The sequence below is a fragment of the Streptomyces sp. NPDC003035 genome, from assembly GCF_042888285.1.
Lineage (GTDB): Bacteria > Actinomycetota > Actinomycetes > Streptomycetales > Streptomycetaceae > Streptomyces.
The window spans coordinates 504,494-615,804 of the sequence record NZ_JBIAPJ010000004.1 but is presented as its reverse complement, the minus strand read 5'-3'; the positions used below and the strand labels follow the sequence as shown (position 1 = coordinate 615,804).

The window sequence follows — 111,311 nt, the reverse complement described above, 5'->3', positions numbered from 1 at the left end:
CCATCTGGTCCTGTTCAAGCTCAACGACGGCATCGCGAAGGACGACCCGCGCGCCATCGCCGCCGCCAAGGCGTTGGAGGGCCTCGACAAGGAGATCCCGGAGCTGCGGTTCTGGGAGTGCGACTGGAACATCACCGACCGGCCGATCGCGTACGACTTCGCCATCAACTCGGCCGTGGACGACACCGATGCGCTCCAGCGCTACCTGGACCACCCGGCCCACCAGGCGGGCGTCGCCCTGTGGCGTGAGATCGCCACGTGGGTGATCGCGGACTACGCGTTCTAGGCCCGTCCCGAACCACTTCCCCAGGCCCCTCGCCGTCGCGGCGGGGGGCCTTCTGGGTGTGCGCGCCGTCAACACGTGGTGATGCGGTGCTTGCACACAGTGGACATGTCTTGTGATGCTATGACCGCTTTTGATGGTTGAGTTTGACCGTAGTTGACCAGCCATAGTCGACCGCAAGACGAACCAAAGGGGTGGCGTGAACGTGCCGGCCAGTACAGCGCCTCAAGTCCCGCCCCAGAACGAGACCGGCGGCCCGGACACCCCGCGCCCCCAGGCAGCCGCCGGACCGCAGACCACCCGACCCCAGGCAGCCGCCGGACCACAGTCCACCCGACCGCAGTCCACCCGGCCGCAGTCCACCCGACCGCAGAGCACCCGGGGCGCCGACACCCGCGCACTCACGCAGGTGCTCTTCGGGCAGCTCAAGGAGCTCGAGCCCGGCACCCCGGAGCACGACCGGGTGCGCGGGGCGCTCATCGAGGCGAACCTGCCGCTCGTGCGGTACGCGGCGGCCCGCTTCCGCTCCCGTAACGAGCCGATGGAGGACGTCGTCCAGGTCGGCACCATCGGCCTGATCAACGCCATCGACCGCTTCGACCCGGACCGCGGCGTCCAGTTCCCGACCTTCGCGATGCCCACCGTCGTCGGCGAGATCAAGCGCTACTTCCGCGACAACGTGCGGACCGTCCACGTGCCGCGCCGGCTCCACGAGCTCTGGGTCCAGGTCAACGGCGCCACCGAGGACCTCACGACCGCCCACGGCCGCTCCCCCACCACCGCCGAGATCGCCGAGCGGCTGAAGATCGGCGAGGACGAGGTACTGGCCTGCATCGAGGCGGGACGGTCGTACCACGCCACCTCACTGGAGGCGGCCCAGGAGGGCGACGGCCTGCCCGGGCTGCTCGACCGGCTCGGCTACGAGGACCCGGCACTCGCCGGCGTCGAACACCGGGATCTCGTACGGCATCTGCTCGTACAGCTGCCCGAGCGCGAGCAGCGGATCCTGATGCTCCGCTACTACAGCAACCTGACGCAGTCACAGATCAGTCAGGAACTCGGCGTCTCGCAGATGCATGTGTCAAGGCTCCTCGCCCGGAGCTTCGCCCGTCTGAGATCCGCAAACAGGATCGAGGCGTAGCTGAAACGGGTAGACCGGTTCGGAGCAGTTCTGACGGGCCTTCCGATGGCCCAAATGCCGTACACCCCTTGTTTCCTGCGGATATTCACCCACGCCATGTCGACAAGTCACTACAGCGTGTTGCCGACATGTGACATTCTGCTGGAACCGCGTTTGCCGCAGCCCCGCCTCCGGTATTCAGGTGGAGGCTGCGTTCCTCCGATGGTCGTGGCCGCCGCGACCGTCCGCGACCTCAAGGGGGTGGCATGTCCGCAGAACAGGGCAGCTCGAAGGTGCTTACGCTCACGCCCGCGCAGACGCCGGTACCGATGCCGGTCCAGCCGACGGCGGAGAGTGCCGCGCCCCCCACGCCGCTTGTCGTCCCGCCTCTTGTCGTCACGCCGGAAGCCCTCGACACCCGCACGCTCTCCCGCTCCCTCTTCCTCCGGCTGCGCGCCCTGGACGACGCGGGCGCCGCCGCGGACAGCCCGGAGCGGACCTACGTCCGCGACACCCTCATCGAGCTCAACCTGCCGCTCGTGCGGTATGCGGCGGCCCGCTTCCGCTCCCGCAACGAGCCGATGGAGGACATCGTCCAGGTCGGCACCATCGGCCTGATCAAGGCGATCGACCGCTTCGACTGCGAACGCGGCGTGGAATTCCCGACGTTCGCCATGCCGACGGTCGTCGGAGAGATCAAGCGCTTCTTCCGCGACACCTCGTGGTCCGTACGCGTCCCGCGCCGGCTCCAGGAGCTGCGCCTCGCGCTGACCAAGGCGAGCGACGAGCTCGCGCAGAAGCTGGACCGCTCGCCGACCGTGCCCGAACTCGCCGCCGTGCTCGGGGTGTCGGAGGAGGACGTCGTCGACGGCCTCGCGGTCGGCAACGCGTACACCGCCTCCTCGCTCGACTCCCCCTCCCCGGAGGACGACGGCGGCGAGGGCTCGCTCGCGGACCGGCTCGGGTACGAGGACACGGCCCTGGAGGGCGTCGAGTACCGCGAGTCCCTGAAGCCGCTGCTCGCCAAACTCCCGCCCAGGGAGCGGCAGATCATCATGCTGCGGTTCTTCGCCAACATGACGCAGTCGCAGATCGGCGAGGAGGTCGGCATCTCGCAGATGCACGTGTCGCGACTGCTGACGAGGACGCTGGCGCAGCTGCGCCAGGGCCTGATCGCCGACTGAGGACCGACTGAGGACCGACCGCCCGGCCGAAGTTTCGGCATTCCCGTTCCGAACTGACACGGCGTCAGCAAGACTGGCGCCATGCGGCGACAGAGGTCACTTCTGACAGTGGTCGCGCTCTGCCTCGGCGGAGCGCTGACCGCGTGCGGCGGAGGAGAGGGCGAGGGGTACGCGGCGGTCGGCGCCGGCTCCTCCCCGAAGGGCGCGGTGCAGCCGTCGGGATCGGTGACGCTGATCCCGCTGGACGGCCCGTCGCCATCGGCGAGCGGTACAAGCTCCAGCACCTCGTCACCCTCACCACGACCGGCGCGACCACCGGGGACGACCCCGGGACCGTCGGCCGGAGACGCGGATACGGGTGGGAGTACGGGTACGGGCGGGAGTACGGGTACGGGCGGGAGTACGGGTGCCGGTACGGCCCCTGGGACCTCGCGCCCCGGGACGACGCCCGGCGCTCCCGGCACGCCCCCGCCCCCACCCCGTACGGCAACCGCTCCACCCCCCGGCACGACCCCACCGGCGCCACCGCCCACCCCGGCGCCCCAGACCCCGACCACGCCCGCCACGCTCACCCTCTCGGCCCCCGTACTGACGGACACCGACAAGCGGTGGTGCGAGCAGGTGACCATGACCTTCCGCAACACCGGGGGCAAAGCGGCCACTTCGGGCACCGTCACCTTCGCCACGCACATCATCGGGGCGCTCGGCGTCGACTGGGCGACGATCGAGTCGACCCAGCCCCTGCCCGCCCCCATCCCGGCCGGAACGGCGAAGACCCGGACGTACACGGTCTGCGTCGACTCCTGGCGCGTACCGCTCGGCATGCGCGTCGACACCCAGAAGGTCACCGCGACCTGGCGCTGAGGCGCGCGAAAAACCGGTGGAGCGGCGCCGCTGGGCTGCCCTACCGTGCTGCCTGACCACGTCGCCCAGGCAAGGACGTCCCGTTGTACACCGTGTGAGACCTCCCGAGAGCTGATCTGTCGCGCGTCGCGCCTATGCGCCGCGCCCCTTTTTGCTGCGGACTTCTCACTGAGACCGGTGTACTTCTGTGCTCGAAAACTGGGTGGTCATGCCCACCTGCCTTCCGCTTGTCCTCCGCCGCTGCCACGCGTGCGCGTCCCCGCACTTCCGGGCGAACGGCAAATTCCGCGTCAACGCCAACCACAAGCTCCTCGACGCCTGGCTCCTCGTGCTCTGCACCGCCTGCGGAGACACGGCGAAGCTCACGATCCTGGAGCGGACGAACGTGCGCTCCGTACGACCTGACCTGCTGGACCGGATGCACGACAACGACCCCGGCCTGGCAGCCGAGCTGCTCCAGGATCCGGTCGTGCAGCGCCGTAATCGCATCGCCCTCGACTGGGACGACGCCTGGCGCCTCGACACCGGCGGATCGGATCATCTCGACCGCGAGGTGATCGACATCTCGGTCCGCTTCGCGGCGCGGATCCCTGTCCGGCCGGTGCGGCTGATCGCCGAAGGCTGCGGTCTTTCGCGGGCCGAGGTGGAGAGGCTGATCGCGGAGGGGAGTCTCGTCTCGGCGGTCCGGCTGAGCGGCAAGCTCTCCGGCGACTTCACCTTCACGCTCAAGCGCTGAGCCGTCCCTCTCCCCGGTCGCCCAGGGCCTGTCCGGCACGGTCCGCCGGACAGGCCCTGGGCGCCTCCGCGCTGAGTACGAGAACTCATGTGCCGCCGGGCGCCGACTGACACGATCCGAGGTATGACGAGTGCCAGACGTGCGCAGACGGCTCTCCATCTCCTCCTCGTCTGGGCGACGATGACGGCCGTGGTGCCGACCCTCGGCTTCGGGCTGCTGGCGGCGACCTGGGGCGGTGGTGGCGGCGCGGCACTGCTCCTCATCGCGCTGGGTGCGGTGCCGGCGGTGGGTCTGCTGGCCGCGGCGGGCACACCGGCGCGGACCGTGGTGCCGCTGTGCCGCGCCCTGCCGCAGCGGCTCGGCTGGGCGGCCTTGGTCTTCGCCCTGGGTACGTTCGGCGTCGGGGCGGGCCTGGTCGCCTACGACCAGGGCGTCGGCCTGGGGAGCGCCGCCACCCGGTTGGCGCTGACGGGGGTGCCGTACGCCGTGGCCGCGGCGTTCTTCGTACCGAACCGGTGGGTGCGGCTGGGCGCGGTGGCCACGCTGGCGGCCGCCGTGGCCTACGGGGGCTTCCTCGGCCCGGCGGAGGCGCGGGAACGCCGGCAGGAGGCGGAGATCTTCCGGTATCGCCACCACACGGAGCTGCTGTACGTGGGCGCCGATCCACCCGGCATGCGGCTGGCCCGTGCCACGTCCGGCCCCGCCTACTTCACCGTCGAATACCGCGGCGTCCGAGAGGACACGTTCGCGTACGTCGCCCTCACCCTGCGGCCGGTCCTCACCCCGACCCTCCGCTGCCCCGAGATCCTGGCGAACGGCGTGGCCTGCACGGTGGACGCGCACGGCGAGCTGCGCACGGTCCAGGACGTCCCCCGCGCCGTCACCCTCACCCGCCGTGTCGGGAACGCGGAGGCCGAGGTCACCAGCCAGACCCTCGACGAAGCCGGGCTACGCCGGCTGCTGAACACCCTGCGCCCGCTGTCCGACGCGGAGCTGGAGAGACTGATGCGGGAGAAGAAGATCGACCACGGAACCTAGGCGCGCCCGGAGTGCGTGCTCCCCAGGTGCCGCCGCAGCAGTACGTTCGCGTCCGTCTCCGCACTCCAGTCGAACCGCAGCCGGGCGGCGGTCCGCTGCTCGGCCAACTCGGCACACTCCGCACAGCCGGGTACGGGGACGGGCGGCCGACTCACCTCGTACGCCACGCCCGCGCGCTCGTTGGCGGCCCGCACGCCCGCGCTCAACCGCTCGGCCGACGTCGCCGGACGGACCTTCTCCGGATCCGCCTGCCACTCCCGCCCACCCCCCACGGGCCGGAGCATGGCGTACGGCCCCGCCGTGCCCCGGTACTCGCCGACCTTGCGGGCGGCGGGGTCGTAGACGAACCCTCCGCACTCCATGTGCCCTGCCATTCCTCAGCTCCTCACCCGATCGGGCGACTACTCTCTGTGGCTCCAGCGTTGCTCAATGGGAAGACCGGCCACAACGCTGATCGCGTGCCACTGGCCCACTGTCACGGAGGGGGACGGAGTGAGCAGACGGAATGCGCCCGGGGGTACGGCCGCGACAACGGCGGGCGTATTCGGCGAACTGCTGCGCCACTATCGCGAGTTGGCGGCCCTCACCCAAGACGGCCTGGCGCGCCAGATCCCGTGCGACCGATCGCACGTGGCACGGGTGGAGTCGGGGACGCGGGTGCCGCAGGAGACGTTCGCGAAGGCGTGTGACGAATTGTTGGGGACGGGCGGGGTGTTGGTCCGGCTGTGGGCGAAGATCGACTGGTACCCGCAGGTGGAGCATCCGGACTGGTTCGAGCGCCGAGCGAAGATGGACGCCCAGGCGCTGGCAGTGCGCGCGTACCAAACGCAAGTGATGCCCGGCCTGTTGCAGACGCCGGAATACGCGAACGCCCTGTTCGCCCGTCGCCTGCGGACCGCCGATGAGGTGGACGAGCGTGTCCGGGCCAGGCTGAGCCGCCAGCAGCGCTTTCTCGCCCCGGACGGCCCGCTGTACATCGCTGTTCTGGACGAGAGTTGTCTACGCAACGTCGTAGGGGGCCCGAGGGTGATGCGCGACCAGTGCGCGCATCTTCTCGCCGTCGGCCAACTGGGCAACATCCGCGTCCAGATCGCTCCGGCCGACCGGCCCGGCATCGACCGCCCCGACGCGTCGATGTCTCTGATCCAGCTGCCCGACGGGCAGGAATGGGTCTACTCGGAATCGCTCGACCGCGGCCATCTCAGCGACGATCCGTCCCTCTATGCGCGGCACGCCCAGACCTATGATGTGCTCAGGGCGGACTCGCTGTCGGCCCGCGAATCTGCCGCTCTGATCAGCGACATGATGGAAGGGTACGGGCAGCATGCAGAGGCACGATCTGACCACCGCGACCTGGGTGAAGAGCAGCTACAGCGGCGCCAACGGCGGCGATTGCGTCGAGGTGGCCCCCGAATTCCCCGGCCTCGTCCCCGTACGTGACAGCAAGGCCCCGGACGGGCCCGCGCTCGTCTTCGAGCGTGCGGTGTGGGACTCGTTCGTGAGCGCGCTGTGATGCGGAAGGACACGAGGGTCCTGTTCATCGGGCTGCATCCCCGCTCGCTCGACTACAGCACGGTTCCCGACGGCGTGGACGAGGCGTCGCTCACCGAACGGATCGCAGCCGGGGAGGCCGCGCTGCGCGAGGCGGGGTTCGATGGCGTGACGTGTCTGGTCGACGCCTCCCCGGACAGCGCTGAGGCCGCAGTGCGGGAGCAGTTGGAGGGCGGGGACTTCGGCCTGGCGATGATCGGGGGCGGCGTACGCATGGCGCCCGAGCACACCCTGCTGTTCGAGCGGCTCGTGAACGTCCTCACCGAGGCCGTACCGGGCATCCGGCTCTGCTTCAACACCTCGCCGGAGACCACCATCGACGCGGTACAGCGCTGGATCGACGCGTAGTCGGGCACTTGGGGCTCAGGCGAGGACCAGGGCGGCGACGACCGGGGCCGCGTACATCAGCGGCCAGGCGACGTGCGGGTACGAGCGGGCCCGGATCACGGTGATGACGGCTCCCGCGAAGTAGAGGACCGTGCCGATCCCGGCCGCCAGGCCGATCGCCGGGACCCACAGGCCGACCACGAGGCCCGCCGCGCCGGCTGCCTTGGCGGCCCCGAGCCAGGTCCACCAGGTGCGGGGGACGCCGTACTCGGTCAGCGGCTCGACGACCCACGGGGCCTTGATGAAGATCGAGAGGGCCGAGAAGCCGACCATGAATGCGGCGACGGCAGTGACGACGATGTAGGTGGTGGACATCGGAAGCTCCTCGGTCGAGTGGCGGCGAGCGTGTCTCGCTCGCACACCCCACTGACGGAGCGCGCCGCACACGTGTGACAGGTACGGCGCATTTTTCTTCGGGGACTTTCCGCCGCTCGGGGCCCACGGGCCGAACGCCCCCGCAAACCTCTGGCTCGGCCGCCCTCGCTCCGAGTGTGGCGGGTTCCACCGGCCCCTCAAGGGCGCTCCTTCGTCGCGTCGCTACGCGATGGCCTGGCGGCCACCCTTGACCGCCCGCCTCCACCCGCCTTTTCACACTCGGAGGGCGGCCGGGGGGCGTGGCCACGCGGAAGCGCGGTTCGCGGCCGGGCTGGGATCAGCGCGTGCGGCCGCGTGGGTGGGTTGCGCGGCAGTGCAGTGGGGCGGCCCGGCACCGGCTCAGCGTGTTGCGGCCGGTGGGCGGTCGGGCCTCATGCCCCGCTGGTCACCGTCCGGTGGGTGGCGGAATCCCCCTGACCCGCCGGGGGTGAAAGCCGGCCACCCCGAACCGTAAGTCCTCCCTCATCGCGCCAACCCAACCGCCATATCGCCCATTGACGGCGATACCGGACCCGCCGAAGCGTCTACGGAGGGGTTAGCGTCACGCGTAGTACGCGGCGTAGAGGGCAGACCGCTGCTCCGGGGAGAAGTCGACGAAGTCCTCTGCCTCTTCGCAGAAACGCAGACGCCGCAGCGCCGACTCCGCTTCCTCCGAACCGTACGAGGCAAGGTACGTCTTGGTGCGCTGGAGTCCGGCGCCGCACAGGAGTTGGATGTCGATCGAGCAATCGGCGTCGAAACTGGCCGTCTTGGCGCGCCAGATGAGCAGCACGTCATCGAGGGCGCCCGCGAGGAACAGCTGGACGCAGCAGAGCTTCATCAGGGGCGTGTAGCCGTCGCCCTGCGCTCCGCGTTCGAGGCGGGTCTGCTCGGCCAGGAGCTCGCGCACCTCGGCGAGTCCGCGCGCGTCAGGGTGCAGGCCGTGGCGCTGCAGCCACACTTCGTCCTCGTCCACGGTTCACTTTCCCGAAACGACCCACCGGCAGTGACCAGCGGGGCATGAAGCCCGGCCACCCACCGGCCACAACACGCTGAGCGCCGCCGAGCCGCCCCATTCCACTGCCGCGCGATCCCAACCACGCGCCCGCAGGCGCCGAGCAAAGCCCAGTCGCCCCCGGGCCGGGACGCGTGGCCACGCCCCCCGGCCGCCCTCCGAGTGGGAAAAGGCGTCCGGAGCCGGGCGGTCAAGGGTGGGCGCCAGCTCATCGCGCAGCGACGCGACGAGGAACGAGGAGCGCCCTTGAGGGCCCGGTGGAGGACGCCACACTCGGAGCGAGGGCGGCCGAACCAGAAGCCCACAAGGGCCTCCACGCCGACCGCCCCGGAAACCCGAAGCCAACCAAGGCCCAGGCATCCAAGCCCAGGCGCCCGGACCTCAGGCCAGCGCCAGCCAGGCCACCGCCGCCACGACCACGATCGCCGCGACCACGCCGACGATGAGGCCCACCCGGGGGCCGGAGGACTGGGGCGCCGCCGCCTGGCGGCCGCCCCCCTGCGGGGCGCCCTCGTCGACGAAGGCGCGGAACATCTGGGTGCTGCCGGCGGGGTCGTAGTTGCCCTCGGAGCCGGGGCCCTGACCGTACGGAGCTTGGGGGTTGTGTGCCATGAGCCAGGACCCTAGCGAACCCCGGCTTCCGTCCCCAAGCCCCGACGGCTTCCAGCACCGCTCGGGCACTGCTCCGGCACCGCTCCGGCACCGATCCCCCTCACGGCCTCCCCGAGCCCCCGCCCCCCTTTGCCGATTCTTTAGCGCCGTTTGACCGATTTAGCTTGCCTGGAGCAACCATCCATCTCTATGGTTGCCCTAAGCAACAAGATGCATGGGGGTCGTGAGGCCGTGAGTCATGGGGTCACAGTGGACAACCGGTACGAGAACCTCGCCCGCCAGGTGAGCGCCATCGGCGCGGTCAAGCGCGGCATGGCCCGCTCCCTGCCCGCCGACTGCCCCAGCGGAACCGCCATCGTCCTCGCCCTGCTCAAGCACGACGGGGACATGCGGATGAGCCGGATCTCGGAGCGGATGGCCGTCGACATGTCGGTCAGCAGTCGGCACGTCTCCCACGCCGTCGACCGCGGCTGGGTCGAGCGACTGCCGGACCCGGCCGACCGGCGTTCGCGCATCCTGCACCTCACCGCCGAGGGCAGGGAGAAGCTCGCCGAACTCGACCGCCGGCTGACCGCCATGCTCACGCACAACCTCGCGGACTGGTCCGACGAAGACGTCGACCTGCTCACCACCCTGCTGGCCCGCCTCCGCGACTCCTTCGGGGACTGCCGGGCCCACCACGCGTAGAGCGCATAGAGCACGCAGAGCACATAGAGCACGCAGAAGAACGTAGAAGCACGTAGAAGCGAAGGAAGTTCATGGCCACGACAACCCCTGCTCCGTCGAAGGAGGCGGGCGGCCACGCCTCCGGCGGGGCGCCCATGACGCACCGGCAGATCATGGAGGCGCTCTCCGGGCTGCTGCTCGGCATGTTCGTCGCCATCCTGTCCTCGACGATCGTCTCCAACGCCCTCCCCCAGATCATCACCGACCTGGGCGGCGGCCAGTCCGCCTACACCTGGGTCGTCACGGCCGCGCTGCTCTCGATGACCGCGACCACCCCCCTGTGGGGCAAGCTCGCGGACCTCTTCTCCAAGAAGCTGCTCGTCCAGATAGCCCTGCTCATCTACGTCGCCGGCTCGGTCGTCGCCGGCCTCTCCCAGAACACCGGCATGCTCATCGCCTGCCGCGTCGTCCAGGGCATCGGCGTCGGCGGGCTGACCGCCCTCTCCCAGATCATCCTGGCCGCCATGATCGCCCCGCGTGAGCGCGGCCGGTACAGCGGCTACCTCGGCGCCACCTTCGCCGTCGCCACGGTCGGCGGCCCGCTGCTCGGCGGTGTCATCACCGACACCGACTGGCTCGGCTGGCGCTGGTGCTTCTACGTCGGCGTGCCCTTCGCGCTCATCGCGCTCCTCGTCCTGCAGAAGACCCTGAAGCTGCCCGTCGTGAAGCGCAAGGTCAAGGTCGACTGGACCGGTGCCTTCGTCATCAGCGCCGCGGTCTCCCTGCTCCTGATCTGGGTGACGTTCGCGGGCGACAAGTACGACTGGATGTCCTGGCAGACGGCCGCCATGGTCGGCGGCTCGATCGTCCTCGGCGCGCTCTTCGTGCTCGTCGAGTCGAAGGCCGACGAGCCGATCATCCCGCTGCGCCTCTTCCGTAACCGCACCATCACCCTCGCCTCGCTCGCCTCGCTCTTCGTGGGCGTCGCGATGTTCGCCGGCACGGTCTTCTTCAGCCAGTACTTCCAGCTGGCCCGCGACGAGTCGCCGACCATGTCCGGTGTCCTCACCATCCCGATGATCGCCGGCCTGTTCGTCTCCTCCACCGTCTCCGGCATGGTCATCACCAAGACCGGCAAGTGGAAAGCCTGGCTGGTCAGCGGCGGTGCCCTGACGACCGGCGGGCTCGGTCTGCTCGGCACGATCCGCTACGACACGGAGTACTGGCACATCGCGCTCTTCATGGGCGTGATGGGTCTCGGCCTCGGCATGATGATGCAGAACCTGGTGCTGTGCACGCAGAACCAGGTGGCCCCGGCCGACCTCGGCTCCGCCTCCTCCGTCGTCACCTTCTTCCGCTCCCTGGGCGGCGCGATCGGCGTCTCGGCGCTCGGCGCGGTGATGGCCGACCGGGTCACGCACTACGTCCAGGACGGCATGGCCGCCCTCGGCCCGAAGGCCGCGGGGATGGGTGGCGGTGGCGGTACGACGGGTTCCATCCCGGACATGGACAAGCTGCCGGCCCCGATCCGTACCGTCATGGAGGACGCGTACGGGCACGGTGTCGCGGACATCTTCCTCTACTCGGCGCCGTTCGCCCTGCTGGCCTTCCTGGTGACGCTGTTCATCAAGGAGGTCGCGCTGAAGAGCAGTTCGGGCGACGCGACCCCGGTGGCGTCGGAAGAGCCTGCCAACGAGGCGGCCGTCGCGGTCTCCACCGGCCTGACCGGCCTGACCGGCCTGACCATCGGCGGAACGGTCCGTACGGCCGAGGGCACGGACGTCGCCGGCGCGACGCTCACGCTGATCTCGCTCGGCGGGCAGCAGCTCGGCCGCTCGGTCGTCGGCAGCGAGGGCCGGTACGCCTTCGACGCCCCGGGCGCCGGATCGTACGTCCTCATCGCCTCCGCCGACGGCTACCAGCCGCAGGCGTCCACGGTCGTCGTGAACGACGGTCCGCTCTCGCACGACGTGCTCCTGACCGGCACCAGCGGGCTCACCGGCTCGGTGACCGCGGCGGACGGCGGAGCGCCCGTGGACGGGGCGATGGTCGTGATCACGGACGTACGCGGCGAGGTGCTGGCCACCGGGAAGTCCGGCGCGGACGGCGGCTTCGCCTTCGGCGAGCTGGTCCCGGGCGCGGTCACGGTCGCGGTCACCGCCACCGGTCACCGGCCGCAGGCGCTGCCGGTCGAGATCGGCGGCCAGGGCGTGACCCGGCTCGACGTGGCCCTCGAGGCGGGGGCGGTCGTCCACGGGACGGTCCGCGCGGGCCTCGACCACCGGCCGCTGGCGGACGCGCGCGTGACGCTCGTCGACGCCGCCGGGAACGTGAAGGCCTCGGCGACGACGGACGCGGACGGCGCGTACGCCTTCGCGGACCTGGACACCGGCGAGTACACGCTCATCGCGACCGGCTACCCACCGGTGGCGGGACGGCTGACCGTGACCGGCGCCGGCGTCGACGGCCACGACATCGAACTCGCCCACCCGGGCGAGTGACCAGCCCCCGGCCGCGCGTCGAGCGGAGGCGCGGCCGGGTCCGGGGCGGCGGGCAGGGGACGGCCTGCCGCCCCGCTGTTTTTCGAACGAGAGAGTGGTAGTGGCGATGGGACTGCACGCACAGGTACGGACGCGGGACGGGTGGCCGGTCCAGCACGCGGTGGTGACCGTGACCGACGGCTCGGGCGGGCAGGTCCTGCGGGCGGCGGCGGACGCGGACGGGATCGTACGGTCGGAGACGGCGCTGGCCCCGGGGGCGTACACCGTGGTGGTGACCGCCCTCGGCTACGCGCCTGACGCGCGCACGGCGCTGGTCGGCGGGGCCGGCCGGGCCGAGGTCGGGACGGTCGTGCTGGCCCGCGCGGGCGGTACCGAACTGCCGCCGCCGGGCGCGTGGGTCCTGGACGCGGCGCACTCGTCGGTGGGCGCGGTGGCGCAGCACCTGGGGATCTCCAGCGTGCACGGCCGGTTCACCGAGTTCACCGGCCGGATCGAGATCGCGCCGGACGTCCTGGCGTCCCGGGTGGAGGCGGTCATCTCGGCCGGGTCCGTCGACACGGGCAACGGCCTGCGGGACAAGCACCTGAGGTCCGAGGACTTCCTGGACGTGGACCGCTTCCCCGAGATCACGTACCGCAGCGCGGGGCTGCGGGCGGCGGGCCCGGACCGGTGGACCGTGGAGGGCGAGCTGTCCCTGCGGGGCGTCACGCGGGAGGTGGCGCTCGATCTCACCTATCTGGGCACGGGCCCGGATCCGTGGGGCGGGGTCCGGGCGGCCTTCCGGGCGGAGGCCGAACTGCGGCGCGAGGACTTCGCGATGACCTACAACCAGGTCGTGTCGGCGGGCATCGCGGCGATCGGCACGACGCTGCGGGTGACGCTGGACATCCAGGCGGTACGGGAGAGCTGAGCGGCCGTCAGGCCGCGTCCCAGGCCGTTCGGGCCGACCGGGCCGTCAGGCCGCGTCCCTCAGGCCGTTCGGGCCGACCGGGCCGTCAGGCCGACCGGGCCGCCATGACCTCGATGCCGGCGATCAGGATGTCGAGGGCGTAGTCGAAGTCCCGCTCCCAGATGTCGCTGACGCTGCCGTGCGTGGCGCGCTCGTCCAGGATCTCCTTCATGTCCTCGATCTGGACGGCGAATTCCGGGTCGTCGCGGAAGGCCGAGACCGACTCCGTGTAGAAGTCGTCCTGCGACATGCCGGCCTCCGCCGCGCGCCGCCCGAACTGCGCCTCCAGCGTCCCGTAGCCGTACACGAACTGGAAGACCGCCGACATCGCGCCCGGCTGGCCGTGCAGCGGCAGACCGGTGTCCCGTACGGCCTCCTGGATCTTGGTGCCGACGGCGATCGCGTTCGGTCCGATGTTGAGGTAGGAGCCGGCGCACGGCGAGACCCACGCGTGGCGCGCGAGCATCCGGCGATAGGCGAGGGCGAGCGCGCGGATCCGGCCCTGCCAGCCCTCGGCGGCGTCGACGGCGGCGAGGTCGATCTCCGCGTAGACGGCGTCGAGCGCGAACTCGATGATGTCGTCCTTCGTGTCCACGTACCAGTAGAGGGACATCGCCGTGACGCCCAGCTCGGCCGCGATCTTTCGCATCGACAGTTTGCCGAGGCCCTCCTCGTCCAGCATCCGGATCGAGGTCGCCACGATCCGGTCGCGGTCGAGCCCGGCCGGGCCGCCCCCCGCGCGGGCGGCCCGCTTCTCCAGCCAGACGCTGGAACGCGCCGGGTTCCTGGCCCGGTCGGCTGCCTTCACCATCGCGTTCCTCCTCGGTCAGCGGTCGTGCCCATGCTATGCAGCGGCGGTCTTCTTCTCGGACCGCTCGGCGCGGGCGAGCAGGGCGGCGGCCAGCAGGCCGCCCGCGAAGACCGCGAGCGCACCGACCAGCTGGCTGGTCTGGAGCCCGGACGCGAAGGCGTCGGAGATCTCCGCCCGTTCGGCCTCGCTCCCGGCCGCCGCGAGCGCCGCGGGCAGCGAGGTCGCGGTGACGGTGACGAGCGCGGCGAACCGGGCGTTGAGGACGGCGCCGAGGACGGCCACGCCCAGGCCGTTGCCGAACTCGGCGAGGGTGCCGTTGACGCCGGCGCCCACGCCCGCCTTCTCCGGCGGGATCGCGCTCATGATCGCGTTGGCCATGGCGGGGTTGGAGACGGCGAGGCCGATGCCCATGAGGACCAGGCCGAGGAGCATGCCCCAGTAGCTGCCGTCGGTGCCGCCGCCGATCAGGGCGATCGAGGCGAGGCCGCCCGCGACCAGGGTCATGCCGACGGCCACGGTGGGCGGGGTGCCGAGCTTCATGACGATCCGCGGGCCGACGCCGGTGAGGTTGAGCGCGACGACGGTCAGCGCGAGCGGGGCCATCCGGAGACCGGCTTCGAGCGGCTCGTAACCGAGGACGAACTGCAGGTGCTGGGTGAGCAGGAAGAGCGAGCCGCCCATGCCGAACATGACGAGGATCGCGCCGGCGACGGCGCCCACGAACTTCTGGTCGCGGAAGAAGTGCATGTCGAGCATCGGGTACGGAATGCGCAGCTCCCACAGGGCGAAGGCCCCGAGCACGACGACGCCGATCGCGGCCGGGACCAGCACCTCGGCGGAGGTCCAGCCGTGCTCGGGGCCGGTGATGATCGCGTACACGGCGGCGGTCATACCGATGGTGGAGAGCAGCGCGCCGAGCAGGTCGGGACGCTCGCCCTGCGGGTTCTTGGACTCGGGCACCAGCTTGAGGACGGCGATCAGGCCGAGGACCGCGACCGGGATGTTGATGAGGAAGATCATTCCCCACCAGAAGTGGTTGAGGATGACGCCGCCGATCAGCGGCCCGGCGGCGAAGCCGAGCGAACCGACGGTGGCCCACAGCGCGATGGCCTTGACCCGCTCGGAGTCGTCGAAGATCTGCATGACGACGGCGAGCGTGGTGGTCATGAGCAGCGCGCCGCCGACGCCCATGCCCGCGCGGGCGGCGATCAGCTGGGCGGTGGAGTCGGCCAGTCCGGCGGCGAGCGAGCCGAGGCCGAAGAGCGCGAGACCGGCGGCGAGGAGCTTCTTGCGGCCGTAGCGGTCGGCGGCGTTGCCGGCGGTGAGGAGCAGGCCGGACTGGACGAGCGAGTACGCGTTGATCATCCACTGGATGTCGCTGGTCGAGGCGTGGAGCTCGGAGGTCAGCGAGGGGATGGCGACGCTGAGGACGGTGTTGTCGAGCAGCACGGTGAGCTGGGCGAGGCAGATGACGCCGAGGATCAGCCAGCGCTGCGGGTGTCCGCCGGTGGTGGCGGGGTGGGACTCGGCGGTCGTCGCCGTCATGGGACAGCACTCCTTGTACGGTGTACGGGACTGGACTCGTACACCGTACAAGGACTCTCGTACGGTGTATAGCGATTATTTCTTCTCGGTCAGGTCGTAGAAGGTGACGCCGTTGAGAGTGACCTTCTCGAAGGTCGCCGCGACCCAGGTGGAGATCTCGGAGCTCGTGCCGCCGCCAGGGCCCATGCGCGTCTCGCCACCGCCCTCGCCGCCGCCTTGGGCGCCTGCGCCGATGAAGTAGTGGATCTTCCCCTGGGCCACGTACTGCTTGAACTGCGCGAGGGTCGGGGACGGGTCGCTGCCGTTGAAGCCGCCGATCGCCATGACCGGCTTTCCGGTGGCGAGCTGATAGCTGGCGGCGTTCTGGGCACCGACGGCCGCCGCGGCCCAGGTGTAGTCGTCGGCGTTCTCCAGGAGGGCCGCCTTGGCCTTCGTACCGACGGTCGCGCCGTTGAGCAGACCGCCCGGGGTCGCGAAGCCCCTGGTCGGCCGACCGCCGGCCTGGGGCGGGGTGCCGGCGCCGGGGCCCGTGCCTCCCGGCGCCATGCCCGCGCCGGTGCCGGGACCGCCGGCCGGAGCGCCTCCGCCCGGGGCGCCACCGCCCGGGGCGTCACCACCCGGAGCGCCCCCACCCGGAGCGCCACCACCCGGGGCGCCACCCGGCGCCTCGCCCGTGAAGACGCGGCCATCGCCCGGCATCCCGCGCATCGCGGCGCCCGCCGGGCCCGCCGTCACGATCGAGCCCTGGTGGCCGGTGCCCAGCGTCTCCAGCGTGTACGCGAACGGGCCCGCGAGCCCCGCCGCCAGCCCCAGCCCCGCGATGCCGAGGCCGAGCCGCCGGTCGACCCGGCCCGCGAACAGCAGCCCGAGCGCGGCGGCCCCGCCGCCGACCAGGACGGTCCAGCGCAGCCACGGCAGCCAGTCCGGCGTACGGCCCAGCAGCACCCAGCCCCACCACGCCGTCACCGCGACCGTCGCGGCCAGCGCCGCCGAGGCGAGAAGGTGCGTGCGCTCCTCCCACAGGACGGCCGCGCCCATGCCGACGAGCGCCGCGATGTACGGGGCCAGGGCGACCGTGTAGTACTCGTGGAAGATGCCGGCCATGAAGCTGAACACGGCCACGGTCATCAGCAGCGACCCGCCCCACACCAGGAACGCGGACCGGGCGGCGTCCGTACGCGGTGCACGCCAGGTGACCACCAGACCCGCGACCAGCAGGATCAGCGCGGCGGGCAGCAGCCAGGAGACCTGGCCGCCGACGGCGTCGTTGACCATCCGCCCGATGCCGGTCTCGCCCCAGCCTCCGCCGCCTCCGCCACCAGGCCTGTCACCACCACCGACGCTGCCGGTCTCATTGCCGTTGATCCGGCCGAGGCCGTTGTAGCCGAAGGTCAGCTCCAGGAAACTGTTGGTCTGCGAACCTCCGATGTACGGACGCGAGGCCGCCGGCCACAGCTCGACCAGGGCCACCCACCAGCCGGCGGAGACGATCATCGCGAGCCCGCCGAGGGCCAGTTGCCCGATCCGGCGCCCGATGCCGACCGGCGCGCACACCGCGTACACGAGCGCGAGCGGCGGCAGGATCAGGAACGCCTGCAGCGTCTTGGTGAGAAAGGCGAGACCGAAGGCGACGCCCGCCCACACCAGCCACTTCGTCGCCCCCTGTTCCAGGGCGCGCAGGACGCAGTACACGGCGACCGTCATCAGCAGGGCCAGCAGCGCGTCCGGGTTGTTGAAGCGGAACATCAGCGCGGCGACCGGGGTGAGCGCGAGCACCGCGCCCGCGATCAGCCCGGCGCCCGCGCCGAACCGGCGCCGTACCGCCGCATAGAGGACGGCGACCGTGGCCACCCCCATCAGCACCTCGGGCACCAGGATCTGCCAGGACCCGAGCCCGAAGAGACGGACGGACAGGGCCATCGGCCACAGCGCGGCCGGCGGCTTGTCGACGGTGATGGCGTTCGCCGCGTCGAGGGAGCCGAAGAAGAAGGCCTTCCAGCTCTGGCTGCCGGCCTGGACGGCGGCGGAGTAGAAGGAGTTGGCGTAGCCGGAGGCGCTCAGGTTCCAGAGGTAGAGCGCGGTGGTGAGGACGAGGAGGGCGAGGAACGCGGGGCGTACCCACGGAGCGTCCTCGGCCCGCCCGCGCCAGAGGCGGACGAGTCGGCCGGGCGTCGCGGCATGCGCCGCGTGCGCGGATGGCGTGACGTACGTACTGGTCATCGGGCGTTCCTTACGGAGGGGGAGGTGTCCGGGAAGACCCAGAGCCGGAAGAGAAGAAAACGCACGACGGTCGCGGCGAGGTTGGCCACGATCAGCACGGCGAGTTCGGCGGAGTGGGCGGGATCGCCGGTGGCCGCCCCGAGCGCGGCGAGCGAACCGCTGGTCAGCGCGAGGCCGATGCCGAAGACGACGAGCCCCTGCGCCTGGTGGCGGACGGCCCGGTCCCGGCCCCGTACGCCGAAGGTCAGCCGCCGGTTGGCGGCGGTGTTGGCGATGGCGGACACCAAGAGGGCGGCGGCATTGGCCGCTTGCGGACCGATGCCGAGCCGGAAGGCCGAGTACAGCGCCACGTAGAAGAGCGTGGACAGCGCGCCCACGACACAGAAGCCGACCAGCTGCCGGGCCAGCCCACTGGGCACTCCCGCCAGTTCACGATCCCGTGGATCGTCGCCGAAGGGACGGGCGAGGCGGTCGAGCGGCAGCGAGCCGGTGGCGAGCGCCCGGCCCACCCGCCAGACGCCCTTCAGGTCGTCGGTGGCCGTCCGCACGATGTGGACCGTCGAGTCCGGGTCGTCGATCCAGTCGACCGGCACCTCGTGGATGCGCAGCCCGGCCCGCTCGGCGAGGACGAGCATCTCGGTGTCGAAGAACCAGCCGGTGTCCTCGACCATCGGCAGCAGGCGCTCCGCGACATCCCCGCGTATCGCCTTGAACCCGCACTGCGCGTCGGAGAACCGGGCGGCGAGCGAGCCACGCAGGATCAGGTTGTAGGCACGGGAGATGAACTCCCGCTTCGGCCCGCGCACGACGCGCGAGGTGCGGGCGAGCCGGGAGCCGATCGCCAGGTCGGAGTGCCCGGAGATGAGGGGTGCGACGAGGGGAAGGAGCGCGTTGAGGTCGGTGGACAGGTCCACGTCCATGTAGGCGAGGACGGGCGCGTCCGAGTGCGACCAGACGGTACGCAGCGCCCGGCCCCGGCCCTTCTGCTCCAGCCGTACGGAACGCACCTCGGGCAGCGTCGCCGCCAGGGTCCGCGCCACCTCGGCGGTCCGGTCGGTGGAGGCGTTGTCGGCGACCGTGATGCGGAAGCCGTACGGGAAGGTGCGGGAGAGGTGGTCGTGGAGCCGCCGGACGCACGGCTCCAGGTCCTTCTGCTCGTTGTGGACGGGGATGACCACGTCGAGAACGGGCTGCCCGGCCGTGCCCACGGGCAGATGCTCCCGGGCGGGGAGAGGCCCCGCGATCGTTTGGGTTCGCATGGCACAGACCCTCGCCAGGGCCGCTGTCACGGCTGTGTGATGAGCCTGTGCCCTGCCTGTGAGTCGGGTTCGCGCGGCAGGCGCACGACGAAGACCGTCCGCCCCGGGACGCTTCTGACCTCGACGTCCCCGCCGTGGGCGACCGTCACCGCGCGGACGATGGCGAGGCCCAGCCCCGTACTGCTGCCGCCGGCCCGCCGCGTCCGGGAGGCGTCCCCGCGCGCGAACCGTTCGAAGACGGAGGGGATCAGCTCGGCCGGAATGCCCGGCCCGTTGTCCTCGATCTCGACGAGGGCGCGGCCGCCCTCCGCTCGTACGCGTGCGGTGACGGTCGTACCGGGTGGGGTGTGGGTGCGGGCGTTGGCGAGGAGGTTGACGAGGACCTGGTGGAGGCGGGCGCCGTCCGCCCGTACCGACACGGCGGTGTCGGGCAGTTCGAGATGCCAGCGGTGTTCGGGACCGGCGGCGCGGGCGTCGGAGAGCGCGTCGACGACGAGCGGCGCGAGATCGGTGCTCTCGTACGAGAGCGGGCGTCCGGCGTCCAGCCGGGCGAGCAGCAGCAGATCCTCCACCAGACCCGTCATCCGGGTGGCCTCGGACTCGATCCGTCCGAGCGCGTGCCGGGTGTCGGGCCCGCACTCCTCGCGGCCGCGCCGGGTCAGCTCGGCGTAGCCGCGGATCGAGGCGAGCGGGGTACGCAGCTCGTGGCTGGCGTCCGCGACGAACTGCCGTACCCGTGTCTCGCTCTGCTGGCGGGCGTGGAGCGCGGAGTGGACGTGGTCGAGCATCCGGTTGATGGCCGCGCCGACCTGCCCGACCTCGGTCCGCGGATCGGCCTCCGGGACGCGCTGGTCGAGGGAGACCTCGCCGCTGTGGAGCGGGAGTCCGGAGACCTGGGTGGCGGTCGCGGCGACCCGGCGGAGCGGCCGCAGCGCGAAGCCGACCAGCGCGCTGCCGGCCAGGGACGCGGCGACGAGGCCGGCGCCGGTGACGCTCACCTCGACGAGGACGAGGGTGGAGAGGGAGTCCTGTACGTCGGTCAGGGGAAGGCCGACGAGGAGGTCGCCGTGGGCCCCGGTGGCGTACTCGACCCGGTAGTCGCCCAGGCCGCCCGGAAGCTCGACGGTGTGCGGCTCGCCGTCGCGCGGGGCCGCGGCGAGGGCGGCGCGCTGAGCGGCGTCCAGGGCCATGACCCTGAACTTCGGCCCGTACGCGCCCTCGACGGGCTCCTGGGAGAGCACCGCCTCGACCACCACACCGTCCACGACGACGGCCCCGAGTGTGCCGATCGGGGCGCCGGGCCCACGGACGAAGTCGAGCGGGTTCTGCGAGTCACTGGGGGTGAGGCCGGACAGCGGGACGGGGGGCCCGGCGGCCCGGCTCGAGACGGTGCCGAGCTGTGCGTCAGCCTGGTCGTACAGATAGGACCGGAACGCGATCGTCGTCACCGTCCCGATCACGGCGGCGACGACCGCGATCAACGCGACGGCGGACACGACGAGCCGCGTGCGCAGCGACCAGGGGCGGCGGCGAATCGTTCGGCCGAGCAGGGACCGGGCGCGGGCGTGGAGGGACCGGGCGCGGGGGCGGAGGGACCGGGCGCGGGGGCGAGCGCGGCCGAGCAGGGGGCGGCCGCGAGGGAGCCGGGGGCGAGCGCGGCCGAGCGGGGACCGGGCGGCGGGCACGGTGGGGCTACTCCCCCGGCTTGATGAGATAACCCGCCCCGCGCCGGGTGTGGATCATGGGGGACCGCCCGGCGTCGATCTTCCGCCGCAGGTAGGAGATGTACAGCTCGACGACGTTGGCCTGACCGCCGAAGTCGTACGACCACACGCGGTCGAGGATCTGCGCCTTGCTGAGCACCCGGCGCGGATTGCGCATGAGGTAGCGCAGCAGCTCGAACTCGGTCGCGGTGAGGTGGATCGAGTCCCCGCCCCGGGTGACCTCGTGGCTGTCCTCGTCCAGGGTCAGGTCCCCGACGACGAGCAGCGACCCGCTGCGCGCCTGCGCGGCGCCGGAACGCCGGATCAGCCCGCGCAGCCGCGCCACGACCTCCTCCAGGCTGAACGGCTTGGTGACGTAGTCGTCGCCGCCCGCCGTCAGACCGGCGATCCGGTCCTCGACGGCGTCCTTGGCGGTCAGGAACAGCACCGGCACCTCCGGCTGCTCGCGCCGCAGCCGGCCGAGCACGGAGAGCCCGTCCATGTCGGGCAGCATCACGTCGAGAATCACCACGTCGGGCCGGAACTCCCGCGCCGCGCGCAGCGCCCCGGCGCCGTCACCCGCGCTGCGCACCTGCCAGCCCTCGTAGCGCAGGGCCATGGAGAGGAGCTCGGCGAGGGACGCCTCGTCGTCCACGACGAGAACGCGGACGGCCGAGCCGTCGGGCCGCAGCATGTCGGTACGCCGGTCCGCACTGCCCCGGGGCTTGGGCTTGGGCTTGGTCGCAGTCATACGGCCACGCTGGCCGGAGGTACTGAGAGCTCCCTTTCCCTTACCTGTGAATTCCCTGAGAAACCTGAGGGAAGAGCGCGGCGCCGTTCTCGTACAGCACCCGGCGCATCCAGTCGTCCCCGAGCCCGAGCCGTTCGAGGGCGTGGAGCTGGTGGGCGTACGGATAGGGGATGTTCGGGAAGTCGGAGCCGAGCAGAACACGGTCCCGCAGCTCCCGCAGCCGGGGGAGTTCGGCGACGGGAAAGGGCGCGAAGCGTTCGCTGAAGTCGGTGAAGGCCATGGTGGTGTCGAGGTGGACGCCTGTGTACCGCTCGGCGAGGTCGAGGAAGTCGGTGTACTCGGGCATTCCCATGTGCGCGACGATCAGCCGCAGGGCGGGATGGCGGGCGAGCAGCCGCCCGACGGGCCCGGGCCCGGTGAACGTGCCCGGGGCGGGCCCGGAGCCGCAGTGGATGACGACGGGTACGCGGGCGTCCTCGATCAGCCCCCAACTCTCGTCCAGGAGCTCGTGGTTGGGATCGAACCCGCCGACCTGGAGATGCACCTTGAAGACGCGTGCCCCGTCGTCGATCGCCCGGCGGACGTACGCGGTCGCGTCCGAGTCCGGGTAGAGGGTGGCGGTGTGCAGACAGCCGGGTGTACGGGCGGCGAAGTCGACGGCCCAGCCGTTGAGCCACGGAGCCATGCCGGGCTTGTGCGGATAGAGCATCGAGGTGAAGGCGAGGACCCCGAACTCGCGGAGGAGAGCGACCCGCCGGTCCTCCTCCTCGCGGTAGGTGATGGGCCACTCCATGCCGGTCAGGGGGCCGACGGAGTCGAAGTACGCCCAGACCTTGTCGAGGACGTTCTGGGGCATGAAGTGGGTGTGGACGTCGACGAGCCCGGGGATCCCGAGCCGCGCGACGAACTCCCGGGGGTCATCCCTTGTCAAAGCCGTAGCTCCGCTCGACCTTGCCGATGTGGACGCTGTAGCTCTCGTACCAGTGCTGCCGGCCGTGCCGCTTGGCCGCCTGGTGCTCGGCGTCGAGCCGCCAGGCGTCGAGGGCCTCGAGGTCACGGAAGTAGGCGACGGTGATGCCGATGCCGCCGGGCGTGCGCGCGGACTCGTGGCCGAGGAAGCCGGGGACGTCCGCGACGAGCTCCCGCATACGGGCGCTGGTCTCGGCGTACCCCTCGGGCGCGTCGGGACGGATCGAGGTGAAGACAGCGGTGTAGTACGGCGGTTCGAGGCCCGCCACCAGGCGTGTGGTCATGTGGATCACCCTCCGCCGGGCGGACCGGGCGTGTCCATACGGACGGCCGGAAGGGATCCAAGTCTTTACGGTTCACGCCTTCAGGTGGGGAACAGCCCGTCCTGGACGTCGGTGTTCGCCTTCCTGACGGGCACGGTGACGGACGGCCTGCCGGCCTCGGCCGCGACGAGCCCCCATCCCCGCATCAGTCGGGTGTCGAGGGCGAGACAGCGCCCTTCGGAGTCGAGCAGGTGCAGGTCGGGTCCCGCTGCGGCGAGAAGACGCCCGGCGACGAGCCCGTCGTCGCGAAGCTCGGTGACGGTGCCGGAGAGCGCGGGCAGCCCCGCGAGGCCGAACGCCTCACCGTGGTCGTACGCCTGGAAGTCCAGGCGCTCCAGGGTCTCGGCCCACCCGGCGAGCCCGGTGGCCCGCCCGTACAGCTCCTCGATCTCGCGGCGGCGCACGTCGGGGGCGGGCAGCTCGTGCCGTACGGCGCGCTTCTGCGCGTACGGGATCCGGTCGGGCACCTTCAGGGCGTGCCGCAGCAGCTCCTCGGTCCGCCGGGCGGCCATGAGCGGCCCCCGCCCGAGCCAGCCGAAGGCGACGGCCCCCTGCTCCAGGAGCCGGGCGTCGCCCCGCTCCTCGGCGGTGATCCCGACCTTGGTCATCCCGGGCCCGAACCAGGCGAGGTAGACGCGGTACGTCCGCGGATCGTCGGCGATCGTGTCGGCGGCGACCGAGTGGGCCCGGTCGAGCCGCGCGCATGCGGGACACTGCGCGCCCGTGGCACGCGGGGGAACGGTCGCTTCGAGCGGGCAGGGGTTGCCGCGGGTACCTGGGCAGAGCCGCCGGCCGACGGCCCGGAAGGAGATCCACTGCCCGTACGCGAGCACGGACACGCGCCCGCCTTCCCAGCGAAGCCCGGGCACACCCCCGGCCCACCGCATCCCGGCACACCGCCACACCATGCGCTCGCTCCGCCCCCTCTGTCGTCACTGCCCAGTCTCGCAGTCGGGCGGCCTGGCATTGCCGCTCCGCTACGGCAGGACGTAGATCCGCGCCCCGTCACCGGCGGACCCGGTCTGCCGCATGCACCCCCGCTCGACGAGCAGCCCGACACAGTCCTGCACCCGCTCGACCGCGAGCCCGGTCCGCTGCGCGATCTCCTCCAGCCGGTACCGCGCCCCACCGCGCACGAGCGCGGGAGCGAGATAGGCGGCGACGGCGTGCACGTCACCGGTGACGGCGAGGTTGTCGGCGTGCCAGGAGGCGAGGAGCTCCTGGGGGGTCATGGCGGGCCGGCCGCGCTGGGCGGGAACGGCGAGCCGCTCGAGGGAGTCGGCGATACGGGAGAGGCTCCGGTTCTGCTCCCGCATGATCGCGATGCGCTCGGCCTCGCGAGCGGCGAACTCCTCGTCCATCCGCAGGTTCCGCTCCTCGAGCCGCACGATGATGTCGGCGACGGCTTGGGGCATGGCGTATCCGGAGTGCACGGGAGACGCTTCGAGGGCGTAGGAACCGTCGCGCTGGATGGTCGCGACGACGTCGGAGACCCAGGCTTTGAAGGGCGCGGCCTCGGGCTTCGTGCAGCCGTTGACGAGCTGGACGAGCCCTTGGAGATTCACCATGCGCATCGACTTCTTGAAGCCGTGACCTGCGATGTTGCGCGAAGCGTCGCTCTGGTCGACGGTTCGTGCAAGATCTCCGACTGATGTCGCGTGGTGCTGCGAGACCGCGTGCTTCAAGGCGTCCCGGGTGTTGGCGTACCCCAGATTCGCGGCCACATCGACGGCCGGGAACCAGTGCGTCCCGTCCGGCATCGTCAGCCTCCGCACGCGCGCGCCCGTCGCCGCGTACACGAAGTCGTTGACGTCGATCGCGTCCTTCTTCTGCCCGTACCGCCCGTACTGCTCGTCCTGCCTGAACTGCTCGTCCATCGAGCATCACCTCCACCGGGAAGCTAGGCCGACGGCATATTCAATTGTCATGACATCGGGGGACGTTCACCCGAAAGAAGAAGGCCCCCGGGGAACCCCGGGGGCCTCACTCTCACCGCGCCGGCAGGACTACCGGGCGACGAACTGCGTCAGGATCGCCTGCACTTCGTAGATGTCGACGCCCTTGGTGAAGGTCTTCTGGACGGGCACGGAGTTGCCGGAGATCCAGATCTTCAGCTCGGCGTCGAGGTCGAACGTGCCGGCCGTCTCCACGGCGAAGTGGGTGATGCTCCGGTACGGAATCGAGTGGTACTCGACCTTCTTGCCGGTGATGCCCTGCTTGTCGACGAGGACGAGCCGCCGGTCGGTGAAGAAGATGGTGTCGCGGATCAGCAGATACGCGGCGTGGATCTGCTCCCCCTGCCCGAGCAGCCGCGCGTAGTCCTGCTGCGCCTGCGCCGGGTCGATCTTGTGCGCGTTCCCGAACAATGCCATGCCCAACCCCCACGATCAGAAGAAGGAACGATCTTCGCACTTCCTCCCCGTACCGACCAGCGCCCCCGACCCTCCGATACGACCCAACGCAAGAAGCCCCCGGATCTCTCCGGGGGCTTCTCAGGCTGTGCACTCGGCAGGATTCGAACCTGCAACCTTCTGATCCGTAGCTCTAGCCGGACCGGTCAGCGACGGCCATTCCGGCTGCTGGGAAGCCCCGAAGGGACGCCATGGGACGGGATCGATTGCTGGGGTTGCGGTACGGGGCTGCTGTACAGCTACCGAAAGGCGGCTACGACCGTCCCCAGCCCAACAAGCAGGGTTCCAACGGCTGTCAAAACCGTGGCCAGGGTTCGGGTGTTGACGCTGGCGTTGCGTTCACTAGGCTCAGGGCTGGTAGGTGTGTCCGGCTTAGCCATAAGGGCCTTCCTACTGTCGGCGCGCCCACTGGGCTCGCGTCGGCTCGGCCTCGCCCCCCACGTCTCGCCAGACTGGGGCGGGGCCACTTTTCGCGAGCGAACCTAACAGCGCGCGCACATTAGCCAGGCGAGCAGACATGTAATCCGGCACGAAGCTGGCGACTCTTAATCGCCACCCCGAGACAATTCACGAACACCAAAACTAAAGAGTAAGTGAAGCAAGCTGAGCTGCGCATATTCCTTTGGCATATGCCGCAGGTGTCCAGAAGGACCCTGTCGGCATATGCCAATGACGCTTGTCGTCCCTGGACAACACGGACATAAGGCACCAAAATGCCCGTCCGATGAGTCGAGCGATTTGGCTGAAACTCGCACCCACTTGTCGCACGCACTCACCTCTACTCCCATCCCGTCTGCCGTCGGCCCACACGTATGTGGAGCGGGCGCGGTGCCGGGCGTCCAGGTGGAGCGCGCCACTGTACGAACGACCTGGACGCCCGGTGCCGTGTCTGCTCGGCTTGTCCTGGGTCGATGGCGGACGGGATGGGAGTTCCCCACCGCCACACCCCACCGGCCGGCACCCGCGTACGGCGCCCCCGCCATCCCGGAGCCGGAGCGCCCCCGCCGGAGGCATGTCGGTGACGGAGAGGGAACCGCGGCGCCGGTTGGGGCTCGGCTCATGCCCTTGGGCCTATCCCACTCGCAGGGGCGGGCGTCGGCGCGGCGGGGGCGGAGCGGGCCGGAGGCAGGAGCGGCGCCCCGAGCGGAGCCGGGAAGCCCGCCCGGCGGAGCGGAACGCGGAGCCGGGTGCTTGATGAGGTAGAGAAACCTGTAACAGCTCTCCCGTTGATCCTCGGCTACGCCGTGGTGAGTGCGTCGGCGATGGCCTGCATGTCGTCGGTGATTGCGTCGGCTTGCGCTTTGGCGAACAGGTCGGCCTTGTGAGGCTTGTTGGCGTATCCGATGACCGTTGTCCCGGCGGCGTGAGCGGCCTGGATGTCCGTGAGCGAGTCGCCGATCAGGGTGCAGTTCGTGACGTCCATGTGCATCCGCTCGGCTGCCGTGATGAGCGGGAACGGGTTCGGCTTCATCAGGTGGGGCTGTCCCGTGGGGCGACCGACGATCTTCGCCACGTGCTCCCCCAAACCGTGCAACTCCATGAATCCGGCAACGCACTCGGCAGAGTTGTTGCTCACCACCGCCACCGGCCTTCCTGAGGTGTGCGCGGCCTGAAGCGCCTCCACTGCCCCCGGTGTCGGGGGGCCGGCCACTGTGACCGCTTCGACTTCTGCGGCCGTCAGCGCCTGCTCGACTTCCTCGCCAAGCTCGGCGCTCGCTTCATAGGCGATGCGCAGAACCTCGATTGGGTCGTCAGTCTCTGCAGCCTTCGCGCCCGCGGCTGCATCCTGGGATGAGACCAGCGCGGTGAGTTGCTTGGCGACCTGGGGGGCGGGCAGTCCGGCGAACACGTCGCACACCGGCCCGTCGAAGTCGAAGAAGATCACTTGTGCGTTCGCCAGGACCGCCGGGAGCTGGTCATCGTGCGTCAAGGTCGAAGTCCCTTCCGATGGTCTCCCAGACGCTGTCGAACCACATGCGGGCCTGCTGCACCTGCTGGGCTCCGCTGGAGGACTCGCCGTCGTTGATCGAGTGGTGGAAGAGCGTGGTGTCCTTGCCGACCAAGTCGTAGATCTCGATGGTCTCGCCTTGGGCAACGACCTTGTTGGGGCGGATCGGGTAGTACCCGAAGAATGCGTCCTCGTTGTTGATCACGTACAGCTTGAAGAACTGCGTGCCGCTGTGTACGCGGACGTCGATCCTGGTCTCGCCTACCAGCCCGAGGTGTTCCAACTCGGTGATGGCGTCCCGGATGCTGCGGGTGTAGCTGACCATGATGTCGTGCATGCGGTCGCGGAGCCGCTTGTCGTCGGCCCCGTCCTCCATGCGTACGGGCGCGGCCTGCGGCACAGACATGTCCGGGACGAGTATCCGCATGGTGATGCTCGACGGGGTGAGCCTGCCGACCCGGATTTTGTCGAGCGGTTCCTGAAGCGCGCCATGCAGGGTCTCGCTGGAGAACCCAGCGAAGTCGATGGTCACCTGATCCTTGGAGAAAGCCTGCTCGACGTACGGCCGCAGCCCCGCCGGCCTCTCGGTTCGGTTGCGGACATAGACGCCGCTGCCCTTGCGGGAGACCACGAGTCCCTCGTCTTCGAGGTCACGCAGTGCGCGCTGAATCGTCGCCCGGGCGAACCCGTAAAGCTCCGTCAGTTTCGCGTGGGACGGGAGCTTCTCACCAGGGCTGAGCCGCCTCGTTCGGATGGCAGCGCTGAGGCTGCTGGCCACCTGCTCGTAGGGGGCTCGGTCGTCGTCGGGGTCTAGCGGCTCGGGGACGAAGGTCATGGGTCGATGGTAGGCGACACCCCTGAGGCAGGACAGTCATGCCAGTCATGTTGTTGACATGGCTAGCCATGTCTCCTATCTTCGAGATGTGACCAACCAGGATAGCCAGGTTGGTCATCTAGCTCCTTCCTGCCATCTCCAAGGAGAAGCCATGCCCTCGTTCAAGGTGGACACCTCGACCGCCGTGGTGTTCGTGGCCACTGCCCCCGTCCCGAAGCTCGTGAGCAAGCAGACCGGTGAGCGTGCGATGGACCGGGAGACCGGCGCCGGCCTCTCGACCGTGGGTCTGCTGATCTCGGACGAAGGTGAGGGCAACCTCTACCAGGTGACCGTCCCGGAGACCGGCCTCCCCGACAACCTCGCGCCGGGCATGCCGGTGTCGGTGATCGGGCTCAAGGCCCGGGACTGGGAGAACACGTTCAACGGTCAGACCCGGCACGGCATCTCGTTCCGGGCCGTCGCGGTCACGCCGATGGGGGCCTGATCATGGCGGACCTGTCGCCCTTATGGGAGGTCGGCCTCCCGCTCGCCGGGGCCGGTGGTCTCGGGTATGCGAAGGTGCGGGCGCCTCGGGTGTTCTGGTCGCTGGTCGGACTGCCCATCACGCAGGTGCGGTTCGCGATGTCCTACCGCTCGACGATGGACGTGTGCGGGCTGACCGTTCAGCCCTCCCGCTTCCGCGCCTTCCTCGTCCGCAGCGTGGCCCGTCGCAGCGACGTCCAGCCTGTGCCGCCGAAGATCCGCCGGGTACGGGGCACCTCGACCGGGATGCGGGTCACCCTCCGGCTTCCGGCCGGTCTGGAACCCGCCGACGTGATGGCCGCCTCCGAGCGGCTCCGGCACGCCTGGGGCGTCCACTCGGTCAACGTGATCGAGACCAAGCCCGGGTTCGTCGAGCTGCGGATGACCGGCTATGACGTCCTGCGGCGGGTGAAGATGCCGCGCCGCTCGCGCTGCGGGCCGATGACGGTTCCGGTGGCTCTTCGGGAGGACGGCACCCCGTTCGTACGCGATTACTTGAAGGTCCCGCATGCGCTGACGCTCGGCGCCAACCAGTCGGGCAAGTCGATGTATCAGCGCAACCTGATCGCCGGGCTCGCCCGCCTGGACGTCGCGCTGGTCGGGATCGACTGCAAGCGCGGTGTCGAACAGCGCGGATACGCACCCCGGCTCTCGGCTCTCGCGGTCACGCCCGAGGAAGCGTCCGGGCTTCTGGACGCGCTCGTGGAGGAGATGGAGGCCCGCTTCGACCTGCTGAGCGAGCAGGGTGCCGCTGATGTGTGGGCGCTGCCCGAGGCGGTGCGGCCGGTGCCGGTCGTGGTCCTGGTGGACGAGGTCGCGGAGCTGTTCCTCGTGGCGGGGAAGAAGGACGAGGAACGGCGGGACCGGATGGTCATGCAGATGATCCGCCTGGGTCAGATGGCCCGCGCGGCCGGGATCTTCCTGGAGGTCTGTGGCCAGCGGTTCGGCTCCGACCTCGGCAAGGGCGCCACCACGCTCCGCGCGCAGCTCACCGGACGTGTCGTGCACCGGGTCAACGACAAGCAGACCGCCGACATGGGCCTGGGTGACATCGCCCCGGACGCGGTGGTCGCGGTGACGACGATCCCGCCCGACCGGCCCGGTGTCGCGGTGGCCGGCGACTCCTCCGGCGGCTGGTCCCGCATCCGCACCCCCGAGCTCAGCGCGGCCGATGCTGCCGCCACATGTGCCCAGTTCGCGCATCTGACCCCGGCCCTTCGGCGCCTGGCCGCCTACCGGCCGGTGCAGCTCATCGCGGGCAAGCCCGTCCCGCCGATGCCGCTGTTCAAGCCGTTCCCGGCAACCGACTGACCTCCCCTTCCTCCCGGTTGGCGTGACCGACTCGCGCCAGGTCCCTACCCGACCCATGCCCGAAAGGAGGTGAACCGTGTTCCGAACCTTCCGCTTCGACGCCGTGCTCATCCAGGCCGTCATCGCAGGTGCCTTGTCCTTCGCCCACCTGCACGACCTGGCTGCGGCTGCCGGGCAGGACGGCTGGAAAGCCTGGGCCTACCCGGTCAGCGTCGACCTGCTGATGGTCGCCGCCTGGCGCCGAATGCGAACCGATACGTCCAACCGTGACGCCTGGCTCTGGTTCACCATCGCCCTCGTCGCCTCGCTCGGCGCCAACGTCGCCACCGCCGGAATGCTCGACATGAACCATGTCCCGGCCTGGCTGCGCATCCTCGTCGCCGGATGGCCCGCTCTCGCGTTCCTCGGCGGCACCCTCCTCGCCCACGCACCGGCTCCGAAGCCGGAGCCGGAGCCGGAGCCCGTGGAAGAGCCCGACCGCGAACCTGTGTCGGATCTGACCGTGGAACGTGCCCCGGAACCGGCTCCCGAACTGCCGCCGGCCGATCCCGCCCGCGAGGAAGCCCCGCCCGAGCCTGCCCCCTCGGCGCCTGCCGTGCCTGTGCCGCCCGCGCTGCTCGACCACGCCCGGAAGATCGCGGACGCCCACCACGCCCAGACCGGCGCCCCGATCGACGCGGCAACCCTCCGCGCTCGCCTCGGCGTCCCGCCCGCGCTCGCGGACTCGATCACCCTCCAACTCGCCTGACCTGAAAGGAGAGACCGTGCGCCCGAACCGCTTCCACAACGTCGCCCGCTTCGGCCCGGTCCGCGTCGGCACCCACCACGACGGCCGCGGCCGCACCAAGCACACCGCCGTGTGCACCGCCCCCGGCTGCGACTTCTCCGCCGACTACTTCACCCGCGCCGCCGCCGAACTCGCCGCCCGCACTCACCGCTGCAAGGCCTGAGAGGAGCAAGATCCGTGTTCTTCGCCCCGAAGTACCCCACCGCCGACACCTACATCCCGGTCCAGCCGGTGACCGAGCACACCGCCGCCCCTGTGCCGCTCACCCCGGCCCCGGCCCCGGTTGCCCCGGCCCGTACGACGGTCCAGCTCACTCCCGGAAGCGCGCTCGCCCTCGCCGCCGGTGGCGGGGCCGTCGTCCTGGTCGTCGGCGCCGTCCTCGTCTCCCTGCTCCTGGCCGTCGCCATCACCGGCGTCTCCGTCGCCGTCATCGCGGTCGTCCTGCGAATGCTCATCCGCGACATGCAGAAGGGCCGGTGACCGTGATGGATACGTACACGATCGCCGCTGCCGGGTTACCGGCCCTGGGCTGGGCCCTCCACGGCAGCATGCTCGCCCGCCGCTTGGCCACCGCCCGCCGAGACCCGCTGACCGGCCTGCACACCCGCGCCGGATTCACCGCCCGCGCCGACCATCTCCTGACCCGGAACGCCAACACGCTCGTGGTCCTGGTCGACCTGGACGACTTCAAGGCCATCAACGACACCCACGGTCACGCGGCAGGAGACGCCGTCCTCGCCGCGACCGCCGCCCGTCTCACGGTCTGGTGCGGGCGCCACGGGATCGCCGCCCGCCTTGGTGGGGACGAGTTCGCCGCCATCGTCACCGACCCCGGCCACACCGCCGGCCTCCCGGCCCTCCAGGCCGCCCTCGACGAGCCGGTCACGCACGACGGCCACACCCTGCGGGTCTCGGCGTCGGTCGGGCACTGCCACCGCGAACACCTGCCGGTCCCGCTCCTCACCGACGCCCTGTCCGCCGCCGACATGTCGATGTATGCGGCCAAGGGCCACGGCAGGCGCAACACACGCTGAGCGCCCCCGGAGCGGCCTCGGTCGCCAAACTTCCGCCGCCCCGGGCGCCTGAACCCCACTTCAGATCCAACGGACCCGAAAGGGAGGACTCATGATGCCCCAGCCCACGACCACGCGCGTCTGCCCTCACTGCGACGGCTTCCCCGTCGTCCACATCACCACCGGAAGCATCACCCCAGACGGCCGGCGCCACACCCTTCCCGCGACCTGCCCGGCCTGCAAGGGCACCGGCACCCGCACCGTGACGGCCGCCCTCGTTCGCGCCGGGAAGTGACCACGTTGACGGATACCGCCGCCGCGGCGGGCCTGGACCCGGCCACGTTGAGCGATCTGCTCCGGGTGGCCGGGTCACCCGGCTTCGACCGCCTCACCGACCAGATCCGCCGCACCGGAGGATGCGCCGCCCCCATCCGCCTCGCGGGCGGCACCAAGCTCCTCGACCCGGCCACGAAGACCGTGCTCCACGCCTACACCACCGACAACGAGCCCGGAGGCGTCCTGCGGGTCGCCTGCGGCAACCGCCGGGCCTCCCGCTGCCCTGCCTGCGCCTGGACCTATGCGGGGGACACCTACCACCTGATCCGCGCCGGGCTTGTCGGCAACCCCGACAAGGGCACCCCGGAGACCATCCGTGACCACCCCCGGGTCTTCGCGACCCTGACCGCTCCGTCCTTCGGTCCGGTTCATAACCGGCCCGGCACCCGCCCGTGTCGCTGCGGGAAGCAGCACCAGGAGGACGCGCCCGAACTCGGCACCCCGCTCGACCCGGACACGTACGACTACGTGGGCGCGGTGCTGTGGAACAACCACGCCTCCGAGCTGTGGCGCTACTTCACGATCTACCTCCGCCGCGAGATCGCCGCCCGCGCCGGCCTCACCCAGAAAGCCGCCCGAGAACAGTCCCGCGTCTCCTTCGGCAAGGTCGCCGAGTACCAGAAGCGCGGCGCCGTCCACTTCCACGCCGTCATCCGCTTCGACGGCCCCGAAGGACCCGACAGCCCACCCCCGGCCTGGGCCACCCTCGACCTCCTCACCGACGCCATCCGAGCCGCCGCCACCCGCGTCCAGGTGGTCGTACCGGCCGCCCCGGACCACGGCGTCGGCCAAGACCTGACGCTCACCTGGGGCACGCAGCTCGACGTCCAGCCCATCGGCGCCTTCGGCCAGGGCGAGGAGCTGACGGAACAGGCGGTCGCCTCCTACGTCGCCAAGTACGCCACCAAAGCCGCCGAGTCCACCGGCAGCGTCGACCACCGGGTCGGCAACAAGGAGGCACTCGTACTCCTCGACGTCCCCGACCACCCCCGGCGCCTCATGGAAGCCTGCATGGTCCTCGATGCGGCCTATCCAGACCGGCGCCTGCGCGCCTGGGCTCACATGCTCGGCTTCCGCGGCCACTTCTCCACCAAATCCCGCCGCTACTCCACCACCCTCGGCGCCTTACGCCAGGTCCGCGCCGACTACCGCGCCCACCAGCAACGCGCCTCACTCGGCCTGCCCGACCCCGACGAACACCCCGAGACCACCACCCTCGTCGTCGCCCACTGGACCTACGCCGGCCACGGCTCCACACCCGGTGAATCCTGGCTCGCCGCCAACATCCGCCGCGACATCCAACACAACCGCGAACACGCCCGCGAAATCCGCGCCGAACTCGACGTGGAAGGGGAGCACGCATGACTGCCGTAGTCATCGAACGGAAGTGGCACACCACAGCTGAGGTTGCCGAGATGCTCGGCTTCGGGCTGTCCAAGACCAAGATGCTCGTGCTCACCGGAGAGATCCGCTCGGTGAAGGTCGGCCGCAACCGCCGCATCCTCCCCGCCTGGGTAGACGAATACGTCGAGCGCGTCGCCGCCGGCGCCGACGGGTGGGCCGCATGAGCGGGAAGCGCGGGAACGGCGAAGGGTCCATCTACGCGTACAAGAACGGCTACGCGGCCTACGTCTGGGTCACGAAGCCGGACGGCAAGCGGGCCCGGAAGTACGCCTACGGGAAGACCCGCGAAGAGGTGCACGACAAGTGGCTCCTGCTCCACGCCGAGGCGAAGAAGGGGCCCGTGGCCACCCGGCACCGCACCCTTGCCGCGTTCCTCTCGTACTGGCTCGACTCGATCGTGAAGCCCAACCTGGCCCCGCTCTCGTACGTCTCGTACGAGGGGTACGTCCGGCTCTACATCGCCCCGCACCTCGGCACGAAGCGGCTCGACAAGCTGACCGTCCGGGACGTGCGCGAGTGGTTGACCAAGCTCGCGACCATCTGCCAGTGCTGCGCGCAGAAGAAGGACGCCAAAAGGGAGCCGGGCAGCCGCAAGTGCTGCGCAGTCGGGGAGTGCTGCGAGTCGTACCCTTCCCGTCGCGTCGTCCAGGGCGCCCGTGACGCGCTCCGCGCCGCCCTGACTCACGCCGTCACCGAAGAGGAGATCGGGAAGAACGTCGCCTCTCTCGTCAAGGTGCCTAAGCCTCGTCGTCGCCGGATCAAGCCCTGGTCCGTCGCCGAGGCGGGCCAGTTCCTGACCGATGCCGCCGCCCGCGATGACCACCTCTTCGCGGCCTGGGTGCTCGTGCTCTGCCTCGGCCTGCGCCGCGGTGAGGTCCTGGGCCTGACGTGGAAGTCCATCGACCTGGAAGCGGGTGAGCTGTACGTCGACCACCAGATTCAGCGTGCCGGGCGTCAGATCCTCCACCGGGAGACCAAGACCGAGGACTCCGACGACTTCCTTCCCCTGCCGGCGCTCTGCCTCAAGGCCCTGCGGATGCGTCGTGCCCAGCAGCTCGGCGACCGGAAAGCCGCCGGGGAACTCTGGCAGGACGGCCATGACCTGATCTTCACGACGAAGTACGGCACGCCGATCGAGCCGGGGAACCTGACGCGGATGTTCGCGCTGCGGGCCCGCCGCGCCGGCCTCCGGGTGATTCCGCTGCGGAACACTCGGCACACGTGCAGCTCGCTCCTGGTCGCACTCAAGGTCCACCCGAAGGTGGCACAGCGCATCCTGCGGCACTCGCAGATCGCTATGACGATGGAGGTCTACGCCGAGGCGAGCGAGGAAGCTGTACGCGCCGCGATCGGCAAGCTGTCCGACGCCGTGGGTGGTGACGGCTGACGCGGTTGCTGTACTTCGCTGCTGTACGGCCCCGCAACGCAAGAGGCCCGGACTCTCGTCCGGGCCTCTCACCTGTGTGCACTCGGCAGGATTCGAACCTGCAACCTTCTGATCCGTAGTCAGATGCTCTATCCGTTAAGCTACGAGTGCTTGTGCTTCTCGGCTTTTTTCTTGCCGGTCGGCGTTGCGTGGACAACATTACATGACCTGCGCCGTAGTGCGAAATCCATTAGGCAAACCCCGCCTGACCTGCGGAAACGTCTTCCGTGCCCTCCTCCTGGGGATCCGTCGCGTCCACCGGACGGGTGACCGTCAGCGGCTCCGCAGCCAGCCGCCAGGGGTCGAAACGGCCGAAGCCCCGGCCGTGTGGGCCGGGGCTTCGGGGTGGGGCGGAGGCGGAGGGATTTGAACCCTCGATGGGCTTTAAGACCCAAACCGCATTAGCAGTGCGGCGCCATAGACCGGACTAGGCGACGCCTCCTTGCACCTTCGCGCGGGCGCGAGTGGTGCGTGCAGATGATGACACAGGCGAGCCGGGTGTCACCAATCGCTATTCACCGTACTAGCCCTCCGGGGCCCAGGGCAAAGCCCCTCGGCCCGTCCCGGTTGCGCAACGAACGGCAGTACGGAGCGTTAGAGGAGACGGGCCCTAGCCCATCGTCCTCATCCGCCTCCCTGGAGTTCGTATGCTGCACCGCCTCGTCCTCGCCACCCTCGCCACCACCGCCGCGGGCGCCGCCGGGCTCGGGCCGGTGCCGCCGTTGTCCCTGCTGTCGCCGCCCGACGTCCTCACCGTGACGATCAGCAAGAGCGGGCACCCGAAAGCCGACGGCACCTACCGGCTCGACTGCGGCAGCAGCAAGCCCGGCGGCGACCACCCCGCCGCCGACCGCGCCTGCGACCGCCTCGCCCGGCTCGCGGACGAGGGGCAGGACCCCTTCAAGCCGGTCGCCAAGGACGCCCTCTGCGGACAGCAGTACGGCGGGCCCGCCCTCGCGCGCGTGACGGGCGACTGGCAGGGACGGGCCGTCGACGCCCGCTTCTCCCGGGCCAACGGGTGCGAGATCGACCGCTGGGAGAACCTGGAGCCCGTACTGCCCCGCCTGCGGGGATGAGGTGAGGATGACGTTCGGATGTTGCCGCGGGCATGAGACCTCCCCCCGCGACCACCGGGGCTGCCCTTAGACTCCTCGCAGTGACAGGCTGCGGCCCGAGGGGCAAGATGGGGCCGGCCAGCCGGGCAAGGTGCAGTGGGTCAGGGAGGAAGCGTCGTCGTGAGCAGCAGGCCATCCCGAGGCGCTGCTCGCCTCGCAGCCATACTTGACGCCCTCCCCGACGGCCTCGTGCTCGTCAACTGCAACGGCACGGTCGTCAACGCCAACACCATCGCCCTCGGCATGTTCGAGACCCCCGGCACCGCGCTCGTCGGGCGAGGGCTGCTCGATCTGCTGCCCGGCTTCGACTCGCGGCTGATCCCGGGCTCCATGCGGCGCCCCGAGGGCGCCGACGAGCGGGGCCGTACCAGGCCGACCCGGATGATCGCCCGGCGTACGGACGGCAGTGAGTTCGCCGTCGAGGTGACCAGCGCCAGCCTCGAGGACGGGCGCGAGGCCTACGACTCGTACAGCGCCTACACCGGCGACGAGCTCCTCATGCTCGTCGTCCGCGATCTCACCGGCACGCTCGACACCGAGGCCGAACTCGCCCGCTCGCAGCGCCAGACCGAGATGATCCTGCGCGCCGCCGCCGAGGGAGTCGTCGGCACGGACACCGACGGGCGCGTCGTCCTCGTCAACCCCGCCGCCGCGCAGATCCTCGGCTTCCGTGCCAGCGATCTCGGCGGCAAGGAGCTGCACCCGCTGATCCTGCACTCGCGGGCGGACGGCGAGCCGTTCGCGTACGAGGAGTCGCCGCTCGCCGACACGCTCAAGTCGGGGCGCAAGCACCGCGTCCGCGGGCAGGTGCTGTGGGCGAAGAACGGTTCACGGGTGCCGGTCGACCTGACGACCGCGCCCGTACGGGACGGTGACCAGCTCGTCGGCGCGGTCATGACCTTCACCGACCGCCGGCCGTACGAGCAGCTCGCCGAGGAGCACACGGCCGAGCTGGCCGGGCTCACCGAGAAGCACGCCGCCGAGCTCGCGGAGCTCACCGAGCGGCACGCGACGGAGGCCACGCGGCAGAAGGAGCGGTACGAGGCGCTGGCCGCCCGGCACGAACAGCTGACGGCCGTGCTCGGCGAGTCGCTGCGCGGGCCCCTGGAGGAGCTGCGCACGGAGCTCGCCACGCTCGCCGCCGACGACGCGGGCCAGCTGTGGCCGGAGGCCAACCAGCTGCTGCACCATCTGGCCGCCGGGTACGCCCGGATGACCACCCTGGTGGACAACGTCCTCGGCTATCAGCGGCTCGACACCGGAGCGGAGACGCTCGACAAGTCCGTCGCCCTGCTCGACGGGATCGTGACCGCGGGTGTCGACGGCGCCGTGGAGCTCATCGGGCCCGGCCGGGCCCAGTTCGCCGTGCACGCGCCGCCGATCGAGGCCGAGGTGGACGCCGGACGGCTCGCGACCGCGCTCGCGCACCTCGTCGCGGACGTGGCCGGCGTCGACTCCACCGGCAAGGCACGGGTCGTGCCGGGCGCGGGATACGCCGACTCGACGATCGTGGTGGCGGCGGCGCAGCGCGGCGATGTCGTACGGATCGAGGTGCGCGGGCCGTACGCCGGCGGCGACCCGGTCCACCAGCCCATCGTGCGCGGGATCGTGGCGGCGCACGGCGGTGTCGTGCAGACGCACGAGGTGCCGGGGACGAGTGGCGGCGCGTACGTCCTGGAGGTGCCGCTCGGCGCCGGCAGGGGCACGGTCGCCGCGCCGCCCGCCCCGCCTGTCCCGCCTGCCGGGGGGCCGGGGCAGGTGCGGGAGGGCGCGCCTTCCGGGGCGCAGCTCGCGCTGCCCGCGCAGGCCTCGGACACCGAAGGGGGCGGACGGCGGCGCGCCCGGCGGGCGTCCACCGATGCCTTCCTGGAGAGCCCGGTCGTCCCGGAGGGCACGGGCGTCGGTACGAACGCCGGCACGGGAGCCGGTGCCGGAGTCGGCACGGGAGCCGGTGCCGGAGTCGGCACGGGAGCCGGTGCCGTCGGGCCGACCGGGCGACGCCGCGGTCGTACGGAGGAGGCTCCGGCCACCCCCGCCGAGCTGATCCCCGCCCAGAGCGCGGGCGAGACCGGTGCTGTCGAGCCGACCGGGCGCCGTCGTGGCCGACCCGCCGAGGGCCGACCCGCCGGGGGCCGACCCGCCGAGGGCTCCGTGGTGACGGCGGCCGAAGGTGCGCAGGGTCGTGCCGCGCGCGGGGACGCCGTGCCCCCGCAGGGTGTTCCCGTACCCGCCCAGGGCGCCCCCGCCGAGGCCCCCGCCTTCGCCCGGGCGGCCCTGCCCGCCGTCGCGAGTGGCGAGCAGGCGACCGAGGACCGGCCCACCGGCCGGCGGGCGCGTCGCGCGCTCGCCGCGCAGGAGCGGACGGCGGCCGCCGAGGCCGGGCCGCGTACGCCGTTCGCGCTGCCCCCGGCCGACGCGGACCGCGCGCAGGAGCCGGCGCCGCAGGCAGCGCCGCAGGCAGCGCCGCAGGCGATGCCCGGCGCTCAGCCCATCCCGCAGCCGATGCCGATGCCGGTGAGCGACGAGGGGCGGCACGACGCCGCGCACGTGGCGCCGGATGCCGACCACACGCCTCCTCAGCCGCACCCGGTGCCCGGGCCGACCGGTCGCCGCCGGGGGCCTGGTGGCGCCGACGAGACCCGTACGGGCACCGGATCCGTACCGCTGCCTCCGGAGACGCCCGCGCCCGCCCAGCCTGTCGCGCCCGCTGCGCCGAAGGACGCGACGCAGAGCGGTCGCGCGTTCAGCGTGCGGACGCTCGGGCAGGGTGTTCCCTTCGCCCAGCAGATCGCCGCCCAGCAGACGGGCGCACAGCAGACGGGCGCACAGCCGACGGGGGCCCAGCCGGCCGGGCCCCCGCACACCGGAACCCAGGCCACCGGAACCCAGGCCACCGGGCAGAGCAACGGCTCCGGGCGTCGGCGCAAGCTCGCCACCCCGCCCGAGGGCGACCGTCCGGTCCCGGCCACCACTCCCGTACCCGCGGCCGCGGCCCCGGCGGAGCCCGCCGCCAAGCCGCACCCGCAGTCCAAGCTCGCCCCGCTCGCTCCGGCGGCCCCCGAAGGGCGTGCCTACGCCATAGGGGCACCCGCCGAGGGCGCCGCCGAGGGTCCCGAGCCGCTCGACGGCCCCGGGGGCGCGGTCGAGGTCGCCAACAAGCCGCTGCCGCAGCCCGTCGACGACGAGCTGCCCCCGGAGCCGCTGGACAACCCGCGCCGACTGCTCGTCTGGCCGGCGCCGGACGTCTCCACGCAGCAGGCGCTGAGCGACCGCGGTTACCGTCCGGTGATCGTCCACTCCCGCGAGGAGGTCGACGCCCAGATCGCCGCCTTCCCGGCCGCGCTCTTCGTCGACCCGCTGACCGGGCCCATCACCCGGACCGCGCTCCAGTCGCTCCGCCAGGCCGCCGTCGCCGCCGAGGTGCCCGTGCTGCTCGCGGCCGGGCTCGGACAGGCGACGCGGGAGGCGGCGTACGGCGCCGACCCCGCCGTACTCCTCAAGGCGCTGGCACCCCGCGACAGCGAGCAGCACCCGTCGCGCGTGCTGCTGATCGAGGAGAACGAGGACATCGCGCTGGCGCTCGCGGCGACCCTGGAGCGGCGCGGGATGCAGGTGGCGCGGGCGGCGACGGACACCGAGGCGGTCACGCTGGCCACGCAGGTCCGGCCGAACCTGGTGGTGATGGACCTGATGCAGGTACGCCGCCGCCGGGCCGGGATCATCGACTGGCTGCGGGCGAACGGGCAGTTGAACCGCACGCCGCTCGTCGTCTACACCTCCGCCGGGCTCGACGAGGAGGAGCTGCCGACGCTGTCCTCCGGCGAGACGGTCCTCTTCCTGGCGGAGCGCTCGACGAGCAACGAGGTGCAGGCCCGGATCGTCGACCTGCTCGCGAAGATCGGCACCAACTAGCTCCGTAGAGCCGGTTGGTGCCGATGAGGGGTGTGAGCTCGGGTCAGGGCCCGGGGCGGGCCCGGGTGGGATCTCGGCCGAGGGCTCGGGTCAGATCTGGGTCACGTCCAGCTCGCCCTCCGCGTACTGCTTGCGGATCACCTTCTTGTCGAACTTACCGACGCTCGTCTTCGGCACCGCCGGGACGATCGCCCAGCGCTCCGGCAGCTGCCACTTGGCGATCCCGCCCTCGGTGGCGAGGAAGGTCTTCAGCGTCTCGTAGTCGGCCGTCGCGCCCTCCTTGAGGACCACGGTCGCGAGCGGGCGCTCGCCCCACTTCTCGTCCGGCACGGCGACAACGGCGGCTTCGGCGACCTCGGGGTGCGCCATGATCGCGTTCTCGAGCTCGACCGACGAGATCCACTCGCCGCCCGACTTGATGACGTCCTTGGCGCGGTCGGTGAGGGTGAGGTAACCGTCCGGGCTGATGACGCCCACGTCGCCGGTCTTCAGCCAGCCGTCCTCGCTGAACTTGTCGGCGGGGCGGATCGCCTCGCCGTCCACGCCGCCGAAGTACGCGCCCGCGATCCAGGTGCCGCGCACCTCCAGCTCACCGGCCGACTCGCCGTCCCAGGGGAGGTGTTCGCCGCCGGGACCGACCAGTCGGCCCTCGACGCCGGCCGGGAAGCGGCCCTGCGTGACGCGGTACGGCCACTGCTCCTCGTCGGTCAGCCCGGCCGGCGGGTGGGCCATGGTGCCGAGCGGGGAGGTCTCCGTCATGCCCCAGGCGTGGCAGAGGCGGACGCCGAGCTTGTCGTACGCCTCCATGAGGGAGGGCGGACAGGCCGCGCCGCCGATGGTGACCTGCTTCATGGAGGAGAGGTCGCGCGGGTTGGCGGTGACCTCGGCGAGCAGGCCCTGCCAGATGGTGGGGACGGCGGCGGCGTGGCTCGGCTTCTCGCGCTCGATCATCTCGGCGAGGGGGGCCGGCTGCAGGAACCGGTCCGGCATGAGCATGTTGATGCCGGTCATGAAGGTGGCGTGCGGCAGGCCCCAGGCGTTGACGTGGAACTGCGGGACCACGACGAGGGTCGTGTCCTTGTCCGTCAGGCCCATCGACTCGGCCATGTTGACCTGCATGGAGTGCAGGTAGATGGAGCGGTGGGAGTAGACGACGCCCTTCGGGTCGCCGGTGGTGCCGGAGGTGTAGCACATGGCGGCGGCCGTACGTTCGTCGAGCTCGGGCCAGTCGAAGGTGGTGGGTCGGCCCGCGATCAGCTCCTCGTAGTCGTGCACGCGCGGCGCCACGCCGTCCAGGACGGAGCGGTCGCCCGGGCCCGCGACCACGATGTGCTCGACGGTCGGCAGGTGCGGCAGCAGCGGCGCGAGGAGGGGGAGCAGGGAGCCGTTGACGAGGACGACCCGGTCGGCGGCGTGGTTGACGATGAAGACCAGCTGCTCGGGGGGAAGCCGCAGGTTGAGCGTGTGCAGGACCGCGCCCATGGAGGGGATCGCGAAGTACGCCTCGACGTGCTCGGCGTTGTTCCACATGAGGGTGGCGATCCGCTGGTCGCCGGTCACGCCGAGCTCGTCGCGCAGGGCGTTCGCCAGCTGGGTCGCGCGGGCTCCCGTCTCCGCGAAGGTACGGCGCTGCGGCTCCGGCTCACCGGTCCAGGTGGTGATCAGTGACTTCCCGTGGATCGTCATCCCGTGCTTCAGGATGCGGGTCACGGTCAGCTGTACGTCCTGCATGGTGCTCAGCACGGCGTCCTCCCGGTGGGCGCTACGTGGCCGTAGTAAGGGTGTGCAGATTCTGCGCACATACCACGCGGTATGTCACTACCCGGGAGTACGGAAATTGCCAGTGATTACTGGCAGAGGCCGGCGCGGCCGGCCGTCAACGCACCGGGGACAGCTCGGGGTCCTCGCGGAGCTTGCGCAGCGCACGGGACACGGCGCTCTTGACCGTGCCGATCGACACCCCGAGCACCTCCGCCGTCTGGGCCTCGCTGAGGTCCTCGTAGTACCGCAGGACGACCATCGCCCGCTGGCGGTCGGGGAGCTTCATGACCGCGCGCCACATGGCGTCGTGCAGCACCTGCTGCTCGGCCGGGTCCGGCTCGGGCAGCCCGGCGGGCTCCGGCAGCTCCTCACAGGCGAACTCGTCGACCTTGCGCTTGCGCCACTGGGACGTCCGGGTGTTCAGCAGGGCCCGGCGGACGTAGCCGTCCAGGGCACGGTGGTCCTCGATCCGCTCCCAGGCGACGAACGTCTTGGCGAGGGCGGTCTGCAGCAGGTCCTCGGCGTCGCTCGGGTTGGCGGTGAGCGAGCGGGCCGTACGCAGGAGGACGGGCCCGCGGGCCCGTACGTACGAGGAGAACGACGGGTAGCCGACGGCCGTGGAGGCACCGACGCAGACGGGGCCGGAGGGTGGCGGAGTCATGACTCCACGCTAGGAGCGGGTACGCGGCGACGGATCGGCCCCAGGTCCCGACCCGCACTCCGCCTCAGGTTGTAGGGGTGGGGACAGCTGGACCTCCTGAAGGTGGAGGCCGGAGACGGGGGTACTCAGGGTCGAGCGCTGATGGCGTGGGCGGCGTGCGCAGCGTGGGCAGCGGGTCCCGGGGCGCCGGGTCCGGGGCGGTGGGTCCCGGGAGGCGGGGCTCGTCCGGGGTGCCGGACCCGCGTCCCGGGCGGCGGGCGGCGCCTCAGCCGTCCGTGCCGAGGATCAGTCCGGACGTGGGGACCCCGGTGCCCGCCGTGACCAGCGTCCTCGCCACGGCGGGTATCTGGTTCACGGACGAACCCCGCACCTGCCGCACCGCCTCCGCGATGCCGTTCATCCCGTGCAGATACGCCTCCCCCAACTGACCCCCATGCGTGTTCAGCGGCAGCGCCTCCGCCGCGACGAAGTCGGCCGCCTCCCCTCGCCCGCAGAAGCCGAACTCCTCCAGTTGCATGAGGACGAACGGGGTGAAGTGGTCGTAGAGGATGGCCACGTCGATATCGGCGGGCCCGAGCCCCGAGGTGCGCCACAGCTGATCGGCCACCACGCCCATCTCCGGCAGACCGGTCAGGTCGTCGCGGTAGAAACTGGTCATCGCCTCCTGGTTGCGGCCGGCGCCCTGGGCGGCGGCGACGATCACCGCGGGCGGATGGCGCAGGTCGCGCGCGCGCTCGGCGGAGGTGACGACGATCGCCTGTCCGCCGTCGGTCTCCTGGCAGCAGTCGAGGAGCCGGAGCGGCTCGACGATCCAGCGCGAGGCGGCATGCTCGGCGAGGGTGATCGGTCTGCCGTAGAAGTACGCGGCGGGGTTGCGGGCCGCGTGACGGCGGTCGGTGACGGCGACGTGACCGAAGGCGTCCGGGGTCAGCCCGTAGGCGTGGAGGTAACGCTGGGCGATCATGGCAACCCAGGAGGCCGGCGTGAGCAGCCCGAAGGGCAGCTGCCAGCCGAGCGCGGCGCCTTCGGCGGAGGGCTCGCGCTGCTGGACGCCGGAGCCGAAGCGGCGCCCGGAGCGCTCGTTGAACGCCCGGTAGCAGACCACGACGTCCGCGACCCCTGCGGCGACGGCGAGAGCTGCCTGCTGCACGGTGGCGCAGGCGGCCCCGCCTCCGTAGTGGATGCGGGAGAAGAACGACAGCTCGCCGATGCCGACCGCCTGGGCGACGGTGATCTCGGGGCTGGTGTCCATGGTGAAGGTGACCATCCCGTCGACGTCGGCGGGGGAGAGCCCGGCGTCGTCGAGGGCCGCGTGCACGGCCTCGACGGCGAGCGTGAGCTCGCTGCGGCCGGAGTCCTTGGAGAACTCGGTCGCCCCGATCCCGGCGATGGCGGCCCGTCCGCCGAGACGGTCGGCCCTGCGGATGCTCATGCGCCCGCCCCCTTCGGCACCGGCTCCGACACTCGCCGCGACGTCGGCAGGACGAGCGTCACCGTGCCCGTGACGTGGTGACCGAGGCCGTTCGCGCCGATCACCCGCACCTGCGCGGTGAGCCCGTCGATCGCCGTGACCGTGCCCTTCAATGTCATCGTGTCCCCCGGGTAGTTGGGCGCCCCGAGCCGTATCGCCACCTTCCTGAGCACGGCGCCCGGGCCGAAGTGGTCGGTGATGTACCGCCCCACCAGGCCGTTGGTCGTCAGGATGTTCATGAAGATGTCCGGAGATCCCTTCGCCCTCGCCAGTTCCGCGTCGTGGTGCACGTCCTGGTAGTCGCGTGAGGCGACCGCCCCGGCGACGATGAGGGTGCGGGTGATCGGGATGGTCAGCGATGGCAGCTCGTCCCCGGCGTTCACGACAGGTCTCCGTTCGCGATCAGGTCGCCGAGTTCGGCGAGGAGTTCGGTGCCGCAGCCGAGATACGCGTCGAGCTGCCTGCCCCACAGGAAGTGCCGGTGGACGGGGTGGTCGAGGTCGGCGCCCATGCCGCCGTGCAGGTGCTGCCCCGCGTGGACGACCCGCTTGCCCGCCTCGGACGCCCACCAGGCGGCGGTCAGCGCGTGTTCGGCGGCCGGCAGGCCCTGGTCGTGCCGCCAGGCCGCCTCGTAGGCGGTGACCCGTATCGCCTCGGTGTCCATGTAGGCGTCGGCGGCGCGGAGCTGGACCGCCTGGCGGGTGGCGAGCGGACGCCCGAACTGTTCCCGTACCGAGGTGTACGCCACGGCCCGGGCCAGCGACCCGGCGCAGACCCCTGCCTGGAGCCCGGCGAACGCGATCCGGGCCGCCGTCAGGACGTCCGCTCCGGCACCGGCACCACCGATCCGCTCGCCGCGGGCGCCGTCGAGGACGAGCCGTCCGGCGGCCCAGGGGGCGGTGAGCTCGACGGGCACCACTGCGGCCTCGGCCGTCGGGACCAGCCACAGGACCGTGCCCTCGTCCAGTGCCGGTGCCGGTGCCGGTGCCGGTGCCGGTGCCGGTGCCGGTGCCGGTGCCGGTACGAGGACGTGCGTGGCGTCCCTCAGCCAGGGGACCCACTCCACGGTCCCGGTGAGCGTGCCGTCGCCTCCGGCTCGGACCTGCCCGGTGGACGGGAACGCCCCGGTCACCACCGTCGTACCGTCCCGCAGCCCCGGCAGCAGCCGCTCCCGTTGCTCGGCCGTGCCGTGCCGGGCGACGGCGAGGAGGCCGTACACACAGCTCGCGGTGAACGGCACCTGGGCCGTCGTACGGCCCTGCTCCTCGGCGAGCAGCACCAGGCCGAGCAGCCCGGTCTCCTCGACCGCGCCAGGCAGCCCGGCCGCGCTCAGGGCCTTCCACAGCTCGGCATCCGTGCCCGTGCCGGCCTCCGCGAGCCGCTCGTGCGTGGCGAGATCACCGAAGATCCGCGCCGCCAGCTCCTGGGCCGCGGCCTGCTCCTCCGTCGGCGTGAAGTCCATGTCAGCCCTCACCCCCGTCCTGCGCCCGGAACACCGGCAGCTCCAGCTCCTCGTCCACGCGGAGGAACTCCAGCCGGACCGGCATCCCGATCCGGACCTTGTCGTACGGCACGCCGACCACGTTGCTGACCATCCGGACACCTTCGGCCAGTTCGATCAGGCCGACCGCGTAGGGACCCGCCGTGTCACCGGTGCCATCGGACACGGTGAAGGCCGGGAAGGGCGGGTGGTGCATCACGACGTACGAGAAGACGGTCCCGGCTCCGCTCGCCTCGACGGTGTCCCATTCCATCGAGCCGCAGGCGTTGCAGCCCGGCAGCCAGGGGAAGCGGAGGGTCTCGCACGCGCCGCAGCGCTGGACGAGCAGCCGATGGGCGGCGACTCCTTCCCAGAACCCGGCGTTGTCCCGGTTGATCACGGGCCGTGGCCGCTTTCCCTTCGCCTGCCCCTTCACCTTCCCCGTCGCCTTCCCCGTCGCCTTCAGACTCGGATTCGGATTCGGACTCGGACTCGGATTCGGTGTCCTGGGGGCGTACTTGAGGATGCGGAAGCGGTGCGTACCTGCGAGCTCGCCGTCCACCCGGACGTCCGTCCGGGTCGTGACGAAGTACCCCGTCCCGAGCTTGGTGGTCTTGCGCTCCGACACCGACTCGATGACCGCGTCGAAGGTGATCGCGTCGCCGGGCCGCAGCGGCCGCAGATACTCCTGCTCGCAGTCGGTGGCGACCACGGAGGTGTATCCGGCGCCGTCGAGGAGGCCGAGCAGCTCGTCGTACGCCTCGGAGCGGTCGGTGTGCCCGGAAAGACCGCCCATCGTCCAGGCCTGGAGCATGGTCGGCGGGGCGACGGCGTCCGGTCCCGCGTACGCCGGGTCGGTGTCGCCCATGACCTCGCACCAGTGCCTGATCATCGGCTCGTTGACCAGGTCCTTGCCGACGCCGGCGGTGACGGCCGCCCGCCCCTCGTACGCCCTCAGCCGGTCGTGGATGTCGTTCACCGCCGCCCCCCTTCCCTCTTCGTACCGCTCATGCCGAGTCGCATCGTCGCGACGATCTCGCGCTGCACCTCACTCACCCCTCCCCCGAAGGTGTTGATCTGCGCGGCGCGGTTCATCCGCTCGAGCTCACCGCCGTCGAACTCCCCCGGCGACCCCGCCCTCACCATCCCCGCCCCGCCCGCGATCTCCTGACATATTCGGTACACCTCCACCGCCGATTCGGTTCCCGCGAACTTCACCCCGCTCGCGTCGCCGGGGGCCAGCCGGCCCGCCCCCACATCCCCCACCAAACGCCAGCTGAGCAGGCGGGTTGCCGCGAGCCTGGCATGTGCCTCGGCGGCCCGGATCCGGATCCACGGCTCGTCAACACGGCGCCGCCCCGTCACTGGATCGGGTGTGGCGGCCCGGCAGAGCACCGCCTTGTAGAAGTCCTCGGCCTGCATCCCGATGGCGGCGAGCGCGACCCGCTCGTGGTTGAGCTGGTCGGTGATCAGTCCCCAGCCGCCGTTCTCCTCCCCGACCAGGTTCGCGGCCGGGACACGGATCCCGTCGTAGTACGTCGCCGTCGTCGTCAGTCCGCCCACGGTCTCGATCGGCGTCCACGAGAAGCCCGGGGCGTCGGTCGGGACCAGGACGATGGAGATGCCCCGGTGTTTGGGGGCGTCGGGGTCGGTCCGGCATGCGAGCCAGATCCAGTCGGCGTTCTGGGCGTTCGAGGTGAAGATCTTCTGCCCGTCGATCCGCCAGGAGTCGCCCTCCCGTACCGCCTTCGTGCGGAGCGCGGCCAGGTCGGTCCCGGCTTCCGGTTCGCTGTACCCGATGGCGAAGACGATCTCGCCGCGCAGGATCCGGGGCAGGAAGGACGCCTTCTGCTCCTCGGTCCCGTACCGCATCAGGGTCGGGCCGACGGTGTTGAGGGTGACCATGGAGACGGGCGCGCCGGCCCGGTACGCCTCGTCGAAGAAGACGAACTGCTCGTCCGGGTCGCGCCCCTGGCCTCCGTACTCCTCCGGCCAGCCGAGCCCGAGAAGTCCGTCGCCACCGATTCGGCGGAGGAGTGCGCGCTGGCCGGCGGTGTCGGCGGGGGAGGGCGGTCCGTCGGGCATCAGGTCGCGGAAGTACACGCGGAGTTCGGCGCGCAGCCGTAGCTGCCGCTCGGTCGGGGCGAGATGCACGGCGGCGGCCTCCCGGGGGAACGACTACGTTTTCTGACTGTCCGTCAGCTAACGCCGTCGTGTCAAGGTCACGCACGCGGTACGGCTGCCGCCCCCCAAGGAACGGCCCGCACGCGAGGAACGGCCCGCACGCCGGCACCGAAGTGCCGTCGCGCGGGCCGCGGTTCACCCTCAGTCATTCCCCCATCGGGCCGGACCCCAGCTGTCGGCTAGAACCACCACGGGGAGAAGTTGACGACCGTGTTCGACTGGTCGATGGAGGTGAAGCCGGAGCCGTTCACGCTCGCGGTGCTGTTCTGATTCGAGGCACCGGAGCCGGTGGCCACCTGCTGGGTGGTCGTCGAGTTGCCGAAGTTGTCGCCGCCTACGCCGCTGCCGATGATGGTGGCGACGCTCGCGTTCGAGCCGCCGTCCGCGAAGCCGCCGTTGTCGGCCTGCGCCACGCCGGTGAAGAGCGCAGCCGCCAGGGGCAGGGCGGCGGCAGCGGCGAGGACGCGGGCGGTACGGATGCTTGCCATGTGTTTTTCCTCCAGGGAAAGGAACTGCGGCTGAAGTGCTGAAGCACTGAAGTACGGCTCATTCCAAGGCAGTTGGCCGACCGCCCTGGTCGTTGTGCTCGACGTCGCGACTCCAGAGTTGCCCACGCAATCCCCGGCGAACCACCCTTCAGGGCCCGATTCCCCCTCAAGCGTGAGGACAAGTCGATAAACCCCCTTCCCGACCCCGAAGGCGCAGCCCATCCGGCCGGAGGCGAGTCGCTCCACCGGAATCGCGCCACCGCAGGGGAGGAAGCGTTCCGGCAGATTCTCAGCCAATCCTTTCCTCTTCCTTTCTTCGAACGCTTGTACGAAACTAAGAGCATGGCCACCTCCGACCGGCGCTCCGCCACCCTGGCCCTCGCCCACGCGCTGTCCGCGGCAGAGCGCGGGCTCCCCGTCATCCCCCTGTCCGCCACCAAGCTCCCCGCCCTGCGCTCACCGCACCGGGACGACGCGCTCCCGACCCCTTGCCACGGGGAATGCGGCCGACCGGGGCACGGCGTGCACGACGCGACCACCGATCCCGCGGCCGTACGGGCGCTCTTCGCCGCCGCCCCCTGGGCCACCGGCTACGGGATCGCCTGCGGCCGCCCGCCCCACCACCTCATCGGCATCGACCTCGACGTCACACCGGCGGACGCGGCCATGGGGACACCCGCGGACGCCACGGCGGAGCTGCGGCACCTGGCCCTCCAGCACCTCTTCACCCTCCCGCCCACGGTCACGGTCCTCACCCCCAGCGGCGGCCGCCATCTGTGGCTGACCGGCCCGCCAGACGTCGTGGTCCCCAACTCGGCCGGCCGCCTCGCCCCCGGCATCGACATCCGCGGCGCCGGCGGCTACCTGGTCGGACCGGGCTCCGTGACGGCCAGGGGCGCGTACCGGCTCGCTCAGGGCAGCGCGAACCTCGACCCCGCGCCCTGCCCCCGCGCCCTCCTGCGCCTGATCGCGCCCCCCACACCACCCCGCCGCCCCCACCACGACCCCACCGGCCCACGCCACGGCCGGGGCCTGGTCCACTTCGTCCTGACGGCCCACGAGGGTCAGCGCAACACGCGCCTGTTCTGGGCGGCCTGCCGGGCGTACGAGAACGGCCTCGGCGACTCGCTCACGGACGCCCTCACCACGGCAGCGGTCCACACGGGCCTGACCGAACGCGAGGCCCGCGCCACGATCCTCTCGGCGGCCCGCCTCTCGGGCACGCGCTGCCCGGCGACGTAGCGGCCCGGCGACCTAGCGGCCCGGCCTAAAGACTGTCCAGCACGTTCGCGACGAACGTCGTCACGCGGTACTTGAGCTGGTGCCAGCGGTTGCAGTACCGCTTCGGCCGCCACCACACCCGCTGCTTGAGCGGCCGAAGGCACCACCGGCACGGCTTCGTACGGATCTTGACGTCGAGTCCCCCCATGCGGGGACTCTAGCGACGCCTCGGGTGAGGCGCCCCTTCCGGTGCGTGGACACAGCAGCGGCCCCTGACCGACGTGCTGGTCAGGGGCCGCTTCATCTGGCGGTGGGTGTGGGATTTGAACCCACGGTGACTCGCGCCACGACGGTTTTCAAGACCGACCGGTATTCAGCAGCGTTCCCGCTCTGACCTGCATCTTCCGGCCACTCGGGGCGCTGCGTGGGGCACTTGGCCCACACATGGCCCACAGCACCCGGATCAACCCCTCTGTGAGATCACCCTGGCGGGTTGCCCCACGGCCAGAGGCGCCTCCGGCAGGCTCAGGACATGGACCGGGCGTTGCGCGAGCCACCCCGAGCGACGGTGAGAGGGGGCCACCGTTCGGACATGGCTGAACCCGAGCCGCTCGTAGTACGAGTGAAGCCCCACGTTCGTGCGCCATGTGTCGATGCGCACCCAGTCGCGCCCTTCTGTGGCCGCCAACCTGGACGTCCAGTCCACGATGCGCTCCCCAAGCCGTCGGCCGGCCGCGCTACGGCCAACGATCAGCTTGTAGAGGTAGAGCGCGGTCTCGGGATCGTCGTCATCCGTCCAAAAGTCCCGGTCAACCGGACCACGGCTTACGGTCGCGAGGATCGTCCCAGAGTCGCCCTCAACGACCCAAGCACGCCCCTCATCGATCGAGGCACGCCATTTGGTGATCGCCTTGGCCCCGGTCTCGGGGTCGCTCCACTGGTCGGTGCCCTTGGACCCAAGCCAAGACTCTGCCTCGGTTCGGAGTGCCATCAGGGCCGGTACGTCCTCCGCCCTCGCGGGGCGGAGGAACTCAGTCGGTGTCGACTTCATAGAGGATCTTGTGCCTGTCTCCGGGAAGGATTGTGACCATGCAACGCAGAGGCTTGCCGTCCACGTCGTAGCCGGTGCGGGTGTGCTCGGCTACCGGTGTCGCGGCGGGGAGGGCCAACAACTCTGCCTCCTGTTTCGTCGGCATACGGACCGCGATTTCGTCCCTGTACTTGGCCTGGATGATGCCGACGGACGCGAGCACTCCACCGGGGGCTGAGACGTCGCGTGGCTCCATCAGGAGAGTGCCGGTGACCAGCTCCTGAGGGAAGTACGAGTCGGCGAGCGCGTACGGGCGGTTATCCACGTACCGGATGCGCTTGCGAGCCACAGCCAAGCCGCCATCCGGCAGCGCGAGCGCGTCGCGCACGTGCGCCGGCGGCTCGACGATGGACACGGTGATCTCTTGCCTCGGGGCCTTCCCCTCTTGAGCGACGGCACTTGCCCACTGGTCCCCCGCAGTCTTTCCTTCGACCGCGTTCGCGTGGCGGCTTCGGCTCTCCAGGGTCGACCAGTTCCACACCACCGGCGGGTAGTCCTCGCGGACGTACTTGCCCTGGCCCTGGCCTGTCACGACCAGGCCCTCGTCGACCAGCACCCGCACGCCGGCGCGGATCGTCTCGCGGCTGTAGCCGTACTCCGCCATCATCTTCGACTCGCTCGGCAGCGGGTCGCCGGGGGTAAGTGCGCCCCTCACGATCTGATCCCGCAGATCAGCGGCAATTTCCTGAGCCTTCGTCATACCTCTTCGCACGGTGCCCTTCCCACGTCGAACCAACTCCTCCGTACAAGTTAGACCAGTGGGCTTGACTCGCCAACCCGGCATCTGCAAACTGATGACACGTCACTCCTCCAGACAAGTCGGACGGGGTGTCAAGTACGTAGCTATGCCGTCTGGTTCGGGATCGCTCACCTCCATTTGGAGGAGGGCCCCGGACGCTCGTTGCTTGAGAACTGAACAGAGTGATTCGAAGGACAAGGCCGCCTCAGCGAGAGGCGGCGGCGCGGCAAGTTCCGCGCGCTCAACCTCTTCGCAGCCTGACGGGCTGCGGCCGGTTGCCTCCTCCGCCCGTCCGGCTTCGGCCGTACGGGCGGGGTCGAGGGGAGCCGGAGGGTTCCAACGGCGAGAGGCCCCGGTGCGGGAACACCGGGGCCTCGATTCGGGCCGTTCCTGACTGAGAGGAACACACCCAATGAAGACCATCGCTGCACTTCAGGCCGTTGTTACGGCCGTCCCGTTCGACGGTGAGCCGTCGGACGCGGAGCTAAACGCGATCGAGCAGGAGATGCCGCTGATCCTGGCGGAGGTCGACCTGCTCGACGCGCAGATCATGACCATCGACCGGCCGGCCTCCGAGCTGGACACGCGGCGTGTGCGCCGCGCTCGGAACCGGGTGCTGGCCGCGCGGCGGGACCTGACGAACCGCACCCCCGGCGGGCTGAGCGTGCCGGGTGGTGCGGCATGAACGCCAAGACCGTGCTGCCCGCCGTCGCGATGACGGCGGTGTCCATGGTGCTGACCCTGGCCGTCGTCGTGATGTGGCTGGGCGCCGCGATGCCGTGGCCCGTCGCCCTGGTCGTCGGTCTCGGCATCGACGGCGGGTGGCTGGCCACCCTCGCCTACGAACGTCGCCTGGCCGCGCAGGGCGACCGGTCGACCGGCGTCACCCTCGTCGGCTGGTGCTTCGGCCTGGTCGCCACCGGCGTCCTGGTCGCCCACGCGCTCACCGCCGAGGAGTCCACCGGCGCGTGGCTGGCCGTCGCGTGGCTGCCGGTCGCCGCGAAGGCGCTGTGGCTGGTGCACGGGCTGTGGGAACGGACCGCACTCACTCCTGGCGCTCTCGGAGCGATCCGCGGAATTCAGCAGGAGGCCCGGGACGAAGCGGCCGTGGCCCGCGCCCGGCTGCGGGCCGATGCCGCCACCGAGGAGACCCGGCTGACGGCCGTGACGCAGGCCGGTGCCCGCGTCGCACGCGTGCAGGCCAAGACCGCACAGACACTCTCCAGGGCGTGGTCGATGCTGGAGACGGCCCGGGACGGCGAGGACACCGGACGGGCGCTGACCAGCGTGACGACCCGGGTCACGCCCGGCGTCACACCCACCTGGGACCTGCCGGTCTGGGGCCCCACCGAACCCGTGGCGCTCGCCCTCGACTCGGCACCCGTACTGACCGACGACGCGCTCGACACGCTCGTGGACCAGATCCGGCACAGCGAGACCCCGGCACTGTCCTACCGGGAAATGGCCACCCGCTTCCGCGCCGCCGGCCACTCCGCCTCAGAAGTCCGGCTGCGCGCCGCATGGAAGCGCGTAGCCGCCTGATGTGCACCATCCCCGTCTACCGGTGGCGCCTCGCCCCCGAGGGTCTCGCCACGTTCCGGCAGCTCCGCACCATGGGGCTCCGACCCGGCGGGCAGCCCGTAGCCGCGCAATTGGAGCGCCCGCGTCGTCGGCGGGGGCCGCTGGTCGCCTACCTCTACCGGATCGAGCTGGCCAAGCCCATCCGCCCCATGACCGAGGCGAAACGGGCGGCCCTGGCGAAGGCGAATGCCGCCCGCCAGATCTGCCCGAACTGCCGCCGCGACGCCGGATATCGCATCCCGCCCTCGCTCGGCATGTGCACCCCCTGCGCCTTCCCCGAGCAGCAGAACGCTGTCTGACCAGCCAGAAAGGACACGGCCGTGAACAACCTTCCCGAGCCCGCACCCGTGGTGCAGCTCCCGGACGGCACGTACGCCTACGCCGACCAGCTGCCCGCTATCCACCAGCCCACCGGCCCGCAGGTGGTCCACCAGCACATCCACCAAGCGCCGCCCGACCGGACGGTTCAGCGGATCGCACTCGGTTCCGGCATCGGCGCCGGCACCGTCGCCGCCGGGGTCTACTTCGGCCCCCTCCTCGTCGGGGCACTGACCGCGATCGCCGCCAACCTGGCGATCCTCGCGTTCCTCGCCATCGCCCTCACCTGGGGCGTCGTGACCGTCGTGAAGTCGGTCGGCGGCCCGGACGGCAAGGCAGCCGCCAAGACCCTGCGCACCTCTCGGGCGAGGAGGTGGAAGTGATGTTCGCCGCCGGGGACAAGGTGCTCATCGTCGCGTGCGAGGACGACCCCCGTGCCAAGGGCCGGACGGGCCGGATCGTGGATGAGGTCCCGCCGGGCCCCCTTACGAACGGCCGGTGGACCGTCGCAGGAATCAGCTGGCTGATCGCCCCCGTCCTCTGCCACAGCCACGAGCTGCGCAAGACCGGCTGACCGCTGCCCGATCCGCCCGTCTCGTACGGGCGGTGAGGGGAGCCGGGACAGACCCGAGCCCACCTGAGAGGACCCCACCGCATGAGCAAGCACGGCTGCTCCAACTGCCCGAACTGCCGCACCGGCCTGGGCCGCTACCCGCACGTCACCAAGTGCCCGAAGTGCTTCTTCCCCCTGCCCCGCGCCACCCGCCGCTGACCCACGACCGGAAGACGGAGACCCCCTGATGGCGAACAACCCCGATCCGAAGCTGACGGCCGGCGAGCACGCCAAGGTCGCCTACTACGTCGCCCGCATGGCCAAGCGCTCCCTCGCCGGCGAGACCGTCCACATGGGCGACCTGGAACGCAAGGTCGACCGGATCATCGACCGCGCCCGCAAGCGCGCCGAGAAGAACGCCAAGCGCAAGTAGCTGTGCCCCGGGGACGGCCGTCCCGGCCAAGGAAACCGCGCCGTCCCCGGGCCCCTTCACCGCCCTTTCGAGCAGCAGGAGACCCCAGCATGACCGAGACGCCCACGGCCGCGCACCTGCGGCCCGTGCCCGACATCGACCACGACGACGAGACGCCCACCGCCCCGACGCTCGTGGACAACCCGGCTCTGCCCGAGCCGAAGGTCACCATCGAGAAGCGGAAACCGGTCCTCGCCGGGTGGCTGACCAACCGGCGCGATTTCCTCGCCACCGCCCGGCACACCGGCGCGAACATCGGCTATGCCGCGCTCTACCACGGCGTCCGCGTCCCGGTGTACGCCGGACGGCTCGCCCTGATGTCACCGCGGGGCGCGTGCCGGTTCATCGCCTCCACCAACCGGTGGGTATGGGACCGGGAAGCGGCCCCGTTGCGGGACTACGCGGTGCGGACCGAGGACGTCGAGGAGTACATGCGCCTGGCGAAGCTGCGTGCCGGACGCATCCGGCTTCGCGGTCTGGTGACGCTGGTCTCCCTCGTGTTCGGCGCCTCCTTCGCCCTCTGGCTCTACGTCGTCGCCCCCGCGTTCCTGTACGTTTTCGCCACGGGCGGGGTTCTGCTGCTCGGCATGGCCGGTCAGCAGCCCGACGCCCCGGTCGTCGGCCCGGCCGTCCTCAAAACCGAGATCCAGAAGCTGACCGGGTCGATCGTGCTGCGCGGTCTGGACTCGATCGGCAACGCGAAGATCTCCGCCGCCATCAAGAAGGGCGGCGACATGAACGGCTTGCGCTTCACCAGCGAGATCGTCCGCGACGGGCCCGGATACCGCGCCGATCTCGACCTGCCCTACGGCGTGACGCCGGAGGACATCATGGAGGCCCGCAAGCCCCTGGCGTCCGGTCTGCGGCGGAAGGTCGGCTGCGTGTGGCCGGCCCCGGACCCCACCGAGCACGAGGGCCGCCTGGTGCTGTGGGTGGGGGACAAGCCGATGAACGAGACCACCAAGCCCGCCTGGCCGCTGCTGAAGACCGGGCAGGTGGACCTGTTCAAGCCGGTGGTGTTCGGCAACGACCAGCGGATGCGGGACGTGACGGTCACGCTCATGTTCGCGGCCGTCGTCGTCGGCTCCGTCCCCCGCATGGGCAAGACCTTCCTCATGCGGCTGCTCCTGCTCATCGCTGCCCTCGACCCGCGCGCAGAGATCCACGCGTACGACTTCAAGGGCACCGGCGACTTCGGCGCCCTGGAACCGATCTGCCACCGCTACCGCGCCGGCGAAGAGGACGACGACATCGGCTACGTCGTCGAATCCCTGCGCGAGCTCAAGGAAGAGCTGCGGCGCCGGGCGAAGGTCATCAAGTCCCTGCCGCGCTCGCGCTGCCCCGAATCGAAGGTCACCCCCGCCCTCGCCGACGACAAGTCCCTCGGGCTCCACCCGATCGTCGTCGGATTCGACGAGTGCCAGGTCCCCTTCGAGCACGCCGAGCACGGCGCGGAGATCGAGGCGATCTGCACCGACCTGGTCAAGCGCGGCCCCGCCCTGGGCATCGTGACCCTGTTCGGCACCCAGCGGCCCGACGCGAAGTCGCTGCCGACCGGCATCTCCGCGAACGCGGTGCTGCGGTTCTGCCTGAAGGTCATGGGCCAGCCCGCCAACGACATGGTGCTGGGCACGTCGATGTACAAGTCCGGGTACCGGGCCACGATGTTCTCCCGCTCCGACCGGGGCATCTGCTGGATGGCCGGCGAGGGCGACGACCCGCGGATCGTCGCCTCCGCGTTCGTCGACGCGGTCGCCGCCGAGCAGGTCGTCACCCGCGCTCGCAAGGCCCGCGAGGAGTACGGCAACGTCACCGGCCACGCCATCGGCAAGGGCCCCGACAAGACCACCGGCAGCGACATCCTCGCCGATGTCCTCGACGTCATCGCGGAGGGTGAGAAGGCCGTGTGGTGCGAGCGGATCGCCACCCGTCTCACGGCGCTCCGGCCGGACACATACGCGGGGTGGAAGGGCGAGAACGTCACCGCCGCACTCAAGCCCTACGGCATCAAGGCCGGCCAGGTCTGGGGCCAGACGGACGACGGCAAGGGCGCCAACCGGCGTGGCATCGACCGCGCCGACATCACGGCATCCATCACTCGTCGTAACGCCGACAGGGCCGCCGCCTAGCCCGAGCATCGCCGCTAGACCTAGCAGCCGCGGCTGCTAGGTCTAGCAGCCGCGCTAGCACAGGAAAGGGTCGCTGACCTGCTGACTAGCGTCTAGCGACCCACCTGCGAAAACCCCTGGAAACCGCCCCTGCAGAGGGAGTGACCACCCATGCTCGCCGCTAGCACCCTGCTCCTGCTCGCCACCCTCGCCGGTTACGCACTGTTGTGTGCAGCCTCGCCGTTCGGGACCTGCCGCAAGTGCGCGGGGCTCGGCGGCAAGACCGTCCTCGACCGCAAGGGCCGCCCCAAGCGGGTCAAGCCCTGCCACCGCTGCAAGGGCCACGGCAAGCGCCTGCGCGTCGGCCGGCGCGTGACCAACCACGGCCGCGCCATCCACCGCGCGGGCACCCGCTGACCCACCTGACACCAGTCGAACGGAGACCTCAGCTCGTGGCCATCACCGTCTCGCTCGTCGCCCTGTTCGGGCTCGTCCTGTTCTTCCTCCTGCGCTCCCACAGCCTCACCCCCGGCGCCGCGTTCGCCGCCGCCGGATTCGGGTTCTTCCTCGCCTCCACCGGCGCCGCAGAACCCATCAACCAGCTCACCACGGCCCTCGTCCAGGCCATCCCCCACCTCTAGCAACGCCAAGGGCGGCCCGCGTCTCGCCAAAGCCTCGGGCCGCCCTCATGTCCAGTGCCGACGAAAGAACTGGAGACACCCAGCATGACCCACCCGACCCCCATCCGGCGAGACGGCGCCCGGCCGTTACTCCTGGACCTGTTCTGCTGCGCCGGCGGCGCCGGCATGGGCTTCCGCCGCGCCGGATTCGACGTCCATGGCGTCGACATCGCCCCCCGCCCCAACTACCCCTTCACCTTCACCCAGGTAGACGCATTGAAGTACCTGGCCGCGCTCATCGCCTCCGGTGAGATCGAGCGGTACGCGGTCATTCACTCCTCCCCGCCCTGCCAGGCCGGATGCGCGCTCACCGTCGGCACCAACCAGTCGAAGGGCTGGGGCGGAACCCACGTCGACCTCGTACCGCCCACCCGCGTACTGCTGGAAGCCTCCGGCCTGCCGTACGTGATCGAGCAGCCCAACGGTCGCGCCGAGATCCGCAAAGACCTCACCCTGTGCGGCGAGCAGTTCGGTCTCGGTGTGCTCAGGCACCGCAATTTCGAACTCGGCCGCTGGGCCGTCGAGCAGCCCGAGCACATGCCGCACCGGGGCAGGGTGCGTGGTTGGCGGCACGGGGAGTTCTTCGACGGCCCGTACGTCGCCGCCTACGGCAACGGCGGCGGCAAGGCCACCGTCCCGGAGCTTCAGGCCGCGATGGGCATCACGTGGACCGATGTCCGTGAAGAGCTGACCGAGGCCATCCCGCCCGCGTACAGCCAGTGGATCGGACGCCAGTTCCTCACCCAGGCCGCCGTGGAGGTGACGGCATGACGGGCAAGAGCACGCTCTCGACCGCCAGGTATCTGGCCGCCGCCGGGGTTCCGGTGCTGCCGCTGCGGGCAGGGAAGGTGCCATTCGGCAACTGCCGCGGCTGCACCGACAACGCGTGCGGCGGCCGGCCGAACATGAAGACCCCCGGCCCCTGCGCCTGCCCCCTGCCGTGCCACGGCTGGGCCGCCGCCACCACCGACCCTCACGTCCTCTCCTCCCCGGCCTGGACGGCCGCATGGCAGCACGCCGAGACCGTCGCCTACCACCCCGGCGGCGCCCGGGTGACCGTGGTCGACCTGGACGACGCCGACGCCATCGCCTGGGCCCGCAAGACCCTGCAGCCGACCCGGACCGTGCCGACGACGCGCGGGGAGCACTGGATCTACCGGGGCACGATGCGATCCGGCAACGGCGTCCGGGCCGGCGTGGACATCAAGTCGTCCATGTCCTACGCCCGCTGGCTCGGCCCCGGCACCGGCACCATGGCTCCACTTCCGGCGGCCGTCCGCGCGCTGGTCGTCAAGGCGCCCGCGGTCGTTCGCCCCGTGCGGTGCGCCGTGTCCGCACCGGCCGGCGTCGGGACGTGCCCTCACCGCTCGCCCGTGTTCCTGGAGCGTGGCATCGCCATGGCGGAGCAGCGCATCACCGACGCGGCCAGTGCGGTGCACGCCACGGTGTACCGGACGTTCCTGGCGGTGCTGTCTGCCCATGGCCGGTGCGGCTGCCTCACCGAGGCGCACATCGACCGGTTGTTCACGGCCGCGCAGGCCAAGGGCGAATCCGCCCGGCACTGCACCGACGCCTGGTCCAACGCCGCTACTGCTCTGGGGATGTGACATGTCCGAGGACGAGAAGACCCCGGCACGGCAGATCATCACCGACTACGCGCAGCAGCATTTCCGGTACTTCCGCACCATCGACGGGACCGTGTACGCGCAGCGCAACGGCCACCCCGTCGCCCGCCCGGTCCGCTCTCAGGGCACCACGGGCAGCCACCGGCAAGAACTCATGGTCGGCCTGTTCAAGGACGGCCTCGGCGTATTCAACGGCACAGCCCTGAAGGAGGCGTTGGACTTGATCGAAGCGCTCGCGCTCACCGAGGACGTACAGCCCACCCACATCCGGGTCGCCCCCGGATTCGACGGCGCCACCTGGCTCGACCTGGGCCGCGACGACGGCAAGTCCGTCCGCATCCACCCCACCGGCTGGGACATCCTCACCCCCGACCCGCGAGAGGTCTGCTGGCGGCGCACCCAGCTCACCGGCGAGATGCCCCTGCCGGCCAAGGACACCAACGGCAAGGGCATCGACCGGCTGATGCGGCTGTGCAACTTCGCCAGCGCCCAGGGCGAGGGCCTGGCCCTCGCCTGGCTCGTCGGCTGCCTCGAACCGTCCGCGCCCGTCCCCGCCCCGTTCCTCACCGGGCCCCAAGGGGCGGGCAAGTCCACCGCCGGCCGGATGCTCGTGCGGATCATCGAGGGCATGAGCGGCGACCTGCGCCGGGCCCCGAAGGACGAGGAGAACCTGATCACCGCCGTCGCCGCCGGATGGGTCACCGCCCTGGACAACCTCTCCCACCTCGGCCCGGACCTCTCCGACCTCATGTGCTGCATCGTCACCGGCGCCGAGACCATCAAACGTGCCCTCTTCAGCGACGGCGACGTCTACCGCTCCCGCTACCGCCGCCCGATGCTGCTGACCGGCATCGACGTCGGCGTCATCCGCCCCGACCTCGCCGAACGACTCCTTCCCCTCCGCCTCGAACGCCCCCTCGTGAGGCGGACCGAGGCGGAACTGTGGGCGGAGTACGAAGAAGCCCTGCCCGTGATCCTCGGCTCGCTGCTCGACCTGACCGTCAAGGTCCGAGCCGCCCAAGCGGACATCCCCACGGACCTGCGCATGGCCGACTTCGCCCACCTGTGCGCCCAGCTCGATGCCGCCACCAGCCTCGGAGCGCTCGCCGCCTACCGGGCCAGCCTCGACGACCTCAACGACGACGTCATCGAAGGCGACCTGCTCGCCCAGACCGTCCTCAAGCAGGCCGCCGGGATGGCCCCGGGGGCGGAGGTGCGGATGACGTCCTCGGAGTGGCTGCACGCGCTCACCGGTCTCTACAGCGGCGAGGAATGCCGTCCCCTGCCGAAGGGGTGGCCCACCACGGGCAAGGTCCTCTCCGACCGGCTCAAGCGCCTCCAACCGACCCTGGCCGCCCGGGGCGTCCTCGTCGACTGGGGCCGCACCGGAGCCGCCCGCTACATCGAAGTGACCCGCAGTGCCGCCCCGGCACCGGAGCAGCCGGACCCGATGTTCTGACCCGCGCCTCGCGTCGGCTCACGCACAAGCAAGAGGAGCACCCCGCGCCCGGGCCAGGGGTGCTCCTCTTGCTGTTCGGCGGCTCGCCGCCGCCTAAAGGAACGCGCCGCGAATGCGGCTCCTTCTTCACGCCCTGAGGCACGCACAACTACAGACACCACCCCCTCTTTTCCTAAGAAGGGAAGCGCTGCGTCACCTGCGTCACGACAGCCCCGCATACGGCCCGTGAACAGGGGTTATGGCGGTGACGCAGGCGCCAATCTCTGCGTCATCCCGCGTCACCTGCGTCACCTGCGTCATCCGATGACGGACGCAGTGACGCGCCAATGACACACACCCATGTCCTTGCGTCACGCGAAACCGCAGGTCAGAGGCGTGAAAGACGCAGATGACGCAATGACGCAGAAATTCCCACCTCGGACACACTCGCCACCAGTCAGAACCCTAAGGAGTCGCATCGTGGCCCGCCCCCAGATGCTCAAGCTCTCGGAAGTTCTCACCGAACTCGGCATGAGCCGTGCCGCCTTTTACCGGATGCGTGCCCGCGCTCAGGGACCGCGCCTGATCAAGCTTCCCAACGGACAGCTCCGCGTCCGCCGTTCGGACCTGGACTCGTGGTTGTCCGGGTGCGAGGAAGTCGCCGCCTGATCCGTCCACCACTGAGGGGCCCACCGTCCGGTGGGCCCCTCGCTCATTGGAGAGACATGCTCACGTACGACGTAGACGTCTGGTCCATCCGGCAGCGCAAGGGCCGCCCGAAGCCGTTCGAGCTGCGGTGGCGGGTTGGCGAGCGCGCCCATTCCCGAAGCTTCAAGCTCAAGCCGCAGGCGGAAGGACGGCAGTCCGAGCTTCTGGCCGCGCTGCGCAACCGCGAGCAGTTCGACGAGGAGACCGGACTACCCGCCTCGGAGTTCGAGGCGCTGACGACGCCCACCTGGTACGAGCACGCCACCGCGTACGTACTGATGAAGTGGCCGAAGGCGGCGGCCAAGCACCGCGCCAGCATCGCCGAGACGCTGGCCAACGTCACACCGGCCTTCGTGTCCAGCTCGCGCGGCGCCCCGGACTCCGCCGTACTGCGGAAGGCGCTGTACGGGTGGGCCTTCCGCGCGGTGCAGGACGAGGACGGGACGCTACGGCTGCGTCATGAGGTCGAACAGCCGCCGGCCGACGTTGCCGCAGCTCTCAAGTGGGTCGCGGCGAACACATACAAGATGACCGAGGTCGCCAGGTCGGACCGGCTGCGCGCGGCCCTGGACGCCATCGCCAAGACGCTGAGCGGAAAGCCCGCCGCCGACAACACCGTGAACCGTAAGCGCATGGTGCTGAGCAACACGCTGCGGTACGCCGTCGAGCGCACGATCCTCCCCGCGAATCCGCTGGGACGTGTGGACTGGACGGCCCCGGTACGGGACGACGAAGTCGACTTCCGGTACGTCCCCAACCCAGAACAGGCCGCCGCGCTCATCGACGCTGTACGGCAGCTCAGCGGGCGGGGTGAGCACATGGCCGCGTTCTTCGGATGCCTGTACTACGCCGCCATGCGGCCCTCAGAGATCGCGGCGTTGCGCGAGGAGGACTGCACGCTGCCGAAGGCGGGGTGGGGCGAACTCGTCCTCGCCGGGAGCCGTCCCGAAGTCGGCTCAGGGTGGACCGACGACGGGAAGTCGTACGACCAGCGCGGGCTCAAGCGCCGGGCTCGTACCGCGACGCGGTCTGTCCCCATCCCGCCCGTGCTCACGGCGATGCTTCGCGAGCACAAGGAGCGGTACGGCACGGCTGATGACGGCCGGCTCTTCCGGGCGGCGGAAGGGGGACGGGTCCGATCCACGGAGTACTGCGCTCTCTGGGACGCGGCTCGCCTGAAAGCCTTATCCGCGAAGGAAGCGAAGACGCCCCTCGCGGACGTCCCCTACTCCCTCCGCCACGCGGGGGTGTCCCTGTGGATCAACTCCGGGGTGGACCCCGTGGAGGTCGCACAGCGGGCGGGCCACAGCCTCACCGTGCTTTTCCGGTTCTACGCCAAGATCCTGAAAGGCCAGCAGTCCCGTGCGAACGCGCTGATCGAGAAGGGGCTGAACGGCGGCTGAGTTCCGCGATCCTGGCCCACACATGGCCCATACGCACTGGTCAGGACCGGGATATGGGCGATCCAGGGTGAGACAAGGTGCACGCAGAGGGCGGGCCCCGGAATCCGGGGCCCGCCCTCTGACCAGTCACTTCTCTGACCTGCAAGCGGTGGGTGTGGGATTTGAACCCACGGTGACTCGCGCCACGACGGTTTTCAAGACCGTTCCCTTAGGCCGCTCGGGCAACCCACCCACGCCCCGCTTCACCTGCTGCGGAGCGGGCTACAGCCTACCGGCTGACCGCTCGGGGCGGGGAAGACGGGGCAGACCGGGCAAGCCCGTCCGGTATCACCCGGTCGCGGCGGGGCGGTGGGTGGTCAGTTGTCGCCCGTGCGTTCGCCCAGGGTGACCGTGGTCTTCGCCGTCTTGCCGTCCCGTTCGTACGTGATCTCCACCGAATCGCCCGGCTGGTGCGTCCAGATCTCGCTGATCAGCGTCGGGCCGCTGTCGATCTGGCGGTCGCCGAAGCCGGTGATCACGTCGCCCGGCTTCAGGCCGGCCTTCGCCGCCGGGCCGTCCGGGGTGACGGACGGCGTGCCGCCCGCGCCCTCGACCGCGATCGTCGCGCCCTCGCCCTTCTCGGTCATGTTCACGGTCGCGCCGATCACCGGGTACACCGGCTTGCCCGTCTTGATCAGCTGCTCGGCCACGTTCTTGGCCTGGTTGACCGGGATCGCGAAGCCCAGGCCGATCGAGCCCGCCTGGGACTGGCCGAAGCCGCTGCCGGTCGACTGGATCGCGGAGTTGATGCCGATCACCGCGCCGCTCGCGTCGAGCAGCGGGCCACCGGAGTTGCCCGGGTTGATCGAGGCGTCCGTCTGCAGGGCGCTCATGTACGAGTTCTTGCCGCTGGAGCCGTCGCCCGAGGCGACCGGGCGGTTCTTCGCGCTGATGATGCCGGTCGTGACCGTGTTCGACAGCCCGAACGGCGCGCCGATCGCGATCGTCGAGTCACCGACCGCCACCTTGTCGGAGTCACCGAGCGGCAGCGGAGTCAGCCCCTCCGGCGCCTTCTTCAGCTTCAGCACCGCCACGTCGTAGCCCTCCGCCCGGCCCACGACCTCGGCGTCGTACGTCTTGCCGTTCGAGAAGGTCGCCGAGAGCGTGCCGCCCTCCGCCGCCGATGCCACCACGTGGTTGTTGGTGACGATGTGGCCTTCCTTGTCGTAGACGAAGCCGGTGCCCGTACCGCCCTCGCCCTCGCTGTCGGCGCCGCCGCCTCCGGACTTCGCCTGGATCGTGACGACGCTCGGCAGCGCCTTGTCGGCCACCGCCGCGACCGTCCCCGGGTCGCGCTTGAAGGAGGCCGGGGCGTCGCCCGAGGAGACCGTCGTCGAGCGAGGGCTCTCGTCACCGCGCTCGGCCGCCCAGTAGCCGATGCCGCCGCCCACGCCGCCGGCCACGAGCGCGGCCGCGAGGACCGCCGCCACGAGACCGCCGGTCCTCTTCCGCGGGGCCGCCGGGGCGGGCGGGACCGGAGGGACGGGCTCGCCCCAGGACGGCACGGCCGGCGGAGGCGGGGGCCAGCCACCGTCGCCCGCAGGGGCGCCGGCGCCGACGGGGGCCTCCGCGGGAGGGGTCACGGGCAGCGGTGCGGTGGCGGGCTCGGACCGGGGGGAGTGCCCGGGCGTCGCGTCCGGCACCGCTGCCGGCTCGGATGTGTCCCCAGCGGTGGACGCAGCAGGGGGTGCGGCAGGGGTAGGAGGCGTCGGAGGGGCGGGAGGGACGGACGGGGCGTTCGGGTCCGCCGGAACCGCGCTGCCCTCGTTCTCGGTGCTCACAGCTCTCTCCTCGTTCACTGCACGGGTGGATGCCCTCACTAGGGTGCTGCGAACAGCTTTTCCCACAAGGCGTCAGGCCACTGTAAGCCGGACCTGTGTGTCCGCGTCGGATTCTTTATTTACGGACAGAATGGACACCGCCCGGTACGGCCGCCCCGCCAATGGCACCATGACGCGGTGACCCACGCACGGCAGCACACCCACCGCGCCCCCGTCCAGGTGGTCGCCCACCGCGGCGCCTCCGAGGACGCCCCGGAACACACCCTGGCCGCCTACGTGAAGGCCATCGAGGACGGCGCCGACGCCCTCGAGTGCGATGTCCGGCTCACCGCCGACGGCCATCTCGTGTGCGTCCACGACCGACGCGTCAACCGCACCTCCAACGGCCGCGGCGCCGTCTCCGCGCTGGAGCTCGCCGACCTCGCCGCCCTCGACTTCGGGACCTGGAGGGGACGCGAGGAGGCGGGTGAGAGCCCGGACTGGAAGGACCCCGAGCTCACCTCCGTCCTCACCCTGGAACGCCTCCTGGAGCTGGTCTCCGACGCCGGCCGGCGCGTCGAGCTCGCCATCGAGACCAAACACCCCACGCGCTGGGCGGGCCAGGTGGAGGAGCGCCTGCTGCACCTCCTCAAGCGTTTCGGCCTCGCGGAGCCGGAGACTCCGGAGGACTCTCCCGTACGCGTCATGAGCTTCTCGGGACGCTCCCTCAGCCGGATCGCGGCGGCCGCGCCGACCCTCCCCACCGTCTCGCTGTCCCAGTTCCTCACCCCTCGACTGCGGGACGGACGACTGCCGGCGGGCGCGCGGATCGCCGGACCGTCGATCCGGATCGTCCGCCACCACCCCACCGTGATCCTTCGGCTCCAGAAGACCGGACACCAGGTCCATGTATGGACGGTGGACGAACCGGAGGACGTCGAGCTGTGCGAGCGGCTCGGAGTGGACGCGATCATCACCAACCGTCCGAAGCAGGTGCTGTCCCAGTTGGGCCGCCTTTGACCCGTTCTCCCCACCCGTATCGGGGCTCACAGGGAGTGCAACGGCGCGTTCAGCCCCTACGCGATCGTCACGAGTGCGTCACCGGAGGCGCATTGGCCGGTTTCCGGTCCAGGCCATTGGGGCATCCACACCGTGGCGTGGGGCAAAGGAGGTCTCGGGGGTGGCGTTGGTGGTGGCACAGGAGGTGCCCACGTCGTCGAGCATGGCCGTACCCCATGGCCCTGCGGGCGTGGGTGAGGCGCGACACCGTATGCGGGAGCAGTTGAGCCGCAGCGGGATGTCCGAATCGGTCGTCGACGATGCGGTACTGATCCTTTCCGAACTGCTCAGCAATGCCTGTCGGCACGGCAGGCCGCTGGGGCGGGCCGAGGTGGGAGACGGGGACGTCCGAGCCGCGTGGCGCATCGACGCGTCGGGGGGCCTGACGGTCGAAGTGACGGACGGCGGTGGTCCGACGCGACCTGTTCCGTCGACGCCCTCGGTCACCGCACGCGGCGGCCGTGGGCTGAACATCATCAGCGCGCTGGCTCAGGACTGGGGTGTACGGGACAGCGCGACGGGCGAGGTCACGGTCTGGGTGATCGTCACCGAGGGCCATCGCCGCGAGGACTTCGCGGCGAGGGTCGGCGGCGGCTCGGGCTTCGACTTCCTGGACGCGTACGACGAAGTGGACTGACGACCGGGGCGGGCCCCCGCCGTCCTGGGCGAGGTGCCGATCGGCCGGGGCGGGGTCTCGATGCCCCCGAGCGGGGCCCCGCCGTCCTGGGCGAGTGACGATCCCCCCGGCTGGGCACGGCGTCCCGGGCGAGGTAGCGATCACCTCGGGCAGGGCACTGGCGTCCCGCGGCCGGGCACGGGTGCCCCGGGGCTAGGCACGGCGTCCGGGGCGAGACGACGGTCCCTCCGGGGGGCACGGCGTCCCGGGGCTGGGCACGGCGTCCCGGGGCCGGGCGCCGACCACCCCCTAGGCGGGCGCCGTCATCCCTGGCCAGGTATCGGCGTCCCCAGGCTGGCCACCGATCGCTCCGAGGCAGGCACGGGTGTCCCGAGGTGGGCACGGGTGTCCCGAGGCGGGCGCCGGCGTCCCTGGCCAGGCACCGATCGCCCGAAGCCGGACCCGATCCACCTGAGTCAGGCGCCGACCCCCTGGGCGGACACCGCCGCGCGCCGATCCGGCCGGGATCCGGCGCCGATCACCCCCCGCCCCGGCGCCGATCACCCCCGCCCCGGCGCCGATCTCCCCCACCCCGGGGCCGATCGTCCCGGCCTGAGCCCCGTAGCGCCTTCGTACGGCTAGGCTCGCCCGACACAGAGCCGTGCGCCGAGCACGGTCCTGTCGCCACAGCACTGCCGCTATCCGGGAGAAAGCCACACCATGGCCAAGAAGCGCCCCCAGACGAAGGCCGCCAAGGCACAGGTCACGAACGGGGAGATCCCGGTCGTCGGTGCGCGCGAGCCGTGCCCGTGCGGTTCGGGCCGCCGTTACAAGGCCTGTCACGGCCGGGCCGCCGCACACGCCGTGACCGAGCTCGTCCAGCGCCCCTTCGAGGGCCTGCCCGGCGAGTGCGACTGGGTCGCGCTGCGCGAGCTGGTGCCCGCCGCCACCGTTCCGCTCACCCTGAAGGACGGGCTGCCCGAGGGCGTGCCCTCCGTGACGCTCGCGACCGTGCTGCCGATGGCATGGCCGGCGCTGCGCCGCGACGACGGCTCCGTGCTGCTCGCGCTGCAGAACGACTCCTCTTCCGGCGACCTCGCCCGCGATCTCGCCGACACCCTCCAGCGCGCCCTGGAGGCGGAGCCCGGCACCCCGGTCGCTCCCCGCCGCGTGCCCGCCGAGGGTCCCCGCCTGCAGGAACTCCTCGACCCGAACAGCGATTTTGCGCCGGTCGTGCACGAAGGCTTCGAATTCTGGATTCCGGAGTCCGCCGCCGCCTCCGACCCCGAGGTCACCGCCTCCCTGGAGCGCGCCAACGCCGCCGCGATCCCCACCGTCAAGCTGTCCGGTGTGGACTCCGCGTACTGGTGCGAGACCCCGGACAAGAACCACCTCCGCTGGGTCATGCCGCACCCCGAGGAGAAGCTCCTCGACGCGCTGGCCCGCCTGCACGCCGCCGGCGCCTCCTCCCTGGGCGACGACACCCGGCTTGTCGGCTCCTTCCGGGCGCACGGCCTGATGGTCCCCGTCTGGGACCTGCCGACGTCCATGCGGGCCGAGGACTGCGAGAAGCCGGCCGCCGAGTTCGCCGAACGACTGGCCACGGCGCTGGCTTCCGACGCCCCGCTCACGCCGGAGGAGCGCCGGGCGCGCGGCGGTCTCACCAACCGTCAGGTCACCCTCAGCTGACCCCGGGCCGGCCGCGGTGACTGACAGACCGATCAGTCGGTGACTTCCGCCACAACTCCCCGGCGTGGCCGAGTAAATCCCTGTCCGAATAACCGAGATCGAATTTGCGAACCGCAGATCTCTTGTTACCGTTCTAGAAGCCCGGTCGCTGGTGCATCCCCCGTCGCCAGCGATCGGGCCTTCTCATATCCGGACGGATCTCGTCCGCGGCTCAACTGCCGCCCGCGCCCGCCGCGTTGCTCCCCGACCGCAGCAGCAGCGGCGTACTGTCGCCCTCTCCCGCGCCCGCGAATTCCGCCACCGCCGAATAGGCGGAAGCCGCGCCCCGGGCACGTTCCCGAGGCGTCTCACAGGCCCCCGGTTCATCCTGCGCCGGAACGGCACAGCGCACTTGTACGGTCCGCCCGCCGGGGCCCATCAGCGTGAGCACGGAGTCCAGCGGCTGGCCGGTGGCGTTGCGGTAGTACGTGCGCGCCCAGGTGTCGGGCCCCTCCGTGAGGACGCAGGTCTGCGCCTCGATCCCGTCGGGTGAGGTCAGCTCGGGCCCGCAGTGCGAGGCGCGGCCGGGGAGGTCCGAGGGTGACGGCTGTGTGGCGGGCGGGGGCGAGGACACCGGCCGCTCCGCGGGAGCGCCGAGGCCGAGCCCCGGCAGCAGCCCGCCCTCCGCCTTCGACGCCGGCTTGGCGTCGTCGCGGGGCCCAGGACCGGCCGCCGGACCCGCCAGCGCGGCCAGCGGCAGCAGCGTGGCGCACACCACGACGGCCCCGAGCCCGATCATGCGGAGATTCATGGGACCCACCTGCCCGGCTGGCTGCGACTCGTGAACGGTGCGCCGAAGATATCGGCGGATCGGAGCCACACCGCACGCCGCGCGCCCATTTCCCGTACAAGTCGGGCAGCCTCACACCCGTTCGGGTGAGGGGAGGGGGAGAGGGAGGGGAGAGGAAGAGAGGGGAGAGAGGAAAGGGGAAGCGCCGGATACGGATCCGGCGCCCGGCCTTTCCTTCCGTACGCGGTCCTCCATACGCCCCGCCCGTCCACCCGCCTCCGCCTAGTACGCGAGTCTGCTGCCGCCCCCCGGCGCACCCGTGCTCGCCTCCACCAGCGCGTCCACCACCGCCTCCACGTCCGGCAGCCACGGCCGGGCCGAGCCCTCCAGCGGCGCGCGCTCCCAGCGCACCTGCCCCGTCCCCGCGACCGAGGGCGGCAGCAGCAGATAGCCGCCCTCGCCGTGGAAGCGCAGCGAGCTGGGCACGCTGTCCTTCGCGTAGAGGAGCTCGCCGAGCTGTTCGAGGCTGTACGGGGCGACCAGCAGCGACCAGCGGGTCGGCGTCGCCACCACCGGGCCGAGCCGCATGCCCATCGCGTCGAGGGCGTCCAGGGCGCGTGCCCCCGCGACGGCCGGCAGGCTCACCGCGCAGGGCGCCGCGCCGCCGGTGGCCAGGACGACCGGGGCCTCCGGGCGCCGGGTCCACCACCAGCGGATCATGCGCTCGTCGGTGGTGGCCGCGAGCAGTCCGGGGTCGAAGGGGTGGGCGCCGGGAACGACGCACTGCGGGTCGGGGCAGGCGCAGCCGGCCCCTCTGGTCGTACGGGTCGTCGTCTTCAGCCCCACACCGGGCAGTACGGGCCAAGCCCACTCGGTGGCGCAGACAAGCGCCGCGTCGAGCTGGATGGTCCTCTCCTTGCGCCGGAACCGGAACCTGCGTCGCCTTCCGAGGATCTCGCGCATGAGCGCTCGTTCCTTTCCGTTGAACGCCGAATCCACATCACACCACGTGCAGATCTCTTCACCGTGCGTATCAGCGCGTACAAGGTCGGCGGTTCACCGCCCCGTGCGGTGGGGCGGGAGGGGCCGAGCTGAGGCTCGTCGTCCACTCGAGGGGCGCGGCCTGCGGCGGTGAGGACGCCCAGGCACCCTGCCAGGTTCCGGGGCTGCTTCAACTGCCCCTGGCCATCACCGTTTACGTACCCATCACGTTCAAATCAACGCGCTTTCAAACGACGCCAGTCGACCGCGAATGGTGCACGGTGGGGGTAATTTTCGGCCAACTTGGCCTGCACTTCAACCCTTCTACCAAACCCCACAGACACCACAACTCCCGTGGGGACAATGCTGGACATCGCTCCTCTTGTGCGTGTACATGTGGATGCATTGCTAGCGGCGCAGATTGACATGGGGGTTTGCGATGCTAAAGAGCGAAACGCACCGGTCGGAAAGCCGATCGACATGAGCGCCCCACACCTGCCGAAAGTGGCCGGAATCGATTCCACGGTTCCCTCACCCGCGCACACTGCGGCGCCCATCCCGTCCGTCATCCCCTCCGCCGCGGCCCTCCCGGGCATCCCCGGCGCGATGATCCAGGACCGGCTGGCCGGCTGGGTCTCCGACCTCACCACCCTCCACGAACTGACCGAACGCCTGGTCACGACCGGTTCGCTCGATGAGGCACTGCGCGAGGTGCTCCGCGCCGGCGCCGCCCTCGTCGGCGCCCGCCGCGGCATGGCCGTCCTCGAACCCGCCGACGGACTCGGCCCCGCCTCCACCGTCGGCCTCGGGCTCGCCCACGCGGAGCTCGGCACCATCGAGACCGTGCCGCGCAGCGCCACCTCGTACGGCCGCATCCTCGACGGCCTTCCCGAACCGACCGGCTCCCGGACGGTGCCCGGCCACGAACCGGCCGGCTCCCGGACCGTGCTGCCCGGCCCCATCGCGGTCCCCGACCTCCTCGGCCAGGCCGAGCTCGACCCCCGCCACCGCGAGGTCGCCGCCCGGCTCGGCTACGCCGCCAGCTACGCCCTCCCCCTCGCCACCGAGGCCGCCGGGAGGCTCGGCGCCGTCGTCTGGCTGTACGACGAGCCCGCCGAACCCGTCGAACGCCAGCGCCATCTCGTCGGCCTCTACGGCCGGTACGCCACCGAACACCTCGCCCGCCTCCTCGAACTGGAGCGTGCCCGCGTCCAGGTGGCCACCGTCGCCGAGGAGTTGCTGCCCAGCCGTCTCCCCCGGGTCCCCGGCGTCCAGCTCGCCGCCCGCCACCGCACCAGCCCCCAGGGCGGCGGCGACTGGTACGACGCGCTGCCGCTGCCCGAGGGCGCCCTCGGGCTCGCCGTCGGCTCCGTCTCCGGGACCGGCCCGAGCGCTCTCGCCGCCATGGGGCGACTGCGCGCCTCCCTGCGGGCGTACGCGGTCATGGAGGGCGAGGACCCCGTCGCCGTCCTCTCCGACCTGGAGCTCCTGCTCCGGCTCACCGAGCCCGCCCGCTCGGCCACCGCGCTCTTCGCCTACTCCGAGCCGAAGCAGCGCAAGCTCGTCCTCGCCGGAGCCGGGCACACCCCGCCGCTGATCATCGGCGAGCACCGCACCGAGTTCGTCGAGACCTCACTGTCCGCGCCCCTCGGGATGCTCGCCTGCTGGGAGGCGCCGAGCGTCGAGATCGCCCCCGCGCCCGGAGAAACGGTGCTGCTCTACACGGACGGGCTGCTGCGCCGGACCGGCGACCCCATGGACCGGGCCTTCGCCCGGCTCCACGCGGCCGCCGCGAGTGTGCCGAAGGCGGACCGGGACGATCCGGGCGCCCTCGCCGACCACGTGCTGCGGACCCTGCTGCCCGAGGGCCTCGACACCGCCGTGGACGGGGAGGACGTGGTCCTGCTCGCGGCCCGCTTCGAGTGAGCGGTACGTGACTCGGCACGACCGGCATGTGACTCAGCGGTAATGGGTCTTCCGGCCCTGGGCCCCCTTCCGTACGACCGTACGATGGTGGGGGTTCAGTGTCGTACCAAGAGGAGGCAGACCCGTGGCCGAAGAGCTCACGCCGGAGACCCCGGAAGAGACCGAAGAGCCGATCAAGCAGCGCAAGAACGGCCTGTACCAGGGCGTCTCCGACGAGCTCGCCGAGAACATGAAGTCCGGCTGGGCCGACACCGAGCTGCGCGAACTGCGGCCGATCGCGCAGGCCGAGCACACCGCTGCCCGCCGTGCCGCGCTGTCCGCGCGCTTCCCCGGCGAGCGTCTCGTCATCCCCGCGGGCAACCTGAAGACCCGCTCCAACGACACCGAGTACAGCTTCCGCGCCTCCACCGAGTACGCGTACCTCACCGGCGACCAGACGCACGACGGCGTCCTCGTCCTGGAGCCGACGAAGAGCGGCCACCAGGCCACGATCTACCTGCTGCCCCGCTCCGACCGTGAGAACGGCGAGTTCTGGCTCGACGGCATGGGCGAGCTGTGGGTCGGCCGCCGCCACTCCCTCACCGAGGCGGAGCAGCTGCTCGGCATCCCGGCGAAGGACGTCCGCGAGCTGCCCGCCGCCCTCAAGGAGGCCACCGGCCCCGTCCGCAACGTCCGCGGCCACGACGCCTCCATCGAGGCCGCGCTGAGCGACAAGGTCACCGCCGAGCGCGACGAGGAACTCCGCGTCTACCTCTCCGAGGCCCGTCTCATCAAGGACGACTTCGAGATCGGCGAGCTCCAGAAGGCCTGCGACTCCACCGCCCGCGGCTTCGAGGACGTCGTCAAGGTCCTCGACAAGGCCGAGGCGACCAGCGAGCGCTACATAGAGGGCACCTTCTTCCTGCGCGCCCGCGTCGAGGGCAACGACGTCGGCTACGGCTCCATCTGCGCCGCGGGACCGCACGCCACCACCCTGCACTGGGTGCGCAACGACGGCCCGGTCCGCTCCGGCGACCTGCTGCTCCTCGACGCCGGTGTGGAGACCGACGAGCTCTACACCGCCGACGTGACCCGCACCCTGCCGATCAACGGCCGCTACACCGAGCTCCAGCGCAAGATCTACGACGCCGTGTACGAGGCGCAGGAGGCGGGCATCGCCGCGGTGAAGCCGGGCGCCGCCTACCGCGACTTCCACGACGCCGCCCAGCGCGTGCTCGCCGAGAAGCTCGTCGAGTGGGGCCTCGTCGAGGGTCCGGTCGAGCGCGTCCTGGAGCTCGGCCTCCAGCGCCGCTGGACCCTCCACGGCACCGGCCACATGCTCGGCATGGACGTCCACGACTGCGCCGCCGCGCGCACCGAGGCGTACGTCGACACGACGCTCGAGCCGGGCATGTGCCTGACCGTCGAGCCGGGCCTGTACTTCCAGGCCGACGACCTGACCGTGCCGGAGGAGTACCGGGGCATCGGCGTCCGCATCGAGGACGACATCCTCGTCACGGAGGACGGCAACCGGAACCTCTCCGACTCGCTGCCGCGTCGCGCGGACGAGGTCGAGGCGTGGATGGCCGGCTTGAAGGGCTGACCCCCGCCCCGCCACGCACCCACGGAAGGGCCCCTGCCGACATGATCGGCGGGGGCCCTTCCGTGGGTGCGCAATGTCGTGCGGGTCGCGGGTCGCGGGTCGTGCATGCAGATCGTGCGTGCAGATCGTGCGTGCGGATCGTGCGTGCGGATCGTGCGTGCGGATCGTGCGGGAGGTCAGCGTGTCAGGTCAGCGCGAGGGGAGCGTCGGTCCGCCATTTGACGATCTTGTCGAAGGAGACGAGCGCCCCGCCCCGGCCCGTACGGCCGAAGTGGACATGGTCGGCGAGCTCCGCGATCAGCCGCAGCCCGCGGCCGTTCTCCGCGTCCGGGGCCGCGGGCAACGGGGCGCCGGAGAAGCCCGGGCCCGCGTCCGCCACCTCGATCCGGCAGGTCTCACCGTCCAGATAGGCGGTGACCCGGTACGCCTCCGAGCCCACGCCGGAACCGGTGTCGCCACAGCCACCGTGCTCGACGGCGTTGGCGCACGCCTCGGTCAGGGCCACCGACAGCTCGTACGACACGTCCGGATCGACACCCGCCGTCTCCATCGTGCCGAGAAGGAGTCGCCTGGCGAGCGGCACGCTCGCTGCCTCACGCCGGAGATGGAGAGACCACCAGATGCTCATGCTTCAGCCTCCTGGCTGCGGCTCGACATGCTGCGGCGCGACATACCGATACCTATTGCCCTCCGAAGGGGCCCGTAAGCCCCGGGGGAACGCAAGAGCGCTCGTTCGGCGGATGTGGGCACGCCGTACGCCGGTGTATGTCCCGTGTGTGTCCGGTGTATGTCGGGTGTATGTCGGGCCCGAAGGCACCAAAGGGTGACCTTCCGGACCTGCCGTACGGCAGGTCCGGGCCTGGTGCGATGATGGGCCCGCCATGTCTGCCCCCGCGCTCGCACCACGTCTGCTGAGGGCCGCGGTGTTCACCGCGGTCTGCGTCGTGCTGTCCGGGCTCGGACACGCCCTCGCCGCCTGCGCGGGCATCGCGCTGTGGGCCGTGGTCGCCGGGTTCCTCGGGCTCTTCGGGATCACCGTGCTCTTCGCCGGGCGGGAGCGCTCGCTGCCCGCCATCGTCGGCACGCTGACCGCTGGACAGCTCGGGCTGCACATCCTGTTCGGCCTCGGACAGCGTCCCCTCGCGGCGAACGCCCTCGGCCCGGCCTCCGACGACGCACTGATCCGCATGGCCGCCAAACTCGTCTGCGGCGCAGGGGCCGCGGCGCTCAGCCCCGCCGACGCGACCCGGATCATCACCGACGCCGGTCTCGACCCGGCCGACGCCGCCGCCCACGCGCACCCCGCCCACGCCGCCCATCTGGGGGCAGAGGCCGCGGGGAGCGCAGATCTGCTGCCCGACCTGCCCATGGCGCTCGGCCACCTGCTGGCCGCGCTGGCCACCGGTTGGCTGCTGCGCCGCGGCGACCTCGCCCTCGGCCGGCTCGTCCGGCTCTCCTCCCAGGGAGCGACCGAGCTGGCCGAAGGCGCCCTCGTCCGCTCCCTGCGCGCCGCACTGACGCTCGTACGCGCCCTGCTCTCCGGTCTTCCCGGACTGCCGGCAGCCGGTCCCCGCCGCCCCGCCCGTACCGCGGCCGACGACACCCCGCCGCCCGACGCGGCGGCACTCCAGCACACGGTCATCCGGCGCGGCCCGCCGGCCGCCGACTGCGTCCTCGCAGCCTGACGCGGACCGCTCACCGCTCATCACTCACGGGAGCGGGCCGCGAGCGTCCGCGCGCACCCGTCCGTGCGCCCGGCGTGCCTGCCTCTCACCTTCCCTCCCGAGCTGGAGTGTCTTCTGCCATGACCGTTTCCGCTTCCGCCTCCCGTACCGCCGTCTCCCGTATCGCCGTCGCCGGTGGCATCGCCCTGTCCTCCGTCGCCCTGCTCTCCGGCACCGCCTTCGCGCACGTCAGCGTGCAGCCCCAGGGCGAGGCCGCGAAGGGCGGATACGCGACCGTGAACATCAAGGTCCCCAACGAGCGCGACAACGCCTCCACCGTCAAGGTCGAGGTCAACTTCCCCACCGACCACCCGCTCGCGTCCGTGATGCCGCAGCCGGTACCGGGCTGGAAGGCCGAGGTCACCAAGGCCAAGCTCGCCAAGCCGCTGGAGCTGCACGGCAAGAAGATCAACGAAGCCGTCGCCAAGGTCACCTGGACCGCGGACGGCTCGAAGATCGGCCCCGGACAGTTCCAGCAGTTCCCGCTCTCCCTCGGGCAGCTGCCGGAGGACACCGACCAGCTCGTCCTCAAGGCCATCCAGACCTACGACAACAACGAGGTCGTCCGCTGGATCGAGGAGTCGAAGGAAGGCGCGGCCGAGCCGCAGAATCCCGCTCCCGTCCTGAAGCTGTCCGCGGCGACCGACGACCACCACGGCGGCGGCGCCAAGGCGGACGACAAGGCGGAGGACAAGGCAGAGGACAAGGCCGGGCACGGCAAGGCGTCGCACACCGAGGCCGCCGGCTCCCACGCCGACTCCGGCTCCTCCGGCTCCGACACCACCGCGCGTGTGCTCGGCGTCATCGGCATCCTCGTGGGCATCGCGGGCGTCGCCTTCGGTGTGCTCGCCGGCCGCCGCCGCTCGGCCTGAACCCTTCCGTAGAAAGAACGCCACTCATGTCAGTCCAGAAGTCGACCGACCCGAAGACCGATGAGCAGGCCCGGCCGAGCCGCCGCGCCCCCCTGATCGCCGCGTCCGCCGTGGCCGCCGCCGCCCTCGTGGTCACCGCCTTCGTCGGCCTCGGCGGAGGCGACGACAAGGCGACCGGCGCCGGCACCGGACCGGTCGCCGAGGTCTCCACCGACAGCGACACCACCAAGGCGGCGACGGTCCTCGACCGGCCGTTCACCAAGCCCGACCTCGTCCTCACGGACACCAAGGGCCAGAAGTTCGACCTCCGCGAGCGGACCAAGGGCAAGCCGACGCTGATCTACTTCGGCTACACCCACTGCCCCGACGTCTGCCCGTTGACGATGAGCAACATCGCCATCGCCAAGAAGCAGCTCCCCAAGGCGGACCAGGACAAGCTCCAGGTCGTCTTCGTCACCACCGACCCCGAGCGGGACACCTCGGCCGAACTCGCCAAGTGGCTGCCGGCCGCCGGTGACCCCTCCTTCACCGGTCTCACCGGCGACTTCTCCGCGATCCAGGCGGGCGCCCGCCAGATCGGCATCGGCATCGACCCGCCGAAGAAGGAGAAGAACGGCTCGGTCGTCTCCATGCACGGAGCCCAGGTGATCGCGTTCTCGCCCACCACCGACCAGGGCTACGTCCTGTACGGCGAGGACACCACCGTCGACGACTACGCCAAGGACCTGCCGAAGATCATCAAGGGGGAGAACCCGTGAACCGCCGCACCACCCGCGCCCTCGCCGTCGCCCTGACCCTCGTCTCCGGGGCGGCGCTGGCCGGTTGCTCCACCGACAGCACGCCCGAACTGAAGGTCTCCGGCGCCTTCATGCCGCAGCCGGTGGCGGACATGGCCGGCGGGTTCCTGACGATCACGAACGACGGCGACACGGCCGACAAGCTCACCTCCGTCACCAGCCCGATCGCGGACGACGTGACGATCCACGAGACGAAGGACCAGAAGATGCAGGAGGTGAAGTCCTTCGACATCCCTGCCCACGGTGAGCTGAAGCTCGAACGCGGCGGCAACCACATCATGCTCATGGGTCTCAAGGTCAAGCCGAAGCAGGGCGAGAACGTCAGCATCGAGCTGCACTTCGAGAAGGCCGACCCCATCACGGTCGACCTTCCCGTCGAGGCCGCCACCCACAACCCGAAGCAGCACTGAGCTACGTGAGGGACTGACCACACTCATGCCAGCCACCGCCCCGCGCCTCGGAACCGCCCTGGCCCGGCTCCTGCTCGTCACGGCCGCGCTCCTCGGCACCCTGCTCGCCGGCGCCGCGCCCGCGTCCGCACATGCCGCGCTCACCGGCAGCGACCCGAAGGACGGGGCGGTGGTCGCCACCGCCCCCAAGGACGTCAACCTCACCTTCTCCGAACAGGTCGCCATGAGCGCCGACTCCATCCGGATCCTCGATCCGGCGGGGAAGCGGGTCGACACCGGAGAGATCCGCGACCTGTGCAGCGGATCGATCGTCAAGTACGGGGTGGGGCTCCGCTCCGGCCTGCCGGAAGGCACCTACACCGTCGCCTGGCAGACCGTCTCCGCCGACAGCCACCCCATCGCCGGCGCCTTCACCTTCTCCATCGGCGCCCCCTCCCAGACCTCCGTCGCCCTGCCCGACCAGGAAGCCGGCGGCGGGCTCGTCGGCACGCTGTACGGCATCGCCCGCTACCTCTCCTACGCCGGCTTCGTCGTCCTCGTCGGCGGCGGCGCCTTCGTCCTCGCCTGCTGGCCGCGCGGCGCCGCCGTGCGTCCGGTGCAGCGGCTCGTGGTCCGAGGCTGGCTGACGCTCACCGCGGCCACCCTGGTCATGCTGCTGCTGCGCAACCCGTACACCGGCTCCGGCGAACTCGCCGACGCCTTCGACCTCGGCGGACTGAAGTCCGTCCTGGAGACGAAGACCGGCGCCGCGCTGATCTCCCGGCTGATGCTCCTGGGCGCGGCCGCGCTCTTCGTCGCCGTGCTGTTCGGTGCGTACACGAAGCGGACCGACGAGAAGGAGAAGAAGGACCTCACCTTCGGCCTCGCGATCGGCGGCTCCGTGGTGGCCGCCGGCATCGCGGGCACCTGGGCACTTGCTGAACACGCCTCGACCGGCCTGCAGCCGGGGATCGCGATGCCCATCGACATCCTGCACCTGCTGGCCGTGGCCGCCTGGCTCGGTGGCCTGACGGCACTACTCGTCGCGCTGTACCGGGCACCCGACATCGAGCGGGCGGCTGTCGAGCGCTTCTCGAAGGTCGCCTTCGGGTCGGTGGTCGTCCTCGCGGCCACCGGGCTCTACCAGTCCTGGCGACAGGTCGGCTCCTGGCCGGCCCTGACCGGCACGGCGTACGGACAGCTGCTGCTGGTCAAGGTCGGGCTCGTGGCCGTGCTCGTGGGCATCGCCTGGATCTCCCGCCGCTGGACCCAGCGACTCGGCGCACCGGCGGAGACGGAGAGCGCCGAGAGCGCCGAGGACACAGAGACCGACGACACGGTCTCCGACGACACGGACAGCGTCGGCGGGGACCGTGTGGAGGACGTCGACCCCGTACGGGCCGCCCAGCTCGCGCGCCAACGGGCCGCCGTCGCCACCGCCCGGAAGAAGCGCGACCGCGACGCCGACCCGGAACGCAGCGGCCTGCGCCGCTCGGTCCTCACCGAGGCCGTCGTCGCCGTCGCCCTGCTCGCCGTGACCACCGTCCTGACCTCGACCGAACCCGGTCGTACGGAGGAAGAGGCCGGGCGCTCCGCGTCCACGTCCGGCTCGGCCGCCGTACCCGAGCGGCCCATCGACATCCGGCTGCCCTTCGACACCGGTGGCGTGGACGGCAAGGGAACGGTACGGCTCAGCCTCGACCCCGGCCGTACCGGCGCCAACGCCCTGCACCTCTATGTCGACCGGCCCAACGGGCGCCCGCTGGACGTCCCCGAGATCAAGGTCGCCTTCACCTTGAAGGAGAAGAACGTCGGCCCGCTGCCCGTCGTACCCGACCGGATCCAGACCGGACACTGGAGCGCGAGCGGCGTCCAGATCCCGATGGCCGGTGAATGGCAGATCCAGGTGACGGTCCGTACCTCCGACATCGACCAGACCACCATCGACAAGAACGTGAAGATCGGCTGACCCGCGTGAGCGACAACGACAACCTTGAGATCTCCCGGCGACGGATGCTCGGCACGGTCGGCGCGGCGGGCGCGGCCGGAATCGCGCTCGGCGCCGCCGGCGGAGCCGGGGTGTACGCGGCGGTCGCCGACTCCGGCCCTTCGGCCACCGACGCGAAGGCACTGACGACGGTCGGGGCGACGGAGGCGATGTTTCACGGGAAACATCAAGCGGGGATCACCACTCCGCTTCAGTCGCGCGGTCATCTGATCGCCTTCGACCTCGCCCCCGGAGCGGGCCGCAAGGAGGCCGCCGCCCTGCTGCGCCGCTGGTCGGCGACGGCCAAGGCGCTGATGGCGGGCAAGCCGTCGACCGACGACACCGGCATCGCCCTGGACGCGGGCCCCTCCTCGCTGACGGTCACCTTCGGCTTCGGCCACTCCTTCTTCGGCCGGACCGGACTCACCGCGCGCCGCCCGACGCAGCTCGATCCGCTGCCCGCCTTCTCCTCCGACGCGCTGGACCCCAAGCGCTCGGAGGGCGACCTCTGGGTGCAGATCGGCGCGGACGACGCGCTGGTCGCCTTCCACGCACTGCGCGCCCTGCAGAAGGACGCCGGCTCGGCCGCGAAGGTGCGCTGGCAGATGAACGGCTTCAACCGGTCGGCGGGCGCGACCGCGCGGCCCATGACGGCCCGCAACCTCATGGGGCAGGTGGACGGGACCGGCAACCCGAAGCCCACCGATCCCGACTTCGACCAGCGGATCTTCGTCCCGGAGACCGCGGCCGGCGCGGGCGCCTCGGGCGCGCAGGAGTGGATGGCCGGGGGCTCGTACGCCGTCGTACGCCGGATCCGCATGCTCCTCGACGACTGGGAGAAGCTCCCGCTGGACCAGCAGGAGAAGGTCATCGGCCGACGGAAATCGGACGGCGCCCCGCTCACCGGCGGCACCGAGACGACCGAGCTCGACCTGAACAAGGTCGGACCGGACGGCAAGCTCGTGATCCCCGACAACGCCCACTCCCGTATCTCCGCCCCCGAACAGAACGGCGGAGCGGCGATGCTGCGGCGGCCGTTCTCCTTCCACGACGGCATCGGGCCGGACGGCACACCCGACGCGGGGCTGCTCTTCATCTGCTGGCAGGCCGATCCGCTGCGCGGCTTCGTGCCCGTGCAGCGCAAGCTCGACCGGGGCGACGCGCTGTCCGCCTTCGTCCGCCACGAGGCCAGCGGCCTGTTCGCCGTACCGGGTGGGGCCGCGGAGGGCGAGTACGTGGGCCAGCGGCTGCTGGAGTCATGACCCCGGGCGGGCGTCGGGTCGACAGCTCCCGCGCCTATTAGGGTGACCGTATGTCAGCCACCCGGTATACGTATCTCGGTCCCGAAGGCACTTTCACGGAGGCCGCGCTGCGGACGCTGCCCGAGGCCGCGACCCGGGAGCTCGTCCCGATGGTCTCCGTCCCGGCCGCGCTGGACGCCGTACGCAACGGAGAGGCTGCCGCCGCTCTCGTACCGATCGAGAACTCGGTGGAGGGCGGGGTCACCGCGACCCTGGACGAACTGGCCTCCGGCGAGCACCTGATGATCTACCGCGAGGTGGTCCTGCCGATCGCCTTCGCCCTGCTCGTACGGCCGGGCACCGAACTGTCGGAGATCAAGACGGTCACCGGTCACCCGGTGGCCCAGCCGCAGGTACGGAACTGGCTGCGGGCGCATCTGCCCGACGCCCGGTGGGAGTCGGCCGCCTCGAACGCGGACGGGGCCCGGCTCGTGCAGGAGGGCCGGTTCGACGCGGCCTTCGCCGGGGAGTTCGCGGCGGCGACCTACGGCCTGGAGGCGCTGGTCACCGAGATCCACGACGCGGAGAACGCCGAGACGCGGTTCGTCCTGGTGGGCCGGCCGGCGCGGCCGGCCGCGCCGACGGGAGCGGACAAGACCTCGGTCGTGCTGTGGCTGGGTGATGACCATCCGGGTGCCCTCCTCGAGCTGCTCCAGGAATTCGCGGTGCGCGGGGTCAACCTGATGCTGATCCAGTCACGCCCGACGGGCGCGGGCATCGGCAACTACTGCTTCGCCGTGGACGCCGAGGGCCATATCTCCGACCGGCGGGTGGGCGAGGCGCTGATGGGTCTGAAGCGGATCTGCCCGAAGGTGCGGTTCCTCGGGTCGTACCCGCGGGCGGGCGTCGCGGTGAAGGACGTACGGGCGCTGCGGCGCGGGACCTCGGACGCGGAGTTCATGGCGGCCTCCGATTGGCTGGCGAGGGCCCAGGACGGTCGGGCCTGATCCGATGATGGCCCCTCGCCCCGTGCGCCGGGGCGCGGTCGTCCACAGGCGTGAACCACTAGTCCTACCTGCATATTTTCCGCTGAATCCCATAGTTATCCACAGGCGCTCGGTGCGACCTGGGGACAAGTCGATATGGCGCACGGGCAAGGTCGACAAATCGCCCCGGTCGCCTCGCGTTCACCCACAGAGCCCAGGCGGGCCCACGTCACCCCAATTCTCGTGATCACCCCTTAAGGCGGGGAATTCCCACTCGGAAGAGTGCACAGGGCGGGTTTGATCGCGATTGGCCGAGGAATGCGTTCGCGATCCACAGATTTTCCACACAGCCTGTGGAAAACAGCAAATCCCAATCCCGGCAATTAGGGCAAAGCGACACGCAAGGCTATATCCGGTTGGGGTGTCACGAGCCCGCACCGGTAGCCTGGTGGGGTGATTGACCTTCGCCTGCTCCGTGAGGACCCCGACCGTGTTCGCGCCTCCCAGCGCGCCCGTGGAGAGGACGTCGCCCTCGTCGACGCCCTGCTCTCCGCCGATGAACGGCGCAGGTCGTCCGGCGTCCGCTTCGACGAGCTCCGCTCCGAGCAGAAGGCGCTCGGCAAGCTGATCCCCAAGGCCACCCCCGAGCAGCGCGCCGAGCTCCTGCAGAAGGCCGAGCAGCTCAAGACCGACGTCAAGGCGGCCGAGGCCGAGCAGAACGAGGCCGACGAGACCGCCCGCGCCCTCCTGCTCCAGCTCGGCAACATCGTCCACGCGGACGTGCCCGTCGGCGGCGAGGAGGACTTCGTCGTCCTCGAGACGCACGGCACCATCCGCGACTTCGCGGCCGAGGGCTTCGAGCCCAAGGACCACCTGGAGCTGGGCGAGGCGCTGGGCGCCATCGACGTCGAGCGGGGCGCCAAGGTCTCCGGCTCGCGCTTCTACTACCTGACGGGTGTCGGCGCCCTGCTGGAGCTGGCCCTCGTCAACGCGGCGATCGCGCAGGCGACCGAGGCCGGGTTCATCCCGATGCTGACGCCGGCGCTGGTCCGCCCGCGCGCCATGGAGGGCACCGGCTTCCTCGGCCAGGCCGCGGAGAACGTGTACCACCTGGAGAAGGACGACTTCTACCTCGTCGGTACGTCCGAGGTGCCGCTCGCCGCGTACCACATGGACGAGATCATCGACGCCGACAAGCTGCCGCTGCGCTACGCCGGCTTCTCGCCGTGCTTCCGCCGCGAGGCCGGTACGTACGGCAAGGACACCCGGGGCATCTTCCGGGTCCACCAGTTCGACAAGGTCGAGATGTTCTCGTACGTCGCTCCGGAGGACGCCGAGAACGAGCACAAGCGGCTCCTGGACTGGGAGAAGCAGTGGCTGACCAGCCTCGAGCTGCCCTTCCAGGTCATCGACGTGGCCACCGGCGACCTCGGCTCCTCGGCCTCGCGGAAGTTCGACTGCGAGGCGTGGATCCCGACGCAGGGCAAGTACCGCGAGCTGACCTCGGCGTCGAACTGCGACGGTTTCCAGGCGCGCCGCCTGTCCGTGCGGATGCGTGACGAGCGGAACGGCAAGAAGGTCGTGCAGCCGCTGGCGACGCTGAACGGCACCCTGTGCGCCGTACCGCGCACGATCGTGGCGATCCTGGAGAACCACCAGCTGGCGGACGGCTCGGTGCGCGTGCCGGAGGTGCTGCGGCCGTATCTGGGTGGCCGCGAGGTCCTGGAGCCGATCTCCAAGTGAGCCCGTCCCCGTTCCCGTACAAACTCGTCGCGACGGACCTCGACGGCACGCTGCTGCGGTCCGACGAGTCGGTCTCGGAGCGTACGCGTGACGCCCTCGCCGCCGTGGTGGCGGCGGGGGCGGCGCACATCGTCGTCACGGGCCGCTCCGTGCCCTGGACCCGGCACATCCTCGACGACCTCGGCTACGAGGGGCTCGCGGTGTGCGGTCAGGGCGCGCAGGTCTATCACGCGGGTGAGCGCAGGCTGCTGACGTCGGTGACCCTGGACCGGCAGCTGGCCGGCCTGGCGCTGTCGAAGATCGAGGCCGAGGTCGGGCCGCTGGCCCTGGCCGCCAGCCGCGACGGCCTGGACGGCGAGGTGCTGGTCAGCGCCGACTACCGGCTCCAGGAAGGGCCGCTGCCGGTGGTCCTCTTCGAGGACCCGACGGAGCTGTGGTCCGCCCCGCTGAACAAGCTCTACATCCAGCACCCCACCCTGTCGGACGACGAGCTGGCGAGTGCCGCCCGGCAGACGGTCGGCAGCCTGGTGGACGTGGTCATGGCGGGAGCGGGGATAGTGGAGATCCTTCCGCTGGGCCTGACCAAGGCCACCGGTCTGTCGCTCGCGGCGCGCAGGCTGGGTGCGAAGGCGGCGGACACGATCGCCTTCGGCGACATGCCGAACGACATCCCGATGTTCGGCTGGGCGGCGCGGGGCGTGGCGATGGCGAACGCGCACGAGGCCCTGAAGGCGGTCGCGGACGAGGTGACGACGTCGAACGAGGAGGACGGCATCGCGGTCGTCCTGGAGCGTTTGCTCGCTCGGTAGTCCTGTACGGGGGTACGGGTCGGCTGGTACGGGCGCCACGGGCGCCACGGGCGCCACGGGCGCCACGGCGGAGGATGCGCGGATCGAACGCGCGCGGGGGTGACCCCGACGACGGCTTAGCAAGCCGCTGCCTTACCACTCGGCCAATCCTCCGGGTGGGCGGCCCGCGCGGAGAACGTCGCGCGCTCGAAGCGGCCGCCCCGGCGGCGCTAGGGGGCGCCGCCCTGCAGGGAGCTCGACGGACTCGAACTCCGGCTCGAACTGGTGTCGGTCATCGTCGCGCTCCTCCCCGGCCTCCTGGCGGGTGTCCCCCGCACAACCACTGTGCGCCCAGGGCTCGTTCGCGCGCCACCGAATTAGCCGAGCGGCCGGACATGCGTACCGGGTGACGAACGCGCCCACGACCTGGTCGGTCGGGACGGTCCGCCACCCGGAACCCGGAAGCCGGGAAGCTGGAAACCAGGAACCGCTAGAAACCAGGAACCGCTAGAAATTGATCATGTGTCCGGCCAGACCGTGGATCGCTTCCTTCACGGCCTCGCCCAGCGTCGGGTGTGCGTGGACGTTCCGCGCGACCTCGTGGACCGTCAGGTCCCACTGCTGCGCCAGCGTCAGCTCCGGCAGAAGCTCGGTGACGTCCGGGCCGATCAGGTGGGCGCCGATGATCTCGCCGTACTTCCCGTCGCTGATGATCTTGACGAAGCCGGTCGAGTCGCCGAGGCCGTGCGCCTTGCCGTTCGCCGTGAAGGGGAACTTGGCGACCTTGACGTCGAAGCCCTTCTCCCGCGCCTGCGCCTCGGTCCAGCCGAAGCTGGCGATCTGCGGCTGGCAGTAGGTGGCGCGCGGGATCATCGGGTAGTCCAGCTCCATGGTCTCGGCGTCCCCGATGGTCTCGGCGGCGACGACACCCATGGACTCGGCGGTGTGCGCGAGCATCAGCTTCGCGGTCACGTCGCCGATGGCGTAGATGTGCGGCACGTTGGTGCGGCAGCGGCCGTCCACCTCGATCGCGCCGCGCTCGGTCAGCGCCACGCCGGTGTTCTCCAGGCCGTAGCCGGAGACGTTCGGGGCGAAGCCGATGGCCTGCAGGACCTTGTCGGCCTCCAGGACCTTCTGCGCGCCGTCCTTGCCGGTGACGGTGACGCGGACCTGCGGGCCGGACTCGTCGATCGTCTCGACGCGCGTCGAGGTCAGGACGTCGATGCCGAGCTTGCGGTACTGCTTGGCCAGCTCCTTGGAGACGTCGGCGTCCTCCAGCGGCGCGATCCGGTCCAGGAACTCGACGATGGTGACCTTCACGCCGTAGTTGTGGAGCACGTACGCGAACTCGATGCCGATCGCGCCGGCACCGGCGATGATGATCGACTGCGGCACGTCCTCGGCGACGATCTGCTCCTCGAAGGTCACCACGCGCTCGCTGCGGGACGTGCCGGGCAGCAGGCGCGGGGTGGCGCCGGTGGCGATGATGCAGTTGTCGAACGTGATCGTCTGCGAGGTGCCGTCGGACGTGGCGACCTGCAGGGTGTTCGCGTCGACGAAGGTGCCGCGCCCGTCGAACTCGGTGATCCCGTTCTTCTTCATCAGGAAGTGGACGCCCTTGACCCGGCCGTCCGCGACCGTGCGGCTGCGGCGGAACGCCTCGCCGTAGTCGAAGGAGACCGTGCCGTCGACCTTGATGCCGAAGGTCTTCGCCTCGTGGTTGAAGATGTGGGCGAGCTCGGCGTTGCGCAGCAGCGCCTTGGTGGGGATGCAGCCGACGTTCAGGCAGACACCGCCCCAGTACTTCTCTTCGACGACCGCGACCCGCTTGCCCAGCTGGGCGGCGCGGATGGCGGCGACGTAGCCGCCGGGGCCAGCTCCGAGTACGACGACGTCGAAGCGGTCTGACATGACTGACTCCCGAAGGTGGTGAGGGTGTTCGTGTCCGCGTACGGGCCCCACAGTAGTCCGGTGCCCCTCGCGCGGTCAGTTGTAGGATGACTGGGCAACCGGGCGAATACTCAGGTGGAGTGGTGATGGCGCTGAAGGCCGCGGGGCGTACCTCGTTGGTGGACTCCGTGGTGGAGCAGCTGCGCGAGCAGCTCGCGGAGGGCGAGTGGCAGGTCGGGGACCGCATCCCGACCGAGCACGAGCTCGCCGAGCAGCTGGGCGTGGGGCGCAACACGGTCCGCGAGGCCGTACGGGTTCTGGTCCACGCCGGTCTTCTGGAGTCCCGCCAGGGCAACGGCACCTTTGTCAGGTCGACCGCCGATCCGGCCGCCGTCCTGCGCGGAGTACGCCACGCGGGCGCGCGGGACGTCATGGAGCTGCGGATGGCCCTGGAGGCGGAGGCGGCGCGCCTCGCGGCGGTACGGCGGGACACCCATGACCTGCTGCGGCTGCGGGCGGCGCTGACGACCCTCCGCGAGGAGGGCGACCGAGACGCGGACGCGGACATGGCCTTCCACCTCGCCGTCGTCGAGGCCACGCACAACACGGCCTTCATCGAGGTGTACCGCTTCTTCTCCACGCAGGTGCACGAGGTGCTGGTGGAGGCGCTCGGCGACCGGGAGATGCCGCCGGTCGACATCGACGCCCACGAGGCGCTGGTCGCGGCGATCGAGGCGGGGAACGCGGAGAGCGCGGAGGCCGGGGCGCGGGAGCTGCTGCGGGTCCCGATGGAGACGATCACGGCGCTGACGGGAGAGGCGACGGGCGAGGCCGGGACAGCTGGGGCGGCGCGGACGGGTGCGGCCTCGACGGGCAAGGCGCGGACGGATGCGGCGGCGCGGACGGGTGCTGGCTCGGCAGGCGAGGTCCGGACGGGTGAGGGTCTGTGAGGACCGAGTCCCGGCCGCCGGTCCTCGGGGCCGAGGCCGATGTCCTCCCTTCGCCCCGAGGAGCCGCCGGGCGAAGGGCGTTGCTCGCCCACCCCGCCCTGCTGCTGGTCGGCATCGTGCTGGCCTCGCTCAACATGCGGGCCGCGCTCGCCAGCGTGTCACCGCTGGTGGGCGAGATCGCGGCGGCCTTCGGCCTGTCGTCGACGGCCAGTTCGCTGGTGACGTCCGTACCCGTGCTCTTCCTGGGCCTCGGCGCGCTGGTGGCGCCCTGGCTCGGACGGCGCTTCGGCGTCGAACCGGTGCTGCTCGCCGCGCTGGTCCTGCTCGGCGCCGGCATCCTGGTGCGCGCCCTGCCCTCGGTGTACGCGCTGTACGGCGGCGGCGTCCTGGTCGGCACGGCGATCGCCCTGCTCAACGTTCTGATGCCGGGCCTGATCAAGCGGGACTTCCCCGACCGGGCCGCGTCGATGACCTCGCTCTACACGGGCGCGATGATCGCGGGCGCGACGGTGGTGGCGGCTGCCTCGGTGCCGCTGGAGGAGGCACTCGGCGGCGGCTGGGAGGCGTCCCTGGGGTTCTGGTCGCTGCTCGCGGCGCTCGCCGCGCTGGCCTGGCTGCCGCAGGTCCTGATCGCCAGGGGCCGTACGGAACATGAGGTACGGGCCGTCCCCGCGGCGCCCGCCAGGAGCGTCTGGCGCTCGGCCCTGGCATGGCAGGTCACGCTCTTCATGGGGCTGCAGTCACTCTGGTCGTACGTGCTGATCGCCTGGATGCCCACGATCTTCACGGACCACGGGATGAGCCGCTCGACGGCCGGTGTGATCTTCGCGTTCAACAACCTGATCCAGGTGGCGGGCGCGTTCGCGGTGCCGCTGCTCGCGGGCCGGATGCGGACGCAGCGCCCGCTGGTCGTCCTCGTCACCGCACTGGTCGCGGCGGGCTACGCGGGGCTGATGACCGCCCCGGTGCAGGGGGCCTGGCTGTGGTCCGCGCTCCTTGGCGTCGGGCAGGGCGGGGCGGTGGGCCTCGCCCTGACCCTGATCGTCCTGCGGTCGGGCGACGCGGTCACCGCCTCGCGGCTCTCCGGCATGGCCCAGACCGTCGGCTATCTGCTCGCCGCGGCCGGACCGCTGGCCGCCGGCGCGGTCCACCAGGCGACCGGCTCCTGGACGGTGCCGATCGTCCTGGTGCTGTGCGTCTGCGCGGCGGCCCTGGGGGTCGGACTGCTCGCGGCCAGGGACGCCAAGGTCTGAGGCCCGGCCCGGGGGCCTCAGCTCCTACTCCTCGCCCGCCAGCTTCAGCGTCCGGAGCTTCTGGCCCGCGTACCAGGTCGCGAGGACCGTCACACCGACCAGCAGCGCCACCGCCGTCGACAGGCCGACGTCCGAGGTGACCAGGCCCTCGCCGCTGACCTTCTGGGCGACCGCGAGCGCCCACTGCTGCACGCTGAGCGTCTTCGCCCCCGAGATCAGGGATCCGAACAGAGCCTCCCAGACCAGCGCGTAGACCAGCCCGATGACCACCGCATGGCGGCTGACCGTGCCGAGCAGCAGGAAGAGCGCGCTGTACGCGATGGAGGCCACCAGCGCCGCGACGGTGTACGCCACCGCCACCTGCTGGCCGTTGCCGTTGAGGATCAGACCGGCGACGAAGGTGGGGACCGCCGAGAAGACCATGGTCACCGCGATGGCGACGATCAGCTTGGTGAAGATGATCGTGGGCCGCTTCACCGGCTTGGAGAGCAGATAGACGATCGAACCGTCGTCGATCTCCGGGCCGATCGCGCCCGTACCGGCGATGACGCCGATCAGCGGGACCATCGTGGCGAGCGCGAAACCGCCGAGGACGTCGGCCGCGATCTGGTCGTCAGCGCCGTTGAACGCCCGTACCGCCGCGGCGATCAGGAGCAGCAGCGCGGGGAGCGCGAAGAGGATCAGCGCCCGCCGGCGGCCGAGCAGGGCCCGGTAGGTGAGCCGGGCGACTGTGGGGTTGTACATCGGTCAGGCTCCTTTCAGGCCGCTACGAGGTACGAGAAGACCGATTCGAGGGACTCGTCCGACGGCGAGACCGTCAGCAGCCGGACCCCCTGCTCGCGGGCGACCCGGGGCAGCAGTTCCGTGAACCGTCCGAAGTCCACCGCCTGGATGCGCAGGGCGCCTTCGGCGAGGTCGACCTCGATGCCGGCCGTGGACGGGTCGGCGATGAGCGCGGCAGCGAGCGCCCGGTCGTCGCTGGACCGTACGAGATAGCGGTGCGGCCGGTCCGTCATGAGCCGGCGGATCTTGCGGAAGTCGCCGGAGGCGGCATGGCGCCCGGCCACGATCACCTCGATGTGCGAGGCGAGCTGCTCGACCTCCTCCAGGATGTGCGAGGAGAACAGCACCGTGCGGCCCGCCGAGCCCATCCGGCGCAGCAGGTCCATCAACTGCATGCGCTGGCGCGGGTCCATGCCGTTGAACGGCTCGTCGAGCAGGAGCACGGCCGGGTCGTGGACGAGGGCCGAGGCCATCTTCACGCGCTGCCGCATGCCCTTGCTGTACGTGGCGATCTTGCGGTCCTGCGCGTACTCCATCTCGACCGTGGCGAGCGCGCGTTGGGCCTCCACGGCGCCCAGCCCGTGCAACTCGGCGTTGGCGACGACGAACTCGCGCCCGGTGAGGAAGTCGTACATCGCCTCCCGCTCGGGGACGACGCCGATCTTCCGGTAGACGGACTCGTTGCGCCAGATCGCCTCGCCGTCGAGGGTGACCGTGCCGGTGGAGGGAGCGAGGAAGCCGCCCATCATGTTGATGAGCGTCGACTTCCCGGCGCCGTTGGGGCCGAGAAGGCCGGTGACGCCTGGGCCGACGGTCATCGTGACGTCGTTGACGGCGACGACGTTGCCGAACCACCGCGAGGCGTGGTCGATGGAAAGAGTGCTCATGGGCGCGGCCCATCCTTTGGCAGGGTGGTGGTGGGCGACGGGAGGGCGGTCACGGTCACAGCCCGACCTTTCGGTAGCGGCGCATCAGGACTCCGTACGAGCCGGCGATGAGCGCGAGGACGACCAGCAGGTACACCACACCGACGCCGGCGCCCGGTCCGACTCCTTCCCCTCCGGGGAAGGAGGTGGTGGCGCCGAGGAAGGCGGTCTGCACTCCGTCGATGAGCGTGATCGGCGAGAACAGGCCCATCCACTGGATGGCGTCGATGTTGTCCGTGCCGTAGGCGATGCCCTGGAGTGTGGAGACCGCGCCGTAGGAGATCACCAGGGTGGCGATGACGGCGGCGACGCCGAAGCCGCGCCGCGGGGTGAGCGCGGCCATGACCAGGCCGATGCCGCCGAAGAGCAGGGAGAGCAGTGCCACGGAGACGAGCCCCTGACCGAACCCCTTGGCCTGGTCGGCGAAGTCCAGCTTCGCGAGCAGCGAGCCGACGAAGAGGATCAGCAGCGGCGCGGCGGTGAGGACGAAGAGCGCGGAGGCCATCGCCCCGTACTTGGCGAGGACGTAGTCGGTCCGCTCGATCGGCCGCGAGAAATAGAGCGGCACCGTCCGGAACCTCAGGTCCCGGGAGACGGACTGGGGGGCCTGGGCGGCCAGGTAGATGAAGATCACGAGCTGGAGGTAGATCGCGTAGGCGGTGTAGTCCACCGGCAGCTTCGACGCCTTGGTGACGACCGCCACCGCCACGATGATCAGCGCCGGAACGCACATCACGGCGAAGAGGATCATCGGGAGCACCTTGGACTTGGCGCTGCGGCCCAGTCCGTACGCTCCGCGCAGCGACTGCGAGAACAGCGCGCGGCGCGCGTACGCCCGGCCGAGGCGCGGCCCGTCGTAGCTGCGGTAGCCGATGTTGTGGATCTGAGTGGTCTCGGGGGCCTGGGAGCTCATCGCGCCGGCACCTCCTCCTGCTGCTGGGCGTCGGGGCGGAAGACCTCGGCGATGTGGTGGCGCCGCTGTTCCATCCGTACGAGTCCGAGGCCGAGGTCGGCGACGGTGTCACGGACGAGGTCGTACGTCTCCTCGCCCGCGGCCTCCAGGAGGAGGACGTGACCGGCGCCCGGCAGGCCGTCCTCCACGCCCTCGTGGAGGGTGACGCCCGCGGCGGCGAGCGCGGCACGCAGGGCCTGGGCGCCGTCGGGGTGGGTGTCGGAGTCGGTGACCTCGACCGCGAGGGTCGTGGTGGTCTGGGTGAAGTCGCTGGTGGAGCTGGAGCGCAGCAGCCGGCCGCCGTCGATGACGACGACGTGGTCGCAGGTGCGCTCGAGCTCGCCGAGGAGGTGGGAGGTGACGAGGACCGAGATGCCGAAGTCCGTCCAGACCCGTCGGATCAGGCCGAGCATCTCGTCGCGGCCCACCGGGTCGAGGCCGTTGGTGGGCTCGTCGAGGAGGACCAGCTGCGGGTCGTGGACCAGCGCCTGGGCCAGCTTGACCCGCTGCTTCATGCCGGTCGAGTAGCCGCCGATGGGGCGGTACCGCTCCTCGTACAGACCGACATGGCGCAGCGTGTCGGCCGTCCGCTCACGGGCGGCGGTGGCGGGCAGGCCCGACATCCGCGCCATGTGGACGACGAGCTCGGTGGCCGAGACGTCCGGCGGGAGGCAGTCGTGCTCGGGCATGTACCCCACGCGCTCACGGATCTGGGCACCGGAGGTGGCGACGTCCAGGCCGAGCACCTCGGCGCGGCCCTCCGTGGCGGGGGACAGGCCCAGCAGGATTTTGATCATCGTGGACTTGCCGGCTCCGTTGGCACCCACCAGTCCGGTCACACCGGGCCCGATGTCCAGGGAGAGCCGGTCGAGGGCGGTCACCCGGGGGAACCGCTTGCTGAGGCTTTCGGTGGCGATCACAGTCACGCTTCGACGGTAGTGGCGCACACCACAGCAGTCGTCAGCCCAACGGCTCGTTCCGTATCCGACTCCAGGTGTACGAACCCGTAGGGGAGTCGAGACCAAAGTCGTTTTCCACAGGTCTGCTGCACACCCCTTGACGCAGCCGCCGGGCATTGTCACATTCATCAGTGTCAAGTTACGACCGCGTAGCGCACACGCATGCTCACGGGACGGGCGGGTGGCATGACCTCAGCAGTGGCAAGCGAACTGACCGCGGAACTGCGGGGGTTCAGGGAAGTGCAGCGCCTCTCCTACGAGTGCGCGGAAGCCGTCGCGGCCCAGCTCAGACCGGGGGTGACCGAGCGCGAGGCCGCGAAGATGCAGCGCGACTGGCTGTACGAGCGAGGTGTACGGGACTGGTTCCACCGGCCCTTCGCCTGGTTCGGCGACCGGACGGCCTTCGTCGACTTCAAGATCCCTCTGCAGTTCTTCCCGACGAACCGCCGCCTCGAGGCGGGGATGCCGTTCATCCTCGACATGGCCCCCGTGTACAAGGGCTACACCTCGGACATCGGATACTCCGGCTGCCTGGGCCTCAACCCCGTGCACGACAAGCTGCTCGCCGATCTGAAGGCGCACCGCGAGCTGATCCTGAGCGAGGTGCGCCAGCGCCGCCCACTGCGGGAGATCTACGGGAGCGTGGACCGGCTCATGGTCCGCCAGGGGTACGCCAACCGGCACCGCGCGTATCCGTTCGGCGTGATCGCGCACAAGATCGACCGGGTGAAGGAGCGCCGCTGGTCGCCCACGCTCTTCGGCTTCGGCACCCAGTCGCTGAAGGGGCTCGCGAGCGACGCGATCCACGGCCACCGCGACGGCTGGTCACCGCTCTGGTCCCCGTACAAGTTCTCCGACCACCCGCCCCGGCCGGGGCTGTGGGCCGTCGAACCGCACCTCGGCTTCCGGGGCACGGGCGCGAAGTTCGAGGAGATCCTCGTCGTCACCGACTCCAAGGACCCCGAGCAGAGCGCGTTCTGGCTGGACGACGACCTGCCGCACGTGCGGCGCTGGAACGAGAGGGACGCGTGATGGCCGGGCTGAAGGGCGCGCGGGAGCGCTGGATCCGTACGGGCGGCATCGAGCTGTGCGTCGCCGAGCTGGGTGACGCGAGCCGGCCGACCGTGCTGCTCGTCCACGGATATCCGGACTCCAAGGAAGTCTGGTCGGAGGTCGCGCACCGGCTCGCCGAGCGGTTCCACGTGGTGCTGTACGACGTCCGGGGCCACGGCCGGTCCACGGCGCCGGCCCCGCTGCGCGGCGGGTTCACCCTGGAGAAGCTGACGGACGACTTCCTGGCGGTCGCCGACGCGGTGAGCCCGGACCGGCCCGTGCACCTGGTCGGGCACGACTGGGGCTCGGTGCAGTCCTGGGAGTTCGTGACCGTCCCGCGCACCGAGGGCCGCATCGCCTCCTTCACCTCGATGTCGGGCCCCTCGCTGGACCACTTCGGACACTGGATCAAGCAGCGGATGGCCCGGCCCACCCCACGCCGGGTCGGCCAGCTCCTCGGTCAGGGCGCCAAGTCCTGGTACGTGTACATGCTGCACACCCCCGTCCTGCCCGAGCTCGCCTGGCGCGGCCCCCTCGGCAAGCAGTGGCCGAAGCTGCTCCAACGGGTCGAGAAGATCCCCGCGGGCGACTACCCGACGCCGTCCCTGCCCAACGACGCGGCGCACGGCGCCTGGCTCTACCGGGACAACGTCCGCGCGCGACTGAGCCGTCCGCGCGCCGACGCGTACGCGCACGCGCCGGTCCAGCTGATCACGCCGACCGGTGACATCTTCCTGTCGGAGCGGCTCTACGACGACCTCGCCACCTGGGTGCCGGACCTGACCCGGCGCTCCCTGCCCGCCAAGCACTGGGTGCCACGGACCCGCCCCGACCAGCTCGCCGCCTGGATCACCGAGTTCGTGGACAGGAACGAGGACCCGTCGGTGAAGGCACCCGCGCCGGCGGCGAAGAGCCCGGCGAAGCCGGAGCACACCGAGCGGTTCGGTGGCCAGCTGGTCCTGGTGACCGGGGCCGCGAGCGGCATCGGCCGGGCCACCGCCTTCGCCTTCGCCGAGGCGGGCGCGCGGATCGTCGCCGTCGACCGGGACGGCGAGGGCGCGGCGCGCACGGCGGAGATGTCACGGCTGATCGGCGCGCCCGATGCCTGGGGCGAGACCGTCGACGTCAGCGACGAGCAGGCCATGGAGAAGCTCGCCGTGAAGGTGGCGAGCGAGTACGGAATCGTCGACGTCCTGGTCAACAACGCCGGCATCGGTCTGTCGGGCTCGTTCTTCGAGACCACCACCGAGGAGTGGAAGAAGGTCCTGGACGTCAATCTCTGGGGCGTCATCCACGGCTGCCGGATCTTCGGCGGGCAGATGGCCGCGCGCGGCCAGGGCGGGCACATCGTCAACACCGCCTCCGCCGCCGCCTTCCAGCCCTCCCGGGCCCTGCCCGCGTACGGCACCTCCAAGGCGGCCGTGCTCATGCTGAGCGAGTGCCTGCGCGCCGAACTGGCCGGCCAGGGCATCGGCGTCTCGGCGATCTGCCCCGGCATCGTGAACACCAACATCACCGCGACGGCCCGGTTCGCCGGAGTCGGCGAGGAGGAGCAGAAGCGCCGCCAGAAGGAGGCCTCCCGCCTCTACGGTCTGCGCAACTATCCGCCGGAGAAGGTCGCGGAGGCGATCCTGCGCGCGGTGGTGCGGAACCAGGCCGTCGTCCCCGTCACCCCGGAGGCGCGCGGCGCCCACTTCCTGTCCCGCTTCGCCCCGAGGACCCTGCGGGCGCTGGCCCGGTGGGAGCCGCCGGCGTGAGCGCCGGGGCGCGCCCGGACTTCCGGCGGCCGTACGATCCCTCCCGTGCCCCAGGGGGCACGGGGGAGGGCGCGGCGGGTCGCGCCGTGAGCGGGTAGCCGGAGCGAGCGGGTGGGAGCGGGTTTGTCGGAGCAGCCAACGGAGTACCGGATCGAGGATCTGGCCCACCACAGCGGGGCCACGGTCCGGACGATCCGCGCCTACCAGGACCGCGGCCTGCTGCCCCGACCGGAGCGCCGGGGCAGGTCCAACGTGTACGGGGACACGCATCTGGCCCGGCTGCGGCAGATCGCCGACCTGCTGGACCGCGGCTACACCCTGGCCTCCATCAAGGAGCTCCTGGAGGCCTGGGACGCCGGCCGCGGTCTGGGCGGCGTGCTGGGCCTGGTCGCCGAGGTCGACGGTCCGTGGACGGACGAGAAGGCCGACCGGATCTCCCGCGAGGAGCTCGACGCCACGTTCGGGGGCACACCCGACGAGGACGCGATCAGGGAGGCGATCGAGCTCGGCGTCCTGGAGCGGGTCCCCGGCCGCGAGGACGAGTTCCTCGTCCCCAGCCCCCAGGAGCTGGCGGTGGCGGCGGAGTTGTACGAGGCGGGCGTGCCGCTCTCCGCGATATCCGGTCACCTGAGGGAACTTCGCGTCCAGGTCGAGCACATCGCCTCGCGCTTCCTGGAGTTCACCACCGAGCACGTCTTCGCACGCTATCTGGAGCACCGACCGCCGACGGACGCCGACGCGGCCGCGGCGGCGACGATGGTGCGCAGACTTCGCCCGCTCGCCCAGCAGACCGTCGACGCCGAACTCGCCCGCGCGATGCGGCTCTTTGCCACCCGCCATCTCCAGCATCACCTGTCGGCGGAACCTCCGCCGGTACGGGACGACGAGCCGCGCCCCGTGGTGCTCCCGTCGGGGACGATTCGGGCCGTTCAGCAGCTTGTCGGCCCGGAGAACGTGGCGGCGTTCATCACGGCTGCCGCCGAACGAGAGGTGCACTCAAGGACATTGAACGCACTTGCTCCAAATCCCTTGGACGGCAGCTGAATAGCTCAAATACCCTGATATCACATGGTGGTTGTCCACAGAATCGCCAATTCCTCTGTGGATAACTTGAGTTACTTGTGGATCAAACATCCGTGCCGCAATTCAATGGCTCGCCCGACCGCCCTCCGGCATCCTGACGCCATGAACAGACCGATGGACGAGAGACGCACCGTGAAGGTGTCGAAGTACCTCTCGAAGCATCTGCGCCATCAGCCCGAGCGGATCGGGCTGGTTCTCGACGCGAACGGCTGGACCGAGATCGACACGCTCCTGCGGGCGGCGGCCGAGCACGGGTTCCCGATCAGCCGCGCCGAGCTGGACCATGTCGTCGCCGCCAACGACAAGAAGCGCTTCGCGATCGAGGGGACGCGGATCCGGGCCAGCCAGGGCCACACCGTCGCGGTGGACCTGGACCTTCCGCCCGCCGAGCCGCCCGCGTACCTCTACCACGGTACGGTCGCCGCCCACCTGGACGCGATCCGGGCCGACGGCCTGCGGCCCATGGCCCGCCACCACGTCCACCTCTCGCCCGACCGCGAGACCGCGACCCGGGTCGGCGCACGCCGTGGCCGGCCCGTGGTCCTGAGCGTGGACGCCGGCGCCATGCACCGGGCCGGGTACGTCTTCCACGTCAGCGCGAACGGCGTCTGGCTGACCGACGCCGTCCCCCCGCAGTTCCTCCGCTTCCCCGGCTGAGACCCCGACCTCCGAGCCGAGGCGTCGGCCGAACCGCCGCGAGGCCCGTCGCGAGGGAGACTCCCACGGCTTTCCGGGAGAGCCCCGGGATCGTCGTAAGGTCGAGTGCATGACCCTGCGCCTGAGCACCGTGATCCTTCCCGTCCATCGCTGGCACGAAGGCGGCCGCGAGCGCTGGCGGCGTGCCGAGGAGCTCGGCTTCCACGCCGGCTACACCTACGACCACCTGTCCTGGCGGTCCTTCCGCGACGGCCCCTGGTTCGGCGCCCTTCCCACGCTCACCGCCGCCGCGACGGCCACCGAGCGGCTGCGCCTGGGAACCCTGGTCACCTCGCCGAACTTCCGCCACCCGGTGACGCTCGCCAAGGAGCTCATCTCCCTGGACGACATCTCGGGCGGCCGGGTGACCCTCGGCATCGGTGCGGGCGGCAACGGTTTCGACGCCACCGTGCTCGGCCAGGAGGCATGGACCCCGAAGGAGCGAGCGGACCGGTTCGGCGAGTTCCTGCCGCTGCTCGACCGGCTGCTCACCGAGGACGCGGTGACCCATCGGGGCACCCACTACTCCGCGGACGAGGCCCGCAACATCCCCGGCTGTGTCCAGCGCCCGCGGCTGCCGTTCGCCGTGGCGGCCACCGGCCCGCGCGGTCTGAAGCTCGCCGCGCGCCACGGGCAGGCGTGGGTGACGACCGGTGACCCGAAGCTGTACGCGGAGGGAACGCCGGAGCAGTCGGTCGAGGCGATCCGCGGCCAGGTCGAGAAGCTCGGCAAGGCATGCGCGGACACCGGCCGCGACGTGACCGAGCTGGACAAGGTCCTGCTCACCGGCTTCACCCCGGACCGCGGGCGGCCGCTCTCGTCCCTGGACGCTTTCGTCGACTTCGCCGGCCGCCACCAGGCGCTCGGCTTCACCGAGATCGTGATCCACTGGCCCATTCCCGACTCGGACTTCGCCGCCGACCAGGCCGTCTTCGAGCGGATCGCCACCGAGGCCGTCGCACAGCTCGCCTGACCCGGGAGGCCGGAGCGGGAACGGGCGGAAACCATCTCTCAGATGTGCGCCCCCTCGCACGCCCGTGCATCGTGTGCGGAAGAATGGACCGGTGACCTCACCCCACTCCCCGCGCCCCGCCGCTCCGGCTCCCCGACTGATCGCCACCGACCTCGACGGCACTCTGCTGCGTGACGACAAGTCCGTCTCGGAGCGCACGGTCGCGGCGCTCGCCGCCGCCGAGCAGGCCGGTATCGAGGTCTTCTTCGTCACCGGCCGTCCGGCGCGCTGGATGGACGTCGTCAGCGACCACGTGCACGGCCACGGCCTCGCGATCTGCGCGAACGGCGCGGCGGTGGTCGATCTGCACGCGGGAGGTACGTTCCTCGAGGTACGCCCGCTGGAGCGGGCCGTCGCGCTCGAGGTCGTGACGACGCTGCGCGCCGCCGCCCCGGGCACCTCCTTCGCGGTCGAGCTCACCACCGGCATCCACTACGAGCCGCAGTACCCGCCCTTCTTCCTCGACCCAGGCGCGACCGTCGCCACCGCCGAGAAGCTCCTCTTCGAGGAGAAGCCCGGCGCCGCCGCCCCGGTGCTCAAGCTGCTCGCCCAGCACCCGGAACTCGACCCCGACGCCTTCCTGTCCGCGGCCCGCGCCGCCGCGGGCGATCTGGCCTCGTTCACCCGCTCCAGCCCGACGGCGCTTCTGGAGATCAGCGGCCTCGGCGTCTCGAAGGCGTCCACTCTGGCCCTGTGCTGCGCCGAGCGGGGCATCTCCGCCGACGAGGTCGTCGCCTTCGGCGACATGCCCAACGACATCGAGATGCTCGGCTGGGCCGGCCGCTCGTACGCGATGGGCAACGCCCACCCGGACGTGATCGCCGCCGCCTCCGGCCGTACGGTCGCCAACAACGAGGACGGCGTGGCCGTCGTCATCGAACGGATCCTCGCGGGCACGCTCGACGACGACTGACGGTCGGCCGGAGAGCACGACGGTCCAGAGGCACCACGGCCGGCCAGGACAGGCGGGCTGGGGCGGGCCGGTCCCGGGGCGGGCCGGGGCCTACAGCGGGGCCTGCCACACCACCGTCGTACCACCGCCGTCCTCCCCGATCCCCGGGCCGCACCAGCTCGACCCGCCCAGGGATTCGGCACGCCGCGCCAGGTTGCGCAGCCCGCTGCGCCGGCCGCCCTCGGGGATGCCGACCCCGTCGTCCGCGACCGACAGCCGGACCGCGGCGGTGCCGTCCGGCAGTTCGGCGCCCGCGTCGACGACGACCTCGATCCGGGTGGCCTGCGCGTGCCGGAAGGCGTTGGACAGGGCCTCGCGCAGGGCTGCGATGAGGTTCTTGCCGGTGAGATCGCCGACCGCCGCGTCGATCGCGCCCAGGAAGCGGTGCGCGGGGGTGAAGCCCAGCGGCACGGCCGCCATGGTGATCTCCCGCAGCACGCGGGTGCGCAGACCGGACGGCGCCTCGGCGGGTCCCTGCTGGAGCGCGAAGATCGCGGTGCGGATCTCCTGGATGGTCACGTCCAGTTCGTCCACGGCCTTGCCGACGCCCTCGCGGACCGCCGGGACGATCGACCCGCGCTGGGCGCTCTCCAGCATCATCCCGGTGGCGAACAGCCGCTGGATGACGAGGTCGTGGAGGTCGCGGGCGATCCGGTCGCGGTCCTCGTAGACCGCGAGCCGCTCACGGTCGCGCTGCGCGTCGGCCATCATCAGCGCGAGCGCGGCCTGGGACGCGAACTGGGTGGCCAGGGTCCGCTCCGTCTCGGTGAACGGCCGGCCGCCCCGGGCACGAGGCACGGCGAGCGCGCCGAGCACCTTGCCGCCGCTGTGCAGGGGCAGCAGCATGCTCGGTCCGTACGAGGCCGCCGGCCTGCTGATCATGCGCAGATCGTCGGAGGCGTCGTCCACGAAGACCGCCTCGCCCTCCAGCAGCCGCTCCACGACAGCGCTCCCGGACGGGATCACCACACCCAGCGACGTGCTAGGCCGGTCGGCGGAGACGGCGACGATCTCCAGACCGCCGCCCTGGGTGGGCAGCAACACGATCCCTGCGGCCGCGTCGGCGAGCCTGCGGGCCTGTTCGGCGACCACCGCGAGGGCGTCGTCCGCGTCACCGCCGGAGAGCAGGGCGGTGGTGACGGCGACCGAGCCGTCGATCCAGCGCTCGCGCTGGCGGGCGGCCTCGTAGAGGCGGGCGTTGCCGATGGCGATCCCCGCCTCGGTGGCGAGGACCCGGACCATGTGGACGTCGTCGTCGCTGAACTCGCCGCCGTTCTTCTCGGCGAGATAGAGGTTGCCGAAGTTCTCCCCCTGGACCCGGATCGGGACGCCGAGGAAGGTCCGCATCGGAGGGTGCCCCGGCGGGAAACCGGCGGCGCGCGGGTCGGTGGTCAGGTCGGTCAGCCGGATCGTCCCGGGTTCGCGGATCAGCGCGCCGAGCAGTCCGGCATCCCCGTCGGGGCGCCGCCCGATCCGGTGGGCGATCTCCTCGTCGTCGCCGAAGGTGACGAAGTCCGAGAGCCCTTCGCCGTCCTCGTCGACCACGCCGATCGCGGCGTAGCGGGCGTCGGCGAGCTCGGCCGCGGTCTCGCAGATGCGGTCGAGGGTCGCGTGGAGTTCGAGGCCCGTGCCGACGGAACGCATGGCCTCCAGGAGCTGCGGCACCCGTGCCGTGAGCTCGGTCGACAGGCCCTGGAGGCTGCGGGTGGCCTCGGTCGCGGCTTCCAGGGGGTCGGGCGGATCAGGCACGGCGGCGGTCATGACCTTGAGCCTAGTAAGTCCTATTTGGCGAGAAAAGTCGGACCTTCCGTCGTTCTCCCCGCGGAGAGCAGCAGATCACTCTCCCGCTCCTGCTCCAGCATCCGGCGCAAGGGGCCCTCGGTCCGCGCGAGCTCCGCGTACGGACCGCGCTGCACGGTCCGGCCCGCGTCCAGGACCACCACCTCGTCCACGGCGTCGAGGCCGCGCAAGCGGTGGGTGATCAGGAGGGTGGTACGGCCCTCGGTGGCTCGCAGCAGGTCGTCGGTGAGCGCGTCCGCCGTGGCCAGGTCCAGGTGCTCGGCCGGTTCGTCGAGGACGAGGACGGGGAAGTCGGCGAGGAGCGCCCGGGCGAGCGCGAGGCGCTGACGCTGACCGCCGGAGAGCCGTGAACCGTGCTCGCCGACCGGTGTGTCGAGACCGTCCGGCAGCCCGTCCACCCAGTCGAGGAGCCGGGCCCGGTCGAGGGCGGCCCGCAGCTCGTCGTCGTCGGCGCCGGTCCGCGCCAGGCGCAGATTCTCGCGGAGGGTGCTGTCGAACGTGTGGGCGTCCTGGGCGCAGAGCCCGACGAAGCGACGGACGTCGTCGCCGTCGAGCTCCGCCGCGTCCACCCCGCCGAGCCGGTACGTGCCGGCGTCGGCGTCCAGGAAGCGCAGCAGCACCTGGGCCAGCGTGGTCTTGCCCGATCCGGAGGTGCCGACGACGGCGACCCGGCGACCGGCCTCCAGAGTGAGGGTGAAACCGCCGAGCGCCTCCCTCTCCTGCCCCGCGTGGCGGGCGGAGAGGCCCTCGACCTCCAGCGGGAAGGGGCTCCGCGGCGGTGCGGCGGGTCGCGCGGGCTCCTGTACGGGCACGGGCGCGTCGAGCACCTCGTACACCCGCTCGGCGCTGCGCTTGACGCGCTGGCGGTACTGGACGGCCAGCGGAAGGCCGGTGACGGCCTCGAAGGCGGCGAGCGGGGTGAGGACGACGACGGCGAGCGTCACACCGTCGAGGCGTCCGTCGCGTACGGCCTGGATGCCGACGAACGCGGCGGCGGCGACCGTCAGTCCGCAGGCGAGCGCGGACAGCCCGGCGCCGAGCGCGGTGGCGGCGGCCTGCCGGGAGGCGATGGAGGTGAGCGTACGGTCGGCGGCCCTGGCCCGCTCGATACGGTCCTTCAGCGCACCGGCGACCGCCAGTTCGGCGCAGCCGCGCAGCAGGTCGACGACCGTGACGGCGAGCGCGCCCCGGGCGGGGGCGAGCCGTCGTTCGGCCCGGCGCGCGAGGGCCCCGCTCAGCAGCGGGACCGCCACTCCGGCGGCCAGCAGGCCCGCGGCGAGCACGGCCCCGGCCTCGGGCAGCAGCCAGGCGGTGAACCCGACGGAGCCGGCCCCCACCACGAGCGCGGCGCCCGCGGGCAGCAGCCACCGCAGCCAGTAGTCCTGGAGGGCGTCGACGTCCTGGACGAGCCGGGAGAGCAGGTCGCCGCGGCGGGTGCGGCGCAGTCCGGCGGGGGCGATGCGCTCCAGACGCCGGTAGACGGAGACCCTCAGTTCCGCGAGCATCCGCAGCACGGCGTCGTGGGACACGAGCCGCTCGGCGTACCGGAACACCGCCCGACCGATGCCGAACGCCCGCGTGGCCGTGACGGCCATCATCAGATAGAGCACGGGCGGCTGTTCGGAGGCCCGCGAGATGAGCCACCCGGACACTGCCATGAGCCCGACGGCGGAGCCCAGCGCCAGACTTCCGAGCAGCAGGGCGAGGCCCATCCGGCCCCTGAGTTCCCCCGCCATGGCCCGGACGCGCCCGAAGACCGAACGCCCGGCCGCAGCCGCTTCCGTATCCGTATCCGCCGCGTCCGTGCCGGTCACGGCGACCGCAGCCGCGGGCTTGGAAGGGGCGGCCGACACCGAGGGGGACCCGTCGGCGACGGTGCGCTCCGCCGCCTCCACGGCGGCGGTCCGCCGGATCTCCACCACACGGTCGGCGACCGCGAGCAGCGCCGGACGGTGGACGACCAGAAGCACCGTGCGACCGGCGGCGAGTCGGCGGACCGCGTCGACCACGGCCGCCTCCGTCTCGCCGTCCAGCGCGGCCGTGGGCTCGTCCAGGAGAAGCAGCGGCCGGTCGGCGAGGAACGCGCGCGCCAGGGCGAGGCGTTGGCGCTGGCCGGCGGAGAGGCCCGTACCGTCCTCACCCAGCAGCGTCTCGACACCCTCCGGAAGATCCCCGACGAACCCGTCCGCACCGGCGTCCCGCAGAGCCTCCCGTACCGCCTCGTCCGAGGCGTCCGGCCGAGCCAGGCGGATGTTCTCGGCGATGGTGCCCGCGAAGAGGTACGGACGCTGCGGCACCCAGGCGATCCGCGAGCGCCACTCCTCCACGTCCAGGGCACCGAGCTCCACGCCTCCGACGTGGACCGAGCCGCCTGCCTCCGGTCGCGCGAATCCCAGCACCACATCGAGCAGCGTCGACTTGCCCACGCCGCTCGGTCCTACCAGGGCCACCGTCTCGCCGGGTTCGACGACGAGCGAGGCGGCGTCGAGCGAGGGTTCCGTGCGCCCGGCGTGCCGGACGGTCACGTTCTCGAGCTCGATGCGCGCCGACGACGGCACGGCTCCCGCGCCACGCTCCGTCGCCGGTGTCTGAAGGACGTCGAAGATCTCCTCCGCGGCGGCCAGTCCCTCCGCCGCCGCGTGGTACTGCGCCCCCACCTGCCGGATCGGCAGATAGGCCTCCGGTGCGAGCACCAGAATGACCAGGCCGGTGTACAGATCGAGGTCCCCGTGGACCAGCCGCATACCGATGCCGACCGCGACCAGCGCCACCGACAGCGTCGACAGCAGCTCCAGGGCGAAGGACGACAGGAACGCGATGCGCAGCGTCCGCATGGTCGCCTGCCGGTACTCCGACGTGATGGCGCGGATCGACTCGGCCTGCGCCTTCGCCCGGCCGAACACCTTGAGCGTCGGCATTCCGGCCACGACATCGAGGAAGTGACCCGACAGCCGGGACAGCAGCTTCCACTGACGATCCATCCGTGCCTGGGTGTACCAGCCGATGAGGATCATGAAGAGGGGGATGAGCGGCAGGGTCACGACGATGACGGCCGCCGAGATCCAGTCCTCGGTGACGATCCTCGCCAGGACCGCCACGGGCACCACCACCGCGAGCCCCAGCTGCGGCAGATAGCGCGAGAAGTAGTCGTCGAGCGCGTCCACTCCCCGTGTCGCCAGCGCGGCCAGCGAACCGGCCTTCTGCCCGCTCAGCCATCCCGGGCCCAGGCCGGCCGCGTGCGCCAGCAGTCGGCCACGGAGTTCGGACTTGACCGCCGCGCTCGCCCGATGGGCGGCCAGCTCGGTCAGCCAGGACACCAGCCCCCGCCCGGCCGCCACTCCGGCGAGCAGCAGCAGGGGCGTGGTCAGATCGGAAACCGACAGGCCCTTCTGGAAGGCCCCCACCACGATCTCGGCGATGAGCATCGCCTGGGCGACGACCAGCGCCGCCCCGGCCAGGCCGAGCACCACCACGGCCGTGAGGAAGAGGCGGGTGGTTCGGGCGTACCGGAGCAGGCGCGGATCGATCGGTTTCACGTGAAACATCTCCCCCTAGTGAGCGGCTTCGGCGATGTGCTGCGTGCCGATGCGCTTGCGGAACACCCAGTAGGTCCAGCCCTGGTAGAGCATCACCAGCGGAGTGGCGATCACCGCCAACCAGGTCATGATCTTCAGGGTGTACGGGCTCGACGCCGCGTTCGTCACCGTAAGACTCCACGCGGGGTCGAGCGACGACGGCATGACGTTCGGGAAGAGCGTCAGGAACAGCATCGCGATCGCCGCCGCGATGGTGACGCCGGACAGCGCGAACGACCAGCCCTCCCGTCCCCGCTTGATCGCGCCGATGGCGGCGACGAGCGCCACCACGGCGACGAGCAGGGCGGCCAGGCTCCAGACATCACCCTTGTCGGCCTGGGTCCAGGTCAGGAAGACGAGGGAGAGGACGGCCGTGACCACGCCGAGCTTCAGGGCGAGCGCCCGGGCCCGTACCCGGATGTCCCCCACCGTCTTGAGCGCGGCGAAGACCGCCCCGTGGAAGGTGAAGAGCGTGAGCGTGACGAGGCCGCCGAGGATCGCGTACGGGTTGAACAGATCCCCGAGGGTGCCCACGTACTCCTTGTCCGCGTCGATCGCGACTCCGCGCACGATGTTGCCGAAGACGACGCCCCAGAGCACGGCCGTGATCAAAGAGGTCCAGAAGATGGCCTGCTCCCAGTTGTGCTGCCACTTCTCCTCCGGTCGCTTCACCCGGTACTCGAAGGCGACTCCCCGCACGATCAGGCAGACCAGGATGACCAGCAGCGGCAGGTAGAAGCCGGAGAAGAGCGTCGCGTACCAGTCGGGGAACGCGGCGAAGGTCGCGCCGGCGGCCGTCAGCAGCCACACCTCGTTGCCGTCCCAGACGGGACCGATGGTGTTGATCAGGACCCGCTTCTCGGCGCGGTCGCGCGCGAGCAGCTTGGTCAGGACGCCGATCCCGAAGTCGAATCCTTCGAGGAAGAAGTAGCCGATCCAGAGGACGGCGATGAGTACGAACCAGACGTTGTGGAGTTCCATGCCTCGATCTCCTCAGCCTCAGTACGAGAAGGCCATGGGCCGGTCGGGGTCGCGGTGGTCCCCGCCGATCTTGGTGGGCGGGTTGAGGTCGTCCTCGCTGAGCTCGGGCGGTCCGGCCTTGACGTACTTGACCAGGAGCCTGACCTCGATGACGGCGAGCACGGCGTAGAGGAGGGTGAAGACGATCATCGAGGTGAGGACCTCAGCCGTCGAGACACCAGGGGAGACCGCGTCCCGGGTGCGGAGCACGCCATAGACGACCCAGGGCTGACGCCCCATCTCGGTGAAGATCCATCCCCAGGAGTTGGCGATCAGCGGGAAGAGCATGGTCCAGAGAGCGACGAGCCAGTACCACTTCGTCAGGCGGGGGCTGAGCGCCTTCCGCCCGAACAGAACCAGGTTCGGCACCTCGTCCTCACCGGTCCGCATCCCCGGCGCCAGCATGAACTTCTTTCGCGTCAGCCAGAGACCGAGCACGCCCAGGGACAGCGAGGCCATGCCGAAGCCGATCATCCAGCGGAAGCCCCAGTACGCGACCGGGATGTTCGGCCGGTAGTCGCCGGGCCCGTACTTCTCCTGCTCGGCCTTGTTGATGTCGTTGATGCCGGGGACGTGCGAGGTGAAGTCGCCGTTGGCGAGGAAGGACAGCAGACCCGGGATCTCGATGGCGACCTTGTTGTGGCCCTTGTCGACATCGCCGTAGGCGAAGACCGAGAAGGGTGCGGGCGCTTCGCCGTCCCACAGCGCCTCGGCGGCGGCCATCTTCATCGGCTGCTGCTTGTACATGACCTTGCCGAGCATGTCACCGCTGATCGCCGTGCCGAGTCCGGCGATGATCAGCGTGATCAGACCCAGCCGCAGCGAGGTCCGCATCACCGGCACGTGCTTCTTGCGCGCCAGGTGGAAGGCCGAGATGCCCACCATGAACGCGCCGCCGACCAGGAAGGCGGCCGTCATGGTGTGGAAGAACTGGGTGAGGGCGGTGTTCTGGGTGAGCACCAGCCAGAAGTCGGTGAGCTCGGCCCGGCCCCGCTCCTCGTTGATGCGGTAGCCGACCGGGTGCTGCATCCAGGAGTTGGCCGCCAGGATGAAGTACGCGGACAGGATGGTTCCGATCGACACCATCCACATGCAGGCCAGGTGAACCTTCTTGGGGAGCTTGTCCCAGCCGAAGATCCACAGACCGATGAACGTGGACTCGAAGAAGAAGGCGATCAGCGCCTCGAAGGCCAGCGGGGCACCGAAGACGTCGCCGACGAAGCGCGAGTAGTCGGACCAGTTCATGCCGAACTGGAACTCCTGCACGATGCCGGTGACCACACCCATCGCGATGTTGATCAGGAAGAGCTTGCCCCAGAACTTGGTCGCCCTGAGGTACTTCTCCTTCTCCGTGCGCACCCAGGCGGTCTGCAGCGCGGCGGTGAGAGCGGCGAGGGAGATCGTCAGGGGGACGAACAGAAAGTGGTAGACGGTGGTGATGCCGAACTGCCATCGCGCCAGAGTCTCTGGCGCCAGAGCGAGGTCCACGTCGTCTTCTCCTTACATCGCCGTGGTCACAGGGGGCAGCCTGCCCCTTCATTCCCACCCATCTCGGGATGAACTGTGACACGCTTGTGAACGCGTTCACATTCACAAGCATTATGGCTCATACGAAATCCGTACGTAAGACCGGGGGTCCCCTACTCGAAGGTCACCTCTTCCCCAGACCTTCAACATATTGTTGAATCGGGGGTATGACCCTTCGGATCCGTATCTCCTGGCCGGCCGGGCACACCACGGCCACCCTTGACGAAACCCCCACGAGCAAGGCGCTCGCGGGGGCTCTCCCGATCTCCTCCACCGCCCGGACCTGGGGCGAGGAAGTGTATTTCGACACACCTGTCTCCGCCGCCGTCGAAGCCGACGCCGAGCAGGTGGTGGAGCCGGGCACGGTCGCCTTCTGGACCGAGGGCGACGCGCTCGCGCTCCCCTACGGCCCCACCCCGATATCGCGGGGCTCCGAATGCCGACTCGCGAGCCCCTGCAACCTCCTGGGCTCGCTCGACGGCGATCCGCGCGTCCTGGCCACCGTCAGGGACGGCGACCCGATCCGCGTCGAGCTCGTCGAGGACTGACCGGCCGCCCTCGACGCACGCTCACCCGGCTGATCAGCCGTCCTTGCGGAAGCTTTCCGCCGTCTTCAGGAACAGGTCGTTCGCCTCGCACTCACCGATCGTGACGCGCACGCCCTCACCCGCGAACGGCCGCACCACCACGCCGTGCCGCTCGCACTCCGCCGCGAAGTCCACCGTCCGCTCGCCGAGCCGCAGCCAGACGAAGTTCGCCTGGGTGTCCGGCACGGTCCAGCCCTGGGCCACGAGCCCCGCGTGGACCCGCTCGCGCTCCGACACCAGCGAGCCGACCCGTCCGAGCAGTTCGTCCTCGGCCCGCAGCGAGGCCACCGCCGCGTCCTGCGCCAGCTGGCTCACCCCGAACGGCACCGCCGTCTTGCGCAGCGCCGCCGCCACCGGCTCGTGGGCGATCGCGAAGCCGACCCGCAGCCCCGCGAGGCCGTACGCCTTGGAGAACGTCCGCAGCACGGCGACGTTCGGGCGGTCGCGGTAGAGCTCGATGCCGTCCGGGATGTCGGCGTCGCGGACGAACTCGCGGTACGCCTCGTCGATCACGACCAGGACGTCCGAGGGCACCCGGTCCAGGAAACGCTCCAGCTCGGCCCGGCGCACCGCCGTGCCGGTGGGGTTGTTCGGGTTGCAGACGAAGATCAGCCGGGTGCGGTCGGTGATCGCCGCCGCCATCGCGTCGAGGTCGTGCACCTCGCCGTCGGTCAGCGGCACCTGCACCGAGGTCGCCCCGCTGATCTGCGTGATGATCGGGTACGCCTCGAAGGACCGCCAGGCGTACATCACCTCGTCGCCCGGGCCGGCCGTCGACTGGATCAGCGACTGCGCGACCCCGACCGAGCCGGTGCCGGTGGCCAGGTGCGAGAGCGGGACCCCGAAGCGGTCCGAGAGCTCCGCCATCAGCCCGGTGCAGCCCATGTCCGGGTAGCGGTTGAAGGACGCGGCCGCGGCCAGCGTGCTCTCCATGACACCGGGCAGCGGCGGATACGGGTTCTCGTTGGAGGACAGCTTGAAGGCGACCGGACCGCCCGCGGCGGCCGGCTTGCCCGGCTTGTAGGTGGGGATGCCGTCCAGCACCGCGCGCAGCTTCGGGCCGCCCGCGCTCGCCCCGCCGGTCCCGCTCGCCCCGCCGGTCCCGCCCGCTCCGCCGGTCTCGCTCACTGCGCTCACTGTGGTCCTCCTCGACCGTCCGTACCACCAATACTCCTCACCTTATGAGGATTCCCCTCCGCTGCGAATGGGCTGTGGACAACAGGTGGGACAAGCTGTGGACAACGGAGGGAGCGCGGGCTTGGGTGGCGCGCGCCGGTGGCGAGCGCCGTGGCGCGCATCCCCCGTAGAGGTGAGTTGAGACCTCTTCGAGACATCGCCCCCGAGGCAGGCCCACGTACGTCGACAACCATAGATCACACATGATCCACCCCAACTACCTTGGTTTCCCAGGCAATTGGTCGTCCTTGATCATGCAGAAACGTGCCTGTCAACGAGTGCATATGCGACCGGCCCAACCACCCGACCTCGCCCTACTATCGGCTCGCCATGACAGCAGCAGGGAAGCACCAGGTGAGCCGGGCACAGACCCGGGGAAGCCGGCAGGGCCGAGCGGGCATCCGGGACGTGGCCGCGGCCGCCGGAGTCTCCATCACGACTGTCTCCGACGCGCTCAACGGCAAGGGCCGGCTCCCGGACGCCACCCGCCGCCACGTCCGCGAGGTCGCAGACCGGCTGGGCTACCGCCCATCCGCGGCGGCCCGCACGCTCCGTACCGGCAAGTCGGGCCTCATCGGCCTGACCGTGACGACCTACGGGGATGAACCTTTCACCTTCACCGAATTCGCGTACTTCGCGGAGATGGCCAGAGCCGCCACATCGGCCGCACTCGCGCGCGGCTATGCCCTGGTCATCCTCCCCGCCACCTCCCGCCATGACGTCTGGTCGAACGTCGCCCTCGACGGCACCATCGTCATCGACCCCTCCGACCACGACCCGGTCGTCACCGAACTCGTCCGGCAGGGCCTTCCCGTCGTCTCCGACGGACGCCCCGCCGGCACTCTCCCGGTGACCGCCTGGGTCGACAACGACCACGAAGCCGCCGTACTCGACCTCCTCGACCATCTCGCCGACGCCGGCGCCCGCCGGATCGGCCTGCTCACCGGCACGACCACCGACACATACACCCGCCTGTCGACCACCGCGTACCTCAACTGGTGCGAGCGGGTCGGACAGGACCCCGTCTACGAGTGCTATCCGGCGCACGATCCGTGCGCGGGCGCCGTCGCGGCCGACCGGCTGCTCGCCCGCCCCGACCGACCCGACGCCGTCTACGGACTCTTCGACCCCAACGGGACCGATCTGCTGGCGGCCGCCCGCCGCTACGGACTGCGCGTCCCGGAGGACCTGCTGCTGGTCTGCTGCAGCGAGTCGACCGTCTACGCCACCACCGAACCGCCCATCACGACGCTCTCGCTCAAACCCCGACGCATCGGCACGGCCGTCGTCCAGCTCCTCATCGACGCCATCGAGGGGAACGACACCGACGGACCGGTCGAGCAGGTCATACCGACCGAACTCATCGTCCGGACGTCCTCTCAGAGGCGTTCGCCGCGCACGACGGTCAGCCCGCCCAGGTCACCCTCGAAGGACTAGCGAAGGACCGGTACGCGCCGGATGCAACGGATGCCCGGATCGGGCCGGGCTCAAACCCGGCCCGGCCCGGCCCCGACCCTGGCCTAGACCTTCTCAATTCGGGCGAAACAACCGGTGAACCCGGAGTGGACCCGGATTCACCACCCCTGGTGCGTCACACAGGCGGACCCTCATTCCTATGATGGGCGCACGACACCGCGGACCACCCCGACCAGGCCGGTCCGCGATGTGCAGGGCATCGCGACGGTGGTGGAGGGGTCGATGACTCAGGGGGCCGGGCAGGAACCCGTGGTGCGCACGGCGACATTGCGTGACTTCCGCGTACCGCCGTACGCCCGGGTACCCGTGCAGGGCCATGCGGGCGAGCCTCCCTCCGAGGCCCCCGGTGGCCCGGTCGGCGCGTCCGTCGGGCCACTCGACCCCACCCTCCACCTCCCTCTGGCCGGCGGCGCGTCCTCCATCGTCGCCGTCGCCACCGGGCACCCCGGCAACGCCTTCCCGGACGGGGACCTGCCCGAGGGCTACACCCCCACCGAGCGTGACCTCCCGGTCATCAACCGGGGAGACACGGTGCAGGTCCGGGTCGACCCGGTCGCGGCTCCTGCCCCCGCGCCGGCCCCGGCAGGCGAAGGTCCCGGGCCGCTCTACGTGGTCGGCGACGTCCACGGCTATCTCGACGAACTCCTCGCCGCCCTGCACGCGCAGGGCCTCATCGACGAGAACGGCTCCTGGGCCGCCGGCAACGCCCGCCTCTGGTTCCTCGGCGACTTCACCGACCGCGGCCCCGACGGCATCGGTGTCATCGATCTCGTCATGCGGTTGTCCGCCGAGGCCGCGGCCGCCGGCGGCTACTGCAAGGCCCTGATGGGCAACCACGAGCTGCTCCTGATCGGCGCCAAGCGCTTCGCCGACACCCCGGTCAACTCCGGGGCCGGCACCGCCACCTTCCAGGCCGCCTGGCTGCTCAACGGCGGCCAGAAGCACGACATGGACCGCCTCCAGGACGTCCACCTGCAGTGGATGTCCCGGCTCGACGCCGTCGTGGAGGAGGACGGGCACCTCCTGGTGCACTCGGACACCACCGCCTACCTCGAGTACGGCAGCACGATCGAGGACGTCAACGAGACCGTCCACGAGATCATCAACCGGAACGACGCCGACGAGGTCTGGGACCTGTTCCGGAAGTTCACCAAGCGCTTCGCCTTCCGCGACGACGCCGGCCCCCAGGCCGTCCAGGAGCTGCTCGCCACCTACGGCGGGCGCCGGATCGTGCACGGTCACAGCCCCATCCCGTACCTCCTCGGACAGGTCGGGACGGAGGACGGTGAGGAGACGTCCGGTCCGGTCGTCGACGGTCCGCATGTGTACGCGGACGGCCTGGCGATCGCCATGGACGGCGGAGTGACCATGGCCGGAAAGTTGCTGGTCGTCCAACTCCCCCTGAACGGCTGACGCATAACCCTGCGCATCCGGGGAAGTCGATTTCGGGAAACCCCCTGTCACCCTGTGCCGTAACCGCAATACCATCGGCTCATCCGTAGCAGGCTCTCCTCCGTTTCCGCCCAACTGCCCGTTCTCCACGGACAATGCGGCCTTACGGAGCATCGGGGGATGCACATGAACGTGGCTCCGCACCTGCTGACCGAGGACCGCGCCGAGTACGAGCGCATCCTCGACGATGCACTGCGTCACGCGCACGACCGTCCGGATCTCGCCGAGATCGGGAAACGGCTCACGTCCGAACAGCTGCGCACGATGGCGCTGAGCGCGACAGCCCTGATCACCGCCGCGGCGGCGGTGGAGTACGACCACTTCGTCAAGGTCCGCGCGGAGGGCCGCTCGTCGAGCGGTACGAGCGTGATGGGCGCCGTTCTCGCGGCGGACGGGGAGGCGGCGGGCGGAGGTCCGGGCGCGGGCATCGTCGCGGTCGTCACGGTCCTCGCCCCGGTGCTCTCTGGCACGGCCGCGGTGATATTCCTGCTGGTCGGAGCCGTTCTCAAGGTGGTTTCCCCCACGCTCGTGTTCGCCGACACGCTGCTGACGGCGGGCTGGTTCTTCGGGGCCGTCGGCGCCGCCGGACTGCTCTGCGCGGCCGTCGGACTCCTCCTGACGGCCCTGCGCAACCGCTCCACGGAAGTGGGCGCCGGGGTCGCGGGCGAGCAGGACGACGAGCTCTCCCGGGCCCGCGACGCCTGGCGCCTCGCCCTGCTGGAACGGGGCATCCTGCCGTTCCTGCGGGAGGCCCTGGCCGACCCCGCCACGCGCCCGGCCCCGCCCCTGCCGCCGCAGCGCACGAACCGCATACCGAAGATCGGCTACAGCGGACCGAACTTCTCGAGCCCGAGCGAGGGCGCCTCGGGCACGCGCCCGAGATTCAGCAGCCCGGACTTCACCGGTCCCGACTTCGGGTCCCCGGAGAGCCGGTCCGCCGAGTGATCCGAACGAACACCGGCGGCGGGCACACGCGGGCCGCCGGGGCCGGGGGCGCCGTGCGCGTCCTGGGCGTCGTGGCGACCCTGGCGCTGCTGACCGCCTGCGGGGGCTTCGCGGGGTCCACCCGTCCGTGCACCTTGATCGGTTCGCCCGCCGGTATCCGGGTGGAGCTTGCTCCGGAACGGGCGGACAGGGCCACCGGTGCGAGACTCACGATCTGCTGGGACGACGTATGTCACCAGCGCACTCTGAGGCTCCGCACGGAAGCGCCGCCGGGCGACCCCGTGATGACGACGGAGAGCGCCGCCGCGGACCACACTCCCGAGCCCGCCAAGTCCATCGGTCTGCCCGGTTTCGCGGTCGTGACGGGCCTCCCCCAGAAGCCGGTACGGGTCACGCTGGTGCTCACGGACCGGCACGGCGCCGCGCTCCTCGACCGGCAGATCACCCTCACACCGAAGCCCACCCACCCCAACGGCCCCTCCTGCTCACCCGGCGGCCCGCAGGCCGGCCTGACGGTCACGAAGGACGGCTCACTGCTCCCCCTCTGAACGACGCACGGGACGCGTCTCTGGTCGCCGACTGTTGTCACGACTAGCGTCGGCTTCTCATCCACACCAGTACCGGGAGACTCATGCACGCCCGCGCACCACGGCTGACGACGACAGCCGTGACAGCTGTCATCGGAGTGTTCATCGCA

The 111,311-nt window shown here is 71.0% G+C and carries 109 protein-coding genes and 4 tRNA genes (2 of these 113 running past the window's edge); 67 read left to right on the top strand and 46 right to left on the bottom strand.

Annotation, left to right across the window (positions count from 1 at the left end; all coding sequences use genetic code 11):
* The 6 genes from ACFYV5_RS16085 to ACFYV5_RS16060 form a co-directional block, all read left to right on the top strand.
* On the top strand, positions 1–286 hold the 3' portion of the coding sequence (locus ACFYV5_RS16085; RefSeq protein WP_389168785.1) for a Dabb family protein. Its footprint begins 8 nt before the window's first position; only the last 286 of its 294 coding nucleotides appear in the window; its start codon lies off the left edge, out of view; its stop codon occupies positions 284–286.
* Between the two features lie 202 nt (positions 287–488).
* Positions 489–1,424 (top strand): SigB/SigF/SigG family RNA polymerase sigma factor, encoded by a 936-nt coding sequence (locus ACFYV5_RS16080; RefSeq protein WP_389168783.1) that lies wholly within the window; start codon positions 489–491, stop codon positions 1,422–1,424.
* A gap of 245 nt (positions 1,425–1,669) precedes the next feature.
* Positions 1,670–2,587, top strand: coding sequence for an RNA polymerase sigma factor SigF (locus tag ACFYV5_RS16075; protein WP_355110864.1), 918 nt, complete (start codon positions 1,670–1,672; stop codon positions 2,585–2,587).
* Positions 2,588–3,214: 627 nt separating this feature from the next.
* Positions 3,215–3,451, top strand: a complete 237-nt coding sequence (locus ACFYV5_RS16070) for a hypothetical protein (protein WP_389168781.1) — start codon at positions 3,215–3,217, stop codon at positions 3,449–3,451.
* Between the two features lie 208 nt (positions 3,452–3,659).
* The gene (locus ACFYV5_RS16065) at positions 3,660–4,187 is read left to right on the top strand and encodes a DUF1062 domain-containing protein (RefSeq protein WP_389168779.1); all 528 of its coding nucleotides are present in this window, start codon (positions 3,660–3,662) and stop codon (positions 4,185–4,187) included.
* 123 nt (positions 4,188–4,310) lie between these two features.
* Positions 4,311–5,225: a hypothetical protein gene (locus ACFYV5_RS16060; RefSeq protein WP_389168777.1), complete on the top strand. Its 915-nt coding sequence runs from the start codon at positions 4,311–4,313 to the stop codon at positions 5,223–5,225.
* Here the strand turns inward: ACFYV5_RS16060 and ACFYV5_RS16055 are convergent.
* Complete coding sequence (locus ACFYV5_RS16055; RefSeq protein WP_355110857.1) at positions 5,222–5,599, bottom strand: hypothetical protein; 378 nt, start codon at positions 5,597–5,599, stop codon at positions 5,222–5,224. The genes ACFYV5_RS16060 and ACFYV5_RS16055 overlap by 4 nt on opposite strands.
* 118 nt (positions 5,600–5,717) lie before the next feature.
* On the opposite strand from ACFYV5_RS16055, the gene ACFYV5_RS16050 reads away from it, so the two are divergent.
* Genes ACFYV5_RS16050 through ACFYV5_RS16040 form a run of 3 tightly spaced genes read left to right on the top strand, consistent with a single transcriptional unit; the run spans position 5,718 to position 7,124 of the window.
* On the top strand, positions 5,718–6,665 hold the full coding sequence (locus ACFYV5_RS16050) for a Scr1 family TA system antitoxin-like transcriptional regulator (RefSeq protein WP_389168775.1): 948 nt from the start codon (positions 5,718–5,720) through the stop codon (positions 6,663–6,665).
* Positions 6,628–6,738 carry a DUF397 domain-containing protein gene (locus tag ACFYV5_RS16045; RefSeq protein WP_355110853.1) on the top strand — a complete coding sequence of 37 codons (111 nt, stop codon included), beginning with the start codon at positions 6,628–6,630 and terminating at the stop codon, positions 6,736–6,738. The genes ACFYV5_RS16050 and ACFYV5_RS16045 overlap by 38 nt, the downstream gene beginning before the upstream one ends.
* A complete protein-coding gene (locus tag ACFYV5_RS16040) occupies positions 6,738–7,124 on the top strand; it encodes a hypothetical protein (RefSeq protein ID WP_389168773.1) in 387 nt (128 codons plus the stop codon). The genes ACFYV5_RS16045 and ACFYV5_RS16040 overlap by 1 nt, the downstream gene beginning before the upstream one ends.
* Before the next feature lie 15 nt (positions 7,125–7,139).
* Here the strand turns inward: ACFYV5_RS16040 and ACFYV5_RS16035 are convergent, their stop codons facing one another.
* The 3 genes from ACFYV5_RS16035 to ACFYV5_RS16025 all read right to left on the bottom strand — a co-directional run bounded on the left by ACFYV5_RS16035 (position 7,140) and on the right by ACFYV5_RS16025 (position 9,144).
* Positions 7,140–7,478, bottom strand: coding sequence for a DoxX family protein (locus tag ACFYV5_RS16035; RefSeq protein WP_389168771.1), 339 nt, complete (start codon positions 7,476–7,478; stop codon positions 7,140–7,142).
* Positions 7,479–8,079: 601 nt separating this feature from the next.
* On the bottom strand, positions 8,080–8,493 hold the full coding sequence (locus ACFYV5_RS16030) for a hypothetical protein (protein WP_389168769.1): 414 nt from the start codon (positions 8,491–8,493) through the stop codon (positions 8,080–8,082).
* Positions 8,494–8,913: 420 nt separating this feature from the next.
* Positions 8,914–9,144, bottom strand: coding sequence for a hypothetical protein (locus ACFYV5_RS16025; protein WP_355110845.1), 231 nt, complete (start codon positions 9,142–9,144; stop codon positions 8,914–8,916).
* Between the two features lie 210 nt (positions 9,145–9,354).
* Between ACFYV5_RS16025 and ACFYV5_RS16020 the strand changes: the two genes are divergently transcribed.
* From ACFYV5_RS16020 to ACFYV5_RS16010, 3 genes are all read left to right on the top strand, one after another.
* On the top strand, positions 9,355–9,831 hold the full coding sequence (locus tag ACFYV5_RS16020) for a MarR family winged helix-turn-helix transcriptional regulator (RefSeq protein WP_389168767.1): 477 nt from the start codon (positions 9,355–9,357) through the stop codon (positions 9,829–9,831).
* A gap of 71 nt (positions 9,832–9,902) precedes the next feature.
* A complete protein-coding gene (locus ACFYV5_RS16015) occupies positions 9,903–12,311 on the top strand; it encodes an MFS transporter (protein ID WP_389168765.1) in 2,409 nt (802 codons plus the stop codon).
* Positions 12,312–12,417: 106 nt separating this feature from the next.
* Complete coding sequence (locus tag ACFYV5_RS16010) at positions 12,418–13,221, top strand: YceI family protein (protein ID WP_389168763.1); 804 nt, start codon at positions 12,418–12,420, stop codon at positions 13,219–13,221.
* An 85-nt stretch (positions 13,222–13,306) separates the two neighbouring features.
* On the opposite strand, the gene ACFYV5_RS16005 is transcribed toward ACFYV5_RS16010, so the two are convergent.
* The 13 genes from ACFYV5_RS16005 to ACFYV5_RS15945 form a co-directional block, all read right to left on the bottom strand.
* A complete protein-coding gene (locus ACFYV5_RS16005) occupies positions 13,307–14,071 on the bottom strand; it encodes a TetR/AcrR family transcriptional regulator (protein WP_389168761.1) in 765 nt (254 codons plus the stop codon).
* A gap of 33 nt (positions 14,072–14,104) precedes the next feature.
* Positions 14,105–15,616: an MFS transporter gene (locus ACFYV5_RS16000; RefSeq protein ID WP_389168759.1), complete on the bottom strand. Its 1,512-nt coding sequence runs from the start codon at positions 15,614–15,616 to the stop codon at positions 14,105–14,107.
* A gap of 75 nt (positions 15,617–15,691) precedes the next feature.
* Positions 15,692–17,836: an ArnT family glycosyltransferase gene (locus ACFYV5_RS15995; RefSeq protein WP_389168757.1), complete on the bottom strand. Its 2,145-nt coding sequence runs from the start codon at positions 17,834–17,836 to the stop codon at positions 15,692–15,694.
* Positions 17,833–19,095 (bottom strand): glycosyltransferase, encoded by a 1,263-nt coding sequence (locus tag ACFYV5_RS15990; RefSeq protein WP_389168755.1) that lies wholly within the window; start codon positions 19,093–19,095, stop codon positions 17,833–17,835. Before ACFYV5_RS15990 ends, ACFYV5_RS15995 begins: the two co-directional genes overlap by 4 nt.
* Before the next feature lie 26 nt (positions 19,096–19,121).
* Positions 19,122–20,645, bottom strand: coding sequence for a sensor histidine kinase (locus tag ACFYV5_RS15985; protein ID WP_389168961.1), 1,524 nt, complete (start codon positions 20,643–20,645; stop codon positions 19,122–19,124).
* A 142-nt stretch (positions 20,646–20,787) separates the two neighbouring features.
* Positions 20,788–21,549, bottom strand: a complete 762-nt coding sequence (locus ACFYV5_RS15980) for a response regulator transcription factor (RefSeq protein ID WP_389168753.1) — start codon at positions 21,547–21,549, stop codon at positions 20,788–20,790.
* A 40-nt stretch (positions 21,550–21,589) separates the two neighbouring features.
* Positions 21,590–22,480, bottom strand: a complete 891-nt coding sequence (locus tag ACFYV5_RS15975) for an amidohydrolase family protein (RefSeq protein ID WP_389168751.1) — start codon at positions 22,478–22,480, stop codon at positions 21,590–21,592.
* Positions 22,467–22,802, bottom strand: a complete 336-nt coding sequence (locus tag ACFYV5_RS15970) for an antibiotic biosynthesis monooxygenase family protein (protein ID WP_389168749.1) — start codon at positions 22,800–22,802, stop codon at positions 22,467–22,469. The genes ACFYV5_RS15975 and ACFYV5_RS15970 overlap by 14 nt, the downstream gene beginning before the upstream one ends.
* Positions 22,803–22,882: 80 nt before the next feature.
* Complete coding sequence (locus tag ACFYV5_RS15965) at positions 22,883–23,749, bottom strand: DUF2797 domain-containing protein (protein ID WP_389168747.1); 867 nt, start codon at positions 23,747–23,749, stop codon at positions 22,883–22,885.
* A gap of 69 nt (positions 23,750–23,818) precedes the next feature.
* Positions 23,819–24,718, bottom strand: coding sequence for a Bro-N domain-containing protein (locus tag ACFYV5_RS15960; RefSeq protein ID WP_389168746.1), 900 nt, complete (start codon positions 24,716–24,718; stop codon positions 23,819–23,821).
* 129 nt (positions 24,719–24,847) lie between these two features.
* Positions 24,848–25,213, bottom strand: a complete 366-nt coding sequence (locus ACFYV5_RS15955) for a PH domain-containing protein (protein ID WP_355110824.1) — start codon at positions 25,211–25,213, stop codon at positions 24,848–24,850.
* A 1,276-nt stretch (positions 25,214–26,489) separates the two neighbouring features.
* A complete protein-coding gene (locus tag ACFYV5_RS15950) occupies positions 26,490–27,182 on the bottom strand; it encodes an HAD family hydrolase (RefSeq protein ID WP_389168744.1) in 693 nt (230 codons plus the stop codon).
* Positions 27,169–28,035 carry a GntR family transcriptional regulator gene (locus ACFYV5_RS15945; protein ID WP_389168742.1) on the bottom strand — a complete coding sequence of 289 codons (867 nt, stop codon included), beginning with the start codon at positions 28,033–28,035 and terminating at the stop codon, positions 27,169–27,171. The genes ACFYV5_RS15950 and ACFYV5_RS15945 overlap by 14 nt, the downstream gene beginning before the upstream one ends.
* 151 nt (positions 28,036–28,186) lie before the next feature.
* Between ACFYV5_RS15945 and ACFYV5_RS15940 the strand changes: the two genes are divergently transcribed.
* The 10 genes from ACFYV5_RS15940 to xerC all read left to right on the top strand — a co-directional run bounded on the left by ACFYV5_RS15940 (position 28,187) and on the right by xerC (position 34,795).
* Complete coding sequence (locus ACFYV5_RS15940; RefSeq protein WP_389168740.1) at positions 28,187–28,519, top strand: hypothetical protein; 333 nt, start codon at positions 28,187–28,189, stop codon at positions 28,517–28,519.
* Positions 28,520–28,521: 2 nt separating this feature from the next.
* Positions 28,522–29,868: an FtsK/SpoIIIE domain-containing protein gene (locus tag ACFYV5_RS15935; RefSeq protein ID WP_389168738.1), complete on the top strand. Its 1,347-nt coding sequence runs from the start codon at positions 28,522–28,524 to the stop codon at positions 29,866–29,868.
* A 76-nt stretch (positions 29,869–29,944) separates the two neighbouring features.
* A complete protein-coding gene (locus ACFYV5_RS15930) occupies positions 29,945–30,616 on the top strand; it encodes a DUF2637 domain-containing protein (protein WP_389168736.1) in 672 nt (223 codons plus the stop codon).
* A gap of 16 nt (positions 30,617–30,632) precedes the next feature.
* On the top strand, positions 30,633–30,818 hold the full coding sequence (locus ACFYV5_RS15925) for a mobile element transfer protein (RefSeq protein ID WP_389168734.1): 186 nt from the start codon (positions 30,633–30,635) through the stop codon (positions 30,816–30,818).
* Between the two features lie 14 nt (positions 30,819–30,832).
* Positions 30,833–31,135, top strand: coding sequence for a SpdD-like protein (locus ACFYV5_RS15920; RefSeq protein ID WP_389168732.1), 303 nt, complete (start codon positions 30,833–30,835; stop codon positions 31,133–31,135).
* A 5-nt stretch (positions 31,136–31,140) separates the two neighbouring features.
* The gene (locus tag ACFYV5_RS15915) at positions 31,141–31,689 is read left to right on the top strand and encodes a GGDEF domain-containing protein (RefSeq protein WP_389168959.1); all 549 of its coding nucleotides are present in this window, start codon (positions 31,141–31,143) and stop codon (positions 31,687–31,689) included.
* 91 nt (positions 31,690–31,780) lie between these two features.
* Positions 31,781–31,963, top strand: a complete 183-nt coding sequence (locus ACFYV5_RS15910) for a hypothetical protein (RefSeq protein WP_389168730.1) — start codon at positions 31,781–31,783, stop codon at positions 31,961–31,963.
* Positions 31,964–31,968: 5 nt separating this feature from the next.
* Positions 31,969–33,369 (top strand): replication initiator protein RepSA, encoded by a 1,401-nt coding sequence (repSA, locus tag ACFYV5_RS15905; protein ID WP_389168728.1) that lies wholly within the window; start codon positions 31,969–31,971, stop codon positions 33,367–33,369.
* Positions 33,366–33,572: an excisionase family DNA-binding protein gene (locus tag ACFYV5_RS15900; RefSeq protein WP_389168726.1), complete on the top strand. Its 207-nt coding sequence runs from the start codon at positions 33,366–33,368 to the stop codon at positions 33,570–33,572. The genes repSA and ACFYV5_RS15900 overlap by 4 nt, the downstream gene beginning before the upstream one ends.
* Entirely contained in the window at positions 33,560–34,795 is a 1,236-nt protein-coding gene (gene xerC, locus ACFYV5_RS15895) for a tyrosine recombinase XerC (protein ID WP_389168724.1), read from the top strand. The genes ACFYV5_RS15900 and xerC overlap by 13 nt, the downstream gene beginning before the upstream one ends.
* Before the next feature lie 77 nt (positions 34,796–34,872).
* On the opposite strand, the gene ACFYV5_RS15890 is transcribed toward xerC, so the two are convergent.
* Together ACFYV5_RS15890 and ACFYV5_RS15885 are read right to left on the bottom strand one after the other, a co-directional pair.
* Positions 34,873–34,945, bottom strand: a tRNA-Arg gene (locus ACFYV5_RS15890).
* 240 nt (positions 34,946–35,185) lie between these two features.
* Positions 35,186–35,276, bottom strand: a tRNA-Ser gene (locus ACFYV5_RS15885).
* A 205-nt stretch (positions 35,277–35,481) separates the two neighbouring features.
* Between ACFYV5_RS15885 and ACFYV5_RS15880 the strand changes: the two genes are divergently transcribed.
* Positions 35,482–35,910 carry an SSI family serine proteinase inhibitor gene (locus ACFYV5_RS15880; RefSeq protein ID WP_355110823.1) on the top strand — a complete coding sequence of 143 codons (429 nt, stop codon included), beginning with the start codon at positions 35,482–35,484 and terminating at the stop codon, positions 35,908–35,910.
* Between the two features lie 159 nt (positions 35,911–36,069).
* Positions 36,070–39,861, top strand: coding sequence for a PAS domain-containing protein (locus ACFYV5_RS15875; RefSeq protein ID WP_389168722.1), 3,792 nt, complete (start codon positions 36,070–36,072; stop codon positions 39,859–39,861).
* A 90-nt stretch (positions 39,862–39,951) separates the two neighbouring features.
* Here the strand turns inward: ACFYV5_RS15875 and ACFYV5_RS15870 are convergent, their stop codons facing one another.
* The 8 genes from ACFYV5_RS15870 to ACFYV5_RS15835 all read right to left on the bottom strand — a co-directional run bounded on the left by ACFYV5_RS15870 (position 39,952) and on the right by ACFYV5_RS15835 (position 47,906).
* Positions 39,952–41,604, bottom strand: coding sequence for a long-chain fatty acid--CoA ligase (locus ACFYV5_RS15870; protein WP_389168720.1), 1,653 nt, complete (start codon positions 41,602–41,604; stop codon positions 39,952–39,954).
* 133 nt (positions 41,605–41,737) lie between these two features.
* Positions 41,738–42,283, bottom strand: coding sequence for a SigE family RNA polymerase sigma factor (locus ACFYV5_RS15865; RefSeq protein ID WP_355110820.1), 546 nt, complete (start codon positions 42,281–42,283; stop codon positions 41,738–41,740).
* Positions 42,284–42,548: 265 nt separating this feature from the next.
* Positions 42,549–43,715 (bottom strand): lipid-transfer protein, encoded by a 1,167-nt coding sequence (locus tag ACFYV5_RS15860; protein WP_389168717.1) that lies wholly within the window; start codon positions 43,713–43,715, stop codon positions 42,549–42,551.
* Positions 43,712–44,137, bottom strand: a complete 426-nt coding sequence (locus ACFYV5_RS15855; protein WP_355110818.1) for a MaoC family dehydratase — start codon at positions 44,135–44,137, stop codon at positions 43,712–43,714. Before ACFYV5_RS15855 ends, ACFYV5_RS15860 begins: the two co-directional genes overlap by 4 nt.
* Entirely contained in the window at positions 44,134–45,216 is a 1,083-nt protein-coding gene (locus tag ACFYV5_RS15850; protein WP_389168715.1) for an acyl-CoA dehydrogenase family protein, read from the bottom strand. The genes ACFYV5_RS15855 and ACFYV5_RS15850 overlap by 4 nt, the downstream gene beginning before the upstream one ends.
* Before the next feature lies 1 nt (position 45,217).
* The gene (locus ACFYV5_RS15845; protein WP_389168713.1) at positions 45,218–46,213 is read right to left on the bottom strand and encodes a bifunctional MaoC family dehydratase N-terminal/OB-fold nucleic acid binding domain-containing protein; all 996 of its coding nucleotides are present in this window, start codon (positions 46,211–46,213) and stop codon (positions 45,218–45,220) included.
* A complete protein-coding gene (locus tag ACFYV5_RS15840; RefSeq protein WP_389168711.1) occupies positions 46,210–47,388 on the bottom strand; it encodes an acyl-CoA dehydrogenase family protein in 1,179 nt (392 codons plus the stop codon). Before ACFYV5_RS15840 ends, ACFYV5_RS15845 begins: the two co-directional genes overlap by 4 nt.
* Positions 47,389–47,597: 209 nt before the next feature.
* Positions 47,598–47,906 carry a hypothetical protein gene (locus tag ACFYV5_RS15835; protein ID WP_355110814.1) on the bottom strand — a complete coding sequence of 103 codons (309 nt, stop codon included), beginning with the start codon at positions 47,904–47,906 and terminating at the stop codon, positions 47,598–47,600.
* Between the two features lie 342 nt (positions 47,907–48,248).
* On the opposite strand from ACFYV5_RS15835, the gene ACFYV5_RS15830 reads away from it, so the two are divergent.
* On the top strand, positions 48,249–49,148 hold the full coding sequence (locus ACFYV5_RS15830) for a bifunctional DNA primase/polymerase (protein ID WP_389168708.1): 900 nt from the start codon (positions 48,249–48,251) through the stop codon (positions 49,146–49,148).
* A gap of 25 nt (positions 49,149–49,173) precedes the next feature.
* Here ACFYV5_RS15830 and ACFYV5_RS15825 read toward each other — a convergent pair whose 3' ends face one another.
* The 3 genes from ACFYV5_RS15825 to ACFYV5_RS15815 form a co-directional block, all read right to left on the bottom strand.
* Positions 49,174–49,335 carry a hypothetical protein gene (locus ACFYV5_RS15825; RefSeq protein WP_355110811.1) on the bottom strand — a complete coding sequence of 54 codons (162 nt, stop codon included), beginning with the start codon at positions 49,333–49,335 and terminating at the stop codon, positions 49,174–49,176.
* A gap of 255 nt (positions 49,336–49,590) precedes the next feature.
* Positions 49,591–50,178, bottom strand: coding sequence for a GNAT family N-acetyltransferase (locus ACFYV5_RS15820; RefSeq protein ID WP_389168705.1), 588 nt, complete (start codon positions 50,176–50,178; stop codon positions 49,591–49,593).
* Positions 50,159–50,917, bottom strand: a complete 759-nt coding sequence (locus ACFYV5_RS15815) for a GntR family transcriptional regulator (RefSeq protein ID WP_389168703.1) — start codon at positions 50,915–50,917, stop codon at positions 50,159–50,161. The genes ACFYV5_RS15820 and ACFYV5_RS15815 overlap by 20 nt, the downstream gene beginning before the upstream one ends.
* Before the next feature lie 451 nt (positions 50,918–51,368).
* Here ACFYV5_RS15815 and ACFYV5_RS15810 point away from each other — a divergent pair, with 451 nt between their 5' ends.
* The 14 genes from ACFYV5_RS15810 (at position 51,369) to ACFYV5_RS15745 (ending at position 61,842) form a co-directional block, all read left to right on the top strand.
* Positions 51,369–51,641, top strand: a complete 273-nt coding sequence (locus ACFYV5_RS15810; RefSeq protein WP_389168701.1) for a DUF6284 family protein — start codon at positions 51,369–51,371, stop codon at positions 51,639–51,641.
* A complete protein-coding gene (locus tag ACFYV5_RS15805; protein ID WP_389168699.1) occupies positions 51,638–52,498 on the top strand; it encodes a protein spdB in 861 nt (286 codons plus the stop codon). The genes ACFYV5_RS15810 and ACFYV5_RS15805 overlap by 4 nt, the downstream gene beginning before the upstream one ends.
* On the top strand, positions 52,498–52,836 hold the full coding sequence (locus tag ACFYV5_RS15800; RefSeq protein ID WP_389168697.1) for an RRQRL motif-containing zinc-binding protein: 339 nt from the start codon (positions 52,498–52,500) through the stop codon (positions 52,834–52,836). The genes ACFYV5_RS15805 and ACFYV5_RS15800 overlap by 1 nt, the downstream gene beginning before the upstream one ends.
* Positions 52,837–52,857: 21 nt before the next feature.
* Complete coding sequence (locus ACFYV5_RS15795) at positions 52,858–53,238, top strand: DUF6251 family protein (RefSeq protein WP_389168695.1); 381 nt, start codon at positions 52,858–52,860, stop codon at positions 53,236–53,238.
* Positions 53,238–53,429, top strand: a complete 192-nt coding sequence (locus ACFYV5_RS15790) for a hypothetical protein (protein ID WP_389168693.1) — start codon at positions 53,238–53,240, stop codon at positions 53,427–53,429. Before ACFYV5_RS15795 ends, ACFYV5_RS15790 begins: the two co-directional genes overlap by 1 nt.
* A 226-nt stretch (positions 53,430–53,655) precedes the next feature.
* Positions 53,656–53,841, top strand: a complete 186-nt coding sequence (locus ACFYV5_RS15785) for a DUF6257 family protein (protein WP_389168692.1) — start codon at positions 53,656–53,658, stop codon at positions 53,839–53,841.
* A gap of 89 nt (positions 53,842–53,930) precedes the next feature.
* The gene (locus tag ACFYV5_RS15780) at positions 53,931–56,009 is read left to right on the top strand and encodes a cell division protein FtsK (RefSeq protein ID WP_389168690.1); all 2,079 of its coding nucleotides are present in this window, start codon (positions 53,931–53,933) and stop codon (positions 56,007–56,009) included.
* 150 nt (positions 56,010–56,159) lie between these two features.
* On the top strand, positions 56,160–56,405 hold the full coding sequence (locus tag ACFYV5_RS15775) for a hypothetical protein (RefSeq protein ID WP_389168688.1): 246 nt from the start codon (positions 56,160–56,162) through the stop codon (positions 56,403–56,405).
* 35 nt (positions 56,406–56,440) lie between these two features.
* The gene (locus ACFYV5_RS15770; RefSeq protein ID WP_389168686.1) at positions 56,441–56,629 is read left to right on the top strand and encodes a hypothetical protein; all 189 of its coding nucleotides are present in this window, start codon (positions 56,441–56,443) and stop codon (positions 56,627–56,629) included.
* Positions 56,630–56,713: 84 nt separating this feature from the next.
* Entirely contained in the window at positions 56,714–57,439 is a 726-nt protein-coding gene (locus ACFYV5_RS15765; RefSeq protein ID WP_389168684.1) for a DNA methylase, read from the top strand.
* A complete protein-coding gene (locus ACFYV5_RS15760; RefSeq protein ID WP_389168682.1) occupies positions 57,436–58,275 on the top strand; it encodes a DNA primase in 840 nt (279 codons plus the stop codon). The genes ACFYV5_RS15765 and ACFYV5_RS15760 overlap by 4 nt, the downstream gene beginning before the upstream one ends.
* Before the next feature lies 1 nt (position 58,276).
* Positions 58,277–59,752 (top strand): ATP-binding protein, encoded by a 1,476-nt coding sequence (locus ACFYV5_RS15755; protein ID WP_389168680.1) that lies wholly within the window; start codon positions 58,277–58,279, stop codon positions 59,750–59,752.
* Between the two features lie 459 nt (positions 59,753–60,211).
* Positions 60,212–60,400, top strand: coding sequence for a helix-turn-helix transcriptional regulator (locus ACFYV5_RS15750; protein WP_389168678.1), 189 nt, complete (start codon positions 60,212–60,214; stop codon positions 60,398–60,400).
* A gap of 56 nt (positions 60,401–60,456) precedes the next feature.
* Positions 60,457–61,842 carry a tyrosine-type recombinase/integrase gene (locus ACFYV5_RS15745; RefSeq protein ID WP_389168676.1) on the top strand — a complete coding sequence of 462 codons (1,386 nt, stop codon included), beginning with the start codon at positions 60,457–60,459 and terminating at the stop codon, positions 61,840–61,842.
* Positions 61,843–61,988: 146 nt separating this feature from the next.
* Here ACFYV5_RS15745 and ACFYV5_RS15740 read toward each other — a convergent pair.
* Positions 61,989–62,073 (bottom strand) — tRNA-Ser (locus tag ACFYV5_RS15740).
* Positions 62,074–62,198: 125 nt separating this feature from the next.
* Positions 62,199–63,662 (bottom strand): S1C family serine protease, encoded by a 1,464-nt coding sequence (locus ACFYV5_RS15735; RefSeq protein WP_389168674.1) that lies wholly within the window; start codon positions 63,660–63,662, stop codon positions 62,199–62,201.
* Between the two features lie 177 nt (positions 63,663–63,839).
* On the opposite strand from ACFYV5_RS15735, the gene ACFYV5_RS15730 reads away from it, so the two are divergent.
* The 3 genes from ACFYV5_RS15730 to ACFYV5_RS15720 all read left to right on the top strand — a co-directional run bounded on the left by ACFYV5_RS15730 (position 63,840) and on the right by ACFYV5_RS15720 (position 67,005).
* Complete coding sequence (locus ACFYV5_RS15730) at positions 63,840–64,661, top strand: glycerophosphodiester phosphodiesterase (RefSeq protein ID WP_355110785.1); 822 nt, start codon at positions 63,840–63,842, stop codon at positions 64,659–64,661.
* Positions 64,662–64,734: 73 nt separating this feature from the next.
* Positions 64,735–65,337, top strand: a complete 603-nt coding sequence (locus ACFYV5_RS15725) for an ATP-binding protein (RefSeq protein ID WP_355110784.1) — start codon at positions 64,735–64,737, stop codon at positions 65,335–65,337.
* 699 nt (positions 65,338–66,036) lie between these two features.
* Positions 66,037–67,005, top strand: coding sequence for a DUF5926 family protein (locus tag ACFYV5_RS15720; RefSeq protein WP_355110783.1), 969 nt, complete (start codon positions 66,037–66,039; stop codon positions 67,003–67,005).
* A gap of 211 nt (positions 67,006–67,216) precedes the next feature.
* Here ACFYV5_RS15720 and ACFYV5_RS15715 read toward each other — a convergent pair whose 3' ends face one another.
* Complete coding sequence (locus ACFYV5_RS15715; protein WP_355110782.1) at positions 67,217–67,795, bottom strand: hypothetical protein; 579 nt, start codon at positions 67,793–67,795, stop codon at positions 67,217–67,219.
* Positions 67,796–68,056: 261 nt separating this feature from the next.
* A complete protein-coding gene (locus ACFYV5_RS15710) occupies positions 68,057–68,737 on the bottom strand; it encodes a bifunctional DNA primase/polymerase (protein WP_355110781.1) in 681 nt (226 codons plus the stop codon).
* Between the two features lie 381 nt (positions 68,738–69,118).
* On the opposite strand from ACFYV5_RS15710, the gene ACFYV5_RS15705 reads away from it, so the two are divergent.
* The gene (locus ACFYV5_RS15705; RefSeq protein ID WP_389168671.1) at positions 69,119–70,681 is read left to right on the top strand and encodes a PP2C family protein-serine/threonine phosphatase; all 1,563 of its coding nucleotides are present in this window, start codon (positions 69,119–69,121) and stop codon (positions 70,679–70,681) included.
* Positions 70,682–70,805: 124 nt separating this feature from the next.
* Positions 70,806–72,263: an aminopeptidase P family protein gene (locus ACFYV5_RS15700; RefSeq protein WP_389168669.1), complete on the top strand. Its 1,458-nt coding sequence runs from the start codon at positions 70,806–70,808 to the stop codon at positions 72,261–72,263.
* A 184-nt stretch (positions 72,264–72,447) separates the two neighbouring features.
* On the opposite strand, the gene ACFYV5_RS15695 is transcribed toward ACFYV5_RS15700, so the two are convergent.
* Positions 72,448–72,891, bottom strand: a complete 444-nt coding sequence (locus ACFYV5_RS15695) for an ATP-binding protein (protein ID WP_355110779.1) — start codon at positions 72,889–72,891, stop codon at positions 72,448–72,450.
* A gap of 253 nt (positions 72,892–73,144) precedes the next feature.
* On the opposite strand from ACFYV5_RS15695, the gene ACFYV5_RS15690 reads away from it, so the two are divergent.
* From ACFYV5_RS15690 to ACFYV5_RS15650, 9 genes are all read left to right on the top strand, one after another.
* Entirely contained in the window at positions 73,145–73,948 is an 804-nt protein-coding gene (locus ACFYV5_RS15690) for a hypothetical protein (RefSeq protein WP_389168667.1), read from the top strand.
* Between the two features lie 119 nt (positions 73,949–74,067).
* Positions 74,068–74,859 (top strand): YcnI family protein, encoded by a 792-nt coding sequence (locus tag ACFYV5_RS15685; protein ID WP_389168665.1) that lies wholly within the window; start codon positions 74,068–74,070, stop codon positions 74,857–74,859.
* A 26-nt stretch (positions 74,860–74,885) separates the two neighbouring features.
* Positions 74,886–75,617 (top strand): SCO family protein, encoded by a 732-nt coding sequence (locus ACFYV5_RS15680; RefSeq protein ID WP_389168663.1) that lies wholly within the window; start codon positions 74,886–74,888, stop codon positions 75,615–75,617.
* Complete coding sequence (locus ACFYV5_RS15675) at positions 75,614–76,066, top strand: copper chaperone PCu(A)C (RefSeq protein WP_389168661.1); 453 nt, start codon at positions 75,614–75,616, stop codon at positions 76,064–76,066. The genes ACFYV5_RS15680 and ACFYV5_RS15675 overlap by 4 nt, the downstream gene beginning before the upstream one ends.
* Before the next feature lie 25 nt (positions 76,067–76,091).
* On the top strand, positions 76,092–78,014 hold the full coding sequence (locus ACFYV5_RS15670; RefSeq protein ID WP_389168659.1) for a copper resistance CopC/CopD family protein: 1,923 nt from the start codon (positions 76,092–76,094) through the stop codon (positions 78,012–78,014).
* Positions 78,015–78,019: 5 nt separating this feature from the next.
* Complete coding sequence (gene efeB / locus ACFYV5_RS15665) at positions 78,020–79,294, top strand: iron uptake transporter deferrochelatase/peroxidase subunit (protein ID WP_389168657.1); 1,275 nt, start codon at positions 78,020–78,022, stop codon at positions 79,292–79,294.
* Positions 79,295–79,344: 50 nt separating this feature from the next.
* On the top strand, positions 79,345–80,280 hold the full coding sequence (pheA, locus tag ACFYV5_RS15660; RefSeq protein ID WP_355110772.1) for a prephenate dehydratase: 936 nt from the start codon (positions 79,345–79,347) through the stop codon (positions 80,278–80,280).
* A gap of 432 nt (positions 80,281–80,712) precedes the next feature.
* On the top strand, positions 80,713–82,002 hold the full coding sequence (gene serS, locus ACFYV5_RS15655) for a serine--tRNA ligase (protein ID WP_355110771.1): 1,290 nt from the start codon (positions 80,713–80,715) through the stop codon (positions 82,000–82,002).
* Positions 81,999–82,811, top strand: a complete 813-nt coding sequence (locus ACFYV5_RS15650; RefSeq protein WP_355110770.1) for an HAD family hydrolase — start codon at positions 81,999–82,001, stop codon at positions 82,809–82,811. Before serS ends, ACFYV5_RS15650 begins: the two co-directional genes overlap by 4 nt.
* Positions 82,812–82,879: 68 nt before the next feature.
* On the opposite strand, the gene ACFYV5_RS15645 is transcribed toward ACFYV5_RS15650, so the two are convergent.
* Together ACFYV5_RS15645 and lpdA are read right to left on the bottom strand one after the other, a co-directional pair.
* Positions 82,880–82,964, bottom strand: a tRNA-Ser gene (locus ACFYV5_RS15645).
* A gap of 333 nt (positions 82,965–83,297) precedes the next feature.
* Complete coding sequence (gene lpdA / locus ACFYV5_RS15640; protein WP_389168654.1) at positions 83,298–84,701, bottom strand: dihydrolipoyl dehydrogenase; 1,404 nt, start codon at positions 84,699–84,701, stop codon at positions 83,298–83,300.
* Between the two features lie 125 nt (positions 84,702–84,826).
* Between lpdA and ACFYV5_RS15635 the strand changes: the two genes are divergently transcribed.
* Entirely contained in the window at positions 84,827–85,630 is an 804-nt protein-coding gene (locus ACFYV5_RS15635; protein ID WP_389168652.1) for a FadR/GntR family transcriptional regulator, read from the top strand.
* Positions 85,627–86,883 carry a CynX/NimT family MFS transporter gene (locus ACFYV5_RS15630; RefSeq protein ID WP_389168650.1) on the top strand — a complete coding sequence of 419 codons (1,257 nt, stop codon included), beginning with the start codon at positions 85,627–85,629 and terminating at the stop codon, positions 86,881–86,883. Before ACFYV5_RS15635 ends, ACFYV5_RS15630 begins: the two co-directional genes overlap by 4 nt.
* Positions 86,884–86,907: 24 nt before the next feature.
* Here ACFYV5_RS15630 and ACFYV5_RS15625 read toward each other — a convergent pair whose 3' ends face one another.
* From ACFYV5_RS15625 to ACFYV5_RS15610, 4 genes are read right to left on the bottom strand one after another with little or no spacing between them, the layout of a single operon-like run.
* Positions 86,908–87,627, bottom strand: a complete 720-nt coding sequence (locus ACFYV5_RS15625) for an ABC transporter permease (RefSeq protein ID WP_355110767.1) — start codon at positions 87,625–87,627, stop codon at positions 86,908–86,910.
* 14 nt (positions 87,628–87,641) lie between these two features.
* Complete coding sequence (locus ACFYV5_RS15620) at positions 87,642–88,553, bottom strand: ABC transporter ATP-binding protein (protein ID WP_389168647.1); 912 nt, start codon at positions 88,551–88,553, stop codon at positions 87,642–87,644.
* A 55-nt stretch (positions 88,554–88,608) separates the two neighbouring features.
* Positions 88,609–89,505, bottom strand: a complete 897-nt coding sequence (locus ACFYV5_RS15615) for an ABC transporter permease (RefSeq protein WP_355110765.1) — start codon at positions 89,503–89,505, stop codon at positions 88,609–88,611.
* Entirely contained in the window at positions 89,502–90,464 is a 963-nt protein-coding gene (locus tag ACFYV5_RS15610) for an ABC transporter ATP-binding protein (RefSeq protein ID WP_389168957.1), read from the bottom strand. The genes ACFYV5_RS15615 and ACFYV5_RS15610 overlap by 4 nt, the downstream gene beginning before the upstream one ends.
* A 225-nt stretch (positions 90,465–90,689) precedes the next feature.
* Here ACFYV5_RS15610 and ACFYV5_RS15605 point away from each other — a divergent pair, with 225 nt between their 5' ends.
* The 6 genes from ACFYV5_RS15605 to ACFYV5_RS15580 all read left to right on the top strand — a co-directional run bounded on the left by ACFYV5_RS15605 (position 90,690) and on the right by ACFYV5_RS15580 (position 97,017).
* Complete coding sequence (locus tag ACFYV5_RS15605; RefSeq protein WP_389168644.1) at positions 90,690–91,535, top strand: M24 family metallopeptidase; 846 nt, start codon at positions 90,690–90,692, stop codon at positions 91,533–91,535.
* The gene (locus tag ACFYV5_RS15600) at positions 91,535–93,313 is read left to right on the top strand and encodes an SDR family oxidoreductase (protein ID WP_389168642.1); all 1,779 of its coding nucleotides are present in this window, start codon (positions 91,535–91,537) and stop codon (positions 93,311–93,313) included. The genes ACFYV5_RS15605 and ACFYV5_RS15600 overlap by 1 nt, the downstream gene beginning before the upstream one ends.
* A gap of 123 nt (positions 93,314–93,436) precedes the next feature.
* Entirely contained in the window at positions 93,437–94,357 is a 921-nt protein-coding gene (locus ACFYV5_RS15595; protein ID WP_389168640.1) for a MerR family transcriptional regulator, read from the top strand.
* 153 nt (positions 94,358–94,510) lie between these two features.
* A complete protein-coding gene (locus ACFYV5_RS15590; protein ID WP_355110993.1) occupies positions 94,511–95,053 on the top strand; it encodes an RNA 2'-phosphotransferase in 543 nt (180 codons plus the stop codon).
* Between the two features lie 109 nt (positions 95,054–95,162).
* Entirely contained in the window at positions 95,163–96,065 is a 903-nt protein-coding gene (locus ACFYV5_RS15585) for an LLM class flavin-dependent oxidoreductase (RefSeq protein WP_355110761.1), read from the top strand.
* A 91-nt stretch (positions 96,066–96,156) separates the two neighbouring features.
* A complete protein-coding gene (locus tag ACFYV5_RS15580; RefSeq protein ID WP_389168637.1) occupies positions 96,157–97,017 on the top strand; it encodes a Cof-type HAD-IIB family hydrolase in 861 nt (286 codons plus the stop codon).
* A 90-nt stretch (positions 97,018–97,107) separates the two neighbouring features.
* Here the strand turns inward: ACFYV5_RS15580 and ACFYV5_RS15575 are convergent, their stop codons facing one another.
* Genes ACFYV5_RS15575 through ACFYV5_RS15560 form a run of 4 tightly spaced genes read right to left on the bottom strand, consistent with a single transcriptional unit; the run spans position 97,108 to position 104,939 of the window.
* On the bottom strand, positions 97,108–98,817 hold the full coding sequence (locus tag ACFYV5_RS15575) for a GAF domain-containing protein (RefSeq protein WP_389168635.1): 1,710 nt from the start codon (positions 98,815–98,817) through the stop codon (positions 97,108–97,110).
* Positions 98,818–98,837: 20 nt separating this feature from the next.
* Positions 98,838–102,392 carry a thiol reductant ABC exporter subunit CydD gene (gene cydD / locus ACFYV5_RS15570; protein ID WP_389168633.1) on the bottom strand — a complete coding sequence of 1,185 codons (3,555 nt, stop codon included), beginning with the start codon at positions 102,390–102,392 and terminating at the stop codon, positions 98,838–98,840.
* Positions 102,393–102,407: 15 nt separating this feature from the next.
* A complete protein-coding gene (gene cydB, locus ACFYV5_RS15565) occupies positions 102,408–103,412 on the bottom strand; it encodes a cytochrome d ubiquinol oxidase subunit II (protein ID WP_355110757.1) in 1,005 nt (334 codons plus the stop codon).
* A gap of 18 nt (positions 103,413–103,430) precedes the next feature.
* Positions 103,431–104,939: a cytochrome ubiquinol oxidase subunit I gene (locus ACFYV5_RS15560; protein ID WP_389168630.1), complete on the bottom strand. Its 1,509-nt coding sequence runs from the start codon at positions 104,937–104,939 to the stop codon at positions 103,431–103,433.
* A 206-nt stretch (positions 104,940–105,145) separates the two neighbouring features.
* On the opposite strand from ACFYV5_RS15560, the gene ACFYV5_RS15555 reads away from it, so the two are divergent.
* Positions 105,146–105,526 carry a cyclophilin-like fold protein gene (locus ACFYV5_RS15555; protein ID WP_355110755.1) on the top strand — a complete coding sequence of 127 codons (381 nt, stop codon included), beginning with the start codon at positions 105,146–105,148 and terminating at the stop codon, positions 105,524–105,526.
* A 33-nt stretch (positions 105,527–105,559) separates the two neighbouring features.
* Here ACFYV5_RS15555 and hisC read toward each other — a convergent pair whose 3' ends face one another.
* The gene (gene hisC / locus ACFYV5_RS15550; protein ID WP_389168955.1) at positions 105,560–106,693 is read right to left on the bottom strand and encodes a histidinol-phosphate transaminase; all 1,134 of its coding nucleotides are present in this window, start codon (positions 106,691–106,693) and stop codon (positions 105,560–105,562) included.
* A 378-nt stretch (positions 106,694–107,071) separates the two neighbouring features.
* On the opposite strand from hisC, the gene ACFYV5_RS15545 reads away from it, so the two are divergent.
* The 5 genes from ACFYV5_RS15545 to ACFYV5_RS15525 form a co-directional block, all read left to right on the top strand.
* A complete protein-coding gene (locus ACFYV5_RS15545; protein ID WP_355110754.1) occupies positions 107,072–108,178 on the top strand; it encodes a LacI family DNA-binding transcriptional regulator in 1,107 nt (368 codons plus the stop codon).
* Positions 108,179–108,439: 261 nt separating this feature from the next.
* The gene (locus ACFYV5_RS15540) at positions 108,440–109,630 is read left to right on the top strand and encodes a metallophosphoesterase (RefSeq protein ID WP_389168628.1); all 1,191 of its coding nucleotides are present in this window, start codon (positions 108,440–108,442) and stop codon (positions 109,628–109,630) included.
* A gap of 159 nt (positions 109,631–109,789) precedes the next feature.
* Positions 109,790–110,614: a hypothetical protein gene (locus ACFYV5_RS15535; protein ID WP_355110752.1), complete on the top strand. Its 825-nt coding sequence runs from the start codon at positions 109,790–109,792 to the stop codon at positions 110,612–110,614.
* Positions 110,611–111,162, top strand: coding sequence for a hypothetical protein (locus ACFYV5_RS15530; protein ID WP_389168626.1), 552 nt, complete (start codon positions 110,611–110,613; stop codon positions 111,160–111,162). Before ACFYV5_RS15535 ends, ACFYV5_RS15530 begins: the two co-directional genes overlap by 4 nt.
* 83 nt (positions 111,163–111,245) lie before the next feature.
* Positions 111,246–111,311, top strand: the 5' end (the start) of a protein-coding gene (locus ACFYV5_RS15525; protein ID WP_389168624.1) for a hypothetical protein. The gene runs 657 nt beyond the window's last position; 66 of the gene's 723 nt are visible here — the first part of the coding sequence; its start codon is at positions 111,246–111,248; its stop codon lies beyond the right edge, outside the window.

What these genes read in the sequence shown, in the direction of transcription:
- ACFYV5_RS16075 (WP_355110864.1), top strand. Translation starts at nt 1,670, where the DNA reads ATGTCCGCAGAACAGGGCAGCTCGAAGGTGCTTACGCTCACGCCCGCG.
- ACFYV5_RS16070 (WP_389168781.1), top strand. Translation starts at nt 3,215, where the DNA reads ATGACCTTCCGCAACACCGGGGGCAAAGCGGCCACTTCGGGCACCGTC.
- ACFYV5_RS16065 (WP_389168779.1), top strand. Translation starts at nt 3,660, where the DNA reads ATGCCCACCTGCCTTCCGCTTGTCCTCCGCCGCTGCCACGCGTGCGCG.
- ACFYV5_RS16060 (WP_389168777.1), top strand. Translation starts at nt 4,311, where the DNA reads ATGACGAGTGCCAGACGTGCGCAGACGGCTCTCCATCTCCTCCTCGTC.
- ACFYV5_RS16055 (WP_355110857.1), bottom strand. Translation starts at nt 5,599, where the DNA reads ATGGCAGGGCACATGGAGTGCGGAGGGTTCGTCTACGACCCCGCCGCC.
- ACFYV5_RS16040 (WP_389168773.1), top strand. Translation starts at nt 6,738, where the DNA reads ATGCGGAAGGACACGAGGGTCCTGTTCATCGGGCTGCATCCCCGCTCG.
- ACFYV5_RS16035 (WP_389168771.1), bottom strand. Translation starts at nt 7,478, where the DNA reads ATGTCCACCACCTACATCGTCGTCACTGCCGTCGCCGCATTCATGGTC.
- ACFYV5_RS16025 (WP_355110845.1), bottom strand. Translation starts at nt 9,144, where the DNA reads ATGGCACACAACCCCCAAGCTCCGTACGGTCAGGGCCCCGGCTCCGAG.
- ACFYV5_RS16020 (WP_389168767.1), top strand. Translation starts at nt 9,355, where the DNA reads ATGCATGGGGGTCGTGAGGCCGTGAGTCATGGGGTCACAGTGGACAAC.
- ACFYV5_RS16015 (WP_389168765.1), top strand. Translation starts at nt 9,903, where the DNA reads ATGGCCACGACAACCCCTGCTCCGTCGAAGGAGGCGGGCGGCCACGCC.
- ACFYV5_RS16010 (WP_389168763.1), top strand. Translation starts at nt 12,418, where the DNA reads ATGGGACTGCACGCACAGGTACGGACGCGGGACGGGTGGCCGGTCCAG.
- ACFYV5_RS16005 (WP_389168761.1), bottom strand. Translation starts at nt 14,071, where the DNA reads ATGGTGAAGGCAGCCGACCGGGCCAGGAACCCGGCGCGTTCCAGCGTC.
- ACFYV5_RS16000 (WP_389168759.1), bottom strand. Translation starts at nt 15,616, where the DNA reads ATGACGGCGACGACCGCCGAGTCCCACCCCGCCACCACCGGCGGACAC.
- ACFYV5_RS15995 (WP_389168757.1), bottom strand. Translation starts at nt 17,836, where the DNA reads ATGACCAGTACGTACGTCACGCCATCCGCGCACGCGGCGCATGCCGCG.
- ACFYV5_RS15990 (WP_389168755.1), bottom strand. Translation starts at nt 19,095, where the DNA reads ATGCGAACCCAAACGATCGCGGGGCCTCTCCCCGCCCGGGAGCATCTG.
- ACFYV5_RS15980 (WP_389168753.1), bottom strand. Translation starts at nt 21,549, where the DNA reads ATGACTGCGACCAAGCCCAAGCCCAAGCCCCGGGGCAGTGCGGACCGG.
- ACFYV5_RS15970 (WP_389168749.1), bottom strand. Translation starts at nt 22,802, where the DNA reads ATGACCACACGCCTGGTGGCGGGCCTCGAACCGCCGTACTACACCGCT.
- ACFYV5_RS15965 (WP_389168747.1), bottom strand. Translation starts at nt 23,749, where the DNA reads ATGGTGTGGCGGTGTGCCGGGATGCGGTGGGCCGGGGGTGTGCCCGGG.
- ACFYV5_RS15960 (WP_389168746.1), bottom strand. Translation starts at nt 24,718, where the DNA reads ATGGACGAGCAGTTCAGGCAGGACGAGCAGTACGGGCGGTACGGGCAG.
- ACFYV5_RS15955 (WP_355110824.1), bottom strand. Translation starts at nt 25,213, where the DNA reads ATGGCATTGTTCGGGAACGCGCACAAGATCGACCCGGCGCAGGCGCAG.
- ACFYV5_RS15945 (WP_389168742.1), bottom strand. Translation starts at nt 28,035, where the DNA reads ATGACCTTCGTCCCCGAGCCGCTAGACCCCGACGACGACCGAGCCCCC.
- ACFYV5_RS15940 (WP_389168740.1), top strand. Translation starts at nt 28,187, where the DNA reads ATGCCCTCGTTCAAGGTGGACACCTCGACCGCCGTGGTGTTCGTGGCC.
- ACFYV5_RS15935 (WP_389168738.1), top strand. Translation starts at nt 28,522, where the DNA reads ATGGCGGACCTGTCGCCCTTATGGGAGGTCGGCCTCCCGCTCGCCGGG.
- ACFYV5_RS15915 (WP_389168959.1), top strand. Translation starts at nt 31,141, where the DNA reads ATGGATACGTACACGATCGCCGCTGCCGGGTTACCGGCCCTGGGCTGG.
- ACFYV5_RS15910 (WP_389168730.1), top strand. Translation starts at nt 31,781, where the DNA reads ATGATGCCCCAGCCCACGACCACGCGCGTCTGCCCTCACTGCGACGGC.
- ACFYV5_RS15900 (WP_389168726.1), top strand. Translation starts at nt 33,366, where the DNA reads ATGACTGCCGTAGTCATCGAACGGAAGTGGCACACCACAGCTGAGGTT.
- ACFYV5_RS15880 (WP_355110823.1), top strand. Translation starts at nt 35,482, where the DNA reads ATGCTGCACCGCCTCGTCCTCGCCACCCTCGCCACCACCGCCGCGGGC.
- ACFYV5_RS15865 (WP_355110820.1), bottom strand. Translation starts at nt 42,283, where the DNA reads ATGACTCCGCCACCCTCCGGCCCCGTCTGCGTCGGTGCCTCCACGGCC.
- ACFYV5_RS15860 (WP_389168717.1), bottom strand. Translation starts at nt 43,715, where the DNA reads ATGAGCATCCGCAGGGCCGACCGTCTCGGCGGACGGGCCGCCATCGCC.
- ACFYV5_RS15850 (WP_389168715.1), bottom strand. Translation starts at nt 45,216, where the DNA reads ATGGACTTCACGCCGACGGAGGAGCAGGCCGCGGCCCAGGAGCTGGCG.
- ACFYV5_RS15835 (WP_355110814.1), bottom strand. Translation starts at nt 47,906, where the DNA reads ATGGCAAGCATCCGTACCGCCCGCGTCCTCGCCGCTGCCGCCGCCCTG.
- ACFYV5_RS15830 (WP_389168708.1), top strand. Translation starts at nt 48,249, where the DNA reads ATGGCCACCTCCGACCGGCGCTCCGCCACCCTGGCCCTCGCCCACGCG.
- ACFYV5_RS15825 (WP_355110811.1), bottom strand. Translation starts at nt 49,335, where the DNA reads ATGGGGGGACTCGACGTCAAGATCCGTACGAAGCCGTGCCGGTGGTGC.
- ACFYV5_RS15820 (WP_389168705.1), bottom strand. Translation starts at nt 50,178, where the DNA reads ATGAAGTCGACACCGACTGAGTTCCTCCGCCCCGCGAGGGCGGAGGAC.
- ACFYV5_RS15815 (WP_389168703.1), bottom strand. Translation starts at nt 50,917, where the DNA reads ATGACGAAGGCTCAGGAAATTGCCGCTGATCTGCGGGATCAGATCGTG.
- ACFYV5_RS15810 (WP_389168701.1), top strand. Translation starts at nt 51,369, where the DNA reads ATGAAGACCATCGCTGCACTTCAGGCCGTTGTTACGGCCGTCCCGTTC.
- ACFYV5_RS15805 (WP_389168699.1), top strand. Translation starts at nt 51,638, where the DNA reads ATGAACGCCAAGACCGTGCTGCCCGCCGTCGCGATGACGGCGGTGTCC.
- ACFYV5_RS15800 (WP_389168697.1), top strand. Translation starts at nt 52,498, where the DNA reads ATGTGCACCATCCCCGTCTACCGGTGGCGCCTCGCCCCCGAGGGTCTC.
- ACFYV5_RS15790 (WP_389168693.1), top strand. Translation starts at nt 53,238, where the DNA reads ATGTTCGCCGCCGGGGACAAGGTGCTCATCGTCGCGTGCGAGGACGAC.
- ACFYV5_RS15785 (WP_389168692.1), top strand. Translation starts at nt 53,656, where the DNA reads ATGGCGAACAACCCCGATCCGAAGCTGACGGCCGGCGAGCACGCCAAG.
- ACFYV5_RS15780 (WP_389168690.1), top strand. Translation starts at nt 53,931, where the DNA reads ATGACCGAGACGCCCACGGCCGCGCACCTGCGGCCCGTGCCCGACATC.
- ACFYV5_RS15775 (WP_389168688.1), top strand. Translation starts at nt 56,160, where the DNA reads ATGCTCGCCGCTAGCACCCTGCTCCTGCTCGCCACCCTCGCCGGTTAC.
- ACFYV5_RS15765 (WP_389168684.1), top strand. Translation starts at nt 56,714, where the DNA reads ATGACCCACCCGACCCCCATCCGGCGAGACGGCGCCCGGCCGTTACTC.
- ACFYV5_RS15760 (WP_389168682.1), top strand. Translation starts at nt 57,436, where the DNA reads ATGACGGGCAAGAGCACGCTCTCGACCGCCAGGTATCTGGCCGCCGCC.
- ACFYV5_RS15755 (WP_389168680.1), top strand. Translation starts at nt 58,277, where the DNA reads ATGTCCGAGGACGAGAAGACCCCGGCACGGCAGATCATCACCGACTAC.
- ACFYV5_RS15745 (WP_389168676.1), top strand. Translation starts at nt 60,457, where the DNA reads ATGCTCACGTACGACGTAGACGTCTGGTCCATCCGGCAGCGCAAGGGC.
- ACFYV5_RS15720 (WP_355110783.1), top strand. Translation starts at nt 66,037, where the DNA reads ATGGCCAAGAAGCGCCCCCAGACGAAGGCCGCCAAGGCACAGGTCACG.
- ACFYV5_RS15715 (WP_355110782.1), bottom strand. Translation starts at nt 67,795, where the DNA reads ATGAATCTCCGCATGATCGGGCTCGGGGCCGTCGTGGTGTGCGCCACG.
- ACFYV5_RS15710 (WP_355110781.1), bottom strand. Translation starts at nt 68,737, where the DNA reads ATGCGCGAGATCCTCGGAAGGCGACGCAGGTTCCGGTTCCGGCGCAAG.
- ACFYV5_RS15705 (WP_389168671.1), top strand. Translation starts at nt 69,119, where the DNA reads ATGCTGGACATCGCTCCTCTTGTGCGTGTACATGTGGATGCATTGCTA.
- ACFYV5_RS15695 (WP_355110779.1), bottom strand. Translation starts at nt 72,891, where the DNA reads ATGAGCATCTGGTGGTCTCTCCATCTCCGGCGTGAGGCAGCGAGCGTG.
- ACFYV5_RS15690 (WP_389168667.1), top strand. Translation starts at nt 73,145, where the DNA reads ATGTCTGCCCCCGCGCTCGCACCACGTCTGCTGAGGGCCGCGGTGTTC.
- ACFYV5_RS15685 (WP_389168665.1), top strand. Translation starts at nt 74,068, where the DNA reads ATGACCGTTTCCGCTTCCGCCTCCCGTACCGCCGTCTCCCGTATCGCC.
- ACFYV5_RS15680 (WP_389168663.1), top strand. Translation starts at nt 74,886, where the DNA reads ATGTCAGTCCAGAAGTCGACCGACCCGAAGACCGATGAGCAGGCCCGG.
- ACFYV5_RS15670 (WP_389168659.1), top strand. Translation starts at nt 76,092, where the DNA reads ATGCCAGCCACCGCCCCGCGCCTCGGAACCGCCCTGGCCCGGCTCCTG.
- pheA (WP_355110772.1), top strand. Translation starts at nt 79,345, where the DNA reads ATGTCAGCCACCCGGTATACGTATCTCGGTCCCGAAGGCACTTTCACG.
- lpdA (WP_389168654.1), bottom strand. Translation starts at nt 84,701, where the DNA reads ATGTCAGACCGCTTCGACGTCGTCGTACTCGGAGCTGGCCCCGGCGGC.
- ACFYV5_RS15635 (WP_389168652.1), top strand. Translation starts at nt 84,827, where the DNA reads ATGGCGCTGAAGGCCGCGGGGCGTACCTCGTTGGTGGACTCCGTGGTG.
- ACFYV5_RS15625 (WP_355110767.1), bottom strand. Translation starts at nt 87,627, where the DNA reads ATGTACAACCCCACAGTCGCCCGGCTCACCTACCGGGCCCTGCTCGGC.
- ACFYV5_RS15620 (WP_389168647.1), bottom strand. Translation starts at nt 88,553, where the DNA reads ATGAGCACTCTTTCCATCGACCACGCCTCGCGGTGGTTCGGCAACGTC.
- ACFYV5_RS15615 (WP_355110765.1), bottom strand. Translation starts at nt 89,505, where the DNA reads ATGAGCTCCCAGGCCCCCGAGACCACTCAGATCCACAACATCGGCTAC.
- ACFYV5_RS15605 (WP_389168644.1), top strand. Translation starts at nt 90,690, where the DNA reads ATGACCTCAGCAGTGGCAAGCGAACTGACCGCGGAACTGCGGGGGTTC.
- ACFYV5_RS15600 (WP_389168642.1), top strand. Translation starts at nt 91,535, where the DNA reads ATGGCCGGGCTGAAGGGCGCGCGGGAGCGCTGGATCCGTACGGGCGGC.
- ACFYV5_RS15590 (WP_355110993.1), top strand. Translation starts at nt 94,511, where the DNA reads ATGGACGAGAGACGCACCGTGAAGGTGTCGAAGTACCTCTCGAAGCAT.
- ACFYV5_RS15585 (WP_355110761.1), top strand. Translation starts at nt 95,163, where the DNA reads ATGACCCTGCGCCTGAGCACCGTGATCCTTCCCGTCCATCGCTGGCAC.
- ACFYV5_RS15575 (WP_389168635.1), bottom strand. Translation starts at nt 98,817, where the DNA reads ATGACCGCCGCCGTGCCTGATCCGCCCGACCCCCTGGAAGCCGCGACC.
- cydB (WP_355110757.1), bottom strand. Translation starts at nt 103,412, where the DNA reads ATGGAACTCCACAACGTCTGGTTCGTACTCATCGCCGTCCTCTGGATC.
- ACFYV5_RS15555 (WP_355110755.1), top strand. Translation starts at nt 105,146, where the DNA reads ATGACCCTTCGGATCCGTATCTCCTGGCCGGCCGGGCACACCACGGCC.
- ACFYV5_RS15545 (WP_355110754.1), top strand. Translation starts at nt 107,072, where the DNA reads ATGACAGCAGCAGGGAAGCACCAGGTGAGCCGGGCACAGACCCGGGGA.
- ACFYV5_RS15540 (WP_389168628.1), top strand. Translation starts at nt 108,440, where the DNA reads ATGACTCAGGGGGCCGGGCAGGAACCCGTGGTGCGCACGGCGACATTG.
- ACFYV5_RS15535 (WP_355110752.1), top strand. Translation starts at nt 109,790, where the DNA reads ATGCACATGAACGTGGCTCCGCACCTGCTGACCGAGGACCGCGCCGAG.